General features: G+C 65.2%; 98 protein-coding genes and 1 tRNA gene (1 of these 99 running past the window's edge). 45 read left to right on the top strand and 54 right to left on the bottom strand.

The genetic code is table 11. From position 1 onward, the window contains the following. A protein-coding gene (locus tag ACE3N9_RS09380; RefSeq protein ID WP_374283154.1) for an ankyrin repeat domain-containing protein crosses the window boundary here: on the bottom strand, positions 1 to 128 show its 5' end (the start). The gene continues 496 nt to the left of window position 1, outside the view; only the first 128 of its 624 coding nucleotides appear in the window; it begins with the start codon at positions 126 to 128; its stop codon lies beyond the left edge, outside the window. A gap of 92 nt (positions 129 to 220) precedes the next feature. On the opposite strand from ACE3N9_RS09380, the gene ACE3N9_RS09375 reads away from it, so the two are divergent. Genes ACE3N9_RS09375 through ACE3N9_RS09345 form a run of 7 tightly spaced genes read left to right on the top strand, consistent with a single transcriptional unit; the run spans position 221 to position 4,663 of the window. Next, the gene (locus tag ACE3N9_RS09375; RefSeq protein WP_374283152.1) at positions 221 to 811 is read left to right on the top strand and encodes an SCO family protein; all 591 of its coding nucleotides are present in this window, start codon (positions 221 to 223) and stop codon (positions 809 to 811) included. After that, entirely contained in the window at positions 808 to 1,323 is a 516-nt protein-coding gene (locus tag ACE3N9_RS09370; protein WP_374283150.1) for a YcgN family cysteine cluster protein, read from the top strand. The genes ACE3N9_RS09375 and ACE3N9_RS09370 overlap by 4 nt, the downstream gene beginning before the upstream one ends. Next, positions 1,316 to 2,041, top strand: coding sequence for a M48 family metallopeptidase (locus ACE3N9_RS09365; protein ID WP_374283148.1), 726 nt, complete (start codon positions 1,316 to 1,318; stop codon positions 2,039 to 2,041). Before ACE3N9_RS09370 ends, ACE3N9_RS09365 begins: the two co-directional genes overlap by 8 nt. A 40-nt stretch (positions 2,042 to 2,081) precedes the next feature. After that, positions 2,082 to 2,585: a DUF4402 domain-containing protein gene (locus ACE3N9_RS09360; RefSeq protein ID WP_374283146.1), complete on the top strand. Its 504-nt coding sequence runs from the start codon at positions 2,082 to 2,084 to the stop codon at positions 2,583 to 2,585. Between the two features lie 40 nt (positions 2,586 to 2,625). Continuing rightward, positions 2,626 to 3,066 (top strand): hypothetical protein, encoded by a 441-nt coding sequence (locus tag ACE3N9_RS09355; protein ID WP_374283145.1) that lies wholly within the window; start codon positions 2,626 to 2,628, stop codon positions 3,064 to 3,066. After that, the gene (ribD, locus tag ACE3N9_RS09350) at positions 3,056 to 4,030 is read left to right on the top strand and encodes a bifunctional diaminohydroxyphosphoribosylaminopyrimidine deaminase/5-amino-6-(5-phosphoribosylamino)uracil reductase RibD (protein ID WP_374283143.1); all 975 of its coding nucleotides are present in this window, start codon (positions 3,056 to 3,058) and stop codon (positions 4,028 to 4,030) included. Before ACE3N9_RS09355 ends, ribD begins: the two co-directional genes overlap by 11 nt. A 15-nt stretch (positions 4,031 to 4,045) precedes the next feature. Beyond that, positions 4,046 to 4,663, top strand: a complete 618-nt coding sequence (locus ACE3N9_RS09345; protein WP_374283141.1) for a riboflavin synthase — start codon at positions 4,046 to 4,048, stop codon at positions 4,661 to 4,663. 30 nt (positions 4,664 to 4,693) lie between these two features. Here ACE3N9_RS09345 and ACE3N9_RS09340 read toward each other — a convergent pair whose 3' ends face one another. From ACE3N9_RS09340 to ACE3N9_RS09330, 3 genes are all read right to left on the bottom strand, one after another. Next, the gene (locus ACE3N9_RS09340; RefSeq protein WP_374283139.1) at positions 4,694 to 5,071 is read right to left on the bottom strand and encodes a CZB domain-containing protein; all 378 of its coding nucleotides are present in this window, start codon (positions 5,069 to 5,071) and stop codon (positions 4,694 to 4,696) included. Positions 5,072 to 5,217: 146 nt separating this feature from the next. Next, the gene (locus ACE3N9_RS09335; protein WP_374283137.1) at positions 5,218 to 5,766 is read right to left on the bottom strand and encodes a GNAT family N-acetyltransferase; all 549 of its coding nucleotides are present in this window, start codon (positions 5,764 to 5,766) and stop codon (positions 5,218 to 5,220) included. A 3-nt stretch (positions 5,767 to 5,769) separates the two neighbouring features. Next, on the bottom strand, positions 5,770 to 6,948 hold the full coding sequence (locus ACE3N9_RS09330; RefSeq protein WP_374283135.1) for an aromatic amino acid transaminase: 1,179 nt from the start codon (positions 6,946 to 6,948) through the stop codon (positions 5,770 to 5,772). Between the two features lie 100 nt (positions 6,949 to 7,048). Here ACE3N9_RS09330 and ACE3N9_RS09325 point away from each other — a divergent pair, with 100 nt between their 5' ends. Continuing rightward, complete coding sequence (locus tag ACE3N9_RS09325; RefSeq protein ID WP_374283133.1) at positions 7,049 to 7,477, top strand: DUF983 domain-containing protein; 429 nt, start codon at positions 7,049 to 7,051, stop codon at positions 7,475 to 7,477. A 212-nt stretch (positions 7,478 to 7,689) separates the two neighbouring features. Here ACE3N9_RS09325 and ACE3N9_RS09320 read toward each other — a convergent pair whose 3' ends face one another. After that, the gene (locus ACE3N9_RS09320) at positions 7,690 to 8,415 is read right to left on the bottom strand and encodes a DUF1134 domain-containing protein (protein WP_374283131.1); all 726 of its coding nucleotides are present in this window, start codon (positions 8,413 to 8,415) and stop codon (positions 7,690 to 7,692) included. A 207-nt stretch (positions 8,416 to 8,622) separates the two neighbouring features. Here ACE3N9_RS09320 and ACE3N9_RS09315 point away from each other — a divergent pair. Both ACE3N9_RS09315 and ACE3N9_RS09310 read left to right on the top strand, forming a co-directional pair. Next, positions 8,623 to 8,715: transfer RNA gene (locus tag ACE3N9_RS09315), tRNA-Ser, on the top strand. 255 nt (positions 8,716 to 8,970) lie between these two features. Next, positions 8,971 to 10,665 (top strand): DUF6538 domain-containing protein, encoded by a 1,695-nt coding sequence (locus ACE3N9_RS09310; RefSeq protein ID WP_374283129.1) that lies wholly within the window; start codon positions 8,971 to 8,973, stop codon positions 10,663 to 10,665. A 145-nt stretch (positions 10,666 to 10,810) separates the two neighbouring features. On the opposite strand, the gene ACE3N9_RS09305 is transcribed toward ACE3N9_RS09310, so the two are convergent. Then, the gene (locus tag ACE3N9_RS09305; protein WP_374283199.1) at positions 10,811 to 11,029 is read right to left on the bottom strand and encodes a hypothetical protein; all 219 of its coding nucleotides are present in this window, start codon (positions 11,027 to 11,029) and stop codon (positions 10,811 to 10,813) included. Here ACE3N9_RS09305 and ACE3N9_RS09300 point away from each other — a divergent pair. From ACE3N9_RS09300 to ACE3N9_RS09280, 5 genes are all read left to right on the top strand, one after another. Then, positions 10,923 to 11,141 carry a helix-turn-helix transcriptional regulator gene (locus ACE3N9_RS09300; protein WP_374283127.1) on the top strand — a complete coding sequence of 73 codons (219 nt, stop codon included), beginning with the start codon at positions 10,923 to 10,925 and terminating at the stop codon, positions 11,139 to 11,141. The two genes, ACE3N9_RS09305 and ACE3N9_RS09300, sit on opposite strands and share 107 nt — an antisense overlap. Positions 11,142 to 11,184: 43 nt before the next feature. Next, the gene (locus tag ACE3N9_RS09295) at positions 11,185 to 11,688 is read left to right on the top strand and encodes a hypothetical protein (protein WP_374283126.1); all 504 of its coding nucleotides are present in this window, start codon (positions 11,185 to 11,187) and stop codon (positions 11,686 to 11,688) included. A 207-nt stretch (positions 11,689 to 11,895) separates the two neighbouring features. Next, positions 11,896 to 13,173: a hypothetical protein gene (locus ACE3N9_RS09290; RefSeq protein WP_374283124.1), complete on the top strand. Its 1,278-nt coding sequence runs from the start codon at positions 11,896 to 11,898 to the stop codon at positions 13,171 to 13,173. A gap of 88 nt (positions 13,174 to 13,261) precedes the next feature. Continuing rightward, entirely contained in the window at positions 13,262 to 13,897 is a 636-nt protein-coding gene (locus ACE3N9_RS09285) for a recombinase family protein (RefSeq protein ID WP_374283122.1), read from the top strand. Between the two features lie 71 nt (positions 13,898 to 13,968). Next, complete coding sequence (locus ACE3N9_RS09280) at positions 13,969 to 14,658, top strand: hypothetical protein (RefSeq protein WP_374283120.1); 690 nt, start codon at positions 13,969 to 13,971, stop codon at positions 14,656 to 14,658. An 18-nt stretch (positions 14,659 to 14,676) separates the two neighbouring features. Here the strand turns inward: ACE3N9_RS09280 and ACE3N9_RS09275 are convergent, their stop codons facing one another. Next, on the bottom strand, positions 14,677 to 15,519 hold the full coding sequence (locus ACE3N9_RS09275; protein WP_374283117.1) for a hypothetical protein: 843 nt from the start codon (positions 15,517 to 15,519) through the stop codon (positions 14,677 to 14,679). Further along, complete coding sequence (locus ACE3N9_RS09270; protein ID WP_374283115.1) at positions 15,516 to 16,103, bottom strand: hypothetical protein; 588 nt, start codon at positions 16,101 to 16,103, stop codon at positions 15,516 to 15,518. Before ACE3N9_RS09270 ends, ACE3N9_RS09275 begins: the two co-directional genes overlap by 4 nt. A 330-nt stretch (positions 16,104 to 16,433) precedes the next feature. On the opposite strand from ACE3N9_RS09270, the gene ACE3N9_RS09265 reads away from it, so the two are divergent. Beyond that, entirely contained in the window at positions 16,434 to 16,931 is a 498-nt protein-coding gene (locus ACE3N9_RS09265; RefSeq protein WP_374283113.1) for a DUF488 family protein, read from the top strand. 269 nt (positions 16,932 to 17,200) lie between these two features. Here the strand turns inward: ACE3N9_RS09265 and ACE3N9_RS09260 are convergent, their stop codons facing one another. The 4 genes from ACE3N9_RS09260 to ACE3N9_RS09245 all read right to left on the bottom strand — a co-directional run bounded on the left by ACE3N9_RS09260 (position 17,201) and on the right by ACE3N9_RS09245 (position 25,929). Further along, complete coding sequence (locus ACE3N9_RS09260) at positions 17,201 to 19,912, bottom strand: DEAD/DEAH box helicase (protein ID WP_374283111.1); 2,712 nt, start codon at positions 19,910 to 19,912, stop codon at positions 17,201 to 17,203. Then, the gene (locus tag ACE3N9_RS09255; protein ID WP_374283110.1) at positions 19,905 to 21,554 is read right to left on the bottom strand and encodes a site-specific DNA-methyltransferase; all 1,650 of its coding nucleotides are present in this window, start codon (positions 21,552 to 21,554) and stop codon (positions 19,905 to 19,907) included. The genes ACE3N9_RS09260 and ACE3N9_RS09255 overlap by 8 nt, the downstream gene beginning before the upstream one ends. Before the next feature lie 72 nt (positions 21,555 to 21,626). Next, positions 21,627 to 23,093, bottom strand: a complete 1,467-nt coding sequence (locus ACE3N9_RS09250) for a hypothetical protein (RefSeq protein WP_374283108.1) — start codon at positions 23,091 to 23,093, stop codon at positions 21,627 to 21,629. 4 nt (positions 23,094 to 23,097) lie between these two features. After that, complete coding sequence (locus tag ACE3N9_RS09245; protein ID WP_374283106.1) at positions 23,098 to 25,929, bottom strand: SNF2-related protein; 2,832 nt, start codon at positions 25,927 to 25,929, stop codon at positions 23,098 to 23,100. A gap of 132 nt (positions 25,930 to 26,061) precedes the next feature. Here ACE3N9_RS09245 and ACE3N9_RS09240 point away from each other — a divergent pair, with 132 nt between their 5' ends. Continuing rightward, a complete protein-coding gene (locus tag ACE3N9_RS09240) occupies positions 26,062 to 27,855 on the top strand; it encodes a DUF262 domain-containing protein (RefSeq protein WP_374283104.1) in 1,794 nt (597 codons plus the stop codon). A gap of 284 nt (positions 27,856 to 28,139) precedes the next feature. After that, on the top strand, positions 28,140 to 29,294 hold the full coding sequence (locus ACE3N9_RS09235) for a tyrosine-type recombinase/integrase (protein WP_374283102.1): 1,155 nt from the start codon (positions 28,140 to 28,142) through the stop codon (positions 29,292 to 29,294). 602 nt (positions 29,295 to 29,896) lie between these two features. On the opposite strand, the gene ACE3N9_RS09230 is transcribed toward ACE3N9_RS09235, so the two are convergent. From ACE3N9_RS09230 to ACE3N9_RS09215, 4 genes are all read right to left on the bottom strand, one after another. After that, positions 29,897 to 30,049, bottom strand: coding sequence for a hypothetical protein (locus tag ACE3N9_RS09230; RefSeq protein WP_374283101.1), 153 nt, complete (start codon positions 30,047 to 30,049; stop codon positions 29,897 to 29,899). Positions 30,050 to 30,342: 293 nt separating this feature from the next. Then, positions 30,343 to 30,909: a DNA-3-methyladenine glycosylase I gene (locus tag ACE3N9_RS09225; RefSeq protein WP_374283099.1), complete on the bottom strand. Its 567-nt coding sequence runs from the start codon at positions 30,907 to 30,909 to the stop codon at positions 30,343 to 30,345. A gap of 69 nt (positions 30,910 to 30,978) precedes the next feature. Continuing rightward, positions 30,979 to 31,767 carry an SDR family oxidoreductase gene (locus tag ACE3N9_RS09220; RefSeq protein WP_374283097.1) on the bottom strand — a complete coding sequence of 263 codons (789 nt, stop codon included), beginning with the start codon at positions 31,765 to 31,767 and terminating at the stop codon, positions 30,979 to 30,981. Beyond that, positions 31,764 to 32,093 carry a nuclear transport factor 2 family protein gene (locus ACE3N9_RS09215; RefSeq protein WP_374283095.1) on the bottom strand — a complete coding sequence of 110 codons (330 nt, stop codon included), beginning with the start codon at positions 32,091 to 32,093 and terminating at the stop codon, positions 31,764 to 31,766. The genes ACE3N9_RS09220 and ACE3N9_RS09215 overlap by 4 nt, the downstream gene beginning before the upstream one ends. Positions 32,094 to 32,189: 96 nt before the next feature. On the opposite strand from ACE3N9_RS09215, the gene ACE3N9_RS09210 reads away from it, so the two are divergent. Continuing rightward, positions 32,190 to 33,101 carry a LysR family transcriptional regulator gene (locus ACE3N9_RS09210; RefSeq protein ID WP_374283093.1) on the top strand — a complete coding sequence of 304 codons (912 nt, stop codon included), beginning with the start codon at positions 32,190 to 32,192 and terminating at the stop codon, positions 33,099 to 33,101. Between the two features lie 171 nt (positions 33,102 to 33,272). Here ACE3N9_RS09210 and ACE3N9_RS09205 read toward each other — a convergent pair whose 3' ends face one another. Beyond that, positions 33,273 to 34,580: a CitMHS family transporter gene (locus ACE3N9_RS09205; RefSeq protein ID WP_374283091.1), complete on the bottom strand. Its 1,308-nt coding sequence runs from the start codon at positions 34,578 to 34,580 to the stop codon at positions 33,273 to 33,275. Positions 34,581 to 34,702: 122 nt separating this feature from the next. On the opposite strand from ACE3N9_RS09205, the gene ACE3N9_RS09200 reads away from it, so the two are divergent. From ACE3N9_RS09200 to ACE3N9_RS09175, 6 genes are all read left to right on the top strand, one after another. After that, positions 34,703 to 35,611 (top strand): LysR family transcriptional regulator, encoded by a 909-nt coding sequence (locus tag ACE3N9_RS09200; RefSeq protein ID WP_374283089.1) that lies wholly within the window; start codon positions 34,703 to 34,705, stop codon positions 35,609 to 35,611. 173 nt (positions 35,612 to 35,784) lie between these two features. Beyond that, entirely contained in the window at positions 35,785 to 37,125 is a 1,341-nt protein-coding gene (locus ACE3N9_RS09195) for an acyclic terpene utilization AtuA family protein (RefSeq protein ID WP_374283087.1), read from the top strand. Between the two features lies 1 nt (position 37,126). Continuing rightward, complete coding sequence (locus ACE3N9_RS09190) at positions 37,127 to 37,450, top strand: hypothetical protein (protein ID WP_374283085.1); 324 nt, start codon at positions 37,127 to 37,129, stop codon at positions 37,448 to 37,450. After that, positions 37,437 to 39,455, top strand: coding sequence for an alpha/beta hydrolase domain-containing protein (locus ACE3N9_RS09185; RefSeq protein WP_374283083.1), 2,019 nt, complete (start codon positions 37,437 to 37,439; stop codon positions 39,453 to 39,455). Before ACE3N9_RS09190 ends, ACE3N9_RS09185 begins: the two co-directional genes overlap by 14 nt. A 180-nt stretch (positions 39,456 to 39,635) precedes the next feature. Beyond that, positions 39,636 to 42,401, top strand: a complete 2,766-nt coding sequence (locus tag ACE3N9_RS09180) for a TonB-dependent receptor domain-containing protein (protein WP_374283082.1) — start codon at positions 39,636 to 39,638, stop codon at positions 42,399 to 42,401. A gap of 85 nt (positions 42,402 to 42,486) precedes the next feature. Further along, positions 42,487 to 44,718 carry a glycoside hydrolase family 3 C-terminal domain-containing protein gene (locus ACE3N9_RS09175; RefSeq protein WP_374283080.1) on the top strand — a complete coding sequence of 744 codons (2,232 nt, stop codon included), beginning with the start codon at positions 42,487 to 42,489 and terminating at the stop codon, positions 44,716 to 44,718. A gap of 396 nt (positions 44,719 to 45,114) precedes the next feature. On the opposite strand, the gene ACE3N9_RS09170 is transcribed toward ACE3N9_RS09175, so the two are convergent. The 6 genes from ACE3N9_RS09170 to ACE3N9_RS09145 form a co-directional block, all read right to left on the bottom strand. After that, positions 45,115 to 46,860 carry a sulfatase gene (locus ACE3N9_RS09170; RefSeq protein WP_374283077.1) on the bottom strand — a complete coding sequence of 582 codons (1,746 nt, stop codon included), beginning with the start codon at positions 46,858 to 46,860 and terminating at the stop codon, positions 45,115 to 45,117. Further along, positions 46,857 to 47,495, bottom strand: a complete 639-nt coding sequence (gene maiA, locus ACE3N9_RS09165; protein WP_374283076.1) for a maleylacetoacetate isomerase — start codon at positions 47,493 to 47,495, stop codon at positions 46,857 to 46,859. Before maiA ends, ACE3N9_RS09170 begins: the two co-directional genes overlap by 4 nt. Then, on the bottom strand, positions 47,488 to 48,186 hold the full coding sequence (locus ACE3N9_RS09160; RefSeq protein ID WP_374283074.1) for a fumarylacetoacetate hydrolase family protein: 699 nt from the start codon (positions 48,184 to 48,186) through the stop codon (positions 47,488 to 47,490). Before ACE3N9_RS09160 ends, maiA begins: the two co-directional genes overlap by 8 nt. Further along, positions 48,183 to 49,235, bottom strand: coding sequence for a gentisate 1,2-dioxygenase (gene gtdA, locus ACE3N9_RS09155; RefSeq protein WP_374283072.1), 1,053 nt, complete (start codon positions 49,233 to 49,235; stop codon positions 48,183 to 48,185). Before gtdA ends, ACE3N9_RS09160 begins: the two co-directional genes overlap by 4 nt. Beyond that, positions 49,229 to 50,923 carry a glycoside hydrolase family 3 protein gene (locus ACE3N9_RS09150; protein WP_374283070.1) on the bottom strand — a complete coding sequence of 565 codons (1,695 nt, stop codon included), beginning with the start codon at positions 50,921 to 50,923 and terminating at the stop codon, positions 49,229 to 49,231. Before ACE3N9_RS09150 ends, gtdA begins: the two co-directional genes overlap by 7 nt. 99 nt (positions 50,924 to 51,022) lie before the next feature. Next, complete coding sequence (locus tag ACE3N9_RS09145; RefSeq protein ID WP_374283067.1) at positions 51,023 to 53,416, bottom strand: TonB-dependent receptor; 2,394 nt, start codon at positions 53,414 to 53,416, stop codon at positions 51,023 to 51,025. Between the two features lie 301 nt (positions 53,417 to 53,717). Between ACE3N9_RS09145 and ACE3N9_RS09140 the strand changes: the two genes are divergently transcribed. The 6 genes from ACE3N9_RS09140 (at position 53,718) to ACE3N9_RS09115 (ending at position 62,868) form a co-directional block, all read left to right on the top strand. Beyond that, entirely contained in the window at positions 53,718 to 54,974 is a 1,257-nt protein-coding gene (locus ACE3N9_RS09140) for a spinster family MFS transporter (protein WP_374283065.1), read from the top strand. Positions 54,975 to 55,033: 59 nt separating this feature from the next. Continuing rightward, a complete protein-coding gene (locus ACE3N9_RS09135; RefSeq protein ID WP_374283063.1) occupies positions 55,034 to 56,074 on the top strand; it encodes a LacI family DNA-binding transcriptional regulator in 1,041 nt (346 codons plus the stop codon). 127 nt (positions 56,075 to 56,201) lie between these two features. Beyond that, a complete protein-coding gene (locus tag ACE3N9_RS09130) occupies positions 56,202 to 57,950 on the top strand; it encodes an arylsulfatase (protein ID WP_374283061.1) in 1,749 nt (582 codons plus the stop codon). After that, on the top strand, positions 57,947 to 59,518 hold the full coding sequence (locus ACE3N9_RS09125) for a sulfatase (RefSeq protein WP_374283059.1): 1,572 nt from the start codon (positions 57,947 to 57,949) through the stop codon (positions 59,516 to 59,518). Before ACE3N9_RS09130 ends, ACE3N9_RS09125 begins: the two co-directional genes overlap by 4 nt. Then, complete coding sequence (locus ACE3N9_RS09120; RefSeq protein ID WP_374283055.1) at positions 59,410 to 61,449, top strand: sulfatase-like hydrolase/transferase; 2,040 nt, start codon at positions 59,410 to 59,412, stop codon at positions 61,447 to 61,449. Before ACE3N9_RS09125 ends, ACE3N9_RS09120 begins: the two co-directional genes overlap by 109 nt. Before the next feature lie 90 nt (positions 61,450 to 61,539). After that, the gene (locus tag ACE3N9_RS09115) at positions 61,540 to 62,868 is read left to right on the top strand and encodes a sulfatase-like hydrolase/transferase (RefSeq protein WP_374283053.1); all 1,329 of its coding nucleotides are present in this window, start codon (positions 61,540 to 61,542) and stop codon (positions 62,866 to 62,868) included. A 167-nt stretch (positions 62,869 to 63,035) separates the two neighbouring features. On the opposite strand, the gene ACE3N9_RS09110 is transcribed toward ACE3N9_RS09115, so the two are convergent. The 15 genes from ACE3N9_RS09110 to ACE3N9_RS09040 all read right to left on the bottom strand — a co-directional run bounded on the left by ACE3N9_RS09110 (position 63,036) and on the right by ACE3N9_RS09040 (position 79,287). Continuing rightward, positions 63,036 to 63,986 (bottom strand): formylglycine-generating enzyme family protein, encoded by a 951-nt coding sequence (locus tag ACE3N9_RS09110; RefSeq protein ID WP_374283197.1) that lies wholly within the window; start codon positions 63,984 to 63,986, stop codon positions 63,036 to 63,038. A 338-nt stretch (positions 63,987 to 64,324) separates the two neighbouring features. Continuing rightward, complete coding sequence (locus ACE3N9_RS09105) at positions 64,325 to 64,927, bottom strand: NTP transferase domain-containing protein (protein WP_374283051.1); 603 nt, start codon at positions 64,925 to 64,927, stop codon at positions 64,325 to 64,327. Further along, positions 64,920 to 65,864, bottom strand: coding sequence for an XdhC family protein (locus ACE3N9_RS09100; protein ID WP_374283049.1), 945 nt, complete (start codon positions 65,862 to 65,864; stop codon positions 64,920 to 64,922). Before ACE3N9_RS09100 ends, ACE3N9_RS09105 begins: the two co-directional genes overlap by 8 nt. A 13-nt stretch (positions 65,865 to 65,877) precedes the next feature. Then, the gene (locus ACE3N9_RS09095) at positions 65,878 to 66,339 is read right to left on the bottom strand and encodes a cytochrome c family protein (RefSeq protein ID WP_374283047.1); all 462 of its coding nucleotides are present in this window, start codon (positions 66,337 to 66,339) and stop codon (positions 65,878 to 65,880) included. A gap of 17 nt (positions 66,340 to 66,356) precedes the next feature. Continuing rightward, a complete protein-coding gene (locus ACE3N9_RS09090) occupies positions 66,357 to 68,603 on the bottom strand; it encodes a molybdopterin cofactor-binding domain-containing protein (protein WP_374283045.1) in 2,247 nt (748 codons plus the stop codon). Next, positions 68,600 to 69,097 (bottom strand): (2Fe-2S)-binding protein, encoded by a 498-nt coding sequence (locus tag ACE3N9_RS09085; protein ID WP_374283043.1) that lies wholly within the window; start codon positions 69,095 to 69,097, stop codon positions 68,600 to 68,602. The genes ACE3N9_RS09090 and ACE3N9_RS09085 overlap by 4 nt, the downstream gene beginning before the upstream one ends. 72 nt (positions 69,098 to 69,169) lie before the next feature. Further along, a complete protein-coding gene (locus ACE3N9_RS09080; RefSeq protein WP_374283041.1) occupies positions 69,170 to 69,859 on the bottom strand; it encodes a VOC family protein in 690 nt (229 codons plus the stop codon). 111 nt (positions 69,860 to 69,970) lie between these two features. Beyond that, positions 69,971 to 70,261 (bottom strand): hypothetical protein, encoded by a 291-nt coding sequence (locus ACE3N9_RS09075; RefSeq protein WP_374283039.1) that lies wholly within the window; start codon positions 70,259 to 70,261, stop codon positions 69,971 to 69,973. 123 nt (positions 70,262 to 70,384) lie between these two features. Continuing rightward, a complete protein-coding gene (locus ACE3N9_RS09070; protein WP_374283037.1) occupies positions 70,385 to 71,554 on the bottom strand; it encodes a carbohydrate porin in 1,170 nt (389 codons plus the stop codon). A gap of 100 nt (positions 71,555 to 71,654) precedes the next feature. Then, complete coding sequence (locus ACE3N9_RS09065) at positions 71,655 to 72,350, bottom strand: alpha/beta fold hydrolase (RefSeq protein WP_374283035.1); 696 nt, start codon at positions 72,348 to 72,350, stop codon at positions 71,655 to 71,657. 4 nt (positions 72,351 to 72,354) lie between these two features. Next, the gene (locus tag ACE3N9_RS09060; protein WP_374283033.1) at positions 72,355 to 74,403 is read right to left on the bottom strand and encodes a 3-hydroxyacyl-CoA dehydrogenase NAD-binding domain-containing protein; all 2,049 of its coding nucleotides are present in this window, start codon (positions 74,401 to 74,403) and stop codon (positions 72,355 to 72,357) included. A gap of 20 nt (positions 74,404 to 74,423) precedes the next feature. Beyond that, positions 74,424 to 75,677: an acetyl-CoA C-acetyltransferase gene (locus ACE3N9_RS09055; protein WP_374283031.1), complete on the bottom strand. Its 1,254-nt coding sequence runs from the start codon at positions 75,675 to 75,677 to the stop codon at positions 74,424 to 74,426. A gap of 22 nt (positions 75,678 to 75,699) precedes the next feature. Then, on the bottom strand, positions 75,700 to 76,482 hold the full coding sequence (locus tag ACE3N9_RS09050) for an SDR family NAD(P)-dependent oxidoreductase (RefSeq protein ID WP_374283029.1): 783 nt from the start codon (positions 76,480 to 76,482) through the stop codon (positions 75,700 to 75,702). A gap of 11 nt (positions 76,483 to 76,493) precedes the next feature. Next, positions 76,494 to 77,474 (bottom strand): NAD(P)H-dependent flavin oxidoreductase, encoded by a 981-nt coding sequence (locus ACE3N9_RS09045; protein ID WP_374283027.1) that lies wholly within the window; start codon positions 77,472 to 77,474, stop codon positions 76,494 to 76,496. Between the two features lie 199 nt (positions 77,475 to 77,673). Continuing rightward, on the bottom strand, positions 77,674 to 79,287 hold the full coding sequence (locus ACE3N9_RS09040) for an AMP-binding protein (RefSeq protein WP_374283025.1): 1,614 nt from the start codon (positions 79,285 to 79,287) through the stop codon (positions 77,674 to 77,676). Positions 79,288 to 79,367: 80 nt separating this feature from the next. Here ACE3N9_RS09040 and ACE3N9_RS09035 point away from each other — a divergent pair, with 80 nt between their 5' ends. Genes ACE3N9_RS09035 through ACE3N9_RS09020 form a run of 4 tightly spaced genes read left to right on the top strand, consistent with a single transcriptional unit; the run spans position 79,368 to position 83,080 of the window. Beyond that, positions 79,368 to 80,519 carry an acyl-CoA dehydrogenase family protein gene (locus tag ACE3N9_RS09035; RefSeq protein WP_374283022.1) on the top strand — a complete coding sequence of 384 codons (1,152 nt, stop codon included), beginning with the start codon at positions 79,368 to 79,370 and terminating at the stop codon, positions 80,517 to 80,519. 5 nt (positions 80,520 to 80,524) lie between these two features. After that, positions 80,525 to 81,430, top strand: a complete 906-nt coding sequence (locus ACE3N9_RS09030) for an acyl-CoA dehydrogenase family protein (protein ID WP_374283020.1) — start codon at positions 80,525 to 80,527, stop codon at positions 81,428 to 81,430. Continuing rightward, positions 81,427 to 82,206: an enoyl-CoA hydratase/isomerase family protein gene (locus tag ACE3N9_RS09025; RefSeq protein ID WP_374283018.1), complete on the top strand. Its 780-nt coding sequence runs from the start codon at positions 81,427 to 81,429 to the stop codon at positions 82,204 to 82,206. Before ACE3N9_RS09030 ends, ACE3N9_RS09025 begins: the two co-directional genes overlap by 4 nt. 1 nt (position 82,207) lies before the next feature. Beyond that, on the top strand, positions 82,208 to 83,080 hold the full coding sequence (locus ACE3N9_RS09020; RefSeq protein WP_374283015.1) for an SDR family oxidoreductase: 873 nt from the start codon (positions 82,208 to 82,210) through the stop codon (positions 83,078 to 83,080). 107 nt (positions 83,081 to 83,187) lie between these two features. Here the strand turns inward: ACE3N9_RS09020 and ACE3N9_RS09015 are convergent, their stop codons facing one another. From ACE3N9_RS09015 to ACE3N9_RS09000, 4 genes are all read right to left on the bottom strand, one after another. Then, entirely contained in the window at positions 83,188 to 85,392 is a 2,205-nt protein-coding gene (locus ACE3N9_RS09015) for a CoA transferase (RefSeq protein WP_374283013.1), read from the bottom strand. Between the two features lie 10 nt (positions 85,393 to 85,402). Next, entirely contained in the window at positions 85,403 to 85,843 is a 441-nt protein-coding gene (locus ACE3N9_RS09010; protein WP_374283011.1) for a Zn-ribbon domain-containing OB-fold protein, read from the bottom strand. A gap of 1 nt (position 85,844) precedes the next feature. Beyond that, on the bottom strand, positions 85,845 to 87,062 hold the full coding sequence (locus ACE3N9_RS09005; protein ID WP_374283009.1) for a thiolase: 1,218 nt from the start codon (positions 87,060 to 87,062) through the stop codon (positions 85,845 to 85,847). A 91-nt stretch (positions 87,063 to 87,153) separates the two neighbouring features. Then, the gene (locus ACE3N9_RS09000; RefSeq protein ID WP_374283007.1) at positions 87,154 to 87,846 is read right to left on the bottom strand and encodes a FadR/GntR family transcriptional regulator; all 693 of its coding nucleotides are present in this window, start codon (positions 87,844 to 87,846) and stop codon (positions 87,154 to 87,156) included. A gap of 125 nt (positions 87,847 to 87,971) precedes the next feature. On the opposite strand from ACE3N9_RS09000, the gene ACE3N9_RS08995 reads away from it, so the two are divergent. From ACE3N9_RS08995 to ACE3N9_RS08980, 4 genes are all read left to right on the top strand, one after another. Then, positions 87,972 to 89,087 (top strand): amidohydrolase family protein, encoded by a 1,116-nt coding sequence (locus tag ACE3N9_RS08995; RefSeq protein WP_374283005.1) that lies wholly within the window; start codon positions 87,972 to 87,974, stop codon positions 89,085 to 89,087. Positions 89,088 to 89,100: 13 nt separating this feature from the next. Further along, the gene (locus ACE3N9_RS08990; protein ID WP_374283003.1) at positions 89,101 to 90,870 is read left to right on the top strand and encodes an acyl-CoA dehydrogenase family protein; all 1,770 of its coding nucleotides are present in this window, start codon (positions 89,101 to 89,103) and stop codon (positions 90,868 to 90,870) included. Between the two features lie 125 nt (positions 90,871 to 90,995). Continuing rightward, positions 90,996 to 92,228 carry an amidohydrolase family protein gene (locus ACE3N9_RS08985; protein WP_374283001.1) on the top strand — a complete coding sequence of 411 codons (1,233 nt, stop codon included), beginning with the start codon at positions 90,996 to 90,998 and terminating at the stop codon, positions 92,226 to 92,228. Between the two features lie 156 nt (positions 92,229 to 92,384). After that, the gene (locus ACE3N9_RS08980; RefSeq protein ID WP_374282999.1) at positions 92,385 to 94,820 is read left to right on the top strand and encodes a TonB-dependent receptor; all 2,436 of its coding nucleotides are present in this window, start codon (positions 92,385 to 92,387) and stop codon (positions 94,818 to 94,820) included. Here the strand turns inward: ACE3N9_RS08980 and ACE3N9_RS08975 are convergent. The 7 genes from ACE3N9_RS08975 to ACE3N9_RS08945 all read right to left on the bottom strand — a co-directional run bounded on the left by ACE3N9_RS08975 (position 94,817) and on the right by ACE3N9_RS08945 (position 103,228). Then, the gene (locus tag ACE3N9_RS08975) at positions 94,817 to 95,683 is read right to left on the bottom strand and encodes a thioesterase family protein (protein ID WP_374282997.1); all 867 of its coding nucleotides are present in this window, start codon (positions 95,681 to 95,683) and stop codon (positions 94,817 to 94,819) included. The two genes, ACE3N9_RS08980 and ACE3N9_RS08975, sit on opposite strands and share 4 nt — an antisense overlap. Before the next feature lie 127 nt (positions 95,684 to 95,810). After that, positions 95,811 to 98,189 carry a TonB-dependent receptor gene (locus tag ACE3N9_RS08970; RefSeq protein WP_374282995.1) on the bottom strand — a complete coding sequence of 793 codons (2,379 nt, stop codon included), beginning with the start codon at positions 98,187 to 98,189 and terminating at the stop codon, positions 95,811 to 95,813. 121 nt (positions 98,190 to 98,310) lie between these two features. Then, on the bottom strand, positions 98,311 to 99,327 hold the full coding sequence (locus ACE3N9_RS08965) for a DUF2889 domain-containing protein (protein ID WP_374282993.1): 1,017 nt from the start codon (positions 99,325 to 99,327) through the stop codon (positions 98,311 to 98,313). 1 nt (position 99,328) lies between these two features. Then, positions 99,329 to 100,123 (bottom strand): SDR family NAD(P)-dependent oxidoreductase, encoded by a 795-nt coding sequence (locus ACE3N9_RS08960; RefSeq protein ID WP_374282991.1) that lies wholly within the window; start codon positions 100,121 to 100,123, stop codon positions 99,329 to 99,331. Then, complete coding sequence (locus ACE3N9_RS08955; protein ID WP_374282989.1) at positions 100,120 to 100,944, bottom strand: SDR family NAD(P)-dependent oxidoreductase; 825 nt, start codon at positions 100,942 to 100,944, stop codon at positions 100,120 to 100,122. The genes ACE3N9_RS08960 and ACE3N9_RS08955 overlap by 4 nt, the downstream gene beginning before the upstream one ends. Continuing rightward, the gene (locus tag ACE3N9_RS08950; RefSeq protein WP_374282987.1) at positions 100,941 to 102,464 is read right to left on the bottom strand and encodes a class I adenylate-forming enzyme family protein; all 1,524 of its coding nucleotides are present in this window, start codon (positions 102,462 to 102,464) and stop codon (positions 100,941 to 100,943) included. The genes ACE3N9_RS08955 and ACE3N9_RS08950 overlap by 4 nt, the downstream gene beginning before the upstream one ends. After that, a complete protein-coding gene (locus tag ACE3N9_RS08945; RefSeq protein WP_374282985.1) occupies positions 102,464 to 103,228 on the bottom strand; it encodes an SDR family NAD(P)-dependent oxidoreductase in 765 nt (254 codons plus the stop codon). The genes ACE3N9_RS08950 and ACE3N9_RS08945 overlap by 1 nt, the downstream gene beginning before the upstream one ends. Positions 103,229 to 103,321: 93 nt before the next feature. Between ACE3N9_RS08945 and ACE3N9_RS08940 the strand changes: the two genes are divergently transcribed. Both ACE3N9_RS08940 and ACE3N9_RS08935 read left to right on the top strand, forming a co-directional pair. Beyond that, positions 103,322 to 104,818, top strand: a complete 1,497-nt coding sequence (locus ACE3N9_RS08940) for an aldehyde dehydrogenase (protein ID WP_374282983.1) — start codon at positions 103,322 to 103,324, stop codon at positions 104,816 to 104,818. 10 nt (positions 104,819 to 104,828) lie between these two features. Further along, on the top strand, positions 104,829 to 105,617 hold the full coding sequence (locus tag ACE3N9_RS08935) for an SDR family oxidoreductase (protein WP_374282980.1): 789 nt from the start codon (positions 104,829 to 104,831) through the stop codon (positions 105,615 to 105,617). Positions 105,618 to 105,683: 66 nt separating this feature from the next. Here the strand turns inward: ACE3N9_RS08935 and ACE3N9_RS08930 are convergent, their stop codons facing one another. Genes ACE3N9_RS08930 through ACE3N9_RS08915 form a run of 4 tightly spaced genes read right to left on the bottom strand, consistent with a single transcriptional unit; the run spans position 105,684 to position 108,687 of the window. Continuing rightward, a complete protein-coding gene (locus tag ACE3N9_RS08930; protein ID WP_374282978.1) occupies positions 105,684 to 106,583 on the bottom strand; it encodes a TIGR03619 family F420-dependent LLM class oxidoreductase in 900 nt (299 codons plus the stop codon). 39 nt (positions 106,584 to 106,622) lie between these two features. Then, the gene (locus ACE3N9_RS08925) at positions 106,623 to 106,820 is read right to left on the bottom strand and encodes a rubredoxin (RefSeq protein ID WP_374282976.1); all 198 of its coding nucleotides are present in this window, start codon (positions 106,818 to 106,820) and stop codon (positions 106,623 to 106,625) included. Beyond that, the gene (locus ACE3N9_RS08920; RefSeq protein ID WP_374282974.1) at positions 106,817 to 108,040 is read right to left on the bottom strand and encodes a cytochrome P450; all 1,224 of its coding nucleotides are present in this window, start codon (positions 108,038 to 108,040) and stop codon (positions 106,817 to 106,819) included. Before ACE3N9_RS08920 ends, ACE3N9_RS08925 begins: the two co-directional genes overlap by 4 nt. A gap of 38 nt (positions 108,041 to 108,078) precedes the next feature. Further along, on the bottom strand, positions 108,079 to 108,687 hold the full coding sequence (locus ACE3N9_RS08915; RefSeq protein WP_374282971.1) for a TetR/AcrR family transcriptional regulator: 609 nt from the start codon (positions 108,685 to 108,687) through the stop codon (positions 108,079 to 108,081). Between the two features lie 111 nt (positions 108,688 to 108,798). On the opposite strand from ACE3N9_RS08915, the gene ACE3N9_RS08910 reads away from it, so the two are divergent. Next, a complete protein-coding gene (locus tag ACE3N9_RS08910; protein WP_374282970.1) occupies positions 108,799 to 110,118 on the top strand; it encodes an amidohydrolase family protein in 1,320 nt (439 codons plus the stop codon). A 32-nt stretch (positions 110,119 to 110,150) separates the two neighbouring features. Then, entirely contained in the window at positions 110,151 to 110,984 is an 834-nt protein-coding gene (locus ACE3N9_RS08905; protein ID WP_374282969.1) for a coniferyl-alcohol dehydrogenase, read from the top strand. On the opposite strand, the gene ACE3N9_RS08900 is transcribed toward ACE3N9_RS08905, so the two are convergent. Then, complete coding sequence (locus ACE3N9_RS08900) at positions 110,981 to 111,655, bottom strand: TetR family transcriptional regulator (protein WP_374282967.1); 675 nt, start codon at positions 111,653 to 111,655, stop codon at positions 110,981 to 110,983. The genes ACE3N9_RS08905 and ACE3N9_RS08900 overlap by 4 nt on opposite strands. Before the next feature lie 87 nt (positions 111,656 to 111,742). Between ACE3N9_RS08900 and ACE3N9_RS08895 the strand changes: the two genes are divergently transcribed. Together ACE3N9_RS08895 and ACE3N9_RS08890 are read left to right on the top strand one after the other, a co-directional pair. Further along, the gene (locus ACE3N9_RS08895) at positions 111,743 to 112,525 is read left to right on the top strand and encodes an SDR family oxidoreductase (RefSeq protein ID WP_374282965.1); all 783 of its coding nucleotides are present in this window, start codon (positions 111,743 to 111,745) and stop codon (positions 112,523 to 112,525) included. Beyond that, positions 112,522 to 113,907, top strand: a complete 1,386-nt coding sequence (locus tag ACE3N9_RS08890; RefSeq protein ID WP_374282963.1) for an MFS transporter — start codon at positions 112,522 to 112,524, stop codon at positions 113,905 to 113,907. The genes ACE3N9_RS08895 and ACE3N9_RS08890 overlap by 4 nt, the downstream gene beginning before the upstream one ends. Positions 113,908 to 114,020 lie beyond the last annotated feature (113 nt).

Here is a 114,020-nt window from a genome sequence, read left to right as displayed (position 1 = left end):
TTCTTCACGGCTTCGAGGAACTTGTACCCTTCGGAAAAACCTACCTGCGCGGGTGCGGGCACGGTCCAGGCCAGCATCGCGCCCAGCGCGGGCAGCAGGGCAAGCCTGAACGAGCGGGACTTAAGCACGGACGATCCTCCTGTTGACGGCGCAGAATCGCCCTGCGCGGCGAAACGCTCCCTTGCGCGGCGCGGTTTAGCAGAGCATGAACCGCCGCGCCATGACCAAGCCGATTTTCGCCCTGTCGCTGATCGCCGCCGCGCTTGTTTCCGCCTGCAGCAAGCCGGCCCAGCCCGTTACCGGGGTGGACATTGCCGGCACGCCGATCGGCGGCGCCTTTACCCTGGTGGACAAGGACAACCGCACCGTCACCTGGGACAGTTTCAAGGGCAAGTACCGGATCGTCTATTTCGGCTACACCTTTTGTCCCGACGCCTGCCCGATGGACATGGGCGTGACGATGCAGGCCTTTGCCCGCTTCGCCAAGGACGAGCCCAAGCTGGCGGACAAGGTCCAGCCGATCTTCATCTCGATCGACCCCGCGCGGGACACGCCCGCCCGGGTGGGCGAATTTGCCGCCGCCTTCAGCCCGCGGCTGATTGGGCTGACCGGCAGCCAGGCCCAGATCGACCAGGCGGTGAAGGCGTTCCGCGCCTATGCCGCCAAGGGCAAGGAAAGCGCGGGTGGCTACCTGATGGATCACAGCCGGATCGTCTACCTGATGGACCCGGACGGCAAGCCGATCGTCATGCTGCCGGTCGACAAGGGCGCCGATGCGGTGCTGGCCGACCTCAAGATCGCGGTGAAGTGAGCGCCCTGCGCCCCCGCTTCTGGACCCTGCCGCTCGACACCCTGACCCGGCCCGAGTGGGAGGCGCTGTGCGACGGCTGCGGGCAATGCTGCCTGCACAAGGCCGAGGACGAGGACAGCGGCGCGATCTATCCCACCAATGTCGCCTGCCGCCTGCTCGACATCCCCAGCGCGCGGTGCAGCGACTATCCCGGGCGCAAGCGCCGCGTGCCCGACTGCGTGCAGCTGACCCCGCGCCTGGCGCTGGAGATCGAGTGGCTGCCGACAACCTGCGCCTATGTGCTGCGCGCCGACAATGAGCCGCTGCCCGAATGGCACTACCTGATCTGCGGCGATCCCGAAGAAGTGCACCGCGCCGGCATGTCGGTGCGCGGCAAGGCCATCAGCGAGGATCTGGCCGGGCCGCTGGAACAGCACGTGATCCTGCCGCCGGGCGTCGAATTCGCCGGCTGGTCGGACGATGAGGACGAAGACGAGGACGATTCCGGGGAGGAGGCGGCGCCCCTTGCTTGACTGGCTGCGCCGCGCCCCCACCGAGTTGCCCAGCGTGGCCGTGGGCGATCGGCTGCTGCCTCTGGTGATCCGCCGCACCGCCAGCGCCCGGCGGATGACCATGCGGCTTGCCCCCGATGGCAGCGAAGTGCGCGTCACTCTGCCGCGCTGGGGGCGCAGCGCCGAAGCGCTGGCCTTTGCCCAGGCCAAGGCCGATTGGCTGGCCGACCAGCTGGCCCGCCTGGCCCCGCCGGTCCCGCTGGGACACGGCGCCAGCCTGCACTACCTTGGCCTGCCGCATGTGCTGGACCACGATCCCGCGCGGCCCCGCCGGGTGACGCTGGGCGAAGGCACGCTGCGGGTCGGCGGGCCCGAAGCCGGGCTCGACGCGCGACTGCGCCGCTGGCTTGAAGGTGAGGCGCGCCGCCTGCTGGCAGAAGACCTCGCCGATTACTGCCTGCGCGCGGCTCAACCCCAGCAACGCCTGCTGCTCAGCCGCGCCCAGCGCCGCTGGGGCAGCTGCGCACATGACGGGACGATCCGGATCAACTGGCGGCTGATCATGGCCCCGCCCGCCGTGCGCCGCTCGGTCGTGGCGCACGAGGTCGCGCACCTCACCCATTTCGATCATTCGCCGCGCTTCCACGCGCACCTTGATTCGCTGTTCGAAGGCGACATCCAGGCCGCCAACCGCTGGCTAAAGCGCGAAGGCAGAACCCTTTATTCGCCATTCGGGTGACGTAATCCGAAATTAACCATGCCGGGCAGAGAATCGCGGCATGGCCCGCCGCGTGTTCCTTGCCCTGTTGCTGTTGCTGCCCGCGCTGCCGGCCGGGGCGCAGGACGCCTGCCGCCTGTGCTATTCCGACCCCGCCGCCAGGCCGGGCGAACGCCCATTGCGGCTGGAAATCTTTGCCGACCTGTCGTTCAGCAAGCTGGCCCAGACCGGCGCGGGCGGCGGCAGCGCCACGCTTGGCCCCGAAGGCGGCAAGCAGACCAGCGGCGGGATCATCGACCTTGGCGGCATGGCGGTCAGCGGGCATGGCCGGATCACGGGCGAGCCGGGCCGCGCAGTGCGAGTCGAATTGCCCGACCGCGTACCGATGAGCGCGGCCGACGGCAGCGACGCCGAACTGGTCCAGTTCACCACCAGCCTGCCGCGCCATCCGGAATTGGGGCCGGATGGCTCGCTCGAATTCAGCTTCGGGGCGCGGCTGGTGGTCAAAGGCAAGGGCGGTGGCAACTATCGCGGGCGCATCCCGATCTCGGTCGATTACAACTGAACACTGGCGCGGCGGGCCTGGCGGTCCTATCTGTGCCGCCATGTCGATCTGGAAGAACATGAACCCCACCGGGGCGATCGGTGATTTCATCACCGTCTACCGCCAAGCCGGCAGCAACCGCTGGTGGATCGGGCTGATCGCCGCCGGGCTGACCGTGGGGACCTTTTCGATCATGGCCGGCGAAAGCTGGAAGAAGCCGCGCGCACTGCCGCAGATCACCTACATCACCTCTTGGCCGGAAGACCGGACCGAGGAGGAAACCCGCGCCTTCATCATCGAGAACCAGAAGCGCAAGGACGAGCTGGAGGCCGCGCAGAAGGCCGCCGACGAGGAAGCGCGCAAGCTGTGGAAGACGCTTGGCCGCGCCTCGGGCATGGATGTCGACAAGATCGACGCCCAGGCGAGCAAGGAACGCGCCGCGCAGGAAGCCGCCGAAAAGGCGAAGCTGAATCAGCTCACCGGGCAGAAGCTTGAACGCTGAGGCAGACCTTCGCTGGCTGGCCGCCGCTGCGGCGCTGGCCCAGCGCGGCGTGCCGCTCAGCCGCCCCAACCCCGCCGTCGGCGCGATCCTGGTTCGCGGTGGCCGGGTGCTGGCGCGCGGCTGGACCCGGGACGGCGGCCGCCCCCATGCCGAGGCGGTGGCGCTGGCCGCCGCCGGAGAACACGCGCGCGGCGCCACACTCTACGTCAGCCTCGAACCCTGCGCTCACCAGAGCGCGCGCGGACCGGCCTGTGCCGATCTGGTCGCGGTGAGCGGCGTCGCCCGGGTGGTGGTCGGCTGCGCCGATCCCGATCCCCGCACGGCCGGGGCGGGACTGGCGCGGATCCGCAGTGCTGGCATCGCGGCCGACCTGGTCCCCTCACCCGCCTGCGCCGAAGGGCTGGCGGGCTATCTCTCGCTGCGCGGGCGCGGGCGGCCGCTCGTCACGCTCAAGCTGGCGCTGTCGCTCGACGGCTGCATCGCCGCGGCCAGCGGCGAAAGCCAGTGGATCACCGGACCCGAGGCGCGCGCCCACTGCCATGCCATGCGCGCCCGCCACGATGCGATCCTGGTCGGCGGCGGCACCCTGCGCGCGGATGCCCCCCGGCTTGACGTGCGCCTGCCCGGGCTGGAAGCGCGCAGCCCGGCGCGCTGGGTGCTGACGCACGGGCACGCCCCCAGCGGCTGGCAAGCCCTGCCCGCGCCCGAGGCCATTTCCGCGATGGCCGACACGCAGACGCTGTTCGTCGAAGGCGGCGCGGGCGCGGCCAGCGCGTTCCTGCGCGCCGGGCTGGTCGACCGGCTGCTGTTCTACCGCGCGCCGATCCTGATCGGCGGCGGCCAGCCGTGCCTGGGCGACATTGGCCTGGCCAGCCTGGCCCAGGCCCACGGCCAATGGCAGCGCCAGCACGGCGGCCAGCTTGGCAAGGACCAGTTCGAAGTCTACCGCCGGATCGAATCATAGGGACCACGACCAGACATGTTCACCGGTATCATCACCGCCATCGGCACGATCCGCGAAGCACGCGAAAGCGGCGACCTGCACGCCGTGATCACCTGCCCCTATGACCCGGCGCACATCGCCATCGGCGCCTCGATCGCCTGTTCGGGCGTGTGCCTGACCGTGGTCGAACGCGGGGGCGCGGCGGGCGATGCCTGGTTCGCAGTCGACATTTCGGGCGAAACGGTCAGCCGCACGGTGCCGGGGCGCTGGGCGGTGGGCACGCGGCTCAACCTCGAACCGGCAATGAAGCTGGGCGACGAGCTGGGCGGCCACATCGTCACCGGCCACGTCGACGGCGTGGGCCATGTCGTCAGCCGCGAGGAAGTGGGCGGATCGACCCGGTTCTGGGTCTCCACCCCGGCCGAGCTGGCCGCCTATGTCGCAACCAAGGGTTCGATCACGGTCGACGGCGTGTCGCTGACCGTGAACGAGATTGCCGACCAGGCCGACGGCACCTGCCACTTCATGCTCAACATCATTCCGCACACCGGCGAAGTGACCACGATCGGCGCCTTGCAGCCCGGCGATGCGGTCAACCTCGAAATCGACGTGCTGGCGCGCTATCTGCAGCGAATGCAAAGCCTGCGCGGCTGAAGCCGGGCCTGCCGGTGCAGGCCGGTCCGGTCACTGGGTGATCAATTCGCGCCGCCATTTCTGCAGCGCGCGCAGCAACAGGTCCGATTCGCTTTCGAATTCACCGCGCAGGGCCAACTGCGCGTCCTTGATCCGTCCCTGTTCAACCTGGGTCAGGATCTTGCCCGCCGTGCGGTGGAACGCCGCATGCAGCCGCTGCACCACGGCATAGGGCCGGGTATCGCGAATCTCCTCGCCCAGGCCGGGGCCATAGAGCCATTTGCCGAAGGCGCATTCCCGGTCCGATCCGGCGATGATCGGGCTGTAACGGACCTGCCCGCTGTCAATCGCAGCGACCAGCCGCTTCTTCCACACCATGTGCGCGGCAATGGCATCACCGATTTCGCGAATCAGGCGTTGGTCATTCATCAAGACAACTCGGCTGCGAACGTCGCTGCGTTCCAGGATCGAAAGTTGCGACCTTTGCCTGAAGGATAGGCGATTGCCGGGCGGAAACAATCCGCCGCGCCGGGGGATTGGTCCAGATTGGCAGCAGTTGCGGATTGCTCGCCGCGTCAGCGGCGCAGCAGCGGCCCCTCGGCAAAGCGCTCGCGGGTAATCTCGTAGATCACGTGGCGCGCGGGGCCGCTGGCTGTCTCCACCACGCCGCCGTCGCGCGCGCTCAGCCGTCCGCCGATCCGTTCCATCGCCCCGCGCGAACGCAGGTTGCCTTCGCCCACCCGGAAATCGACCCGCGCCACCCAGCGGAACGCGTGGGCCAGCATCAGGCGCTTCATCTCCTCGTTCCACACCCGCCCCCAATGGCTGCGGGCGAGGAACGTCCAGCCGATCTCGACCGAGCCGGTGCCTGACGGATCGTGGGCCTGCCAGCGCGATGAGCCGATCACTGCGCCGCTCGCCCGGTCGATCGCCACCATTGCCCCGCCGCCTGCCAGGGCATCGGCAAAGAACGCGCGGAACACCGGCTCCTGCCAGCGATCATGCGCGGGGTGCAATTCCCAGATCAGCGGATCGCTGGCGACGGCATAAAGCGCGTCCCAATCGTCCGGGCGCAGCGGCCTGAGCAGCAGCCGCTCCCCTTCGAGGACCGGCTGGCGGTCCATCGGTCAGGCGCTGACCGTGGCGAGATCGGCAATAAACTTGTCGATGTTGCCCATGGTCAGCCCGGCCACGTTGATCCGGCCGGAACCGGCCATGTAGATCCCGTGGTCGTTGCGCAGCTTGAGGATCTGCTCACCGCTCAGCGGCACGATCGAGAAGAGCCCGTTCTGCCCGCCCAGCGGCGCCAGGTCGATCGCCCCGGCCTTGCCGGCACCGGCCAGCCTGGCCCGGACCTGGCGCATGCGCGCGCGCATGGTGTCCAGCTCGTCCAGCCACAGCTTGGTCAGTGCTTCGTCCTCAAGGATCAGGCGCACCGCGGCGGCGCCGTGATCAGGCGGCATCGACCAGGCGGCGCGCGCCAGGGTGTGGCCATTCGACAGCACGGCGCTCAGCTGGGCCGGATCGGCCACCATCGCATAGACCGCGCCGACGCGGTCGCGGTACATGCCGAAATTCTTGTCGCAGCTGTAGGCGATCAGCGCTTCGGGCACTTCGGCCAGGACGCGGCGCACGCCATAGGCGTCCTCCTCCATCCCGTAGCCCAGGCCCTGGTAGGCCAGGTCCAGCACCGGCAGCACGCCGCGCGCCTTGACCAGGCCGGCAATCTCGTCCCAATCGGCGTTGGAATAGTCGATCCCGGTCGGGTTGTGGCAGCAGCCGTGCAGCAGCACCGCATCGCCCGGCTGCGCTTCGGCCAGCGCGGCGCGCAGCGCGTCCATGTCGACCACGCCGTCCTTGGTGGAATGGGCGAACGTCTTCAGTTCCAGCCCGAGGTCGGCCAGGATCTGCGCGTGGTTGGGCCAGCTCGGCACGCCCATCCAGATCCGCTGCACGCCGGCCTTCTTGGCCAGTGCCGCGGCGAGGCGCACGCCGCCGGTGCCGCCGGGAGTCTGCATCCCGTCGATCCGGCCGCCCTTGCTGGGATCGTCCTTGCCGAACACATAGGGCATCAGCGCATGGACGAAGCCCATGTCGCCTTCGGGGCCAAGGTAGGCCTTGGAATCCTGGGTTTCGAGCAGCTTCTGCTCCGCCGCCTTGATCGCCGCGAAGACGGGCGTATCGCCCTCGCCGGTGCGATAGACGCCGACGCCAAGGTCGATCTTGTCGGCGCGCGGGTCCGCGTTGTGGAGCTTGATCAGCGCGAGCAGCGCATCGGCGGGCTGTTGTTCCAGGTTCTCGAGCATGGCGCGCCCTTAGCCCCGGGGCGCCGCAAGGGGAAGGGGCTTTGTCGCGCGCGCGCAAATGCGCGCTTGCACTTTACCCCGCGCGGGTGAAAAGGGCCGCATGACCCCCTGGAGCAACAACCACCTGCCCGCCAGCGTCTGGACCGCGATCATGCGCGGGGCGCGCGGCACCTGCCCGCGGTGCGGCGCGAAGCACCTGTTCGCCCGCTATCTCAAGCCGACCACGCTATGTCCCGGCTGCGGTCAGGACTGGACCCTGCACCAGGCCGACGATTTCCCGCCCTACGTCTCGATCATCATCACCGGCCACGTGATGGCCCCGGTGATGATCGAAATCGGCAGCAGCGACCTGCCGCTGTGGGCGATGATTACCCTGTCGCTGGTCATCGCCAGCGTACTGCTGGTGGGCCTGCTGCAGCCGGCCAAGGGCGGCATCATCGCGCTGCAATGGTGGAACGGGATGCACGGCTTCAAGCCGGGCGGACGCGCCGAAGTGGAACGCAAGCTGGCCGGGTCCAACCCGGAATAGCCCGCGCGTCGATCAATAACGCTTTTCTTTGCTCAACCTGACCGCGATAAACGCGGCCGGAACCAAACGGCGCACCGCAGCGCCCCATAAGAGGGTCGATGCCAGGGGGGGATTCACGGCTCGCAGAGGCGATCAGGCTGGTGCTTGCCTGCGCTTTCCTGCTGGCCGTGGCGGCCATCACGCTGTGGCGCCTGCTGCGCTGAGCCGTCCGCTCAGAACGGCAGCCAGCGCTGCTTGCGGCTGAACTTCATGTAACCCAGGTTGACCCCCAGCCGCAGCCCGGCCCCGGCACGCACCGGGATCAGCACGATATTGCCGCGCCGCAGGTAGCTGACATGGAAGCCGCCAACCAGGTAGGCCTGCCCTTCGCCCGCCGGGAAGCGCTTGTAGAGATCGTCAGTGTTGTAGAGGTTGTAGACCAGCACGAAAGTGTTCGCCGCGTTCGCCCCCAGGTCAAAGCCCAGCGACGGCCCGGTCCAATAGGCGGGGCGCTGCCCCTCGACCTTGTGGAACAGCGTGCCCGAGCCATAGCGCAGGCCAACCGCGATCGCCCCGCCCGCTTCGCGGCCGGTGATGTAGGCATTGGGCTCGCCCTGCTTCTTGAGCAGGTCCTTGATCACGTCGGCCAGACCCTTGGCGCCCTTGCCGAACACGCCTTCGGCAGCGCCGATCAGATCATCCTGCTTGTAGGTCTTGCCCGCCTGGGCCGGATCGGGCGCAGCCGGCACCGGCTCAGCGGGCGCCGGGGTCGGGGCCGGAGACGGTTCGGCGACCGGCGCCGCAACTGGCGCGGCCACTGGCTTGCCCAGGTCCGCATCGATCGCCTTGTCGGGATCAACCGGCTGGACCTGGCCCATGACCGGGCCTGCCGCCGCCAGCGCCAAGGCCCCCATCAATCCCGCCATCGCGCCGCGCAGCGCCGCTCGCAAGCCTGCCATAATTCGTTCCGATCCCGTCACATAAGCTGGGCACGAGGCCCGACAGGCCTAGAGAATCGAAGGCGTGCGCGGCGACAATCGGCAGGCGACGAGGCGAGTCCGTTTTGCGGCCAGACGAGTTCCGCGAGACCCCGCAAAAGAATCCCCCCACCCCCCTTGCCGCCCCCGCCGCCCCTCGCTATAGGCCCGGCTTCGCCGCTGCGATCCGGAGACGTGGGTGAGTGGCTGAAACCAACGGTTTGCTAAACCGTCGTACTGGTAAATCCGGTACCGAGGGTTCGAATCCCTCCGTCTCCGCCAAGCGGCTTGTAAACGCTGGGAAATCCATTATCTCAGCATCATTGCCGGTCTCTCGTGTGTCACACTGTGCCACACGGTGGCCCACCGGACAGGGTTAGATCGCCCCGAAGGTGATGGGAGCTTGCTCACGCAGCTCCGGCAAACCGTGCGACCCACGACTGGTAGTCTCAGGGAAGCAGGGCGCTCCAAGGCAGCGCATCGAACCCATCGGAATGATCACTCACCAACCTTGAGCTTGTTCAGGGGGCCAACGCCATGAGCGCGCTGGCTGCACCATTCCTGATGCGTCGCGGCAGCATGTCTTACGTTCGCGTACGCGTTCCAAAGGACTTGGTCGAGTTGGTGGGCTGCTCGGAAGTCCGTCGGTCGCTTGGCCCGCTGCGCTTCCATGAGGCTCGCCTTCTCGCTGCCAGAACAGGCTCCAAATTGAAGGAAGCCTTTGAGATGATGCGCAATGCCAATGATCTTACGAAGCAAGAAGTCCTCAATCTGATCCGCGATTGCTTCGCGGGCCTCTCCGAGACCTATGGCCAAGCCTACCAGCCGCAATCGACCGAGATCGATTTCGAGCTGGCTGAACAGCAGGCCATGGCTGATGAGCACATGTCTGCCCTGATCCCCCAGGTTGAAACCCGGTCCTTCGACCCGCAAACCCTGCTTACAGCCAAACGTCTGGTAGCCGACCGAGGGGTTGATTTGACCGGCCTCCCTGACGCCCGACTGATGGAAATCATCGAGGGTGTCGTCAGGGCCATGATCGAAGCTGACAGGCAGTTCTCGTTCCGCCTTAACGACCGCCTCACGCCTTATGTTCCGGAGGACCCGCTCTTCAATGGCGATGCACGCAATTGCAAACAGGGCATTGGCCTGACGGTGGACGAACTGATCGAGGAATACTGCAAGGCCAAGCGGTTCGAGTGGACCGCAAAGACCATGAAAACCCATCGACCGAAGCTGAAGCTCTTGTCAGACTTTCTCGGCGGCGACACGCGGGCGGAAAGCGTGACACGGGACGATATGCGCCCCTACCCCGAAGCCCTGGCTAGGCTGAAGAAGAACTATCATCTGGGCGTGGCCAAGTCGCTCCAGTCCAGTCAGACCAATGTCGAAAGCGCCCGCATCCAGGCATCGACGGCAACGACGATCCTGGCTCGGGCTACCGCGATGTTCCGCTGGGCACATGCCCAGGGGTTCATTTCCAACAACCCTGCTGTGAACCTTACGATCACCGCCCCGAAGAAGAAAAAGGGTCACCGCAGCCGTCGCCCCTTCACCGAGGCCGAGCTTCGGAAGCTGTTCTCGGCACCGCTGTTCAGCGGCTGCGAGTCTCGCTATCGCCGGTTCGTTCCCGGCAGCAAGATCATCAGGGACGAATACTTCTTCATCCCGGCGATCCTGTATTACACCGGGGCGAGGCTCGGGGAGATCGTCCAACTCCACTTCGCTGACTGCGTCATCGACGGCCCCACGCCTTACTTGTCGATCAACGAAAACTCCGACGCCAAACATGGCGAGGAGGGCTACAAGAGCGTCAAGAGCGATGCTGGCGTAAGGCTCATTCCCATTCATCCCGACCTGATGGCCCTTGGCTTTGGGGACTTCGTAAAATGGCAACGGAAGGGAGCCAAGGCGAAAGACCGGGTGTTCTACCGGATCAAGTTCGGTGAAGACGGACAGCCATCGACCGTGTTCTCCAAATGGTTTGGCCGGTTCATGGACAAAATCGGTCTGACTGACCCTGCGCTCGTGGCACACAGCTTCCGCCATACGGCGGAGGATTATTTCCGGGAGAACCTCGTTCCGAAATACATCATCGACCAGTTGATCGGCCACCAGGACCAATCATCGGCGGGGGCGTATGGAGCGGGTATCGGCATCGAAGCCGCTTATGAGATTGTCGCCAACCTCAAGCTCCCGGTCAGGCTTACGGAATTGATCCCTAGCGATTGACCATTCCTTTGGTTGCTCTGGGCTCGGGGCTACCCTTCGCGCAGAGCAACCAAGGCACTTTCATTGCAATTAATTGCAAAATGCGATTTTTGAGCTCTCAGTTATTAGTTTCTTGACTTAAGGAAACGTGAGGCGTATTGTGGCTTCACTTCTGAGGATCAAGGAAGATCGCAGGCGTTTCGAGCAATCGGACCGCCGAGAGGAAGTCCGGCAACGTCACTGTCCGGTCGCGATCTTCCTGCGAGAAATCGGTGTCGATGTTGGAGACACCGAGAATGAAACCGGAAGCAATTCTCCTAACTGTTGAACAGGCCGCTGCGATTGTCGGCGTGAGCCCTTGGACTTTGCGCAAGTGGCGCACCAAGGGCCAAGGACCTCATTTCGTCCGGCTTGCAGGGGCATTGGGCACGGTCCGTTACCGGCGTCAGGACCTCGACGACTTCCTCGAAGCGTGCGTGGTCGATCCATCAGCCTAACTAACTGCAATTGATTGCAAGGCCCTGCCTTGCGCACACAATCATGGAGGATTTTATGACGACGCTGAGCATTCAGAAGACCGCCCCCGCTACCCGTGCCCGGACTCCCGATGGCTTTGAACTGGTGAGCAAGCAGTACCAAGCAGAGCAAAAGCAGTTTCAGCGGCAGCTTGCTTCAGCCTCTGAAGGCGATCCCGTGCGGGCTCGGCGACTCGCCCGTCACTACCTCGACGAAGACAACAGCAAGGTTAAGCTGGGCAGGGTGGTCGAAGCCTGGTGCCTGTTGCATCCGGAGGCGGCGAACGACGAAGACATCCCGTACATTGACCTTTGCCGGTTCAGTTCCGACCTCGACTATTGGGTCGAAGATATTGAACCTGTGCTACGTCACTCCAAGCGCCGGTTCCATAGCTTCAGGCGGCGCCTCCCGGTCGATCAACTCCGGGACAAGGTTCGCGAGCTTCTGGCCGGCGATGTTGAGTGCGTTCTTGGCAAGCTCCGTCCGGATGAGATTGCGGCTTTCCTCGAAACGGAACCGAATAACTAAGGCAAAGTTGAGCTGAGCCCATCACCATGTTGCCGGAACCATTCACAACATGGGACACCAGCAACGGTGATGGGCAACGGCCATCGCTTTAAGGCCGGCCAGCCGGTCGTGTGGTTAGAGGGCAACGCCCTTTTCACTTCCACAGGAGCGATTGCACTTGATTGCAAGGCTTCTCGCCGAGGGAGGCTGAGCCCGGGAAAATTTGTTATGTCGAAGAATGAACAAGCTGGCGATGCGGCCAGCGGACCTATCATTGCGCCGAACGGCAAGGCCGAGGCCATCATCAAGCGTTGCTGCAAGCGCAGGCAGCAGAAGCTGTCTCGGCTTCAGGCTTTGGCGAAGACCAATCCCCGGAAGGCCAAGAACCTTTCGCGGCGGTACTTCGCCAGCAAGTCAGTGCGGATCGCAGGCGCGTATGACGCGTGGCGTCGGCTGGCTCCGAAACCGCTGAAGGACCAGGTCGTCCCTTATGGCGAGATCGTCGAAGCCGGGCTGGCGCTGGATATGTGGAACGCGAGTGAAGAACCCGTTTTCCTTCGGCCCAAGGAACGCCATAACCACCGCAAGCGGTACTTCCCCATTCTGGACCTGCGGGAGAAGGCACGGGACCGGATCGCCTACGATGTGGCGAAGGTCTTGGCCGAGCTTCATCCCAACCAGTTCATGACCCGTGGCTTCGAGCACCTGAACGCATGGCTCGAACAGCACCTGCCCACGAGCGCCATGGTCATCACCACCGATATTCCGAGTTGTCATGACACGATCAGGCGATCCTCTGTCATGCGCGATGTGCCCCTGCCAGGGCACGTCTTGAAGGCCGTACTGATGGACACGAAAGAACGTGCAGTACACCTTGTCAAAGAGCCGAAGGGCGGTTCTACCGTACTAGTCCCTTCCTCTGGGGATCATGCTTCCCCATTCGTCGATGCAGGGCCGTCATGTAGGGGCATCCTTACGGGCGCGGCGCTCGCAATCTATGCGTCCGAATTGGTGATCAAGAATATCCTCGTTGCTGCCGAGAGCGCCGCCCCCGGCGTTCATGCGGCTGCATGGGGCGACAACCTGATCATCATCCTCGAAGACGCATCGGTCGCGGCGCTTGTTTATGCCGCCGTCGAATATGCCGTTGCTGACAACTTCGGTATGGACGTGTTGGACGGCCTTGCTCGCCGCAAGCAGGAAACATCGCTCCCGGGCGTGTTCCACTACTGCGGCCAATGGTACGCGATGAAATCCGGCAAGTTGGTGCAACGCATTGATGCCAACCGTTCCGGCGTAGCGATGCTCAAAGTCGGCATGATGATCAGCGACATGAAATCGACAGACGATCTGGAAAAGATCAGGCGGACCATCATCGGTTACGTAATTTCCTGCCGCCATGATCCGAAGACCTTGAAGGAATATCTGGAGGAGGTGATCTCCTACGGCGCGGCAAAGGTGTCCGACATTGCCGTCGCGCTGATCGCCACGGAAAAAATCGCCTAAAGCGCCACTTTGTGCGCTTTTTGGTGTCCAGAAGGCACTCCTAGAGGCAAGGTGTACAACAAATACCTCCCTCTTTCATGGACACCGCATGTTCATTGGGTACATCAGGGTCAGTACGGATCGGCAAGCTGCATCCGGACTTGGCCTTGAGGCCCAGCGGGCAGCCATCGAGCAATATGCGGCCCGCCAAGGCCGAGAGATCATTGAAATCTACGTCGAGGCCGAGAGCGGCAAGCTCAAGGACCGGCCCCAGCTAAACGCTGCTCTCGTCCATTGCCGCAGAGCCAAGGCGACCTTGCTGATTGCCAAGCTAGACCGACTGGCACGCAACGTCGCGTTCGTGTCGGCCTTGATGGAAACCGGCACCGAGTTCGTCGCGGTCGATGCCCCGTTCGCAAATCGGCTCATGATCCATGTCCTGTCCGCCGTGGCAGAGTGGGAGCGCGAACAGATTTCCGAACGGACTAAGGCAGCACTGGCAGCCGCCAAGGCCCGTGGGGTCAAGCTCGGCACTTACGGTGTAGTGCTCGGGGCCAGGAAGCGGGAAGAGGCCGACCGTTACGCGGAAACCGTCCGTCCCGCGTTCATCGCTGCCCGTGATGCGGGATGCGCCAGCCTGCGCGAATACGCCGCGCACTTATCAGCCGCAGGCACACCCACCCCGAATGGCGGACAATGGCACCCAAGCAACGTGAGCCTGCTCCTAAAGCGTTTAGCGTTCTGACTATTTGGCTATACCGCAACCGTCGGCAGCTCGTCTGCTCGACAATCTGGCCGAATTACCGGGGGTATCCAATGAACGGCGACGATCTCTTGCAGGAAGTTTCCCGACGCATAATGCAGCGAAGGGGCACTAAGACCATCTCCGATTCAGTGCTGGCCAAGGAGTTAGGCGTTACCCAGCCTGCATTGCAAGGATACCGTGGCAAAGACCTGACGCCGAAGCAGGTCGCAAATCTGATGGAGAAAGCCGCCAAGAGAGCGGCGGACGACCTCGCCGAACAATCAATCGTACCTATTGTCGAGTTCCTGCCGATCACGGCGACACTCACCAAGCAGGGAAAGAGCTGGCAAATCTTCTCGGCTGCTGATGACGATGGACAACCGCACCCGTTTCGAGCGAGTCTTCGTACAGCCCTTGAAAATGCCCACGGCATTTATGTTTTCCAAGATAGCCGGGGTCGAGCACTATACGCAGGCAAGGCTCATAGATTGTCCCTGTGGCAAGAGATGAACAATGCGTTCAATCGGCACCGGGGCGAAGTTCAGTCGATCAAGCGTGTTTCTCATCCTACGACACGCACGCCCTTCAAAGGTGCCGAGGAGATGCGCAGGAAGATTGCCAAGGAAGAGGTGCCTCTGCACTTTCTTGCCCAATATGTCAGTGCCTATTCGGTCCCCGAAGCGCTGATTGGAAAGCTTGAAGCTCTTATCGTCCGGGCCTTTGCGAACGATCTCCTCAATGTTCGAATGGAAAACTTCTAACAGGGCCAATTTCTGTGATCAGTGCGGGTTTGCTGGGTCGACCAGAACCTCGTCCCCGTCCTTGTACTCACCCACCGTCCAGACGAAGCTCTGCAAGTCGATGTTATCGCGGGGCTGGAGGTCGGCCAGCTCGGCCTTGGTCACGGCCATCAGGTCCAGCAGGCTCGCGTACACCTCTGGTTCGAGCGCAGGGGTGTAGTCATGCACGAACGGATGCCCGACCCGCTCGGCAAAGTCCTGCGTCACCACTGGCTTGAGGAACATGTGCTCATCCGGTCGCCAGAGGAACGGCAGATACGTCACCACCGTCCACTTGGCGTTGTTGTGCTTGGCGAGGATGCGCTCCATCCTATCCAGTGCCGGGGCCATATCACCCATGGCGAAAGCCGCTGCCGCCTGAATGAACCCGTCAGCGTCCGGACCACGTAGCACCGGATCAAGGCGGGTCTTCTCGAACGGCGAAAGCAGGTTGGTGGCCCGATAAGCCGATAGGACGGCTTCGCCATACCCGGTGCCGGTCAACGCCTGATCGAGCGGAGCGGCGGCGTCCAGCTTGGACTTGGCGCGGAGCTTGTAGCCCCGCTCACCATAGCTCCCGCGCTCGTCACCCTCGAAGGCCGGGGACCGGAACCCATCCGGAAAGAACTGGAGGAACCGTGCGCGGGCACCATCGAAGCCGAAGTAGGCATCGCTGGCTTTGCCCACGGCAGCTCGAAGCTGCGCCCAGACCTCGGCGGCGTCGTTTCCGTCAATCCGGCCAAGCTGTTTGCCGCCAGCGATCAGAAGGCCGACGATGCCCTCGCCGGTATCTACCAGCCTCAGGGTGTTCTTGCCGATTGCGTCTTGGCGGATTGTCTTCATGCGGTCCTCGGATTGGAGATCGTGCTGGCGGCGGCGGCGACCGTCTCGGCCAGCATGGAAATTGGCACAGCCTCGGCCATCGTCCTGATAGTGCCCAGCGCGATCTGTTTCACGTCCGGCAGGGCGGTGGTCGGCACGACATAGAAAAGCCACTGTGCCGGATCGCGATGGTCGGCGGTGTCATCGAAAGTGGGGTGATGCGCAAACACATAGAGATGCGCGGCCCTGCCGTATTCCGCGACCCAGCCATGGGCCTCGTTCCGGCCTGTTCGGGCGGCAACGTCGAATATCGCCTTGCTGGGCTTGCCGGTGCTCCACGACTGCCGTGCCGCCGATTGCTTCACCTCCAGCCGCAGGCCATCCGCTCGTTCGAAATCGCAGGGGGCATAATCGGCGCCACACCAGTGCCATACGGGTTCCAGCACCAGCGCAATCATCGCTTCCACCAGTTGGGCGCGCAGCACGTTCGTGACCAGCGGCCTGCCGAATGCCGCATCGGCCACCTTCGCCACCACCTCGGCGGGGCCGAAGGGTGACGCTCTGTATTCCGTTGTGGCAGTCGTCCCGCCGATTTCGCCCTCCATGGCATCTTTCCACGGGGCGCCGGCACACGAGCCGGTTGTTGGAAACCTGGAGGAACTCACAGGCGCTGCCGCCTTTGGGCAGAGCCTTGGACATACGCGACAGCCAACCGGCCACGAAATCGTGACCGGGTGTTCCATTCCGGGGTTTCCACGCCCCGCCCCCGCGTGTCTCGGGAGCGCGGTGGTGATAGCCCGGTGCACGTCGCAAGGGAAGTGCGGGGCAGGAACTACTCTTCGGGCTGGCTGAAAACGGCAGAAATCCGCCATTCTGGACTGTCCCGAGACTCGTCCAAAAGTTAGAATCCGGTGGGATAAACCACTGGAGACATTATGATTTACACAATTGGCTATTCGACGCGGACCCTGCCCGAGTTCCTTCGCGAACTGGAGCGGCGGGGGATTACGCAGCTTTGGGATGTCCGGTCATCGCCGTGGTCCCGGAACCAGCCATTCAACGCCAATCAGATTGAGCGCTGGGCGGAGCGGAGCGGCATTCTTTACCGGCAATACGGCGACATTCTGGGCGGCAGAGCTGATATTGCAGCCGATCACCCCAGCTACATCGCCGCACTCGACAGGGTACTCGCGGCGGCTTCCCGTGAACCCTTGGCCATCATGTGTTCCGAGGGACGACCCGAGGATTGCCATCGGACCTGGGACGTGGGGGCCAGCCTTTTGATCCGGCATGGTGTGGTCGCCCGAAGCATCCGCCGGGACGGCACCGAGGAGGATATTACCGACACCCTTCTCCGCGTTCCACATAGCCGATTGGCCCCGGAAGTCCGGGCTGCCCTTGATGCCCAGCCCGATCTCTTCTTCGGCGATTAGGCAGGATGTTTCGTCTACCGTTTAGTCGGAAAAACTCACGCAGCTAAGATGCTGCACAGACTCGAAAACTGCGGGCACCACCCGACAAAGTCTGTTCAAAAACGCGGATGGGGGAGACGGCGCAGCGCTTGCAAGCAATTGCACGAGAAAAGCCTGATTTCAGACGGCTACAGCATGAAAACCGGGGTTGGGGCACAACCTTTCCACCCGCAGCAGCTTCGCCATTCACCAGCGGCCCCCGCGCCATTCATCCGTAATCCAGCAGCCCCCTAACCTGCATGTCGAGCGAGCAAACCGGCAAGCGTTGCGCTCTCCGTCACATCAGCGTCCGGGATGAGTGCATAGCGCCACGGCTTGCCATCCCCTTCGGCGGCGAACTCGTTGGCGTGCTTGACCCACTCGGCGGCAGCGCGGGCCTTCTCCTGGACAGTCGGGTCCCGCATCTGGTTCTCGGCCTTGATCTCGACGATCAGCTTTTCCGCCGTGGTCTCGATCACGAAGTCCGGCTCGTAGGGCTTGCCCGGCTGATACTCGATCCGGAACTGGTTGCGGGCGGGCTTGAGCCAGCGCTGCACGTCCTTTTCGAAGTCGCTGTCGATCATGACGGCAAAGCGCCGTTCTGGATCGGAATGGAACTTGTGGAACTGGTAAGGGCTTTTCTTGCCGCCCCGGAAGGTGAAGCTGGCCGTGGCCGATAGCGGCGTGGCAGCTTCCGTCAGCAACAGCGACCGCGACGGCGAATAGCTGATGTTCTGCGGCTCCAGCGTGCGGAACGAACGAACCTTGCTGGCGCGGTACTCGGCGGGGGTCTGGCGGTAGTGATCCCGCATCTGCCCGAAAATGCGCTGGGCCAATGCCTTGCCGTGCGCCAGCGCGACGTTCTCCACGTCCTCTTCGGTCTGGAGGTAGGTACGCAGGTGGTCGATCATCTGCCCGGCCAACTTGTAGAGCAGGTCAGCCTGGCTGTCGTAATCGACCTGCGGATAGTCCATCAGGTATTTGACGATGTAGTTATCGACGCGGACTTCCTTCGGGCCTTCCAGCGCCCGCGCCAGCTCGCGCTGGGTCTGATCCCGCAGATTGCGGACGAGCAAGCGGTCGGAAATCGGCTGAAGGCGAATGTCGCCCACGCCTGCAAGGTCGAAGTCCTCGAACCAGAAGTTCACCTCGCGGCTCGGCAGGACAACGATCTCGGGAATCTCGATGCTGTTTTCGGCAATGCTGGCGGTGACGACCGCCACCAGCTTTTCAACGTCCGGCTGCGCGACGATGCCTTCCAGCTCGCCCTGCCGCTCGACCGAAAGCCGCTTCACGTCTGCGGCGATGCGCTGCTGCACCTCGGGGCTTTTCAGCTCCTTGTGGCCCCCCTTCAGCTCGCGCTCGTACTTGTCGCGGATCAGCTCGATGGTGAGCTGGGCGATCTTCCTGTCCTCGGGCGTGTCGAAGACGAAGGGCTGAGCCCCGCCTCCACTAACCTTGTTTTCGCTTTCGGGCAGCTCGGCCCCGGTGAGCGCGGCTTCGAAGGCGGTCGGCACAGTATAGACGACCTGCGGCTCGGTGGAGATATCGCCGCCTTCGCCGATCCGGTATTCCTTCACCTGGACCAGCGAGTCCGCTTCCCGCGCCTTCCTGATCACCTCGTCGAAGCGATCATGGGCGATGACCGTCAGGGTATCGACGGCTTCGTTCCCGGTCCGCTCGCCATAGGGCAAGCGCAGGCCGCGCCCCAGGGTCTGCTCGGTCAGAATGTCCGATGCCGAAGCGCGCAGGGGAACGATGGTGTAGAGGTTGGTTACGTCCCAGCCTTCTTTCAGCTTGTTGACGTGGATGACGATGTCGGTGTCCCCGGCTTCCTCCAGCCGGACCAGACGGGCCATCGCCTCGTCGCTTTCCTCGCGCCCGGTGTTCGAGTGAACCTCGATCACGCGCCCCTTGTAGGAGCCACCGAAGAAGTCAGCGCTCTCGATGCGTTCGCGCAACTGCTTGGCGTGGGCGGTATCCTGCGCCACCACCAGCATGAACGGGAACACACGCCTGCGTCCGGTTTCGCGGGCATAGAGTTCCAGCTCCGTCTTCACGTATTCGTGATAGTGGACGCCGTCCTCCAGCATGATGCCTTCAAGGCTGTCCTTGTCGTAATCCCCGGCGCGGAAGTCGGCGCGGGTGGCGACTGCCGGCTCCTTCACGAAGCCATCGGCCATCGCGTTGCCCAGGCCGTAATGATAGATGACGTTTTTGAAGTCCTTGGGGTTCGCGCCGACCGTCTTGGGCGTTGCCGTCAGTTCCAGCCCCAGCTTGGGATCAAGCTCGGTAATCGCCTTGTAGCCTGCCGATCCACGATAGCGGTGCGCCTCGTCCATCAGCATGACGAGATCGGGCAGCTTGGACAGGTAATCGAAGTAGCTATCGCCCAGGGTTTCCCGGAAGCTCCTGATCTTGCCCTTGTCCTTGTTGATCTTGTCCACGTTGAAAATGTTGATGATCGCTTCGGCCCCAAACAGGTCCGAGCCACGGATGCCGCGCCCTTCCTGCCAGGTGTCGCCGGTAACGATGATCGGGGGCGTCTGGGCAAACTGCGCGATGCCCCGGAAGACGTACTTGGGCGACGACTGCCGGGAGAAATCGGCGATCAGCTTGTCATAGATCGTGGTGTTAGGGGCAAGGACGAAGAAGTTCCTCGACCGGCCTGACAGGTACATGTAGGCGATGAACGCCCCCATCAGCCGGGTCTTGCCGACGCCCGTTGCCAAGGCGAAGCAGAGCGAGGGAAACTCGCGCTCGAAGTCTGTGACGGTGGGATGCTGCGCCTTGACCGTCGCCAGCAGCGCCGCCGCATCGCAGGGCGCGGTGAAGTCCATATGGGCCAAAACCTGGCCAAGGAGGTTAAGCGAGTTCTCCTGCGGAGCGCGCAGCGAAAGCCGCTGTGCAATCTGGCGGCGGATGCGGGCTTCGTGGCCCAGCGCGGCGGGACCTTCACTCATCGCCCGCCTCCCCCGCGAAAAGGGGCAAGCCCTCGGTCATCGCCTGTGCTTCCTCCGCCGCGTCGTCAGCCTCGGGCAGGTTCTGGATATTGAGCGAATAGTCGTCGCGACCCCACTCGCACTTCTGGAGGATCGAGGTCGGGATTTTCACCAGCGTCAGGTTCTCGAAGGCATCGGCATCTGCATCGAACGCCTTGCAGCAAATCAGCAGGCTGCGTTCCGGCCCCACGTCGTGTGAAATCCTGGCGCAAGCCTCATGCGTCAGCGCCTGCGTGGTGACATAAATGAAGTCGGTCTCGGTCGAGGCCCCGTGCCGCCAATACTCCTGTGGGTCGGAGGTCGGCGCATAGGTGAAACCCATATGCTTACACATGGCTTCGGCTAGCATCGCCGGATTGTAGTCCTTGGCGATCACCCAATTGCCGTAACGGTCCTGCTCCAGTAGCGACGGGGCGAGGGTGAAGTAGCGGAAGCCGCCGCCGCCCTTCCAGTCCACAGCTTTGCTGATTCCACCTTGGTCGTTACCGTCGATGACCTTTTGCAGGCGAGGGACGATGTGGGTGTCGGCATGATCGCCGATTTCGACCATGATCCAGCGGCGGTTCATTTTGTGGGCTACCGCACCGGTTGTTCCAGAACCCGCGAAAGAGTCGAGGACAAGGTCCCCCGGTTGTGTGGCGAGATGGAGAATCCGCTGAAGCAATCTTTCTGGTTTCGGGGTGTCGAAAACAGTCTCAAAATCAAGTGCGATGATCTCTTTCTTTGCTTCCTGATTGTGCCCGACTTCGTCGTGGGGCCAGATGGATTGGGGCGTAAGTCCACCATCCATTTCGCTGAGGTATTTCTTGAGCCGGGGCATCCGGTCTCCGTTTGGGCCGAACCAAAGGCGGCCCTCCTCCTTGAGTTTCTCAATGTTCGCCTTCGGACGGCTCCAACTTCTGCCTCGTGCGGGGAAGACCTCCTTTCCGGCTGGCGTCAGGAGTCCCCAATAGTCACGATCTCGATGCTCCGCTCGCGTAATGTCCGTGGATGCCCAAGGTCCTTTTGGATCATTGTCTGGATTCTTATATCTATCGTCCATTGCCTGCGAGCGCGGCAATGGGTTGGGAAACCAATTGCTCTTATCTTTTGCAAAGCACAGTACATGATCGTGACTCGCACTAATCCACTTTGCATCATTTTGAGGTGAAAATTTCTTCTGCCAGATGACATTAGAGACAAAGTTGCTACGTCCAAAGACCTCGTCACCCAAAATCTTCAAGTAGTGCGCTTCATTGTCGTCGATAGTGATCCACAAGGAACCATCATCAGCCAACAACCGCTTAATAATTTCGAGTCGATCTCGGATCAGGCTGAGCCATAATGAGTGCTCCAAACCATCGTCGTAGTGCGTGAACGCCGATCCAGTATTGTACGGCGGATCGATAAAGACGCATTTCACTTCGCCTGCAAAATCCTGCTCCAGCGCCTTCAGCGCGAGCAGGTTATCCCCCTTGATCAGCATGTTGTCGAAGATGTCATCTTCGCGCCGCACCTTGGCGTGATAGCTCTTCGCGGGGTCTTCGATCAGGATGCGCGGCTCCAGCCGGGGGCGTTCTTCCTTGCCGGGCCAGGTCAGTTCAAGCTTGGTCTTCTTGGTCATGCCGCCATCTCTATCGCCTTGCCCCCGAACGCGAAACCCTCGGGCAGGGGCATGATTGTCCACAGCCCGCCATCAATCACCGCCTTCGCCTCGCAGCGCCGCCCGCGCCTCCGCCAGCATGTCGTTCAGCTTGAACCAATCGCCGGTGTAGGGACGGTGCTGCTCCAGCAAGGCTTCCAGGTTCAGCACCCATGCCACGCGCTCCTTATGGTCGAACGCCATCAGTTCGCGCACTCGGGCCGATGCCCCATCACCTGTCCCGAACTGTTCGCGCTCCAGATCGCGCTTGGTCCGTCCAGCAGGCGGAGCCGAACTGCCAACGTGCACAACACCGCTGGCCGCGCCCATGCGCCGATCCAACGCCGCAAGCTGGCGCGCCACCTCGTTGCGCTCCTCGCGGTTGAGCAGAAACTTGCGCGATCCGTGGAAGAACTTGCGCCCTTTTGCCTCCAGTGCCGCCTGCCGTGCAAGCAAGGCGGCGCGCCTTGCAGCCAAGTCCTCGTCGATTTCAGGCAGGGGCAGTTGCGTCGGTTCGGCCTCCCTTTCCTCCTTGTCCGCAGGCGCAGGCAGGGGTTCAGCCTCTGGCGAAAGTTCCGGTCCACCCGCAGAATTTGGGGCAGCCGTAACTCCTAAGCTATCCCGCATGGCCACCCAATCCACGATCAGCCGATTGGCGGGAACGGGTGGCTGCGCGGAGGCGGTGGGCGGAGGGGCGAGTCTGGAACCCAACCGGCGCGGAATGCCTGAGATCGTGGCCAGAACGGCCAACTGGTCATCCGATAAATCCAACTTGGCATGGCCGATAGGAGGCCAAGGCCGGGTGGCCCGGATCGCATCGCCCCATGCCTCCAGCACTTCGTCGGCGGGGGCTTCGGCATGGTGCCAGTTCACGACATAGATCGGCTCCACCTCCAGCCGTGGGCGAAGGCCCCGCGATGCCTGCCGCTCCTGCGCATCGTAGTGATCGCGCAATTCCTGCCGCCGGTCGGCAAGCCAGCTGATCATGCCAGTCTGCCAGTCCTCCTGATTGGCAATCGCCTCGGCAAAGGCAGTGCGCCCCGGATGGTCCAGCGGCAACATACGCCGCCTGCGGCTGAGGTCGGCAATCAGCCGGTCACTGGCGCGCATCTGCGCATCGACGCCATCCTCCAGTCCGCGGATGGCGCGCTCGCCTGCCTCATGGATGCGGGCGATGGCGGCATTGCTCTCACGCAGCCAGCGCTTGCGCACCTCGCCCCGTTCCCGCTCGATCAGCAGTTCCAGAACGGCGGGCGGGAAATCATCGCAAAGCAGTGGCAACGAACTGGCGCACCGAAGCAGGTTGGCGGCGATGAACGATGGAATCGGCTCGTCCCATTCATCGCACCCCACGATCAGCGGCATGGTGGCCTGGTGTTCGTCGCCAACCCAGATTTCGGCCTCGGCTACCAGCAGCCAGCCGGTGCGATTGCGGAAACGGGCAACATGCCGCCAATCGCCCTCGTAGCTGTCCAGATCGATCTGCAAGCAGACCGGGTAGAGGCCGAAGCCTTCCAGCACCGGCTCATTCCACCGCCCAGCGGACGGTCACGAGCGGCTTGATGGTCGGCTTCTGGTTAAGCTGGGCCGCGAAGTCATCCAACATGTCTTCGACCTTCTGGCGGGCCTCCTTGCGCTTGGTGAACTTGGCCAATTTGATCTCGTCTACATCGTCTTCGAGCCGCTTGATCTTGCGTTTCAACGCCAGCTTTTCTTCCATCGACAGACCGGCTGCGCGGGACTGCTTGCGCAGCTCTTTTACCTCGTCCTCCAGGTCCGCGATCTGGGCATCCAGCTCGATCTCAAGGTCCTTGGCGTACCGATCCAGCCGTTCGCTTTCCGCGTCGATCCAGCCTTCGTTTTCCTTGAGCACGCGGTCCGAAAAGTCCGTGAACTGAGCTTCTTCAATCGCCGTTAGTGCCGAGTCCGGCGGGATGTTCATGATCTCGCCTTCATCGACAGCAGGGACCATGAACATCTTGTCGGCAACAGCACCGTCCAATGTCGTGCCATCGTCGGCAAGGCAGGCGATCAGCAGCTCTTCGCGAAGCGCCTCGGGAGTGGGCATGATTGCCTTATAGACGCGCATCCACCCCTGCTTGCCCTTCAGGTCCTGAACAGCGCCAACCTGACCTGCAAAGGGATACTCATCCGGCCTGAACCGCAGGGAGTGGGAGCCTGACGAGAAATCACGCTCCTTGGCGCTTTCGACAATATCTGCGCCAAGGCCGTCGTTCACGCGGAAGAACTGCCAATCCTGTTCGTCCGCCAACGGCCATTTGGTCGTGTAGGTCATGCCTTCGAACTCGAACGTCTCGGCACCGGGATCGTCAAAGCTGGCGCTCTCCAGCTCGGCGTGTGCGACCATGAGCAAGCGCTGCACATACTCGGGCAGGATGCGTTCAAGGTCCTTGCCGCGATCCTGGAGCTTGGCAATCACGGTGGAGTCCATTTCGCCGAGTAGCTTGTTCCGGGCGGCTTCGAACTCCGCGTCAATCTTGTCCTGAATGGTTGATTTGAGGGCGTCGAACTCGAACTCGATCTGCTCAGGCGTGCGGCCCTCCTGCACGATGCGGAGGACTTCCTTTTCGAAATCCACCCCGCTCATCAGGGTACCAAGCACATTGTCGCTGGCACCAAATACGCCTTCGAACAGATGGAACTTCTGGCTGAGAAGCTCGTGAATGCGATGCTCGGCCTGGTTCTTCAGATTGAGCATGTTGACCACGGTCACATCGATCTTCTGGCCATAGCGATGGCACCGGCCAATCCGCTGCTCCACACGCTGCGGGTTCCAGGGAAGGTCAAAGTTGATCAGAAGCGAACAGAACTGAAGGTTGATACCCTCAGCGCCGCTCTCAGTGGCGATCAAGATGGTCTTGTCGTCACCTTTGAAGGCTTCGACGATAGCGGCCTTCATGTCCGCTGTTTTTGACCCTGAGACCTTGTCCGTGCCCTTGTGCCGTTCAAGCCACTCAGCATAGGTCTTGCGGCTCTGATCGTCCGCATTGGAGCCGTTCATCAGGACGATGCGGCCTGCGTAGCCATGGTCTTCCAGCAGGTTGCGGAGGTAATGCTGGGTGCGAACGCTTTCGGTGAAAATGACAGCCTTGCGAGCGCCGCCCTTGGCTTCGATCTCGTCCATGACCTTGGGAAGCTGCTTCAGCAGCTCCTCGCCCTTGGCATTCTTCTTGATCGAATTGGCAAGCGCCAGATAGCCCTTCAGCTCCTCGATCTCGGCTTGAATAGACTCGGGCGTGATCGACACCATGCCGTCTTCGTCTAGGTCTTCGTCTGCCTCCTCGGCAATTTCCGTCATGACATCGACATCGTCGGTCATGTTGAGCGCAGCGGCTTTCCTTGCCTTCAATCGCTCGATCAAGGTGTCGAGATAACGGGCAACAGCGAAACTGGACGAGCCGAGGATTTTCCTGATTTGAAGGATGACAAGCTGGTTCGCCGTGGCACCGTACGAGACGGTATCCTTGCGCTGAAGGAACGCCGAAAGCTCCTCGTAGAGTTGTTGTTCGCTATCGGACGGATCGAAGTGGAATGTCTGGGCATTGCGGCGGACAAAGCTGATGTGCCCCGCCGCCTGAACCTGTGATCGCAAGGACCGCTGACACACCGGCTTGAGCCGGTCTCGGAGCACATCCAGCGCCGCAGGCGATCCGGATGCGTATTGAGCGCGGAAGGCATTCTCACCCCCGAAATGGCTGTCGTCGATCACCGAGACGATCCCATACAGCTCCATCAGCGAGTTCTGGAGCGGAGTGGCGGTCAGCAGGATTTTGAAATGGTCTTGAAGGGCAGCCTTCAGTTCCTTGGCGCGAGACGAACCCTCCTTCTTGAAGACGTTGCGCAGCCTGTGGGCTTCGTCGAACACGACTAGGTCCCACTTGATCGACCTCAGCTCGTCGGCCTTACGCGCCGCGAACTCATAGGAGCAAATGACGATGCCCTTGGTGGCGTCGAACGGCCGCGCATGGCCTGCCTTGCGCATGAGATTGTACGTCGCGGATTCGATGATCTCAGCCCGGAGCGAGAACTTCTCGTACAGCTCCTGCTGCCACTGTTTCCGCAACGAGGCTGGCACAATCAGGATCATACGACGCTTGTGCTCGGCCCAGCGCTGGGAGAGCACTAGCCCCGCCTCGATGGTCTTGCCGAGGCCCACCTCATCCGCGAGCAGAACGCCCTTCGACAGGGGAGACTTGAGCGCAAAAAGGGCGGCCTCAACCTGATGAGGATTCATTTGGACGCGGGCCGAGGTCAACGAACGCGCAAAGGCATCCTCGTCCACACCCGCAAGCGTGATCTTATGCGCCTGATAGTGCCCGTGAATTTTGGTGAACACGCCTGCCCGCCCCTCATTGCAAGTAATTGCAATTCTGTCGTAGCTTGGGGTGCGTCTGTCAATTCTGCGCAGCGCTTGATCAACGAGCCGAGCTGGACTTCGATCAGATGACAAACGGTTAGGGGACCGATCTTGTACGCGAATACGGGAACATACCACAGTGGCGGAACTATCGAGTCCGCACTCAGCAAGATCGCCAATAATCAGTACGTCCTCCCAGCAATCCAGCGAGAATTTGTCTGGAAGCCTGAGCAGATCGAGAAATTGTTCGATAGTCTTATGCAAGGCTATCCGTTCGGGACCTTCCTCTTCTGGTCGGTCAAACCCGAGACGAGCGGCCAGTTTAAGTTTTACAAGTTCATGCTGCACTATCACCAGCGCGACCAAGCGCATTGCGAGGAGCTTGGCCTAGTCCACAATCAGGCGGTCACAGCCGTGCTGGATGGCCAGCAACGCCTCACAGCTCTGAACATCGGCCTGCGCGGGTCGATGACGATGAAGCAGCCGAACAAGTGGTGGAACAATCCCGATGCCTTTCGCAGGCGCGTCCTCCATCTCAATCTCCTCGCCGATCAGGAGCCTGACGAGGACGGGATCGTGTATGATTTCCGGTTTCGCGATGAAAAGCAGGAGCCATCAGCCGAGGGCGAGTTCTGGTTCCGTGTCGGCGATATACTCAAGACCAAGGATGTCATCGACTTCAACGATATGTTGATCGAAGCCGGGTTCTCTGGCGATCAGCACAAGCGCGCACTTCGAGTGCTCTCCCGATTGCATCGCGTCGTGCACGTTGACCCGCTGATCCATTACTATGAAGAGGAAGCTCAAGATGTTGAGCGCGTTCTCAACATCTTCATCCGCCTGAATAGCGGCGGAACGGTGCTGTCGTATTCTGACCTCCTGCTGAGCATTGCCGTTGCGCAGTGGAAGAGTGTCGATGCCCGATCCGCGATCCATCGACTTGTTGATGATCTGAACAAGATCGGCACCGGCTTCGCATTGAGCCAAGACTTCGTCTTGAAGGCCGGTTTGATGCTGTCTGACATCGCCAGCGTGGGCTTCAAAGTCGAGAACTTCACCGCCGCAAACATGGGTGTCCTGGAAGCGAACTGGCTCAAAATACGCGATGCGCTGGTCCGGACCGTCGAGCTTGCGGCCAGCTTCGGATTGAATGGACAATCGCTTCGGGCAGATAGCGCACTGCTGCCGATTGCCTACTACCTCTACCAGCGTGGCAGTCCCGAAAACTACGTCACGCACAGCCAATTCGCGTCTGATCGCGGTGCAATCCGCGAATGGCTCATGCGCTCGCTGCTCAAGGCTAGCGGCATCTGGGGCAGCGGCCTGGATATTCTCCTGACTGCGCTACGGACCGTGATCAAGGAGGATGGTTCCACCCTATTTCCGTACGAGCAGCTATCTGAACGGATGGCGGCTCGCGGGAAGTCGATTGATTTCACCGGCCCAGAGGTCGAGGAAATGCTTGGGATGCAGTATGGCGACAAGCGGCTGTTCCCCTTGATGGTTCTGCTGTTTCCCTTTGTAGATTTGCGCAACCAATTCCATCTGGACCACGTTTTCCCGATCTCTCGGTTCAGCGCAGCGAAACTCAAGAAGATCGGTATCGCGGCCGAGGATCATGAACGGCTGGCTTTGGCAGCGAACAGCTTGGCCAACATCCAATTGCTCGACGGTCCCGCGAATGTCGAAAAGCGGGCGGCTTTGCCGAGCGAATGGATGAAGACCTATTTCCAGCATCCTGACGAGCAGGCCCGTTATGTTGAACGGCATCTCCTTGGCGGAATGCCAGACGGTTTGGATGGCGTAGAGGACTTCTGGAAACAGCGACGCGACAGCTTGCAACAGCTCATCGAGGCTCGCCTCGGCGTCTCTACCGCGTTGGCCTTAGAAGCCAGTGTTCCCTAGGGCCTGCGCGGTGGTCCACACTGTGCCACCAACTGTGCCACACAACAGGGGTTGTCGGCGGAAATCCTTGAGTTTATTGAGGAATGGATGGGAAACATTCTCTCCCTCCGTCTCCGCCATCTATATCATCCCAGGAAAGCCCGATTAATCCCTCAAGGTCGCAGAATTCTGCGGCTTTTCGGCCTTGATCGAGCTTTTGATGTTCTTATATTGTTCTCGATGGTCTCCCTAAATCCGGCTTGGATTGTGGGGGAAATTGTGGGGGCGGAACAGGATGATCGATCATGGGTCGGCTCACGCCACTGCAGATTCGAAACCTCAAGACACCCGGGCGCTACAATGATGGCGACGGCTTGTTCCTGGAATTGACGGGACCGAACAGGGGCAACTGGCAACTCCGCGCTACAGTGAACGGTCGGCGGCGCGATATCGGGCTCGGTTCACTGAGCCTGGTGTCCTTGAAAGAAGCCCGCGATGCGGCCTTTGAACTGCGCCGTGACATTCAGCGCGGGATCGATCCTGTGGCGGAGCGCAAGCGGCGCAAGCTGGAGATTCTGACCTTCAAGGCAGCAGCCATACGGGTTCATGCCGAGCACAAGGCAAGCTGGAAGAACGGCAAGCACCAGGACCAATGGCTTGCCACCCTGGAAAGCTACGCCTTCCCGCTGCTGGGTGATCGTCTGGTCAACGACATCGAGGGCCCGTTGATCCGCGAAGTGCTGTTGCCGATCTGGCTGACCAAGCCAGAGACTGCCCGGCGGGTCAAGCAACGGATCGGGGTGGTACTGGATTGGGCCTATGCCAATGGCATGCGCCCCACCGAAGCACCCATGCGGTCGGTCAGCCGGGTGTTGCCTAGGCAGCCCAAGATGGATGGCCACTTTGCCGCGATGCCCTACGATACGGTGCCCTCATTCATGGCGCGCCTGCACACCCGGTTGAGTGTCCCGAGAGCAGCGTTGGAGTTCCTGATACTGACCGCTGCTAGGTCAGGAGAGGTACGCGGAGCCAAGTGGAACGAGATCGACGTGAAGGCCAACATTTGGGCCATTCCAGCCTCTAGAATGAAGGTCGGCAAGGAGCATGTCGTTCCCCTTTCCGCCGCCGCGATCGACGTGCTGGAGCGCGCCAGACAGTTCCACGCGCCATGCAGCAACTTGCTCTTTCCAGGGCGCGATGTACGCCGTCCGCTGTCCGATATGACGCTGCTCAAGATCCTGCGCTATGCTGAGTTGCCCTACACAGTGCACGGCTTCCGTTCGGCCTTCCGCGACTGGGTGGCGGAACAGACCAGCTACCCCGGCGAGGTAGCTGAAGCAGCGCTGGCGCACACCATCGCAAACAAGGTCGAGGCCGCCTACCGGCGCACCAACTACCTCGACAAGCGCCGCGAGCTCATGGCCGATTGGGCGGCATTCTGCTCCGGCAGGAACCGCTGACGGCGATGAAAATGGTGCTGGACTTTGGTTTTCGGACGACGTTGGGACGAAAAATGCTCCGCGCTCAACGCAATGTGTGGCAATTTTCTCAGATCGTAGAATAAAGTTGTAATTTCAAGCATATGGTTGCCGGAAGATTACGTTTTCACATTGCACATTGCTGTCAAATCGTTTTGACACCAGACCCGAATTCCGCGCCAAAATGTTGCTTTCCAGCGAGTAATCTCAGCAGTGCCACTGCGTACGGTGTGCATGCAAACCAACTCGGATTATAGGACCCTGCGCAATGCCTCAATGTTGCTGGAAGGGATGAAGGTTCGACGTAGCGGAGGCACAGCCCAATGGCGTTTGAGAATGTCCGATATAGCTGACATTGCTGACGTTCGACGCTTTAGATCCACTCGTCAAAACCGGCCTTTCGTTCACGGGTCGATGAGTTAAGGAGGCCAATCGGCATTCTAACTGAGCAATTGAGCTGGGTGGGTCCGCGTGCCAAATTGTAAAGGCAGCGAGACACTATTGCCCGTTGAATCATCAGGCTCGATAGCGAGTCGAGAGAGACTTTGCGCCAGTGATCGCGACCAGCATGCCGGTAGAGAGTATCAGCAGTCCGGCGATCTGCACCGCGGTTTCAATGCCACCGCCAAGGGGATGCCCACAAGTATGGCGATCGCCGGGGCGAGCGTCGGGAACAGTGCGACGCGTCTGGCGACCAGATCCTGCACCGCGCGGCTGAACGCGAACAGCGCGATCACGCCGCCCAGCACACCCGCACCAGAATCTGTTCCGCGAGCATGGCGGGGGCGGTCATGGTAAACCGCACTCGCCGAGGTGGCGCTGGCCTATGTCTGGGAAGACCGAGCGCGGTCCTTTATCAAGATTGGGCGGTTGGTGCCCTGCCTCGCCGACTGGATTGTGTCCGAGGACGGGCTTTACCTCTACTACCCCACGCGGCGGTATATCTCGGCAGGACTGCGCGCTATCATCGACTCCCTCAAGGTAGCGAGCAGTTGACGCACGAGAGCGGCCATTCGCTGCTGTGTCAGGGTCACGCGATGCTGCGCCGGAAACAGCTCGCTTCATGATCGTTGACGATGCCAACGGCCTGCATCCAGGCGTAGACGATCGTCGGCCCGACAAATCTGAAGCCCCGCCGCTTCATCTCCTTTGAGATGGTTTCAGATAGAGGAGATCGAGCGATCCACTCGCGACCGGGGTTCTTGATTGTCCTGCCGACCGTGAATGACCAGCAGAACTCCGCGAAACTCTCGCCGCGTTCGGCCATCTCACAGTAGATCCGGGCACCGGCGATCGTCGCACGGATCTTGGCCTGGGCGCGGACGATACCGGGGTCGGACATCAGCCGCGCCACATCCGCCTCATCGAACGCAGCGACCTTCACCGGATCGAAGTTTGCGAACGCCTGGCGGAACGCCTCGCGCTTGCGCAGGATGATGATCCAGGCGAGGCCTGCCTGGAATCCTTCGAGCATCAGCATTTCCCATAACATCCGTGAGTCGCGCTGTGGCACGCCCCATTCGGCGTCATGATAATCCCGCATCAGCGGGTCGCCTTGTGCCCAACTGCAGCGTTCGCGCGGTGGTGTGTCCGACATGGCTAGACGCAATCTTTCGGTAGCAGCCCTCGGCCGCGGCCTGCTTGTATCAAGCAAGCCGCAATCGCCTCATACGGTGCGGATAGTCCCGCCGTCGATGACGAACTCGGCGCCATGGATCGCAGCCGCCCGGTCTGAGGCGAGATAAGCGATAAGATCGGCCACCTCTTCCGGCTCGGCGCCCCGCCCGATCGCAATTCCGCCCAGAACATCGAGCACGGACTGCCGCGCATCCTCGATCGTGCCGCCATTGGCGGCCCGAAGCATTTCGAGAAAGTCTCCGGTGGCCTCCGTCATGATCCAGCCGGGCGAAACGGAGTTGACCCGAACACCCTTGGGACCGAGTTCCTTCGAGATGGATTTACTGTAAGTCCTCAGCGCGGCCTTGGCTGCGGCATAGCCGGTGGTGGATTCGGGCAGTGGCAGGACGGACTGGATCGAGGTTACGTGCACCACGGTGCCTTCCCCTCGCTCAAGCATCTGTGGGATCAGCAAGCGGTCGAGCCGGACGGTCGCCAGCAGATTGAGGTTCAACTCTGCAAGCCAGTGGTCGTCCGTCAACGCGGCGAAGCCACCCGCTGGCGAAGTCGAGCCGCCGATGACATGGGCGAGAATGTCGATGCCGCCCAGCCGCTCGATTGCCGCTCTGCCCAGCGCCTCGCTGCCTTCGGCGGTCGTCAGATCTGCCTGCACATATTCCACGTCCTCTATGGGATCCCTGATCGTGCGGGCGACGGTGATGACACGGGCTCCGCCAGCCAGGAAGCGCTCGACCGTGGCGCGCCCCAAACCCTTGGTGCCACCGCTGACGAGAACGCGTTTGCCGGCGAACTCGGTGGGATCGGCCTTGATAGTCATAACGTGACCTCCAGCGTCTCGATGGCGCCGTCCGACAGCGTGAAGCGGTAGATGAAGCGGAGCGGGCTGCCCGGAAAGTTTCCATGGGCGGGGCCTTCGACCACGAAGCGGCCGCCTTCTTCCCGAGCAGTATCCGGCGTGAAGATCGCCTTCACCGGGATCACTTCTTTTTCAAACAGCTGGCGTATCGCAGCCTTGCCCTCGAAATGCTTGCCGTTGTCGATGAAGACGGCGTCGCGCTGAAAGGGCTTCAACATACCGTCGATATCGAGACGGGCGTTCGCCTCGACATAGTCGGTGATCGGCTTGGGCAGGTCCATTGACATCATAATCTCCTCGTCGGTGACGAGGTCTACTTAGCGATGGACAACTCGCCTGATAATCGAGACAAATCGGCATGGAGTGTTACGGAGATCGGGATAATGAGTCGTCATTCGCTAATCGAGCTCGAGGCGGTTCTCGCGATAGTTCGATGCGGCTCGTTTCGAGCAGCAGCGCTCGATCTCGGTATGTCGACCACCGCGATCAGCAACGCGGTGGGCAAGCTCGAGCGGGACCTAGCCGTACGATTATTCAATCGCACCACGCGCAGCGTGTCGCTCACTCATGCGGGGCGGATCTTTGTCGCGCAGATCAAACCAGCGTTCGAAGGCATCCAGAAGGCGATAGATACGGCGCGGTCGCAACAGGAGACGCCGTCCGGAACTTTGCGCATCAATGCGTTCGCAACGGCCGCGCGCGAGATCTTGGTGCCGCTGGTCCTGACCTATATGCAACGCTACCCACAGGTTCATATCGACTTGGTCACCGAGGGGCGACTGGTCGATGTCGTGGCGGCGGGATTTGATCTGGGCGTGCGCCGTGCGGATCTGGTGCCCAGCGATGCGATCGCGATACCGCTGGGCCAGATGCAACGCATCGCGGTCGTCGCGTCTCCCGGCTTTTTTAAAGACAGAGCTATTCCGCAAGTGCCGCAGGAACTGCTTCCTTACCCTTGCATTCGCGGGCGGCTTCCCAATGGCGCGTTGCTCCGATGGCGGTTCGAGAAGGACGGCGAACCACTTCAGCTCGACGTCGAGGGGCCGATGACGCTCGACGAGGCCTCCCTGGCGCGCATCGCTGTCACGAACAGTGTGGGTATCGGCTATCTAATGGAGTCCGATGTGCGCGAGGACATCGCTGCGGGACGGCTTGTGCGCATTCTCGAAGACTGGACGCCGCCGCTTGCGCCGCTGTGCCTCTATTATTCGAATCGGCGCAATTCCTCCGCGGCCTTCCAAACCTTTGTCGCGCTCGCGCGCGATTTCGCAGCGGGGCGGCTAGCACCGTCTTGAGCACTTCTGTCGAGACCGGTCATTTGGCCGATTGAGGTGAATGGCCGGGCTTAGTCGGAAGCAGCCATTTTCGTGGGTGCCGGGTAGCTTGACAGGGGCCGCGTCGGCTAGCTGCCCTTCAATGTGACAATCTAGACGGCCGAGAGCTGCCATTGGTTGAGCAGGGATGGGCTAAATGGCACCGGTGAGCAAGGCGGTAACCGTCATGACAATGGTCGACCCAAACGCCCACTTGAAGGCAAAGCGCTGATGATCGCGCAATGACACGCCACTAAGGCCGATCAGGATGAAAGTCGAAGCGGTCAGCGGGCTCAGCGGGAAGCCGGTTGTCATTTGCCCGAGAATCGCGCCGCGGCCGATCTCGAGCGGGTTCTGGCCAAGCGTACCGGCGGTCTCGGCAAAAACCGGGAGCACCCCGAAATAATATGCGTCGGGCGGCAGAACGAAGCTCATTGGCATGGCGGTCAGCGCAACGATCGTACTGAACCAAGGGGCTAGCGATCCCGGAGCAGCAGCGGCCAGCATCTCGGCCATTGCCTTGGTCATGCCTGAGCCGTTCAGCACTCCGGTGAAGACTCCCGCGGCGAGGATCATCGTCGTGACGCTGGCCACGGAGGCGGCGTGGGATGCCAGTTGCCGGGCCTGGCTCTCAGCACCTTGGCAGTTGACGGGCAGGGCTATCGCGAAGGCGGCCATGAAAACCAGCGCCGGCGGTAACGGGGGCAGTTGAATCAAGCCTGCGTAAAGGTCACGGAACAGCAGCACGATAACGATTAGCGTGAGGCCAAGGTTGAACCAGAAGCGCCAAGAGCTTGGGCGTGTTTCAGGATCAGGCACTATTCCGCCCGGGGCTGGGTGGGCAGCAGCAAGGCGCCTGCGCTCCCCACGACCCATCCACCAGGCGACGAAAAGCACCCAGCCGAGGCCGGCCGCCATGGCTGGCACCACCGGCGTGAAGATTCCGCTGACATCGGACTTCAGCACTGCCATTGCCCGCGCGGTCGGTCCGCCCCACGGGAGCATGTTCATCACCCCTGCCGACAGTGCGACGAGGCACGGCAGGATCAGCGGGTTGAGCCCAAGCCGGCGATGAACCGGAAGCAGCGCCGTGACCGAAATCAGGAAGGTGGTCGCGCCGTCTCCATCCAGCGCCACCAGCATCGGCAGCACCGCGCTTGCGAGACACAGGCGCAGTGGATCCTCTCCGACCAGGCTCAGCACCTTGCGGATCATTGGTTCGAACAGCCCTTGGTCGAGCATCAACCCGAAATAGAGCAGGGCAAAGAAGATCATCGCGGTGACCGGGGCGACGGTCTTGACTCCGTCGAGCGCAAAGGCACCGATTTCCGCGCCGAATCCGCCGGCCACGCCCGCTGCCAGGGGCACCAGAACCAGCGCGGCGATCACAGGCAGCCGAGTCGCCAGCGTCAGAACCAGAAAGAGCCCGATCGTGACAAAACCGAGCGTCGCAAGTGACAAGGCGGCCTCCCCCGTTGACACGCGTTTAACCCGGATTGCCTGCGCTTCAAAATTGAACTTGCGGATTGATCAATCAGCTTTGCTGATAGACAAGGAGCGTTCGTTCACCCGAGAGTCCGCCGATGCACCGTTCACCCAGCCTGTTCAGTCTGCGCCTGTTCCTGCAGGTCGCCCATTCGCTCAGTTTCAGCGAGACCGCACGGCAAGCCAATCTGTCGCAGCCAGCGCTGAGTCGGACGATCCGCCTGCTCGAGGAGGATCTCGGCGTGCGCCTGTTCGACCGCAATTCGCGCAATGTCGCGCTTACTCCGGCGGGGGCGGCGCTGCTTCCGACGGTCGAGCGGCTAAGTAGCGACTTCGATCAGGCGTTCCGCGAACTCAACCAGACCTTCGAAGGGATGAAGGGCCGGGTCTTCGTTGGTGCGCTCCCTTCGATGTCGGCCAACCTTCTGCCGAAAGTGATCGCCGAATTTCGCAAGACGCGCCCCAAGGTGGAAGTAATCATTCGCGAAGACCTGTCTGAAGACCTCCTCCAGAGTCTGCAGGAACGGAAGATCGACTTCGCTTTGACCACGCCGCCCAATGCGACCCCCGGAATTGAGTTCGAACCGCTGATCGAGGATGACTGCGTGCTTGTGTGCCGCCCTGACGATCTCCCCCGGATTCCGGACCCTGCCCCGTGGACGATCTTTGCCGAGCGCCCGGTGATCAGCATGGAATCGCGCAGCAGTGTGCGGGTGTTGACTGACGCCGCATTTGCCCGCGCCGGCATAACCGTAGCGCGGCCTTACGAGTGTACGCTGCTGGCGACAGCCGGAGGTTGCATCATAGCCGGGCTGGGGATCGCGCTGATGCCCCGTTCGACCTTGCCGCTGCTCTCGGTCGGCGGGCCGATTGCCTGGCGGACCATGTCCCCGCCGCGCGTCACCCGGCAAATCGGGATCTGCCGGCTGGCCGGGCGCAGCCTCTCTCCCGCCGCCAGCAGTTTTGTCGATGAGGTCGGGACTTTCATGATCAATGCTGAAAACTGATTGATTCATAAGATAAGTCGAATTGCTGGATTTCCAGAGGTCTGATTATATGGCGGTGGAGTGGGATTGCCAGGAAATCGACCGATGACGTTCATCACTGAACATCCCAGCGCCTTTCGGTCGACCGACCGGTCAGGCGCCGGTGCAGTGCATGCGACCAAGCGAGCGCTCCGGTGAGCCGGACGATCCGGATTGGCGCCGGTGCGGGCTTTTCTGGCGATCGGATCGAACCGGCGCTTGAATTGGTCGAGTACGGCGACCTCGATTACCTGGCCTTTGAATGCCTGGCCGAAAGGACAATTGGGCTGGCCCACGCAGCGCGGCTTCGCGATGGCCGCGCCGGGTTCGACCCGTTGCTTGAGCGCCGAATGCGGACGATCCTGCCCGTCGCGCGGGCCCGCGGGGTCCGGATCATCACCAACATGGGCGCGGCCAATCCGCTAGGGGCTGCCGAGGCTATCGTGGCCATTGCGCGCGAGTTTGGCCTTAACGGCCTGAAGGTTGCCGCCGTGCTGGGCGATGACGTTGCGGACATCGTCGGGCGCGGCGACTTCCCCTTGCTCGATCGCACCGGGACCAGCCGCGACCTCACTGATGTGATGGTCTCAGCCAATGCTTATCTCGGCGCAGGCGGGATCGTTGCGGCGCTGGCGCAAGGGGCCGATGTAGTCGTTACCGGCCGGGTCTGCGACCCGGCCCTTTTTGTCGCACCGATGATCCACGAGTTCGGCTGGGCAATGGATGACTGGGAACTGCTGGGCCGCGGCACGTTGGTCGGCCACTTGCTCGAATGTGCCGGGCAACTGACCGGCGGCTATTTTGCCGATCCGGGGCGCAAGGATGTCAGAGGCTTGAGTCGGCTCGGGTTCCCTTTCGCCGATGTTGGTGAGGACGGACTGGCTACTTTCTCGAAGGTCGCCGCCTCGGGCGGCCGGCTCGATTCGCTGACCTGCAAGGAGCAAGTGCTTTACGAGGTGCTCGATCCGAGCGCCTATCTGCAGGCCGATGTGACCGCTGACTTTTCGGGCGTCGAGGTGGAGGAGTTGGGGCCGGATCTGGTCGCGGTTCGCGGCGGCACCGGGCATCCACGGCCTGACACGCTCAAAGTATCGATCAGTTACGAGGATGGCTGGGTCGGGCAGGGGCAGATCTGCTACGCCGGACCCGGCGCGCAGGCGCGGGCGGAGCTGGCCTTTGCCATCGTGCGCGAGCGGCTGGCACTTTCGGGTGCGGCGGTTAACGACCTGACGCTCGACTTGATCGGAATTAATTCCTTGGCGCGGACGGGAGGGTCGACTCGGTCGGAGCCGAGCGAGATCATGGCCCGGATTTCCGGGCGTGCAGCGGACCAGGCCACTGCCGAGTGCATTGGCGCAGAAGTCGAGGCGCTTTACACGAACGGTCCTGCGGGAGGTGGCGGTGCGAGTGGATCGACCCGCAAGGTGCTGGCTGTCGCTTCCACCTTGATCCCGCGCGACAACGTGCGTTGCCGCGTCACAATGATCGAGGCCTGACATGCAACTGGCCGACATCGCCCATGTCCGCTCCGGCGATAAAGGGGATATCGCACAGATTTCCGTGATCGCGTTCCGGGCCGCTGACTTTGCTTTGCTTGTTCGCTGGGTGACGAGCGAGCGTGTCGCCGAACACTTTGCCGCGCTCCAGTGCCGGCGGCTGACGCGATTTGAACTGCCGGGAATCGGAGCACTCAATTTCGTCCTTGAAGGTGCCCTGCCTGGCGGGGTGACCCGCACGCTGGCACTAGACGCGCATGGAAAGACGTTAGCGATGCAATTGCTGTCCCTCACCATCCCGGAGCAGACCGATGACCAGAGCTGATCGGCGGCCGATTGTCGCCCTGGGCGTGATAGCCCTGGCGGCAGTGCCGCCGGTGCCCGCGCAGGCCAAGGTCACCCGGATCGAGTCCGAGACGGTGAAGCCCGCCCCGGCGCTGCCCGGGGCCGAGCCCTACGAGATCGTAACCGGGCGCTTTTATGGCGAGATCGATCCGGCGGCCCCCGGCAATGCGCTGATCACCGACATTCCCCAGGCCCCCCGCAATGCGCGCGGTATGGTCGAATATTCCGCCACCTTTGCCCTCGCCCGCCCGGTCGATCCCGCGAAGGGCAGCGGGGTGCTGTTCTACGACGTGCCCAACCGCGGCAACGGCGGAGTGAGTGCCGATCCCCATGGCCATGTCCGGGTCATCAGCGGCTGGCAGGGTGACCTGCCCGAGGGGTTGGGGCTCCAGACCCTGCGCGCACCTGTCGCGCGGCTGCGCAACGGCAAGCCCCTGACCGGGCCGGTGCTGGCGCGCTTCGTCGACATGCCGGCGGGGACCACCACCCTGCCGATCACCGGGAGCATCGGGCTGCCCACCGCGCTCGCGGCGCCGCTTTCGCTCGACACACGCAGGGCCCGGCTGCTGGTGCAGGACCGCCCCGGCGGACGCGTGCGCCGCTTGCCCGCCAGCCAGTGGGCCTTTGCCGACTGTTCGCAGGTGCCGTTCCCCGGCAAGCCCGACCCGGCCAAGCTGTGCCTGCGCGGCGGGTTCGATCCGGCGCGGGCCTACAACCTGGTCTATACCGGCAAGGACCCGCTTGTGATGGGCGTGGGCTTTGCCGCGACGCGCGATCTGGTGGCCTTCCTGCGCCATGCCGGCGCCGACGATGCAGGGACGCCCAACCCGGCGCGGACCATCCGCTGGGCAGTAGCCTCGGGTACCTCGCAGTCGGGCAATTATCTCAAGAGCTTCGTCAACCTGGGTTTCAACGCCGACGAGGACGGACGGATTGTGTTCGACGGGGTCAACCCCAACATCGCGGCCCGGCAGGTTCCGCTCAACATTCGTTTCGCCGTTCCCGGCGGTGCGGCCCGGCCGGGCGAGGCGGGGAGCGAAGGGACGCTGTGGTGGGGACGCTACAACGATACCGCGCGCGGGCTCGGCACCACCTCGCTGCTTGATCGGTGCACCCAGAGCGGCACTTGCCCCAAGGTGATCGAGACCTTCGGATCGGCCGAGCTGTGGGGGCTGCGTATGTCACCAGGGCTGGTCGGCACCCGCGCAGACCGCGATATTCCCGTGCCGGACGGCGTGCGGCGTTATTATTTCCCCTCTGTCACCCACGGCGGATCGTGGAGCGGCGGCTTTCCGGTGAGAGGCGATCCAGTGCCGCCCACCTGTGTGTTGCCGGGCAATCCCAACCCGATGATGCCCGAACTGGTCATGCTGCGACAGCGGCTCGTCGAATGGGTCAGTAACGACACCGCGCCGCCGCCGAGCAGCTACCCGCTGCTGGCCAGGGGCGATCTGGTCCCGGCCGAGGGTCGGGCAATGGGCTGGCCGGCGATCCCAGGCGCGCCCGTGCCCGATGGCAAGCTCAATCGCATGGTCAGTCAGCTGTTCGGCCCTGGATTCCAGCGCAAGGACATGAGCGGCGTGCTCCAGCAGCTGCCCCCGAAGCTTGGCAAGGAAGTCCAGCTTACCGTGCCGAGGGTCGATGTTGACGGCAACGAGACCGTGGGAGTGCGATCAGTGCAGTTGATGGTCCCAATCGGAACCTATCTTGGCTGGAACGTGGTCGCGGCCGGGTTCGACAAAGGGGCGGGCTGCGGTTTCGCCGGCGGCTTTATCCCCTTCGCCGTGACCCGCGCGGAGCGGCTGGCAACCGGCGATCCCCGGCTCTCGCTCGAGGAGCGCTATGGCAACCATCAGGGTTTCGTTGCGAAGGTTCGCGATGCAGCACAACGCCACAGCGCCGCCGGATGGATCAGTGCGGATGATGCCGCCCGCCTGGTGGCCCAAGCCGAGGCGAGCCAGGTGCTGCGGGTCAAAGATCAATAATCTAAACGAATAGATCAATCAGTAGATTATATTTCTCCTGATTGGTCATTGCTGGCAATTTCGCCCTGGAAGTTTGGCGCATGATGGCGTGAAAGCCCGCCCTGCTGCCGTTACGACAAATGGGAGGGATTCAGGATGTTGCGCCGTTCAGATCGATGGAATTCGGTTCCGACACGCTCGATGGTCAGTGCCTTTGGACTCGCCGCGGCGGTGATGACGGCGAGCGCAGCCAGCGCCCAGGACGTGGCGGCGGATGAACCCACCGATGAGACGCCGATCGTCGTCACCGGCACTTACCTGGGCGGGGTCCGCCAGGAAGACCGCGCGTCTCCTGTCCTGACCGTCGATGCGGCGACGATCGATCGCACCGGGGTATCGTCGCTCGGCGATCTCACCCGCTACATCCCCCAGAATGTCGGTAGCGCCGGCGGCATGCAGGATTTGGCCAAAGGTGGCGCAGATACCCGCGACACCCGCTCGGTTAACCTGCGCGGGCTGGGGGCCGGATCGACGCTGGTGCTGCTCAACGGCCGTCGCGTTACGCCGCAGGCCGGCGACGATTTCGTCAACCTCAATGCGCTGACCCCGGATATCGCGATCGGGCGCGTCGAGACCGTTCTGGATGGCGCCTCGTCCACTTACGGTGCCGATGCCGTAGCCGGCGTTTTCAACGTCATCACCAATACCCGGTTCGACGGGATCAGGATGTCGGCGCAGTACACCGGGATCGACAAGTCGAGCTCGTGGAACGTGCAGGCGATGGTCGGGCTGGGCAATGACACGATCCATTCGGTCACCGCGGTCTCCTATCGCTATACCGACAACCTCCAGAACGGTGACCGCGCGATCACCAACTTCTTCAACCCGTCAGGCGCGGGCTTCCCGGGCCGCTATACGTTGATCGGGCGGCCGCAGACTTCCACCGGCGGCAACGTGGTTATCAATGGCAACGACTACACGGCGCTGTTCGATGCCCGCGCGGTCGGCGGACGGCTGACCGTGGTCGATCCCAACTGCGGTGCGGCAGGCACCGAGAGCCAATACATCCCCACCGCCGGGGCGACCTTCGGGGTCGGAAACTGCGCCTACAACTTCCAGCCCAAGAACCCGATCCGGCCGCAGTCGCAGAGCCTGAACATTCACAACGACACCACAATCGAGTTGGGCGGGGCGCATGAGCTCTTCGTCGAGCTGGGTTACTACCATCAGGATTCCAAGCGCTACGGCGTACCCTCCTATGCCCAGAACGCCGGCAACGCGACCATGCCGGTCAGCAACCCCTACAACCCGTTCGGCGTGCCGGTGCTGTTCCTTGGCCGCGCGATCGGCGCGCAGGGCTTCCCCGGCGGCTACGACTACCGCGTGATGCGCGATACGGTCGACAACCAGCACTACGTGCTCGGCGCGCGCGGCGATCTCGCCGGCAGCTGGAAGTACACTGCCAATGTCTCCTATTCCGCCTCGCACACGATCGCGCGGGACAAGGACACCGACATGAACCTGTTCCAGGCCGCGCTGAACGGCTTTGGCGGGCCGAACTGCAACTACCTGTTCAACGGGGCTGGCGGCGGCGCGGTGGCCGGGACCGGCAGCTGCCTCTACTACAGCCCGCTTCAGGCCAATCTCAGCCAGATGAACCCCTCGCTGATCCACAACCTACAGACAGACGTCTATTTCGACTTCAAGCGTGAATACTACCTCGCCGAAGCGGTGGTGAACGGCACCCTGGCGACGATCAACGGCCACGACCTCGCGGTTGCTTTCGGCGGCCAGTACCGGCGCGAGAATTCGAGCGCGCAGTATTCCGACCTGCTGCTCAGCGGCTTCGGCGGATTTCTCGGCAAGCGGCTCAACACTACCTTCCGCCGGAACGTGAAGAGCGGCTTCGTCGAGGCCAATTACGAGGTGATCGACGGGCTCAACGTCAACGCCGCGGCGCGCTATGAAGATTACGGCGGGTTTAACACCACTACCCCCAAGCTGGCCGTCAACTGGCGGATCGTGCCTGAGGTCAGTCTGCGCGGTTCGATCAGCCGGGCGTTCCAAGCGCCGACCATCTCCAACGGATCGAACAGCCTGATCCAGACCGGCGTGGGCAATGTCACCGATCCGACCAAGATCCCGCCAGACACCACTTTCCGCACCATCCAGACCTTCGGAAACCCCAACCTCAAGCCGCAGACCGCCAACGTCTTCAACGTTGGCGCGACCTTCCTGCCGGTGCCGGGGGCGCGCTTCTCGGTCGATTACTGGAGCTACAAGTACAAGAACCAGATCCAGCTGCAGAGTGCCCAAGCCGTCGTCAATGCGAGCCCCAACGGCCCTGCGGTGATCCGCGATTCGAGCGGCAACATCCAGGCCGTGCAAGTCACCTCGTTCAACGCACCGAGCGGTACCCAGACATCGGGTATCGACATTGGCGCCGCCTACACCTTCGATGCCGGGGAGCTGGAAGTGGGGCTGCGCAGCAATGCCACCTATCTGCTCAAGTACGACATCGACATCGGCTCGACCACGCCGGGCGCGCCGTCGATCGTCTACAACGGGGTGGGCTACCGCAATCAGTTCGTGCAGTCGCCGCTGTCCTCCGCCGCCGCTCCGCGCTGGCGCGCGGTTTCGGGGGTCGACCTGACCTATGGCCGCCACACCCTGTCGACCACCTGGCGCTACACCTCGGGCGTGATCGACGATCAGGGCATCAGCCTCAACACCAGTGGCACGGGTTCGATCATCCCGGCCTCGGCTACTGCCAAGATCAGGCCGTTCTCGGTATTCGACGTGCAGTACGTGATCAAGTTCGGCGAGGACGATCGCTATGACCTCGCCGTGGGCATGATCAACGCCTTCGACAAGGCCCCCGGCTTCGCCCGGTTCAACGGCTACCTGCCAAGTCTCGCCGATCCATTCGGTCGGCAGATCTACGCTCGCGTGCAGGCCAGGTTCTAGGTTCGGTTACCCCGATTACGGGTAGCGCCGATTCGCTGCCTCGCCATCGCGGTGGGGCAGCGAACTTGCGTTTTGCAGTTGGAGGATGGTTGTGAAGGGATTCAACATTTTGCGCGGCGGAGCCGTGCTTTCGTCGGCAATCGCCCTGTCCGTGGCGGGAGCGCACGCGCAGGCCCAGACGGCCGCGACCGGATCGGTGGATGCTGAGCGCCGCGCGGCTGAAACGGTCAGGCAGATGACCCCGGCGGAGAAGGTTATCCTCACCCACGGCATCCTCGCCCTGCCGCTCTTCCCCGGCGCGCCGCCGATGCCGGCTGATGCGGTGCCGGGGGCAGGCTATGTGCCCGGAATCCCCCGCCTTGGCATCCCGCCGCTGCGCGAGACCGATGCCAGTCTAGGCGTTGCCTATGCCGCCGGAATGCGCAAGGACAACGCCACGGCCCTTCCGTCAGGATTGGCGATGGCCTCGAGCTGGAACCCCGAATTGATCGAACAGGGCGGGCGGATGATCGGCGGCGAGGCCCGCGCCAAGGGCTACAACGTGATGCTGGCCGGGGGCGTCAATCTGATGCGAGATCCGCGAGGCGGCCGCAACTTCGAGTATCTGGGCGAGGATCCGCTGCTCGCGGGCACGCTGGTTGGCCATGCCATCCGTGGCATCCAGTCCAACCGGATCATCGCCACGATCAAGCATTTCGCACTTAACGGGCAGGAGACCGGCCGCCACTTCGCCGACGCCCGGATCAGCGAGGCCAACGCGCAGGAAAGCGATTTGCTCGCCTTCAAGATCGGGATCGAGATCGGCAATCCCGGCTCGGTGATGTGCGCCTACAACCCGGTCAACGGCGCGCCGTCCTGCGCCAACGACTGGCTGCTCAACCGCGTGCTCAAGCGCGACTGGGGCTACCATGGCTTCGTCATGTCGGACTGGGGCGCCGTGCCCAACCTGCAAGCGGCGATGAACGGGCTCGACCAGCAATCGGGCGAGCAGCTCGATACCGAAGTGTTTTTCGGCGACAAGCTCGCCGCTGCCGCCGCCGGGGACAGCGCCTGGTCGGCGCGGCTCAACGACATGAACAAGCGCATCCTCACTGCGATCTATGCCAATGGGCTCGATCGCGATCCCGCGCGGCCGGGCGGCGCGATCGACTATGCCGCCAATGCCAGGGTCGCCGAGGAAGTGGCGCGGCAAGGCATCGTCCTGCTGCGCAACCAGGGCGACATCCTGCCGCTCGCCCGCACGGCGCAGAACATTCTGGTGATCGGCGGGCTGGCAACCAACGGGGTCATGTCGGGCGCGGGATCGAGCCAGGTGATCGGCGAAGGCGGCCCCGCCGTCTCGATCCCGCTTGGCGGCACCGGGCCCTTCGCCAGCTTCACCAACATCACCTACCATCCCTCGTCACCTTTCGCGGCGATCCAGGCCATGGCCCCGCAGGCGAGGCTGCGCTTCCGCAATGGCCGCTCGGTAAGCGAAGCGCGGACCGAGGCGGCCAAGGCCGACCTCGTTATCGTCTTCGCCAACCAGTGGTCGGGCGAGGGCTTCGATCAGGCCGATCTGGCCCTGCCCGACGGACAGGACGCGCTGATCGACGCGGTCGCCAGTGCCAATCCGAAGACGGTCGTGGTGCTCCAGACCGGCGGGCCGATCCTGATGCCCTGGCTCGACAAGACCGCCGCAGTTATCGAGGCGTGGTATCCCGGCATTCGCGGCGGCCCGGCGATCGCCTCAGTGCTGTTTGGAGAGACCAATCCAGCCGGCAAGCTGCCGATCACCTTCCCCGCCAGCGAAGCGCAGCTGCCGCGCCCGAAGGTGGACGGTTTCGACCGACTCGAGCCCGACTTCATCGGCCGCGCCCCGCCCGGTGCAGCGCCACTGACGGTCAACTACGACATCGAAGGTTCGGACCTTGGCTACCGCTGGAATACGCGGTCGGGCCACAAGGCGCTGTTCCCGTTCGGCCACGGCCTCAGCTACACCACCTTCGAATATGGCGACCTCAAGCTAAAGGGCCTGACCGCGACCTTCACCGTACGCAACACCGGCAAGCGCGAGGGATCGACCGTCGCGCAGCTCTACCTGACGCGCACGCCGGGCGGCGCTCAACAACGCCTCGCCGGCTTTCAGCGCCTTTCGCTTGATCCGGGCGAAAGTCGTACCGTTTCTGTCAAACTCGAACCAAGAATCGTCGCGGATTTTGCCGAGAATGAATGGGTCATCCAACGGGGGAACTATGGTTTTGCGTTGGGGTCGAGCGCGGAGGAGTTGGCACAATCGGCAAACGTCAAATTGCCGGCCCGGCGATGGAAGCAGTGATGGGTGTCCTGCTTGCCTAGGCTGTAGACTTATTCGCTGCCTTAACCGTCGTTCCCGCTGTATGGTGCGGTTGGGAACGCAGCGATCAACCAAGTGCATCCAGGTGGCAAAAAAGAGGGCGAATCCGAAAAAGCTCGATTGCGGATCCAGCCAGCCCTTCAGATCCGAGGGCAATCGACGGATCGGGTTGGTCGAACTATGCGGTCAACCCCGTGCGGCGCAGATCCGTCGCGCCGGTGTTCGGCGGGCCACGGCGCATAAACGCGCTTGAGTTCGGGTTCAGATAGGCGTTCGCCTGCTGCGCGCAAACCGGCCGCGATCTCGCCGATTCGCGCGCCCTGGGCACCGCCCCACCCTTCACGCCAGTTGCCGTGGCGAAACTTCGAATAACGGAGTTCACTTGCCCCTTGCGTTCTTTTTGATGTCCTCGCGCAACGGGATCGAGGGGTTGAGCGGCCGCCCGGCATCGTGCGCTTTCTGCTTGGCGGGTGAGTCCGGCAGGATGTCATCGAACCGGTCAGGCATGTCAGGGCCGACCAGCCATTCATCCGGGAAAGGCGCCGCGCCAGTGCCGGTGCGGTTGCGGCGGACCGAGCCGATCGACTGGCGCTTGCCATAAGGGATGACGTGTTTGCCATCGCGATTGGCCAGCTGGGCGTAAAGCGCGTTCCTCAGCTCGATCTTGGCGTCAAGATAGGCCGGATCACCCACCAGGTTGTGCATCTCGTCCGGATCTTTCGCCAGGTCGTAGAGCTCGTCGGTATCATAGACCCCATAATACTGGATGTATTTGAGGTCGCCGCGACGGATGGCAAAGGTGCCCGGCGTCATCGGGAAATTGTACTCCCAATAGTATTCATAGACGAAGTCCTGCGGTTCCCAGCTGGCCTCCGCCACCTTGCCGTCCCACAGGCCGAGCGCACTCTTGCCTTCGAACTGAGGCGGCGGGGGGATCCCGGCAGCATCGAGAAAGGTCGGCGCGAAATCGAGATTGCGGATCTGGCCCTTGTTGACCGCACCGGCAGGAACGGTGCCCGGCTCCCACACCAGCAGCGGCACCTTGACCGATGCCTCATAGGCGTTGCGCTTGTCGATCAGGCCGTGCTCGCCGATCTGGTAGCCGTTGTCGCTGGTGAAGACGACCAGCGTATCCTTCTCGAGCTTGTGCTTCTTCAGATAGGCAAAGAGTCGGCCCAGACTGTCATCCACACCCGATAGGGTCGAGTAGTAATAGCGCAGGTACTCTCCCATCGGCATGTCGGAATTGTAAAAGAAATCGATGCCGTGCCAGGTGTTGCGCTGGTCATAGACCCAGCGCGGCTTGCCCTTGTAGTTTTCCAGCGTGTTGGCGGCGCTGGCGGGTAACGGGAAGGTCACGTTGTCATACTGGTGAGCATAGCGCGGCGGCGGTAGCGGGTCGGAATGGACCGCCTTGTGGCTCAGATAGAGGAAAAAGGGCTTTCTAGAGTCTCGCTCATTCTCCAACCAGCTCACGGCATAGTCGGTAAGCTCGTCAGTAATGTAGCCCTTCTGCGGCACGGCCCGGCCATCGACGTTGAGCTTGTTTACCGCCCCTGCGGCCTTGGCGGCGTCCGGTATGCCGGTGGTCGGGAAATAGGCTCCCTGCCCTCTGAAGCTCACCCATTTGTCGAAGCCTGGGCGCGGGGCGTCGGTATCATCACCCATGTGCCACTTGCCGAAGAAGGCGGTCTGATATCCGGCCTTCTGAAGGTAGCTCGGAAAAAAGGTAAGCCCGGCTTCGGTGGAATGGTTATTGTCGACCACGCCGTGGTTGCGCGCGGTCATTCCGGTCAGGATGGTCGCGCGGCTAGGGCTGCAAAGCGCCGATGTGACCATGGCGTTGGGATAATAGGTTCCCTCGCGCGCCATGCGATCGATGTGCGGCGTGCGGATGCGCGGCTGGAGAAAGCCCATCCCGTCATAGCGCAGGTCATCCACCAGAACGAAGATGATATTGCGTGGACGCTGGGACTGCGCGTTCGCCGGCCGCCCCGCTTCCTTGGCGGCAAGCGGGGCCTGGCCAGAAAGCAGTGCCAGCCCCGAAAGGGCTACGAGCAGCGACTTGCGCAGTGCACGACGGGAAATCTTCATCTGCGACCTCGTGTCGTTGGAATTGTTCATTCCGCGTCCGGCTGCAATTCCGGCCGGGTCTCGGCAAAAGCAGGGTGGGCGAGACAGGCTTCCTCGATCGCCTCGATCCGCGGATAATCGATCCGCGCACCGAAGCGGCGGGCATTGGCGAGCTGCGGGACAAGGCAGATGTCAGCCAGCGTGATTGCTTCGCCGAAGCAATATGGGCCGGCATAATCCGCCAGAAGGTGCGCACAGGCGGCGAGCCCGTCCTCGATCGTATCACGCGCCCAGACGTTGACTGTATCCTCGTCCAGGCCTGCCGCGCGCAGGCGGCCCAGCACGCGCAGGTTCTGCAGCGGATGCACGTCGCAGGCGATTGCGAGCGACAGGGCGCGGACCTTGGCACGGTCCAGCGGCACAGGAGGGAGTAGTTGCGGCCGCGGCGCGATCTCGTCCAGGTATTCGCAAATCGCCAGGCTTTGGGTCAGAACCACTCCGTCCACCTCGAGCGCCGGGACAAGACCCTGCGGATTGAGCGCGAGGAACGAATCCGAAGTCTGCTCGCCCTTGCGCAAGTGGTGCGCGAGACTCTGGTAGTCGAGCCCCTTCAGATGCAGCGCAATCCGCACCCGCCAACTCGCGCTGGAGCGGAAATAGGTATGAAGTCGAATGCCGTCAGGCATTGGCCGGCGAGCCGATCGTGACCCGCGTATCGCTTAGACCTGCGACCGAAACCGTGATCTTGTCTCCCGATGCCACAGCGCCCACGCCAGCCGGGGTTCCCGTGTAGATCAGGTCACCTGCTTCCAGCCGGTAGGCCTGCGAGATATGAGCGATAATATCCTCGACCGGCCAGAGCAGCTCGGCAAGATCTGCATCCTGGCGCACTTCGCCATTGACGGTAAGGCGGATCGAGCCGCTCGAAAGGTGGCCGACTTCGCTCACCGGATGGATCAGGCCAAGCGGTGAAGCCTGTTCGAAGTTCTTGCCGGCGCTCCATGGGCGGCCCTTGTCGCGAGCTTCGAATTGCAGGTCGCGGCGGGTCATATCGAGGCCGGTAGCATAGCCATAGACGTACTCAAGCGCGGCCTCGCGGGGGATGTTGCGCCCACCCTTGCCGATTGCGACGACCATTTCGGCCTCGAATTGGTAGTTCTGGGTCAGCGGCGGATAGGCGATAGTGGAACCCGTCGGCACGACCGTTTCGGCCCACTTGGTGAAGTAGAACGGCGGCTCGCGGTCGGGGTCCTTGCCCATTTCGCGGGCATGAGCGGCATAGTTGCGGCCGATGCAGAAGAGCCGCCGCACGGGAAACTCATGGCCGTCGCTGGTCGGCGCGAGTACGGGCGGCAGAGGATTGAAAAGCAGGGTCAAAGATTGCGCTCCTGGTACAGTTCCAGCTTGATTTGCGATGCCTTGTCCGAATAGGCGAAGAGTACGAGTTGGCGCGACGCACGCAAGACCGCCTTCGTCCATGAAGGAACGACCACCATGTCGCGCTCGCCCAGCCGCATGGTTTCGCCGTTGAGTTCGATCTCGCCCTCGCCCTCGACGACAACGAACACGCTACCGTCGGTGCTCTGCCGCGGGCGGGTTTCAAATCCGGCAGGAAGGAGCCGGACATGCGCGGAAATTGTCGCCAGCACTTGCCCGCCATCGGCCGGGTTGAGGAATTCGAGCGCATGGCCGAAGTGCGGATCTATTTCGGCTGAACGGGCCATGGCTTCGAGTGCCGGACGCCATTCGGCATGGCGGTAATGGAACAGCGGTCGCTCCGCTGGGCGACGGTCCGCGACGTGGCCGCGCATCGGGCGCAGGTTGTGACCATAGCGCGCCAGCGTATCGCCCGGCGGGACGGTTTCAGGATGGGCGGGCAGTTCGAGCCGCTCGGCGAACTGCGCGTCGAACAGGCGCACGGTCGGAATATCGAGCCCATCGAGCCAGATCATTGGCTTGTCGGTCGGGTTGCCATGATCGTGCCACTGCCCCGCAGGAGTAAGCACCAGGTCGAACGGCTCCATCACCGCCTTCTCGCCATCGAGCGCGGTATAGGCGCCGCTTCCTTCCATGACGAAGCGGAGCGCGTTCTGGGTGTGGCGATGGCACGGTGCGACCTCGCCCGGCAGGATCAGTTGCAGGCCGGCATAGAGGCTGGGCGTGATCGCCGCCTGTCCGGGCAGGCCGGGGTTCTCCATGATCAGCACGCGGCGTTCGGCCTGTTCGGCCGAGATCAGGTCGCCCGCGCGCATCAAATACTTGCGCGCATCGCCATAGGTCCAGCGCCAAGGCTTTGCGGGTGATGAGGGCTCGGTCAGCACCAGCGCGTGAAGCTGCTCCCACAGCGGTAACAGGCTGTGCGGGGACATGGCATCGTATAGCTCGGCGAGCTGCGCCGCCTGATCGTTGGGCTGCACGCTCACCATCGCAGCTGCTCCGTGCCGCAGAACGGATCGACCGGACTGTTGCCAGTGAACGGGGCCTCGCCCACCAGCCGACGCACGACTTCTTCCTGCACGGCCGGAATGCCGCAATAGGCATTGACGGCAGTGGACATGTGCGGCGCATCAAACAGGTAATAGGGCTGCCCGAAAGACAGCAGCGCTGTCGGTATTTCACGCGGAAACTGGGTCATGCCCTTGCGCGAGCCGCCATGCAGTTCTGCAAAGTCGAGGAATATGCGTGAGGCACTGGGGGTTGCTTCCTGTCCGACCAGGTAGAGCACAAGGTCGGTGTCCTCGGGCCGCGGCATGGCCTCGGGATCGTACAGCCTGACTTCGAACCCGCGTTTTTGCATGGCGGCGATGAAGGGTTCGAAACCACGCTCGATCGCGCCGTCCCAGAAGCTGAACCCTTGTTCCGCAATCACCACGACGCGTTGGTGGCGCTGCGGATCGAGCGGCAGAAGATTTTCTGTGTCCTTGACCAGCGTGACGCTGCGACCAGCCGCTTCCTGCGCCGTGGCTTGGTGCGCCGCGCTGCGAAGGCGATCTCCAAGCTCTTCGAGCGGCAGGATGCGTTCGTCAGGTTTGCGCAGGTGCAAACCCAGCTTCGCCTTGAGCGTGAGGATACGCTCCACCGCGTCCTGCAGGCGCTGCTCAGATAGAAGACCGGTACGCAGGCCCTGCAGCATGAATTGGAAATCCTGGACGGGATTGCGGCTGAACAGGAACATGTCGCAGCCGCTTTCAATGACAGTGGGCACGGCGCGGCTGCGCTCCATCCAGCCGGTCATGCCGCCCATACCGGTGGCGTCCGAAACGATCAGGCCATCGAAACCCAGTTCCCCGCGCAGCAGATCCAGGTTGAGTTCGCGGGAGAGCGCTGCGGGGGCAAAGGCATCACGCCCGGCTTCGGGGTGAAGGCTGCGGATATAGGCCGGCAGGGCAATGTGCGCCGACATCACCGTCATCACGCCGCCATCGATCAGATCCTTGTACAGCGTCCCGAATGTCTCGTGCCAGCGCTCCATGCCAAGCGGATTGACCGAAGTGACGAGGTGCTGGTCGCGCTCGTCGAAGCCGTCGCCCGGCCAATGCTTGGCGCAGGCAGCCACACCCTCTTCCTGCAGGACGCGGACATAGGTGCGCGCCTGTTCGGCAATGCGCGCCTGATCGCTGCCAAAAGATCGGGTACCGACTATGGCGCTGCGGAACTCGGCGTTTATGTCTACCACCGGGCCGAACGACCAGTCATAACCAAGGGCGCGGCTTTCGCGGGCAACGAGGCGCACGACGTCTGCGGTAAGGGCAAGGTCGTCCATCGCCGCGATGCCCATCAGGTTGGGCACGGCGGTGGCAAAGGGATAGCTGATCATCCCGCCTTCGATGTCGCCGCTGAAGATAGGCGGCACTTTCGACCCCTCTATCGCGGCCATTGTGGCGGCGCGGAAGGCGGCCAGGTCGGTTGTGGGGAAGCGGTTGATGCCACCCGGTTGAAGAGCAAGCAGCTCCTTCACCTCATCGCGCGAATCGAGCGAAGTCGACAGGTTGAACACTTGCCCGACCGCTTCCTCGGTCGATAGCGAAGCCATCGTGCGCGCCACCCAATCGCGCGCCGATTGATCGAGAGCGAGAGGTCCGATGCTGGCAGGCTGGCTGGTCACGGTCAACATTTCCGCTGGTACCTGTCGATCAAGGTTCCCAATTCCGGGTCCGACTGATCATGCTGCCGCTGCAGCCAGTCGGACCCGGTCGGGAGGAGGCTCGTAGGATCAGAACTTGAACCCAAGGGTCGCGCCGAAGTAGCGGCTCGAATCCTTGTTGTAGGTCCCGACAAGGTCAAAGGGCGAAGCTGCCGTTGCCATCAGCGAGTTGTGGCCGATGCTCGTCAGGTAGTTCACGTTGAACAGGTTCTTGACGAACACGGTCAGGCTGTAACGGTCGTCGGCGGTGGAAATGCCGACGCTGGCATCGACCAGGGTGTAGGCCTGCTGCACGGTCAGCGGATCGTTCTCTGAAGTAAAGACCTGCGCGCTGGTGAAGTTGACGCCGAACTGGGCAAAGGCGTTCACGCTGTCACCGCGATAGTCGTAGCGCGGCGCGACCGAAATGCGCCAGTCGGGGCTTGCCTGCAGCGGACGGTTGCGCAGGTTCTGCTGGGGCGTCGCGCCAGCGGCCGTGCGGTAGCAGACGTTGACCGGCGTGCCGGTCATCACCGGGGCGGCCGCCTGCAGCTGAAGCGGACAGTTGAGGCCATCGATATTGATGCGCGACACGGCATAGGTAACCGCCGCATTGACCGAGAGGGCATCGGACGGGCGCATGGTCGCCTCGATTTCGAAGCCGCGGGTGCGCGAGGTGCCGGCATTGGTAGTCACGAACTGGATCACACCGGTCGCCGGGTCGGAACGGTTGGCCTGAACTTGCAGATCCGAATAGTCCGACTGGAACAGCGCGATCGCGCCGCTCAGCGTGCCATCAGCGGTGCGGCCCTTGAAGCCCACTTCATAGGCGTTGACGTGTTCGGGCTGGACAGCCTTCTGGTTGGCAAGGTCAGCCGATATTTCCATCTCGTAGCCGAGGCCCTTGTAGCCGCGAGTATAGGTCGCATAGACCTGCGCATTGCGGCTGAATTCGTACTGCAGGCCGGCCTTTCCGGTGATCGCGGTATCGCTGGCGCTGAAGGTGCCGCTGACCGGCGGGTTCGCCGGGAACACATTGTCGCCAGCCACGATCGGCGCGGTGCGGGTGCCGCTGTTGGTGCCCTTTTCGTACTGGACGCGAATGCCGCCAATTGCGCGCAGGCCGCCAACGATGCGGTAATCGACCTGACCAAAGGCCGCGATGCTTTCCTGCTTGAGTTGGATACGGCTTTGTGACGACTGCCACACGACATTGGCCGTGGCGCAGGGCTGGCCGATCGTGCCGGCTGTGCAGCGTGCGCGACGGCGATCGAACGGGCGAATGATGTCGCTGTTCATATAGAACGCGCCGAACACATAGTTCAGATCATCTTTGCCGCTGTTGGCGATGCGCAGTTCCTGGCTGAATGCCTCAAGATCGACGATACCATGGTTCTGGTTCCAGAATGTGTACGGCGCCACGGCCGCCGTGCCGAGGAAGATCGGCGAGGTAGAATTAATGCGATCGATCGGCTGGTTCACCTCGAGGTCAAACTTCTGGTAGGCTGTGATCGAGGTCAGGGTAGCGGCGCCAAGGTCAAGGTTGGCCTGCAGCGAATAGGTCTGCGACTTCGAGTTGGCGTAGGTGTCGGTATCCTCGTTGATCGTGCGGTTTTCCCGCGTGGCGACGATCGGTCCGGCCAAAGTCTGCAACAGCGGGTTGGCGATGCGGATCAGTGTCGAGGCGCAGCAATCGGAGTCGTTCTTCTTGTACTCTCCCGAAAGGAGCAAGGTGAGATTCTCGGTCGCGTCCCACTCGAGCTTTCCGCGAATGCCCCAGCCCTTTGATCCATTGACCCAGCGGTTGGTGCCGATGTTGCGGGTGTGCCCCTGCACATCGCTGTAATAGCCTGAAACGCGGGCACGTACAGTGTCGCTCAGCGGGCCCGAAACGGTCGCCTTGGCGCGATATTCATTGTGCTCGGCAATGGTCACGTCGCCGCGCGCCTGGAATTCGTCGCTTGGGCGTGCGGTGGTGACACTGATCACGCCCGCCGAGGCGTTCTTGCCGAACAGCGTGCCCTGGGGACCGCGCAGCACTTCGATCCGCTCGATGTCGGCGAGTTCGGAAAAGCCTTGCGCCGAACGCACAGCGACCACCCCGTCGACCACGACCGAGACCGACGATTCGTTACCTTGGCCGAACAGCGCCGTGCCGATGCCGCGAATGCGGAAGCTGGTGTTGGTCGGGTTGGCGCCCTGCTGGTAGGACAGCGACGGGATCGCCGCGACCAGCGAGTTCGTATCGTTGATCTGGCGGTTGCTCAGGCTCTCACCAGACACGGCGGTCACGGCAAGCGGAACGTCCTGAAGGCGTTCGGCGCGCTTTTGCGCGGTGACGACGATTTCGCCCGGAATTTCCTCGGCCGCTTCTTCGGTCGCAGCATCGGTCGCTGCCTCGGCAACCTGTGCCATCGCGGGAGCAACAGAGGCGAACTGGAGTGCCACGATCGACGAGGCAAGAATGTAAGCAGAGAACCGCATGGCCATTTCCCCTTCCCATGATCTCCGCCACCTCCGTGACGGTTCGTTGTGTTTAGCGCTAAATCACATCACGCGGTCGTGTCAACCGATTTTTGTTTAGCGCTACATTTTGATTGATGTGCCTCCCAACCGGCGCCAGCGAGAACAGTTGACAGCCGCCCCACCCTGCGTATTTTAGCGTTAAACAAACTGGCGTCCGGCATCCCGGCGCGGACTATGGGAGAGCAGCATGAGCGAGGCACAAGGAGCCAGAGACACTGGCGACTGGCCATCGGCCCGCACCGCCTGGACTGCGGCAATAATGCTGATGATCGCCAACACGCTTGCCTTCGTTGACCGCCAGGCGCTTGCCTTGCTCGTCCAGCCGATCAAGAACGATCTGCAGGTCAGCGATACGGCGATGAGCCTTCTCTATGGCCTGAGTTTCACCCTGTTCTACGTGCTTGTCGGCATTCCCGTGGCGCGGCTGGCAGACCGCTCCAACCGCCGAAATATCGTTGCTGGGGCAGTGTTCATCTGGTCACTGGCAACGACGGCCTGCGGTCTCGCCCGCAATTTCCCCTCGCTGTTCCTTGCGCGCATTGCCGTGGGGGCTGGGGAAGGCGGACTGGGACCAGCGGCCTACTCGATGTTGTCGGACCTGTTTCCCAAGAACCGGCTGCCCGCGGCCATGGGCGTCTACCAGATGGGCATCTATGTTGGCGGAGCCCTTGCGCTGGTGCTGGGCGGTTTGATCGCCACGCAGATCCCCCCGTCGGAAGATATCGCCTTGCCGGTCCTGGGTGCGGTCAAGGGGTGGCACGTAATCTTCCTGATGCTGGGCGTGCCGGGAATGCTGCTGGCGATCCCGCTGCTCGCCTTGCCCGAGCCCATGCGGCAGGGCGCAGCCGCCGCCGCGCCCAAGGTGCCGCTGGGGCAGTTCTTCGCCCAACTTCGCCGCCACTGGATGGTCTATTTCGGCGTCGGCATCGGCTTTGCCCTGATGATTCTTGTTGGCAATGCGACCGGCGCATGGATTCCCGCCTTCTTGGAACGCAAGTTCGGCATGACCACCGCCCAGATCGGCGCATCCTATGGCCCGCTGGTGTTCTTCTGCGGTGTAAGCGGCACCCTGGCGGGGGGTTTCTTCGCATCGTTCCTGCGCGGACGCGGATATGCCCTAGGCAACCTGCAGGCGGCGCTCATCGGTTTCGTTGCCCTGATTCCGGTCACCATCGCCTTTCCCTTGGTCTCGACTGCGAGCGTTTCGCTCGCGCTGATTGGGGCGATGAACTTCTTCGCGGGATTCAACTTCGGCGGCGGGCTCGCAGCCTTGCAAGAGATTACGCCCAACCGGATGCGTGCGCTGGTTTCCTCCTGCTACATGCTGCTGGTCAACCTGATCGGCGCGGCAGGAGGTCCGCTGGCGATCGCGCTCGTGACGGACTTCTGGTTCAAGGATCCGGCACAGCTGCCGAACGCCATTTCGATGGTCTGCGCCATTGCCTCGCCGCTTTCGCTGGTTGCCCTCCTGATCGGCCTTCGCGGATATCGACGGGCGCTCGCGCAACCAGCCTGACCGTCGGGCCTTTGCAATTGGCGGAGAGGCGGATAGACGCAGCTTCAACAGGAGCAAGAATGTCCCGGGCAACCCGACGCGCCAGTCAGTCTGTAACGATCGAGACTGTCGCCTCGCGCGCAGGCGTATCGGCCATGACCGTGTCCAACGTGCTCAACAACCGGCGCAGCGTCCGCCCCGCCACGCGCGAGGCGGTGCTGAAGGCAGTCGACGAACTGGGCTACAAGCCAAATGCCGCCGCCCGCTCGCTGGCCAGCGCGGCAACCACGCGGATCGGGTTGGTCTCGGGCAATCAGGAAAGCGGCTTCCTCAGCTCGATCTTCAGCGGCGCCATAACCGAATGCAGCGACATGGGCGTGCAGTTGATCCTGCGCCGCTTTGCCGATGCAGATCTTCCTGCCCTGGTCGAGGCGATCGATCAGATGGCGCGCGGCGGAGTCGGCGCGGTGATCGCTCACCCTCCTTATTGCGACCTTCTGAGCCGGACGGGCGTGACTCTGCCAGTGCCGGTCGTGGCGATTTCTCCCGGCAAGAGTCTCGACAACATGCCGGGCGTCCGCATCGATGATCGCGCGGCTGCTGCCGAAATGACGCGCTACCTGATCTCGATCGGTCACCGGCGGATCGGCTTCATCCGGCTGGGCGAACATATCCTGGCCGACGAAACCCGCTACCTCGGATATTGCGACGCGCTTGAAGCAGCTGGGATAGCAGTGGAGCCGGACCTCGTCGCGCAGGGGCGCTTTGCCTTTGGATCGGGACTGGCCCCGGCAGAGGCGCTCTTGTCATTGCCCAATCCACCCACCGCGATCTTCGCGTCGAATGATGAACTGGCGGCGGCGGTCGTATCCGTGGCCCACCGGCGAGGTCTTGACATTCCGCGGCAGCTGTCGGTTGCCGGGTTCGATGATGGCCCTCTGGCAGTAAAGATCTGGCCGCCGCTTACCACTATCCACCAACCCGTTGCCGCGATTGCCGCGGCCGCCGCGCGCCGCGCCGCCGAGATCGCGCGCGCGCCGGGAGAGCCGGTCGATCCGCGTACCGACGAGCTGGAATACCGGCTGGTCATCCGGGATTCGACCGCCCCTCCCGGCGCCTGATGTCACCTGACCGGCAAAGTTGGTTTAGCGCTAAATATTTTGCTTGACTCACCCTCGCCCTCGCCGCAGACCGACGGTGGGAGAAAGCAGAGTGGCCGGCAGGAAGATCATGCAAAGATCCAGGTTCGTGCGCACGCTTGCTGCGCTGGCATCGGGTACGGTGCTGGCGGCGGCAAGCCCGACTTTGGCCAAGGCAGAAAGGCCGGACATCCTTGTGATCGTGCTCGATGACGTCGGATTTTCCGACCTTGGCGCCTTCGGTTCGGAAATCCGCACGCCCAACATCGATGCCCTTGCCGCGCGCGGGCTGCGCTTCAACCGGTTCGATACCAAGGCGGTCTGTTCGCCGACACGCGCTGCCCTGCTCACCGGTCGCAATCCGCAAACAGTGCGCATGGCCGATCTCCCGGCCATGCGGCTGAACCCGCAAGACATAACCCGCGACCGGGGTGAGCTTGCCGCCAATGCCCAGACAATCGCGCAGGTCCTGCACCGCGCGGGTTACGCCACCCATGGCTTCGGCAAGTGGCATCTCGCGCCCGAACAGGAAGACGGATCACCCGGCCGCAACGCGTCCTGGCCGCTACAGCGCGGCTTCGACAGTTTCTATGGCTTTTTCCTCGGCTGGACCGACCAGTTCCACCCCGACCTGATCGAGGGCAACCGGCGCATTCCTTCGCCCAAAGTCGAAGGGTATCACTTCTCCGAGGATATTACCGACCGTGCCATTGCCGCACTGCCCGCCCGCCAGACCGCAAAGGATGCACCGCGCTTCGTCTATCTCGCCTATGGCGCGGGACATTCGCCGATCCAAGTGCCGCGCCGCTACATCGATGCCTATGACGGCGTCTATGCAAAAGGCTGGGATGCCATGCGCGAGGATCGCCTGGCCCGGCTGAAAGTACAGGGCGTCGTCCCTGCAAATACCTTGCTTCCCGCGCGCAACCCGGGCGATCGTGCCTGGGCAGATCTGACGCCGACCGAGCGCACGGTGTTTGCCCGCTTCATGGCGACCTATGCCGGCTTTATCACCCATACCGACGAGCAGATCGGCCGCCTCGTCAAGCACCTCAAGGACACCGGCCGATTCGACAATACGCTGATCGTGCTGATGAGCGACAATGGCGCCGCGTCCGAAGCCGGACAGAAGGGTGCCTTCGAACGGCTTTACCGCCCCAACACGCTGACCCCTGAACAGATGCTGGCGCGTCTTGACGAGCTGGGCACGGACAAGACCCAGTCCGAATACCAGCGCCCCTGGGCCATGCTGGGATCCACGCCCTTCCGGCGATACAAGGTGTGGCCGCAGCTGGGCGGAGTGCGCACGCCGATGATCGTTTCCTGGCCCAGGAAGATCCGCGATGGCGGAGCTATCCGGGAGCAGGCGATCGACGTGATCGACATTGCGCCAACGCTTGCCGAGGCAGCCGGAACGCGCTTTCCCGACAAGGTCGAGGGCAGCACCGAAATCCCGGTCGCCGGCAAATCCATCGCCCGCACCTTCGCTTCGGCCAAGGCCCCAGATCCACGCAACGTGCAGTACTTCGAACTGCGCGCCAACCGCGCAATCCGCCAGGGCAGGTGGCGAGCAGTCGCTGTCCACAAGCAGATGACCGACTTCGACAGCGATGTCTGGCAACTTTACGATACGCAGGCGGATTTCTCGGAATCGACCGATCTTGCCAAGGTCTATCCGGACAAGCTGGAAGAGCTCAAACGCCTGTGGTGGCGCGAGGCACGCAAGTACTCCAATCCTCCGCTGGCCGAGGCACCCGAATTCATGCGCGTGCGCGAACGTTTCGATGACAGCGGCGAGCGCCAGCCGATCCCTGAACACCTGCGGCCACCACCCGTATCAAGCAGGGAGTATCCATGATGCGCCGAGCCATTTCCGCCCTTTCAATGGCCTGCGCCGCCCTGTCGCTCGTTCCGGCACCGCTGCTGGCAAAGACCCCTGCCCAGCCCGCACCGCAAGCCGTGCAATCGGCGCGGCCCAATGTTCTGTTTATCATCGCGGATGACCTGGCGCCCCGGCTCGGCACTTACGGAGCGCCGGTGCAGACACCATCGATCGATGCGCTGGCAAGGTCGGGCGTACAGTTCCAGCGCGCCTTTACCCAGTTTCCATGGTGCGGCCCGAGCCGTGCCTCGTTCCTCACCGGAACCCGCCCGAATACGACGCGGGTGACAGATCTCAACACGCCGTTCCGCCGCGCGCTGCCCGATATCCAGACCCTGCCCGAATACTTTCGTACCCATGGCTATCGAACCACGCGGGTGGGCAAGATCTTTCACCAAGGCGTTCCGGGAGACATCGGCACAGGCGGGCCCGACGATCCGCAATCATGGGACGCGGTGAGCAATCCACGCGGGCGCGACCGCGATGCCGAAGCCGGCGCACTGCGCAATGCCACCCCCGGCATTCCCTATGGGTCGGCCATGGCCTGGCTGGAGGATGACGGCGCCGATGGCGATCAGACCGACGGCAAGGTGGCGGCAGAGGCAATCTCGATGCTGCAATCCGGCGCCAAGTCTGGCCAGCCGTTCTTCCTTGCCGTCGGGTTCTACCGCCCGCACGTGCCGCTGGTTGCCCCGGCAAGATACTTCAAGCCCTATCCGCTCGCGAAAATGAGGATCGCGCAGGAAACACCCGCCTCGCTCGCTGCGGTGCCTGACTATACGAAAGCCTGGAAACCCGACAATTTCGGCATGACGGAGGCGCAGCAGCAGCAGATCATTCGAGCCTATTCCGCCTCGACAAGCTTCATGGATGCGCAGGTCGGCCGGGTGCTGCGCGAACTCAAGCGGCTGGGGCTCGAGAAGAACACCATCGTCGTCTTCACCAGCGATCACGGCTACCTGCTGGGCGAGCACGGGCAGTGGATGAAAAACATCCTGTGGGACGAAGCGAACCGCGTGCCGCTGATCATCCGCGCGCCTGGCACATCCAAGGCGGGTGGCAAGTCACCGCGCACGGTGGAAATGCTCGACATCTTCCCGACGCTCGTCGATCTCGCAGGTCTGCCCGCCTATTCGCGCAACGAGGGCGTCAGCCTCAAGCCGCTGCTCGCAAAGCCTGACCGCCAATGGGACCGCCCCGCTTTCTCGCAGGTGCGCGGTGGGCGGTCGGTGCGCACCGAGCGCTGGCGCTATACCGACTGGGAAGAGGGCAAGCTGGGCAGCGAACTCTATGACCACGACAACGATCCGCGCGAGCAGAAGAACCTGGCCGCCAATCCGCACTATGCGCCGGTCGTGGCAAAGCTGAAGGCGATGCTTCCCGCCGGGCCGGTCGAGAAACGGACCGCAGCGCTTCCCTATGATTCCGTGCGCAAATGCATGCCCGGTTTCCCCGGTGCCTCGGCCAGACCCGGTCAGCCTGCTGCCGGTGGCGGCGGAGACGGCCTCGGCGGGCTGGTGATTTGCAAGAGGATGGACCCATGAACCAGGGCTCTGGCTGGAAGTCCACGCGCCGCGCCGCGCTGACCGGAGCAGCAGCAGTTGGCGCAATGCCGCTGCTGGGCGGGGCCGCAAGCGCCGCCAGCGCTGCCCGGCCGAACATCGTGTGGATCGTCAGCGAGGATAACAATCCCTTCATCGGCGCCTATGGCGACAAGCTCGCCCGGACACCGAATATCGACCGGCTGGCGCGCGGCGGCATTCTTTATCGCAACGCCTATTCCAACGCCCCGGTCTGCGCGCCGTCGCGGTTCGGCATCTTGACCGGAGTCCTGCCGGAAAGCTGCTCTCCCGCACAGCACATGCGCGCCAACGCCAAGGCTGCGGGCCTTTTGCCGACCTATCCCGAGCTGCTTCGCAAAGCCGGATACTATGTCACCAACAACGCCAAGACCGATTACAACTGCGACATCGATCCCGCTGCGATCTGGAATGACAGCAGCGCGAAGGCGCACTGGAAGAACCGCCCGGCAGGGCAGCCGTTTATGGCCGTCTTCAACCTGATGTCCACGCACGAATCGCAGAATTTCAAGCCCACCACCGGCTCAGTAAAGCCCCAGCAGGTGCGGGTGCCGGCCTATATGCCCGATACGCCCGGCGTACGGCAGGACATTTCCAGCTACTACAACCGCATGGAGATCATGGACGGGCAGGTCGGCATACTGCTCGCCGAACTTGATGCGGCGGGTCTGTCCGAAGATACCATTGTTTTCTACTATTCCGACAATGGCGGCGTACTGATCCGGTCCAAGCGGTTCTGCTTCGACGAAGGTCTGCGCTGCGCGCTGATCGCAAGGGTGCCGCAGAAATGGGCGCACCTTGCACCGCTGGGCGTCGGCAGCGGGGTAACGGCCCCGGCCAGCTTCATAGATTTGGCGCCGACTGTGCTTTCGCTGGCCGGCGTACCGATTCCGCCGACGATGCAGGGAAAGGCGTTGATGGGCCGGGACGCGGCCAAGCCGGGTCGCTTCGCCTTCGGAATGCGCAACCGCATGGACGAGCGATATGATTTCGTCCGCACCGTCACTGACGGGCGCTTTCGCTATATCCGCAATTACCTGCCGCATATCCCGGCGGGGCAGAATGTATCGTTCGCCTGGCTGGCGCGCGGCTATCAGGATCTCGACAGGCTGCGGCTCGACGGCAAGCTCAATGCCGAGCAGAGCCGCTTTTTCGAGGAGCGCGCCTACGAAGAGCTCTACGACCTGAAGAACGATCCTGACGAACTCGAAAATCTCGCTGAAAGCCCCGGGCACCGCACACGGTTGAACGCGATGCGGCGCGCACTCGATGCGCACATGCTGCGGATCAACGATAACGGCTTCATTCCCGAAGGATCGGTGCATGAAGGCTACGTCGCCAGCCGTGCCAAGGGCGCCTATCCCCTGCGCCGGATCATGGTGCTAGCCCAGGCCGCCGCGCGGCGCGATCCGCGCAAGTTGGGCCTGCTGGCAAAAGCGCTGGGCAATTCCAACGAAGTGGTGCGCTATTGGGGCGCGACTGGACTGGCGATCCTGGGCGCCGGTGCGCAATCGGCCCAGCCGCGCTTGCGCGCGGCGCTCGCCGACCCTTCGCCGCAGGTGCGCGTTGCGGCAGCAGAAGCACTGTGGCGTTCTGGAGCGACCGCGGAGGGGCTGACTGCACTGACGGCATTGCTGGACTCCGCATTTCCCGATCCGGTCCGGCTGCAATCGCTCAATGTCCTGACCCGCATGGGCATGGCCGCCGCGCCGGCCCTGCCGGTGCTGAAACCGCTGACCAGCCTTCGGGGAGAATATATTCCCCGCGCAGCGCTCTATCTCGTGCAGGTCATCGAAGGGACTTATGATCCCTACAAGCCGATTTTCGATCTTGAAGCATTCTTCAAGCGTGGCGGGCCGACCAACCCCAACAACCCCAACAACCAGCAGCCCTGAGGAACCCACGGCATGAGCAGGACAGCGCTTCGCAAGGGACTGATCGCCACGGCCGCGCTCGCGCTCGCCGCATCGATTGCGCCTACCGTCATGGCTAAGGCTCCCCCCGCAGCCGTAGTGCCCGTTCCGGCGCGCGCACCGAACGTCATCTTGATCCTTGCCGACGACGTGGGGGTGGAAGGCTTCAGCGTTTATGGCGGGGCCAACCCCACCCCGAACATCGCGCGGCTCGCCAGCCAGGGCGCGACTTTCGACAATGCCCATTCCACGCCGCTGTGTTCGCCCAGTCGAACCCGGCTGATGACCGGCATCGAGAATGCGAAGAACTATGACGCGTTCGGCTACCTCGCGCCCAATGCGCGCACCTTTGCCCACATGTTCAAGGAAGCGGGCTATACCACCGGCATCGTCGGCAAGTGGCAGCTGGGCGGCAACGGCTTCGACGGGCTGACCGGGATCACGCCCAAGGGCGCGGGCTTTGATGAATCGTTACTTTGGCAAGAGCGCGCGGGCACGCAGAAAGGTTCGCGATACTGGGGACCGACCCTGTCATTGAACGGCTTGCCCAAGATCAATGAGGAGGGCTTTGGCCCCGACCTGATGAACGATTTCGCGCTGGATTTCCTGTCGCGCAACAAGGATCGCCCGTTCTTCCTCTATTATCCGATGGTCCTGCCCCACGATCCATTTGTGGTCACCCCGGCAACGCTTGACGCCAAGGGACCGCAGCAGAAGTTTGGCGGCATGGTGGCCTATCTCGACCGGCTGGTGGGCACGGTGATGACCCGCCTTCACGACCTGGGCATCGATGACAACACGCTTGTGATCTTCACGGCAGACAACGGCACCTCGCAACTGATCGTCAACGTGCGCGGCGGCGTGAGCGTGAAAGGCGGAAAAGGGTTGCCAACGCTGAATGGCACACACGTTCCGATGATCGTGCGCTGGCCGGGCAAGGTTCCGGCAGGGGTTCGGCGCAGCGGACTCCTCGATTTCGTGGACGTCCTGCCGACCATGGCCGAAGCGACCGGACTGAAAGCCTTTCCTGGGCTCGACGGGGTCAGCCAATGGCCTGTGGTTCGGGGCAGCAAGGCCAGCGCCCGTCCGTGGATTTTCGAACACTATGCCCCGCGCTGGGTCAACCGGCCGGCGCGCTTCGTCTTCGATGAGACTCGCAAGCTTTATGGGGACGGTCGCTATGTCGCGCTGAATCCGGCGACCGGAGAGGAAACCCCGCTAGATCCGGCGACCAAGGCGGAACGCGCCCACCGCGATGCCCTGCAGCGCGTGCTCGATACCCGGGGAGATGGGCCGCTCGATCCCACGCGCTTCCCCTGGTGCGCCGGGGAAACTTCAACCGATCCGGCTCTGCCAGCAACGGTCGCCGGCTGCGGTCGCAACGTCAATGCCGTGGATTGAGCCGCAGAACGATCCCACGTACGGCAGGCGACTATTGGCCGGACGTTTCGCCCGAACGCGGCGGATCGATCCTGCGGACCGATTGGCAAGGTCAAACGCAGTCAGCAAGAATGGTTATCACCGCGATCGCGTTTTGATTGAGGTGCGGAGCGGTTGTCTGATCAGGTTCACCGGCGTGCAGATTTGCCGGACCTGACGACGCACCTGAAGCCGATATGGCTGGTGGACGTATCGACCATCTCCGGGTGCCGCGCGGCGGGACGGAAGCGCTGGCAATGGTTGAGTGCGCAGAGGTGCGAGCCGCCCTTGATCACCTTGCGCCCAATGCGGACCTGCGGCTGAGAAGGATCGAAACTGCCCTTCAGCGTTCCGCCGCGCGGGTTCTTTGCCGCGCAGCATGACTGGCCTGATTCCTTTGCCTTCAGGCCCCTGGAAGGATTTTCAGCCCACCAGTCCGAGGTCCACTCCCAGGTATTGCCCACCATATCGTAAAGCCCGTAACCGTTCGGCGGAAAGGTTCGCACCGGCGAAGTCCGTTCCCAGCCGTCATCGAGCGTGTTGGAAAACGGGAACAGCCCCTGCCAGTAATTGGCCATCATCTGCCCACCAGGTGCCAGTTCGTCGCCCCAGGCGAACTCCTTGCGTTCGAGCCCGCCGCGGGCGGCAAATTCGTGCTCCGCTTCGGTCGGCAAATCCTTGCCCGCCCACCTGGCATAGGCCGCAGCATCGCCCCAGGCGACGTGGACCACTGGGTGATCCCAGAGGTCTAGCGCGTCGAGATCGCTGTCCGGCCCATAGGGATGCCGCCAGTCCGCGCCAAAAGTGAAGCTCCACCACAAGTGATAGTCCGTCAACGGCACCGGCCCCGCCGTCTTCGTGAAGACCAGCGACCCGGCCTTGGCCATTGCGGGGTCCATCCCCGGGTAATCCTTCGGATCGGGAGCGATCTCCGCAACAGTCCTGTGCCCCGTCGCCTCGACAAAGCGGGCGAAGTCGCGGTTGGTCACGGGTGCCTCGTCAATCCAGAATCCGTCGACAGCAACCTGCCGCAAGGGGCGTTCCTCGGGGTAGAAGGCTTCCGACCCCATCGTGAAGGCACCGCCTTCGACGAATCGCATTCCAGACATGTCGCGGCTCATCACGTTTCCTTAGGCTAGACGGCGCATAACTTGTAGCAGGTTGGGAAGACTTCACGTCGCCAAGCAACTGCTGGCGACACATAAGCGCCACCAAGATAGATGAACGGCAACTCCGATCAGTTCTGAGCCGAAACTTGCCATTCCGGACCGTCGAACGAAGCGGACATCTGCAATTTTTGGCGCGGTGGGGGTTGAGTGTGGGGGCGGCATGCGACATATTTCAAATTTCAACGTTATATCACATTCTTAGCTTAGCACCCTTGCGGCCTCCGTCTCCGCCATCATGCTTTGGAAATTGTGCGCCGTTTGCAGGCGCGCTAGCCGCGATCTGCCATTGACGCCGCTTGGCTGAGCGCTTGCTCATCGTCGATGTCGATCAACAACTCGGGCGCGCAGATGATCGGTTCGGCCTGGTGCAGCAGTGCGCGGGCGCCTGCATCGCCGGTGAGCGCTGCCAGCGCGGGCAGATGGTCGCGGCCGAACAGGGCCGGAGGCAGGCGCAGGCCATTGGCTGATGAGGCAACAATGGCCGCCGGGCCGAGCGCGGCGGCGCGGGCGATCAGGGCGCGGAAATGGTCGGCGGGGACCAGTGGCATGTCGGCCAGGGCGATCAGCAGGCCGTCAGCCTGTGCCTCCAGCGCCAGCCTGGCCGCCAGCGCGACCGAACTGCCCATGCCCGATGCGGCATTTGCATTTACCGACAGGGTAAAGCCGGCCCCCTCCCAGCCCGGGGCGCAGGGGTGATCGGCCCGCGCGGCGATGACCCAGCGCTGGGCGAAGTCCAGCCCGGCGAGGGTCTGGCAGGCCAGTTCCCCCAGTCGCTGGCCCCGGAAGCTGGCCGCCAGCTTGTCGGCAGGCCCGAACCGGCGCGATTGCCCGGCCGCCAGCACCGCGGCCGCATAGCGCGCGCCCTCAGCCAAGGGCCGGTCCGAAATCGGCGGCCTGGTAGGTCTGGACGATCTCGGCCAGGGTGGACAGCGCCAGCGTGTCGGGATCGCGCGAGGAATGGAACAGGCCGATCGGGGCGTGCAGCGTGGCAAGCGCGCTGGCGGCAACGCCCGCCGCCCGCAGCGCTTCGCAGCGCGCCGCATGGGCCCGCCGCCCGCCCATGGCGCCGATGTAGAAGTGCGGCAGCTCGAACGCCCTCTTCAGCAACGCCACTTCCCAATCGTGGTCGTGGAACAGGAAGACGATGGCGGTCCACGGATCGCTGCGCAGCAAATGGGTATCGGTGGTGCGGGCCAGTCGCATGACCGGAAAGCCGCGCCCCTGCAGCCGGTCAAGCGCGCGCTCGTCCGGGGTCAGCACGGCGACATCCAGCGCCATCGACTGGGCCAGCAGCGTCAGCGCGCTCAGCCCTTCGCCGTGGCCGACCAGCATCAGCCGGGCCTGGGGAAAATGGCCGAAGCGGGCGGTGCCCGCAGCCGGATCGAACGGCGCCGGATCCCAGCCCGCCAGGCAGGCGGCGCCGTGCGGGCCGATGCTGACCGTATAGGGGTGGCGGGCCATGATCGCGGCGAGGCAGTCAGCTGCGATTTGCCCATCGGCCAGCGGCTGGAAATGAAGGTCGAGCCCGCCCCCGCAGGGCAGGCGGATATCGAGATAGGGCGAGCCTGCGCCGAACCGGACGATCCGCGCCGCCTCGGCCTTGAGTGTGTCGCGGGACTCGGCCAGCACGGCGTTCTCGATGCAGCCGCCCGAAAGCGAGCCGACGAAGCTGCCGTCCTCGCACACCGCCATGTGCGCGCCGGGGTTTCGCATCGCGCTGCCTTCGACCGCCAGCACGGTGACCAGCACGCAGCGCTGACCGGCGGCCATCTGCTCGGTCAGGAACCGGAAGATCCTGCGCTGGTCCATGCCGGCAGCGGGATCAGTTCTTCAGGCTGGCCAGATAGGCGGCAATCGCGGCGCGGCGCTGGGGATCGGCCACCTGGCCCGCCGCCATCGCGGTGCCGGGGACCTTGGCCGAGGGATTGGCGAGGAAGGCTTGCAGTTCCGCTTCGCTCCAGGTGATGCCGGAACCGGTCATGGCCTTGGAATAGGTGAACCCCGCCAGCGTGCCGGCGGCCCGGCCGACCACGCCGTGCAGGTTGGGGGCGATGCCCGAAGCGCCGCCCGGCTCAACCGAATGGCAGGCGGCGCAGACGGCGAAGGCGGCCTTGCCGGCGGCCACCAGGTCACCGGCGGCAGGAGCGGCGGCGGCTGGCGCGGGCGCAGCGGCCTGGCCGGGCTGGCGCACCACGATCTGTTCGACCGGGGCTTCGGCCTTCGACCCGCAGCCCGCGAGGATCAGCGCGAGGGCGGTAGCGGGAATTGCAGCGGAACGGTGCATGGTCTCTCGCTCCCGGTTCAGGCGAAGTGCTTGGCCAGCGGCAGCGCGCGGATGCGCTGGCCGGTGGCGGCGAACACGGCGTTGGCCAGCGCCGGGGCAATCGGCGGCAGGCCCGGTTCGCCCGCGCCGCCCAGCTTCTGGTGATCGCCGTTGATGATTTCGACCGCGATGGCCGGGCATTCATCCATCCGCACCATCTGGTAGTCGTGGAAGTTGCTCTGCTCGACCGCGCCGTCCTTGAGCGAGATTTCGCCATACAGGGCCGCGGTCAGCCCGAAGACGATCCCGCCTTCCATCTGGTTGCGGAACCCGTCGGGGTTCATCGCGAAGCCCGGATCGGCGGCGCACCACACGTTGGTCAGGCGCGGCTTGCCCTTGGTCATATCCACTTCGACCACTTCGGCGACGATCGTGCCGAAGCTCTCGACCAGCGCCAGGCCCCGGCCATGTCCTGCGGCGGGCCGGGTGCCCCAGCCGGCCATGGCGGCGGCCTTTTCCAGCACCGCCTTGTGGCGCGGGGACTGGTCCAGCATGGCGAGGCGAAACGCCAGCGGATCGCGCGCAGCGGCGTGGGCGGCCTCGTCGATGAAGCTTTCGATGAAGAACGCCTGCTGGCTGTGATCGACCGAGCGGAACGCCGCGAAGGGCAAATGCAGATCGGATTCCGCATGGCGGATCGACTTGTTGGGAATGTCGTAGAACGCGCAGTCGCAGGCATCCGCCGGGTCGTGGCGCTGGGTAAAGACACTGCTGTAGGCGACCAGTCGGCCCTGGTCATCCAGCCCGCCGGCGATGCGGTTCAGGTCGGCGCAGCGGAACAGGCCCTTTTGCAGGTCTTCCTCGCGCGACCAGATCATCTTGACCAGGAAGCCGGTGGCCTGGCCGATCCGGGCGGCCATGACGACATAGTCAACTTCCAGCCGCCGACCGAACCCGCCGCCCAGCATGGGGTGATGGACGGTCACGTCATCCGCCGACAGCCCCAGCGCCTTGGCCGCGGCGCTGCGCGCCATCAGCGGCACCTGGGTGCTGGTCCAGATCTCGCAGCGCCCGTCCTTGACCCGGACAGTCGCGTTCATCGGTTCGAGCGGCGCGTGGGCGAGATAGGGCGCCTGATATTCGGCGGTGATCCGCTTCGCCGCACCGGCCAGCGCCGCCTTGGCATCGCCCCGGGTGACCACCGCCTTGCCGCCGCTTTCGCCGGCCTTGTCCAGCACTGCGGCAAATTGGGCGAACTGGTTGGCGCTCGACCGGACCGGGCTTTCGGCCTTGGTATATTCGGCGGAAATCGCGTTCAGCGCCTGCTGGGCCTGCCAATAGCTATCAGCCACGACAGCGATGAAATCCCCCATGTTGAGGATCTGCAGCACGCCGGGCATGCCCTTGGCCTGGGCCGCGTCCATCTTCGCCACGCGGGTGCCGGGCACCGGCACGCGGCGCACGGCGGCATAGCTCATCGTTTCGCCGGGGACCTTGGCGTCGATCCCGAAACTGGCGGTGCCGTTCACCTTGGCCGGGATGTCGATGCGCGGGGCATCGGTGCCCATCAGCCGGTAATCCTTCGGCTGCTTGAGCACCGGGGTTTGCGGCATGTCCTGTTCGGCTGCTGCCGCGGCAAATTTGGCGAACGGCGCCGAACGGCCCGAGGCCTTGTGCGAGAGCATGCTATTAGCCGCGGTGATTTCCGCCGCCGGCACGCCCCATTCCTTGGCCGCCGCGCCGATCAGCATCTGCCGAGCCGCCGCGCCGGCGATGCGCATGGTGTGCTGCCCGGTGCTGCGGATCGACGAACTGCCGCCGGTAATCATGGCATCGGCCAGGCGCGCGATCCGGGTGAACAGGCCGTTCCAAGTCGGCTCAAGCCAGTCCGGCGCATCGAGCGTGCCGGGGGCAACGAAAGCGCGGATCGCATCGGGAACAACGTAGCTGCCGTCAGCCGGGGCTTGCATCACCCGGACCAGCGACCAGTCGGCATCGAGTTCATCCGCCAGCATCTGCGCCAGCACCGAATGGGCGCCCTGGCCCATTTCGCAATGCGGCACGATCGCGGTGACAATGTTATCGGCATCGATCTTGAGCCAGCTGTTGATCAGCTGCTCGCCCTTGCCGCCGGCCACCACCGGGCCAAGCTTGCCCACCGGATTGCCGGGCCGCACGCCGACACCGATCACCAGCGCGCTGCCCGCCAGCACCCCGGCGCCGATGAAGCCGCGACGGGTCCACTTGGCCGCGCGGCTGCGCGGCGGCTTGGTCATGTCGTTCATGCCTGCCCTCCAGCGACGCCTTGCGCGCCCTTGGCCGGTTCTAGTCCCGCCGCCACCTTGATCGCGCGGCGGATGCGGACATAGGTGCCGCAGCGGCAGATGTTGCCGGCCATGGCCGCGTCGATTTCGGCATCGCTGGGCCGGGGATTGTCGCGGAGCAGCGCGGTCGCGGCCATGATCTGGCCGGACTGGCAATAGCCGCACTGCGGCACCTGCTCGCTGATCCAGGCCTGCTGGACCTTGCTCAGTTCCCCTTCAGGACCGGCGACGCCTTCGATCGTGGTGATCGCCTTGCCTTCGGCTTCGGCAATCGCGGTGGAACAGCTGCGCACCGGCTGGCCATCGAGATGGACCGTGCAGGCCCCGCACAGCGCCGCGCCGCAGCCGAACTTGGTGCCGGTCAGCCCCAGCCGCTCGCGTACCACCCACAGGATCGGCATGGCCGGATCGACGTCCATCGATGCAGCTTCGCCATTAATCGTGAACTTCGCCATGTCCGCAGTGCCTCTCAATCGGCGCTGCGATAACCGCAAAGGTCCGCCCTACTCAAGCGTTGTTGGCGATCCTTACTTCGCTGGCGGCGTGGTGATGCTGCCCTTGCGCGTCATCACCTCGTCCGGGGTTGCCAGCATGCGCTCGTAAACCTCTGAAGGATAGACCATATGCGGCCGCTGGGGATCGTATGCGGGCTGCGGCACCGCACCGCCCTGATCGGCATAGGGCGCCGGGTTCATGTAGCTGGCCAGCTCGCTTTCGCTGATCCCGGCCAGGCTGACCACTTCCGGGTCGATCCAGGTGCCATCGAGGTCAAGCGGATGCTCGCACCCGTCGCTGGTCGAAAGTTCGAGCGAGAGCCCTTCGGGTCCCGCAAAATAGATCGAGGTGCAGAACCCGTGCCGCAGCGGGCCGAACACCGGTACGCCGCGCGACCGGATGCGGTCGCGCATCGCCAGCAGGTCGGCCATGGTCGAGACGTTGAGCGCCAGGTGCTGCATCGTCCCCGGCGCCGATGGCCCGCCGCCATTGCCGGCGTGGGTCTGGCCGATCACGGTCTGCTTGGTGGTGTTGGCCTTGACGAAGACGAAAGCCACCGCCGCATCCCCCAGCCGCATGAAGCCATGCCAGGCGCCTTCGACGCCGTGCATCCAGTAGAGCGCCACCAGTTCCATCCCGAGCACGTCCGAGAAGAATTCGATCTGCTGCTTGATGTCGCCGGTCGAAATCGCAATGTGGTGCAGTGCATTGACTTTCGACATGGGGCTTACCCTCCGCGTGCGCTCAGAGCCGGGCCAGGAGCCGGTTCAGGCGCAGGATTGACGACATCCGGGCGCTTTTCAACCCGAAACGCCCCGCCCCGTCAGCCGGGATCAGCCCGCGCAGCGGCGGCGCAGCGCGCGGTCCAGCCCGGCCGGCGCGCCGCGCGCGGCGATGGTCACGCCGTGGACGCCTTCGCTGACCGTCCAGCGCGCCGGGGCGCGGCGGGGGGAAAAGCGGGTGACGCGGTAGCTGCCATCGGCGGCGGCATGGACCTGCGCCCCGCCCGGCAGCGCCTCGGCCAGGCACAGCGCGGCGGCCCGGGCCCGGTCCTGCGGGGCCGGCAGCGGGGCATCGGCCACCGGGGCGGCCAGGATCAGGAACAGGGGGGCCAACAGGGTCATCGCAGCACGCTCCGCGCCAAGGGGGTCGATCAGGACCCTGGCGATAGCACATGCGGCGGGACTGGCCAGCGCGGCTTCGGCCGCGTGTCCAAACGGGACAGCGCCCGGCCGGTTCCTTACCGTTCAGAAGGCGAAGGACAGGCGCAAGGTGGCGTGAACCACGCGCCGCATGGCCCCGCCCGCGCCGCGCTGCTCGATCCATTGCAGATCGGGCTGCACGGTCAGGAACGGGGTCAGCGCATCGGCATAGGTCACCTCGACCACGCTTTCGCTGTGCCAGGCCGGCTCGCCCAGCACGGTTTGCGCGGCGCGAAAATCGGCCGATGTGCCGGCGCGGTGAAAGCCGATCGAAAAGGCGCTGTCATCCCGCCCGATCAGCGCCGGGCTGACCAGCACCCCGGCCTGGAGCGAATGGCCGAACGGCTGGGTCTGGCCCCGCGCCGCGCCGCCGCGCAGGAACAGGGTGACCGCGCGCGGCCCGCCCTGGGCCAGTTGCGCCTCGACCAGGCCATAGACCCCGGCGGGGCGCTGGCGCAGCGGCTGGCCCTGGGCGTCGAGCGCGAACAGCGCATCGCGCGGGCGGGTATAGGTCCAGCCCCCCAGCCCGACGCGCAGCCGCTTGCCCACGCCGGCCTCACCGATCACGATCAGCCCGTCATCAAACGACAGGTCGACCCCGCCCGGATCGCCCAGGGTCTGTGCCCGGGCGTTGAGCACGGCGGCCTGGGCATAGCCATGACCAGCGCCCAGATCGATCCGCAGCCGCGCCGCCAGCGCCGAGGACGGGAAGATCGACGGCCCCGCCGGGCCGCTGGCCGCCAGTTCCGAACCGATCCCGAACGGCGGCGCGATCAGCAGGCCGGCGCTTTCGCTGGCATAGAATTCGCTGTTGAGATCATACAGCCCAAGGCGCAGCGAAGCCTTGCCCAGCTGCTGCTGCGCCCAGGCTTCGAACAGGTGCGGGGATGCTTCGGGCACCTCGATGTTGTCCACGCCCTGCAGGCTCAGCGCGCCATCGTTGGGCCGGGCGCCCAGGTTGTTGAGCACGCCGATGTGCAGCTGCACCCCGTCCAGTCCGGCGAGCGGCCCCAGATCGGCGTCGAACGCCACTTCCAGGTTGTCGAGATAGCGCAGCCGCTGGTCCGCCCCGCCCGATGCAGTGACCGACAGGTCGGCGACATAGCCCAGCGACAGGTCCAGCCCGTCGCGCGCCTGGGCCGGCGGCGCGGCGATCAGCGCGGCAAATCCGGCCAGCGCCGCCCCCCGGCGCGCATGGCGATACAAGTTCGGCAAGTGCATGGCCGCAATACCCCCCAACGAAAGGGAGCATCATGGCCCGGGCCGCCTTGCCGCTTCGGGCCAGGGCGCGCTCTGGCCAAACCCCTAGGCCGGGTTAGGAGGCCGTTTCCGCCCCGGGCCAGCCGCGCAGCGCGGCAAGCAGCGCATCGGGCCGCTCCAGTTGCGGCATGTGCCCGCAGTGTTCGATCCGCACCAGCTGTGCGGCGGGCAGTTCGGCGGCCAGCTCTGCCGATGCGGCGGGATCGATCACCGCGTCCGCATCGCCGGTCACCACCAGCGCCGGGCAGGTGATCCCGCCCAGCCGCCCCGCAAACATCGGACGGCTGGCGGCGGCCTGCTGTTCGCGGGCAAAGCGCTCCACCCCGCCCGCCAGCATGATCGCGGTCAGCCCGGCAATGTGCGCCGCGCGTTTGTCCCTTGCCAGCGCCGCGCGGGCCAGCTGTGCGACCACGGCGGGGAAATCGGCCCGCGCCGCCGTGACCAGCGCGCCGCGCCGCTCGCGCGACTCCGGGGTTTCGGCCCGCGCCGAGGTGGAGACGAGCGCCAGGGCTGCCACACGGTCCGGGGCGGTCAGGGCGATCTGCTGGGCCACATAGCCGCCGAGCGAATGGCCCAGCAGGGCAAAGCGCGGCGGGGCGCGCTCCACCATGCTGGCGGCCATGTCGGCAATGCTTTCGCCGTGGTTGGGCAGCGCGATTACAACGCGCCCCAGCGGGGCCAGCGCCGCCTGCCAGCTGGCCGTGTCCTCGAGTATCCCGGGGACGACGAGCAGCGGCAGGCAGTGCGGCACAGGCTCAGCCGCGGGTGAAGCTGCCGCCGCTTGCGGCCTTGTCGGCCAGCAACTTGGCCGGCTGGATGCCCATCGCGGTCAGCCCTTCGACCACCTTGGCCAGGCCCACCGTATCGGCCCAGAACATCGGCCCGCCGGTATAGACCGGCCAGTTGTAGCCCAGGATGCAAGCCACATCGATGTCGCTGGCGCGGATCGCGATGCCTTCTTCCAGCACCTTTGCGCCTTCGTTGACCACCGGGTAGAGCAGCCGCGCGACGATTGCCTCGGCGCTGAGCGGGCCCTTGTTGGCGATGCCCTTGTAAGCCGCGAAATCGGCGATGACCTGCGCGGCGGCCGCGCTGGGGCTGGCCTTGCGCGCCTCGTCATAGTCATAGAAGCCGCCGCCCGACTTCTGGCCGAGCCGCCCCAGCTTGACGAGATCGCCCTGCAACGTCCGCTCGTTCGAGCCGCGCCCGATCACATCCAGCCCCACCAGGTCGCCCATCGCGAACGGTCCCATGGCAAAGCCATAGCCATAGATCGCGGCGTCGATGTCCTGCGGGCTCGGCCCTTCCAGCACCAGCTGCATCGCCTGCTGGCTGCGCGGGCTCATCACCCGGTTGGCGATGAAGCCGTGGCCGACCCGGCTGACCACCGGAACCTTGGCAATGGTCCGCGACAGCGCCAGCGCGGTGGCCAGCACTTCGTTGCTGGTCTTCGCCCCGCGCACGATCTCCAGCAGCCGCATGACATTGGCGGGCGAGAAGAAGTGCAGCCCGATCACGCTGTCCGGGCGGCTGGTGGCGGCGGCGATTTCATCGAGGTTGAGGAACGAGGTGTTGCTGGCCAGCACCGCGCCGGGCTTGGCGATCCGGTCAAGCTGGGCGAACACGTCGCGCTTGATCCCCATGCCCTCGAACACGGCTTCGATGATCAGGTCCGCCTGGCCCAATGCGGACAGGTCCAGCGCCGGGGTGACCAGCGCCATGCGCGCTTCGACCTGCTCCGCGGTCATCCGCCCCTTGGCCGCGCTCGCCTCGTAGTTCTTGCGGATCACGGAGAGCCCGCGGTCCAATGCCGCCTGCTCGCGCTCCACCAGCGTCACGGGGATCCCGGCGTTGAGAAAGTTCATCGCGATCCCCCCGCCCATGGTCCCTGCGCCGATCACGCCGACCGACTTGACCGGCAGGGTCGCGGTATCGCGTGGCAGGTCTGGCACCTTGGCCGCTTCGCGCTCGGCGAAGAAGTAATAGCGCTGCGCCGCGCTTTCGGTGCTGGCGATCAACTCGCCAAACAGCTCGCGCTCGCGCTGGATGCCGGCGTCGAAATCCAGTTCGGCGGCGGCCTCGATCGCCTTGACGATGTTGTAGGGCGCCTTGAACCCGCGCCACTGGCGGGCGTTCTTCTTGAGGTAGTCGGCGTAGATTTCGCCCTTCCCGCGATAGGGTTCGACCTTGTCCTGCCGGTCGCGCACGCGCAGCAGCGGGCCGCCATCGGCCAGCAGTTTCCGGGCAAAGGCAATCGCGTCCTCGCGCAGCTTGCCTTCCTCGGCCAGGGCGTCGATCATCCCCAGTTCCAGCGCCTTCTTCGCCGGAACCGGCGCGCCGCCGGTGATCAGGTCAAGCGCGGCGGGAATGCCGACGATGCGCGGCAGGCGCTGGGTGCCCCCCGCCCCCGGCAGCAGCCCCAGGTTGACTTCGGGCAGCCCGACCTTGGCCGAAGGCACGGCGATCCGGTAATGGCAGGTCAGCGCAAATTCATAGCCGCCGCCCAGCGCCGTGCCGTGGATCGCGGCGACCACCGGCTTGGTCCCGCTTTCGATCAGATCGAACACTTCGCCCAGGTTCGGCCCGCCGACGTTCTTGCCCAGTTCCGAAATGTCGGCCCCGGCAATGAAGGTCCGGCCCGCGCAGATCAGGACGATTGCCTTGACGCTGTCATCCGCGGCGAATGCGCGAAAGCCTTCGTCCAGCGCGATGCGGGTGTGGACCGACAGCGCGTTGACCGGCGGATAGTCGATAGTGAGGACGCCGATGCCGTCGATGACTTCGGTGGTGCCGACCTTGCTCATGTGCCTTGCTTCCTTGTCCGTCAGATGCGTTCGATGATGATCGCGGGAGCCATGCCGCCGAACGCGCACATGGTGATGAGGCCGTAGCGCCCGCCCGAGCGTTCCAGCTCGTCCAACGCCATGCCGATCAGGATCGAACCCGTCGCCCCGATCGGGTGGCCCAGCGCGATGGCCCCGCCGTTGATGTTGACCTTGGCCCGGTCGATCCCGAGATCGCGGATCGCCTTTTCGGTGACCACCGCGAAGGCCTCGTTGATTTCCCAGACGTCGATGTCCGCCACGGTCAGACCGGCGCGTTCCAGCGCCTTCTTCGCCGCCGGGACCGGGGCGTTGAGGATCAGCGTCGGGCAATCGCCCGCGTTGACCGCCGTGACGATCCGCCCCCGCGCTTTCCAGCCGTTGTCCTTGAGGCCCTGTTCGGAGGCGAGCAGCAGCGCCGCCGAACCATCGACCACGCCCGAGGACGTGCCGACATGGTGGGTCGGCTCCCACTTCAGGTCCGGATACTTGCGCTCGATCATCTGGCGCATGGTCGTCCCGTCCGGGGCGGCGGGGACGTTTTCGAGCGCGACGAAAGCGGGCTTCAGCGCGGCGAGCGTTTCGGCGGTGGTTTCGGGGCGCGGATATTCGTCATGGTCCAGCGCCAGGCTGCCATCGCGGTTATGGACCGGGATCAGGCTGTTCGAGAAACGCCCCGCATCCATCGCCGCCTTGGCGTTGCGCTGGCTGGCCACGCCCAGTGCTTCCAGGTCGGCGCGCGAAATGCCTTCCATCGCGGCGATGGCATCGGCGGCGACGCCCACGGCCGAGATCGGGTGATCCTGGTACAGCTCGAAATTGCCGCGCGCGCGGCCCAGGGTGCCGAGTTCGGTCTGGCCTTCCAGCGCGTCGAGTTCGGCGTGGTAGCTCATCATCTCGGTCCCGCCGGCGATCAGCACGTCCTCGAACCCGGCCATGATCTGCCCGGCGGCAAACGCGACGGAGGAGATGCCCCCGCCGCAGAACCGGTCGATCGTGGTGCCGCTGGCCTTCACGTCATAGCCGGCCCACAGCGCCGACAGGCGGCCCAGATCGCCGCCCTGCTTGCCGCGCTGCTGGCTGCACGACCAGACGATATCGTCCACTTTCGAAGTGTCGAGATCGTTCCGGTTGCGCAGGGCGCGCAGCACCGTCGCCCCCAGGTCCTGCGGGTGGAGGTGCGAGAGCGCCCCCTTGCCCTGCTTGCCGATCCCGCGCGGGGTGCGGACGGCGTCGACGATGTAGGCTTCGGCCATGTCATTGTCCTCGTTAAGAAAATCAGCGCGGGGCCATGCGGATCGCGCCGTCGAGACGGATCGCCTGGCCGTTGAAATAGGTGTTGCGCACCAGTTCCATCGCCAGCGAAGCGAACTCTTCCGGCTTGCCGAGGCGCTTGGGGAACGGGACCGAGGCGTTGAGGCCGTCGAGCACCTTTTCCGGCAGGCGGCCCAGCAGCGGGGTGCCGAAGATGCCCGGCATGATCGCGTTGACGCGGATGCCGAGGTCCATCAGGTCGCGCGCCATCGGCAGGACCAGCCCGTTCACGCCCGCCTTGGCCGAACCATAGGCAACCTGCCCGATCTGCGCGTCCTGCGCCGCGACCGAAGCCGTCAGCACAATGGTGCCGCGCTCGCCGTCCTCCAGCGGTTCCAGCCCGCCCATGCCCAGCGCCGCGAGCGATGCGACGCGGTAGCTGGCGACCAGGATACCCAGGATGGCGAATTCATAATCGCTGGTCGGGAAGCGGATCAGCTCGCCCGTTTCCTTGTTGCGGCCCACGGTCTTGCCCTTGCGGTTGGCCATGGCGCAGTGGACCAGCACGCGCTCCTGCCCGTGGGCGGCGCGGGCCTTTTCAAACCCGGCGAGGACCGATTCCTCGCTCATGATGTCGACCTTGCAGAACAGGCCGCCGATTTCCTTGGCAACGGCTTCGCCCTGCTCCTCGTTGATGTCGAAAATGGCGACCTTGGCTCCGGCCTTGGCCAGGGCTTCGGCAGTGGCGCGGCCGAGGCCCGAGGCCCCCCCGGTGACAACGGCGGCAGTGGTATTGTCGATCTTCATGGTCTTCCTCCTCAGGCCAGCAGGCCGGTCAGGCGCTGGCGGATAATCTGTTCGGCGTCGGCGACGATGCGCTGGATCAGCACTTCGCAGGTCGGGATGTCGTGGATCAGGCCCTGGATCATCCCGGCCCAGAACACGCCCTTCGACAGGTCGCCCGTTTCCAGCATTTCGCGCCCCGCGGCCCCGGCGACCAGTTCCTTGACGTCGTCAAAGGTCGCGCCCGGAATGGCGAGGCGGCGGGCGACTTCTTCCGACACCGCGCTGCGGCCGACGCGGGCGGTGTTCTTCAGGCTGCGGAAAATCAGCACCGAGCCGCGCTCGTCATTGTCGAGATAGGCCTGCTTGACGTTCTGGTGGATCGGCGCTTCGACCGTGGCGCAGAACCGCGTGCCCATGTTGATCCCTTCGGCCCCCAGCGCCAGCGCGGCGGCCAGGCCCCGGCCATCGCCAAACCCGCCCGAGGCGAGCAGCGGGATCTTCACCTTGTCAGCCGCCGCCGGGATCAGGATCAGGCCCGGAATGTCATCTTCGCCGGGGTGGCCGGCGCATTCGAACCCGTCGATGGAGATGACGTCCACGCCGGCCTTCTCGGCGGAGACAGCATGACGGACGGCGGTGCACTTGTGCAGGATGGTGACGCCCGCGGGCTTCAGCATTTCCCAGATTTCGCGCACCGCGGGCGTGCCGGCGGTTTCGACCACCTTGATCCCGCCATCGATGATCGCCTGGGCATAGGCCTTGTAATCAGGCGCGTTGATCGTCGGGAACACGGTCATGTTCACGCCGAACGGCTTGGCGGTCATCGAGCGGCAGCGCTCGATCTCGTCGCGCAGCGCGGCGGGGCTGGGCTGGGTCAGCGCGGTCAGGATGCCAAGGCCGCCGGCGTTGGACACGGCGCTGGCCATTTCGGCCACCCCCACGCCCTGCATCCCGCCCTGGACGATGGGATGTTCGATCCCGAGCAGCTCGGTAATCCGGGTCTTCAATGCCATTTCCCTCTCCTTTGCCGCGCCGTGCCTTCGGGATTGACGAGCGGTCGCCGCTCGCCCAAAAGGCAGGTCGAGTTATATAACTAGGTGATACAAATCAAGCGAACATTAATCGCTTGGTTAAACCGCCGGACCCGTTCCGGCAAGCGCAGGGAGCGGGCACGTGCCGCAGGCAGGACCAGGCAGGGAAACGGACCGGCGCTCAACGCGCCGCGATCTGCCCGCTGGCGGCCAGTTCATGGCGCAATTCGGCCTTCTGCACCTTGCCGCTGGGAGTGCGCGGGAACGCATCGACCACCACCAGGTGCTCGGGCACCTTCTGCCGGGCAACACCCAGTTCGCGGAACGCGGCATCGATCGATTCGATGCTGACCGGGGCCGTGCCATCCACCGTCACCACGGCGCAGATTCGCTCGCCCAGCCGGGCGTCGGGCGCGCCGATCGCGGCGGCTTCGCGCACGCCGGGGACGGTCAGCAGCAGTTCCTCGACCTCGCGGCTGGAGATGTTCTCGCCGCCGCGAATGATGATGTCCTTCTTGCGGTCGGTGATCGCCAGGTAGCCGTCCGCATCGATCCGGCCGATGTCGCCGGTAAGGAACCAGCCGCCGGGCAGGAAACTGGCCGCATCCAGCGCTGGGTCGGTGTAACCGGCAAAGCGTTCTGCCCCGCGCACCGCCACTTCGCCTTCGGCGCCGGGGTCCACGTCCACCCCATCGTCGCTCACGATCCGCACTTCGACGCCCGCGTTGGGCCGGCCATCGGTGTTGAGCCGCTTGTCCAGCGGATCGGCGGGATCGCACTGGCTGACCGTGGGCATTTCGGTGGAACCATAGCAGCGGCAGCAGTGGATGCCCGCCGCCTCGCTCTGCGCGACCAGCGCGGGCGGCACGGTGGTCGCCCCGATCAGGAACTGGGTGAAGCTGGTGATGTCGTGCCCGCCCTGCGCGGCGGCTTCAAGCAGGCCGGAGAGATGGAACGGCGTGCCCGACATCTGCCGCACCTTGAAGCGTTCGACCAACTGGGCGGCGAGCGCTGCGTCCCAGCTTTCCAGGATCACCATCGGCCGGCCAAGCAGGGCATGGCCCATGACGCCAAGCGTGCCCGCGATGTGCCCGCTGGGCCAGGGCGACAGGCCGAAATCGTCCGCCGGGCCATCGCGGCGCTGGGCGGTCAACTCGGCCAGAATGCTGCGCGATCTGTGCCGCACCCCCTTGGGCGCGGCCGTGGTGCCCGAGGTGTAGAGCAGCAGCGCCAGCGCATCGGGATCATGCGCGATCGGGGGCAGATCGCCCTGCGGCAGGTCCGCCAGGGCGAGGCATCCGCCGGGCACTTCGCTGCCCATCACGATGCGGTGGGCCAGGTCGGGCAAGGCCGGCAGGCGCGCCAGCCGGTCGAGGTAATCGATCCCGCGCCAGCGATCCGGCAGCACCAATGCCTTGGCGCGGCTGTCGGCCAGGATGTGCGCCAGCTCGTGCGGGCCATAGATGTGGACGATCGGCAGCAGGGTGCAGCCCAGCATGGCCGCCGCCTGAAACAGCACCGCGTTCTCGATGCTATTGGGCAGCTGCATCGCGATCACGTCGCCGGGGCGCAGCCCCAGCGCGTGGAACGATCCGGCCAGCGCCAGCCCCTGGGCGTGAACCTCGGCCAGGGTGGTGCTGCGCTGCCCGTCAGGTCCGAACAGGTGCAAGGGCGCCTCGGGATGCTCCGCCGCCGCGCAGGCCATCGCTTCGGCCAGCGACACATCGCTGTGCAGCTCCAATTCGCGCCACGTGGCCAGACATTCGTCCGGCATGTGGCTGGCTGGCTGAACCATGATCCGCTCCTCTCCCGCGTATATGCGTGCGAGGGTGCAGCCGCCCGCCCCGCGCCGTCAATCCCGCAAGGACCATGCTGATGGACATCCTGTTTTCCCCCGAAGAACAAAGCTTTCGCGAGGAGTGCCGCGACTGGCTGCACGCCAACGTCCCCGCCGAGCGCCGCCCGATGGACGCCGCCGAGGCAATCGCGTTCGACAAGGCGTGGCAGCGCCGGCTGTTCGATGCCGGCTGGGCCGGGATCAACTGGCCGGTGGAATATGGCGGGCGCGGACTGTCGATCGTCCAGCAGGTGATCTGGCTGGAGGAATACGCCAAGGCCCACGCGCCGTGGATCGGGGCCAACTTCGTCGGGATCAACCACGGCGGGCCGACCCTGATCCTCAACGCCAGCGAGGCGCAGAAGGAATACCACCTGCCGCGCATCCTGCGGGGCGAGGCGATCTGGTGCCAGGGCTTTTCCGAACCCGGCGCGGGATCGGACCTGGCCGGGATCAAGACCCGCGCCCGGATCGAAGGCGACGAGCTGGTCATCAATGGCACCAAGATCTGGACCAGCTTTGCCCATGTCGCCGACTGGCAGGAACTGGTGGTGCGGACCGAGGACGGATCGCAGCGTCACAAGGGCCTGTCGTGGGTGATCTGCAGCATGCACGCCCCCGGCATCGAAGTCCGCCCGATCCGCAAGATGAGCGGGCAGGTCGAATTCGCGCAGGTGTTCTATGACGACGTGCGCGTGCCGCTGGCCAATGTGGTCGGCGGGCTGGGCAACGGCTGGAAGGTCGCCATGTCGACGCTCAGCTTCGAGCGCGGCACCGGCTTCATCGCCGACCAGGTCAAGCAGAGCCAGGAAATCGAGGAACTGGTCGAGCGCGCCCGCGCCACCGGCGCGATCCGCGACGACCGGATCGCCGATCAACTTGCGCAGCTGCGGGCCGAAGTCGCGGCACTGCGCGCGATGACCTATCGCAACATTTCCGAAGTGGTCCGCACCGGCCAGCCGGGGCCGGAAGCCTCGGTGATCCGCCTGTTTACCTCCGAGCTGGGCCAGCGGCTGGAACGCATGGCGCTGCTGCTGGCCGGGGAAACGATCCTCGACTTCCGCTATGGCGAGGATGACCTGGTGGCCGATTACCTGCGCGGGTTCGCCGCGACCATCGCTGGCGGCACCGCCCAGATCCAGCGCGACATCATTGCCGAGCGCCTGCTTGGCCTGCCGAAATCGAGGTAAGCGCCATGGACCTGACCCCAAGCACCGAACAGGACATGCTGGTCGCCGCCACGGCCGACTGGTGCCGTGAAAACATGCCGCTGGACCAGGCTCGGACGCGCCCGCCGCACCTGTGGGGCGAGCTGGAAGCCATGGGCTGGACCGCGATGACAGCGCCGGGCATGGACCTTGACCACGCCAGCGAAGCGCTGGTCTTTGCCGAACTGGGCCGGCACCTGGCCCCGGTGGCCTTGCTGGCCACGGCTGTCGCGGCGCGCTGGTCGCCCCATGCCGGGCCAGCGGCGCTGGCGCTGCTCGAAACCCATGTGACCGGCGGTTCGGTGCGGGTGCTCGATCCGCACGGCGCGGTTCAAGCGCTCGGCGTCATCGGTCACCTCGCGGCGGTCACCCCGCTGCCAGCGGACCTTGGCGGGCAGCCGGGGCTCGACCTGTCGGTGCCGATTGCCCATCTCGATCCTGCCCCGCCGTTCGAAGCGCTGGGCGATCCGCGCGCCGCGCTGCACCTGCAACTGCTCGCCGCCGCCTATGCCCTTGGCTGCGCCGATGCGGCGCGCGACATGGCCGCCGGCTATGCCCAGGTGCGCGAACAGTTTGACCGCCCGATTGGCTGGTTCCAGGCGCTCAAGCACATTTGCGCCGACATGGCGGTGCGCTGCGCGGCGGCGCGTTCGCAGCTCTACTACGCGGCCTGCGCGCTTGATGCGGACACACCGGACGCGGCCTTCCACATCGCGGCGGCGCGGCAACTGGCGGACCAGGCCGCGATCGATAACGGCCGCGCCAATGTGCAGGTCCACGGCGGGATCGGGATGACCGACGAAGCCTATCCGCACCTGTGCCTGAAGCGCGCCCACCTGCTTTCGTTCGTCGCCCCCGCGCGGCGCCAGACCCTGCTTGGAGAAGCGGCATGACCGACAAAGTGCTGTATGAAGTGATCGACGGGGTGGGCGTGATCACGCTCAACCGCCCGGAAGTGCACAACGCGATGGATGACGAGGCCGCGCACCTTTACAAGGAGGCGCTTGACCGCGCGCTGGACGACGATGCGGTGCGCGCGGTGCTGCTGCGCGGCAACGGCAAGTCGTTCTGTTCGGGCCGCGACACCACCATGCTGGGCCACCGCGCGCGCGACGAAAGCGACTATCACTTCGTCCTGCGCCACCAGCAGAAGCGGCTGGCGGTGCTGGACAGCCCCAAGCCGTTCGTGGCCGCGCTGAAGGGCGCGGCGATCGGCGGCGGGTGTGAAACCGCGCTGTCCTGCGACATCCGCGTGGCCGACACTACGCTGAAGATGGCCCTGCCCGAAATCCATTACGGCATCCTGCCCGACACCGGCGGGACCCAGTTGATGACCACGCTGATCGGCCCCAGCCGGACCAAGTACATGGTGATGAGCGGTGAGCGGATCGACGCGCAGACCGCGCTCGACTGGGGCGCGGTGGACTTTGTCGTCGCGCCCGAGGAGCTGGACGCCAGGGCGCTGGAGATCGCCCGCAAGATCGCCGCCAAGCCGCCGCTGTGCCTGGCCATGGCCAAGACCATGATCGACCAGATGCACGCCGGGGCCATGCGCAATGGCATTGCCCAGGAACTGCTGGCCCAGACCGCATTGTTCAAGACCGAGGACTACCAGGAAGCCCGCGCCGCGATCCGCGAGAAACGCGCGCCCAGCTACAAGGGGAAGTAAGATGAGCGAAGATCTCAAGGGCCTGCGCCGCGCCCCTCGCCCCGGCGCGCGGATGCTGCCCGAAGGCAGCTTCGCCGGTGATGTGGCGATCATCACCGGCGGCGGATCGGGCATCGGCAAGGCGATTGCCGCCGAATTCGGCCGGCTGGGCGGCGCGGTGGCGATTGCCAGCCGCGATCCCGACAAGCGCGCGCGCGGCATTGCCGCGGTCGAGGAAGCCGGCGGCCGCGCCATCGGCGTCCAGCTCGACGTGCGCGATCCCGAAGCGGTCCGCGCCTGCTTCGACGAGGTCGAGGAACAGCTTGGCCCGGTAACCCAGCTGGTCAACAACGCCGCCGGGAACCTCGCCGGCGCGTCCGAGGATTTCAGCCTTAACGCCTGGCGCGCGGTGACCAGCATCGTGCTCGACGGGACCTGGATCTGCTCGACCGAATTTGCTCGCCGCCGGATTGCCGACGGGATCGGCGGAGCGATCCTCAACATCGGGGCGACCTATTCGTGGACCGGCGGGCCGGGCACTTCGCCGTCCGCCGCGGCCAAGGCCGGGGTGACCAACCTGACGCAGAGTCTGGCGGTGGAATGGGCGCCCTATGACATCCGGGTCAACTGCATCGCCCCCGGGCTGTTCCCGCACCAGGACCGCGCCGCGCACCTGCGCTTTGCCGATGGCAACAACCTCGACAACCGCCAGCCCGCGCTGCGCACCGGCGAAGTGCACGAATTGGGCTGGGCGGCGGCCTATCTCTGTTCGGACTATGCGGCGTTCTGCTCGGGCCACACCTTCGTGCTCGACGGCGCGAACTGGCTGCGGCGCAGCTTGCGGATGCCGGTGTTCGAGCCGGTTCGGACCTGGCTGCCCAAGCGGGAGAAGTAGCTCCCCCGCGTCTCGTCATTGCGAGCATAGCGAAGCAATCCAGTGCGGTGCGCACCGTCCTGGATTGCTTCGCTATGCTCGCAATGACGCAGGGGGTGGCGGGTTTTTTACCCGATCACCTTCTTGTCCCGGAACTCGGCAATTTCCGCGTCGGTAAAGCCCAGCTCGCGCATGATCTCGTCGGTGTGCTGGCCAATCGCCGGGGCGGCGTGCCTGAACACGATCGGCGTGTCGCCGAAGTGCCAGAAGGCGCCCGGCTGCTCGACCGTGCCGTAGAGCGGCTGTTCCAGCACCGAAATCAGCCCCATGTCGCGGTAATGCGGATTGGCGAAGAACTGGTCCTCCGCCGCCTCGAAGGTGACGCGGTCGCACGGCACCCCGGCGGCTTCCAGCGCGGCCAGCAGGTCGGCGCTGGTTTGCGAAGCGGCCTGCGCTTCAAACCCGGCCTCGTCCCCGCCCAGCACTTCGCGCAGCGCGGCGCGGTGCGCCTCGGTGTGGGCGGCGACGGCAATCCACGCCGCGTCGCTGCACTGGTAAATGCGGTGATACGGCGAAAAGCCGGTCTGGTCGCTGGTCAGGTGGTGGGTCGGCGCCAGCGAGCCATCGGGCAGGATCAGGGTTTCGCCCTGGGTCATCGCCGAAATGCCCAGCAGCGAGGTTTGCGTCGAATAGCCGCGCTGCCCGCTGCGCTTGGCGTAGAGCGAGGCCATCAGTTCCACCAGCGCGCTTTGCGCCGAGCTGACGTCCATCGTGCCGGGGCGGTTGAAGATCGGCTTGTTGCCTTCGCCCGCATTCTCGAATTCCCAGCCGGCGATGGCGTTGAAGATCGAATCGTAACCCGGCCAGTTACCACGCGTGCCGCGCTGGCCATAGGCGCTGACATAGTTGAAGGCGACGTCGGGGTTGTGCTTGCGGATCCCTTCGTCCGACAGCCCCAGCTTGGCCGCACCCTTGAAACGCATGTTGTGGTGCACGGCTTCGGCCCATTGCAGCAGGCGGGCCAGGATCGGCTCGGCCTCGGGCCGGGTCAGGTCCAGCGCGATCGACCGCTTAGAGCGCGAGGCGGCCTGGTAATAGCGGTGCATGAAGCGGATCCGGTCGCCGGTCAGCGCCTCGACCTTGATCACGTCGGCGCCCATGTCGCCCATCATCGACGGGGCCATGGGGCCGGCCAGGAACATCCCGAAATCGACCACGCGCACCCCGGCCAGCACTTCGGCAGGGGCCGCGCCGCTGCCTACCGGGGCGGGCGGCGGGGTCCAGTCAGCCTCGCCGCCTTCGCCAAGGCGCGGCGCAGGGCCTACCGGAGGCAGCGGGGCATCGGTGTGGAACGGGACGTTGGGCTGCACCGTCTTGCCCAGCAGCGGATCGTCCACTTCGACCACATAGCCGTTGGCCCGCACTTCCTCGTGGCGGAGCATTTCGCCCAGCGGATAGGCGGGTTCGGCGGCAATGTCGTCGGCCCGCAGGTCGGCCAGCCAGCGGTCCAGCGGGCGGCGCTTGAACGCGTCGATCACGCCTTCCTCGGTCGAAATGTCGGCACCTTCGGCCAGCACCTCCCACATCGTCGGCATGTTGGCGTAATCGTACTGGCGCGGCGGATCCATGATCTGCAGCCAGTCGCCCCCCTGGCACTGATAGAGCTGCTGCCCGATCGGCCGCGCGGCCAGCGGGTGCGGCTTGTTGTTGGGCATCGGCCCGGCCGAATTGCGCGCCCAGATCAGCGAAAGCATGACCATGTGGCCCTGGAACAGCGAGGTGTGCGCCGCCCCGCCCCGGCCCGATTGCAGCCGCGCCACCAGCCGGGCCAGGATACCCGCCGCGGCCAGGTGCGCCGCCGCCCACGATCCGGCGTTGAAGCGCCAGACGATCGGCCCGGCGCGATAGCCGTCGTTCTCGTAGAGCGCGCCGAACCGCGCGGCGACGAGCAATTCGTCATCCGAGCGTTCGACATCGGGGTGATTGAACGGGCTGCCGGTAATCCCGCTCGTCACCAGCCGGGGATACTTCGCCCCCAGCGTGGCATCGTCGAGCCCCAGCGCGCGTGCCCGCGCCGGGGTGAACTGGTGCAGCAACACGTCAGCCCCGGCCAGCCGCCGGTCCAGCTCGGCCAGGCCATCGGGCGCGGCAAGGTCAAGCACCACACTGCGCTTGCCCCGGTTCCAGTTGGCGAAGCGCGCCTGTCCCCGCGCCGGATCGCCGCCGGGCCGCTCGACCTTGAGCACCTGCGCGCCGAGCGCCGCGAGCATCAGCCCCGCGACCTGGACCGCCTGGCCTTCCCCGATCTCGACAATGCGCAGCTCGTTCAGCATTCCCCGTGCCTCAGGCCTTGCGGAAGTTGGGCAGCATCCAGCCGTCCTGGATCGGGGTCCATTCGACCTGGACCTTCATGCCGATGTACACGTCCTCGGCATTGCAGCCGGTGACATTGGCGTTGAGCCGCGCGCCCGGTGCACCGTCGAGATCGACCACGACAGGGACATAGATGTAGTCCTCGCCGTTCGCCGGGTTCTTGTTGCACACCACATAGCTGAACACCGTGCCGGTGCCCGGCAGGGTCGGCCAATTGACCGCCTTGCTCGAACATTCCGGGCAATAGGGCGAGGGCGGCATGCGGAAGTGGCCGCAATCGGCGCACTGGCACGCGGTCAGCCGCAAGTCCTTGGCCGCCTGCCAGAACGGTTCGGTGTTGGGATTGGTGCTGATGCGGATCTGGTCGCCGGGCAGCAGCCGCGCCGGGCCGTATTTGATGGGCTCGCTCATGTCAGGCGCTCCTCAGGATCAGGCTGGAAACGGGAAGCGAGGCCGGGCCGCCGGACACCAGCGCGAATTCGGCGTCCTTGACCTGGTTGATCGCGGTGCCGCGCACTTGCTCCACCCCTTCGACAATATGGGTCATGCCGATGATGTAGGCTTCGCTCAGGTTGCCGCCGTGGGTGTTGACCGGCACCCCGCCGTTCACCCCGCCCTGGCTGGCGGCATCGTAGCGGATCTTGCCCGACAACACGTAATCGTTGCCTTCGCCCTTTTCGCAGAAGCCGTAGTCTTCCAGCTGCATCAGCACCATCGGGCTGAAGTGGTCATAGAGCAGGGCCACGTCCATGTCCTTGGCCGAAAGGCCCGACTGCGCCCAGATGCGGTCGGCAGTGAACTTGTGCCCGCTGCTGGCGAAATGCGGATCGGGCATGCCCATCCAGGCAAAGGCCCGGCCCCATTCGCGCTGGCCGCCGTGGGCGCAGGCGTGAACCACGGCCGGCTTGTGACGGCAGTCCTTGGCGCGGTCCATGGTGGTGGTGATCACCGCCACGGCGCCATCGGTTTCCAGGCAGAAGTCGAGCCGGCGCAGCGGATCGGCCAGCATCACCGAGGCGTCGTATTCTTCCTTGGTCAGCGGATTGCGGCGCACTGCCTTGGGGCGGTTGTGGGTGTTGGCGCGGGTGGCCATCACGATTTCGCCAAAGGCATCCTGGGTGGTGCCGTAAAGGTGCATGTGCCGGCGGGCCAGCACGCTCATCAGGTGGCCGGGGCCGACCAGGCCGGAGGGCTGGAGAAAGCTGTTTTCGGGGCTCGGTGCGGCCGATCCGAACACCACCCCCAGGCGGTGCTGGGGCAGCTGTTGCAAGGCCATCAGGGTGACGACGTACTTGCAATCCTCGTTCATCAGGCCCGCCGTGGCGAGGCCGATCGCGCCGGGGCAGCCGCCGCCGCCGCTGGTCAGCGTGGCCGAGAACGAGACGTTGGGCATGCCCAGCGTTTCCATCAGACTGGCCGTGTCGAACTTGTCGAGATAGCCCGCCCCGGCGGTGGAATAGTACGCGAAGCCATCGATGTCCTTGATCGAAATGCCCGCGTCGGCACAGGCGTTGAGGATCGCCTCGCCCGCCATGTCGTTGATCGTGCGCGGCCATGATTTGCCGCGCACGTAATAGTCGGTCGCGCCGATGCCGACGATCGCCGTCTTGTCCTGATTTGCCCAGGCCACTGCCAGCCCCTCCTCGATTCCAAGTTATCTAACTAGGTGCGATATGACAGCCCGTGCGGCTTGTCCAGCAGGGACGTTGCGCCCGTGCGTATCAGGCCTGCAACTGGGCGATCCATTCGGCCATGGTGGTCGAGCGGCGGCGCATCATCAGCCGGGCAATGTCGCCGTCGCCATCGAGGATCGCCTGGCACAGGCCGGACTGCAGCCGCCGCGCCTCGGCCCGGTGGGCGGGATCGCGGTAGAGGCCGGTGCCCTGCTCCTCCATGCCGAAGGAATAGCCGATCGCCATGACCAGTTCGATCGCGGGGTTGCCGCTCATCCGCGCGACCAGGCTGGCCAGCACGGCTTCGGCGTCGATCAGCGCCGAAACGCTGTCCGCCCGCTCGATCCCTTCGGCGAACCGGGCAAGGTCCGCGCGCAGCGCTACGTCGGCACACTGGCAGGCCAGCCCCGCCGCTTCTTCCGCGACCAGCCGGCTGACCGCCATGATGTCGAGCAGGGTCGCGCCCTTGAGCCGCAGGTAGCGCGCCAGGGTGCGGATCGCGTCGTTGGCATCGGGGCGGCTGGCATAGAACCCGCCGCGAATGCCGCGCCGTACGCTGATCAGCCGGTCGTTCTCGGCAATCTTGGCGGCCTGGCGCAGGGTCGGGCGGCTGACGCCGAGGCGCTGGAGCAGATCGTCCTCCGCGCCGATGAACTGGCCGTCCTCAAGCCCCAGGCTCAGCTGCGCCAATTCGCGCGCGGTGCGCGCCACCAGCGTTTCGCCATGTCCAAGCTGCTGCATCGCCGCCCCCCTAACAGATAGCTGTTTAACCGACGCAGACGCGCCAGTCCAGCCCGAGGCTTGCGTCCACTTGTATAACTAGGTATTCTTTTTGCCAACAATCAGGCCGAATCGGGAGAATATCGGTGAAACCCTTCGTGTTCAGCGCGGACAGCCACATCATGGAACCGGCAGACATCTTTCTTGATGGCCTGCCCGCCAGCCTCAAGCGTCACGCGATCCACAGCCGCAAGGACGGCGATTTCCTCATCACCGGGACCGAGGACAAGGTAATCTACCGCCTGCGCGTGGGCCAGCACCGCGAAAAGGAACTGGGCGACAACCAGCGCAAGGGCATCCGCGAAATCCCGGGCCGACTGGAAGACATGGAACTGGAAGGGATCGATTCCGAGATCTGCTTCCCCAGCCTTGGCCTGTGGCTCTACTGCCTCGACAATGCCGATGCCGAAGCGGCCTCGGCCCGGCTCTACAACGACTGGAACGACCAGTTCCTGGGCGGCCACCCCAATCGCTTCGTGCGCTGCGGGATGCTGCCGGTGCTCGACTTCTCGAACACCCTGGCCGAACTCGACTACCTCGCCGCCAAGGGCTTCACCGCCGCGATGCTGCCGGCCGTGACCCCGCCCAGCCTGCCCAAGTACAACGATGAAAAGTGGGACGCGGTCTTTGCCAAGGGCGCGGCGCTGGGCATCGTCTTCGTGATGCACACCGGCACGGGCCTGGAAACCGTGGTCCACGAACGCGGGCCCGGCGCGGGCATCATCAACTATACCAAGCAGATGAACGACGCGCAGAATTCCGCGATGTACCTGGTTGCGGGCGGGGTGCTGGACCGCAATCCGGGCGCCAAGGTGGCCTTCATCGAAAGCGGCGCCAGCTGGCTGGTCGCTCTGGCCGAACGCATGGACGAGGTCGAGGAAGCCCACGCCAACTTCGTCTTACCCAAGCTGTCGCGCCGCTGCAGCCAGATCATCGACGACCAGGTCTGGGCCAGCTTCCAGCACGACCGGGGCTGCATCGCCGCCGCCGACAAGGGCCTGCCGGGCGCGCGCAACGTGATGTGGGGATCGGACTATCCGCACGCCGAAGGCACGTTCCCGATCAGTCGCCGGCTGACCGAGGAACTGTTCGAGGGCCTGGCCGTGTCCGACCAGACCCGCCGCGACGTCCTCGGCCTCAACGCCGCGCGCCTGTTCCGGATCGAACCCACGGTCCAGACCAGCGCCAAGCTGGCCGCCTGAAGGAAGCGCGAACATGGCCCAACTCGGTCTCTCAAGCGAGCAACAGGCCATGTTCGACACGGTCGACGGGGCGCTGCTAAGCTGTGGCGAGCGTCCCGTCGATGCAGTGCTGGATGAACTGGGGGTCGCCGCGCTGCTCAGCGAAGGCGGCAACCTGATTGACGCGGCGCTGGTGGCCGAAGCCGCCGGACGCCACGGAGTCATCATCTGGCCGGACGAACGCGTGCTGGTGGTGGCCGCCTGCCTGGGCATGGCCACCCGCGCGCTGGACGATGCCGCCGCCTATGCCTGCGAACGCGTGGTGTTCGGCCGCCCGATCGGCGAATACCAGGGCGTCGCCCATACCCTCGCCAACGTGATTACCGAGATCGAGGGCACCCGCCTGCTCGTCTGGCGCGCCATCGCCGCGCGGGCCGAGGGGCTGGCGGAGGCCGCCCGGCTTGACGCACAAGCCTTCTGGTGGGCGGCCAAGGCGGTCCTGCCAGCGATCAAGGCGGCGATGCGGACCTTCGGCGGCTACGGCGTGTCCGAGGATTCCCCGCTGCCCGCGCTCTACATGAAGGCGCGCGCCGCGCTCTATGCCGCGGGCGATCCCGACCGGGTGCTGACCGCACCACTGCCCGCTCTGGCGCCCATCGCCCCGGTGCCGATCAGCTTTTCCCCCGACGCCGAGGCCGAGGAATGGCGGCTGCGGACCGAGCGCTTCCTTGAAAGCTTTACCGCCGAGGAAAAGCACGCCTTCGCCGCATCGGCCGACAACCACTTTCCAGACCTGCACCGCCGCCTGGCGGACGCCGGGCTGCTGTTTCCCGACTGGCCGTTGGAATGGGGCGGGTCGGGCGCCTCCGCGCTTGCCACCAGCGCGGTTCACCGCGCGCTGACCCATGCCGGCTGGCCGATTTCGGTGCTGGTCGTATCTGATTCGATCGGCAAGCTGCTGATGCTGTTCGGCACGGCCGAGGCCAAGGCCGAAATCCTCCCGCGCCTCGCCCGGGGCGAGGCGATTGCCTGCCTGGGGCTGTCCGAACCGTCCGGCGGATCGGACGTGTTCGGGGCAAAGACCCGCGCGGTCCACGATGGCGCGCGCTGGATCGCCAATGGGCAGAAGGTGTTCACCACCACCGCCCACCAGGCCGAATATGTCCTGCTGCTGGCCCGCAGCGAAGGCGGGCTGACCCTGTTCGTCGCGCCGCTGGGAGAAGGCTTTGACCTTGCCCCGGTGCTGACCTTCGCGGGCGAGCGCACCAACATCACCTTCTATTCCGACTTCGGGATCGAGGACCGCTACCTGCTGGGCGAAGCAGGCAAGGGCAGCAAGGTGCTGGCCGCGACGATGAACCTGGAACACAATCAGGGCGACTATTACCTCGGCGCACTGGACTTTGCCCGGGCCGAGTTGCTCGCCGGGCTGGACGCGCTGCTGGAACTGCCCGGCCTGCGCGAGAACGAGGCGGCGATCCGCCACTCGATGGCCCGGATGGACGCGCATATCGCGCTGCTCGAATGCCTCAGCCTGCGGGCGATCTGGGCGGGCGATGCCGGTGCGGGGCAGCGCTGGTTCGGGCCGATGTGCAAGCTGCTGGGCACCGAAAGCTGGCACGCCTGCAACGCCGAACTGGTCGAACGCTTCGCCCCCTGGTCGCTCGACGCCAGCATCCCGGCGCTCGCCGCGGTCGAGGCCGAGGCCCGCTGCGGGATCCAGGCAACGATCTATGGCGGGACCAACGAGGTCCAACGCTCGGTCATTGCCGAAACCCGGCTGAAGCTGCCGCGGAGCCGTTAGAAATATCTCTTATTGGCAATTTATCCGGCGTTTTTGACTCCGGTCAAATATAATAGATACCTCTTTAGGCAGGATCATCGGCAAGGGACGAAACCGATTCGCCCCGGCCCGAGGAGAGATCTGCCATGACCGACAAGCTTCGCCCCTTCGTGTTCAGCTGCGATGCCCATGTGGCCGAACCGCAGGACCTGTTCCTGAAGGCCATGCCGGCCGAGATGCAGCAATACGCGATCCATTCCGAAGCGCAGGGCGATGTGCGCATCACCCGGATCGGTGAGCAGGTGATCCTCAAGATCAACACCAACTTCCACCAGCACAAGACCGGCACCGGCGACGCCGCGTTCAATGCCCAGACCAAGGGCGCCGACGACACGGTGGCCGACCGGTCCTGCACCGATGCCAGCGACAACTTCGTGTCGGACTGCGCGGTCGATACCAAGCGGCGCGGCGCGCGCGACCTTGACCTGCGGATCGCGGACATGGACCGTGACGGGGTCGATGCCGAACTGGTCTTCCCCTCGCTCGGCCTGATGCTGCCGCGCATTGCCGATCCCGCCGCGCAGGCCAAGGCCTGCCAGATCTGGAACGACTGGGCCTGGGACTATACCGCCCCGGTGCGCCACCGCCTGATCCCGGCGGCGATGATCCCGTGCATCGATTTCGACCTCGCCCTGGCCGAATGCCAGCGCGCCGCGGACAAGGGCTTTGCCGCCTTCTGCCTGTGGGAAGGGCTGAACAACTACAACGATCCGCGCTGGGACCCGATCTTCGCGCTGGCCGCCGACCTTGGCATTCCGCTGGTGTTCCACACCGGGGTGGGCGATATCAACATCCGCGCCCTGAAAGGCCCGGGCGGCGCGCTGTTCAACTATACCCGCCAGATGAACGACGCGGTGGACGTGATCACCCAGCTGGTCGCGGGCGGCGTGCTCGATCGCAATCCGGGGGCGCATATCCTGTTTGCCGAACACAGCGCCGGCTGGCTGTGGGGCCTGGCCGAGCGGATGGACGAGGTCTACAACGGCCACGCCCCGTCGATTTCGCCCAAGCTGTCGCGCCTGCCCAGCCAGATCGTGCGCGATCAGGTGCACTGCGCGCTGCAGAACGATGGCAACAGCTCGATGGCGATCCGCAAGGGCGTGGGCATCGACGCGCTGCTGTTCGCCACCGACTATCCGCACGCCGAAGGGACCTTCCCGTTCAGCAAGCAGGTGATCGACGCGCTGGCCGAGGCCAACCCCGACGTCACCACCGACGAGTTGGTCGCGGTGCTGGGCGGCAATGCCGCCAAGCTGTTCCGCCGCGCCAACCTGCAGGCGGCGGTTGATACCCGGCGGGCCGAGCTGCTCGCCGCCTGACACCGCGGCATCACCCATTCTCCCCACCTCCCCCGCCCCGGCACTGCCTGGGCGGGGGTTTTGTTTGCATTATGAAAATCTTAAGCTTCTTTGCAGGTTGATCTTGCCATCGGGGCCTGCGAGGGACTTGCTTTTGCTTGTCCAGAGGAATGTACGGTGCCTGCAATTGGCGCGATCCTGACCATTGCCGCCGGCGCCGCCGCGCCGCTGACCGGCGTGGACGCGGCCCAGGCGCCGATCGTGGTCGTGGCCAGCCCGCTGGGGGAACACGATGCGGACACCGTGCACCCCGTGGCCGTGGCGGTGCCCGCCGCCCTGCCCGAACAGCTGGCCCGGACCACCCCCGGGGTCAGCATCAACGAAATGCAGGGCAACCCGCTGCAGGTCGATGTCAATTATCGCGGCTTCACCGCCAGCCCGCTGGCCGGAACGCCGCAGGGCCTGTCGGTCTACCTTGACGGGGTGCGGATCAACCAGCCGTTTGCCGAAGTGGTCAACTGGGACCTGATCCCGATGGCCGCGCTGGCCGAAGTGGAACTGGTACCCGGCGCGGCCCCGCAGTTCGGCCGCAACGCGCTGGGCGGGGTGCTGGTGCTGCGCACCCGCAGCGGCAAAAGCGATCCCGGCGCGGCGCTGGAGGCCAGCGCGGGATCGTTCGGCCGGGTTACCGGCACGGCGCAGTGGGGCGGCGCGGCGGACAATGGCCTGCACTGGTTCGCGCTGGCCGATCATTTCCGCGAAAGCGGCTGGCGCGCGCTTTCCCCCTCGCGCGCGACGCGCGCCTTCGCCAAGCTGGGGTGGAGCGGCGCGCGCAGCGAAGCGGCGCTGACCGGGCTGTTTGCGGACAGCAACCTCAACGGCAATGGCCTGCAGGAAATGCGCCTGCTGGAGGCCGACCGCACCAGCATCTACACCGCGCCGGACAACACCCGCGCGCGCCACTGGCTGGCGGAGCTGAAAGGCGGCCACACGCTGTCCGACACAGTGCGGATCAGCGCCAACGCGTTCTGGCGGCGCACCCGCAGCCAGACCTACAACGGCGACATCAACGACGATGCGCTGGCCGAAAATGTCTACCAGCCCAGCGCCGACGAGCGCGCCGCGCTGGCCGCGGCGGGCTATACCGGCTTTCCGCTGGCGGGCGAAAGCCGGGCCAACACCCCCTTCCCGCGCTGGCGCTGCATTGCCAACGTGCTGCTGAACGACGAGCCGAACGAGAAGTGCAACGCCCTTGCCAACCGCTCGCTCACCACGCAGCACGAATGGGGGCTGGGCGCGGAACTGGTGCTGACCGGCACGCTGGCCGGTCTGGACCACACGATGACGCTGGGGCTGGCCTATGTGAACAACCGCGCCAGCTTCGGCCAGGGCACGCAGTTCGGCTACCTGCTGGCCGACCGGACGGTCATGCCGGTCGACGGCCCTGGCGCTTTCGCCGATGGCACCCAGGCATCGGAAGACGCCTTTGACGCGCGGGTCGACCTTGGCTCGCGCAGCGCCAGCCTGGGGCTCTATGCGCTCGACCGCCTGCGCCTGACCGGCGCGCTGCGGCTGGACCTGGCGGCCCGGTTCGACCGCACCTCGGTTCACAACCGCGACCGGATCACGCCCGGCGGCGGGACCGGATCGCTGGATAGCGACCCGGTGTTCCAGCGGCTTAACCCCAGCGCGACGCTGGTCTGGACCCCGGGCCAGGACGCCGAACTGGCCCTGGCCTGGTCGCAGGCCAGCCGCGCGCCATCGGCAGTGGAACTGGGCTGTTCCGATCCCGCCAGCCCGTGCCGCCTGCCCAACGCGCTGGCCGGCGATCCGCCGCTGCGCCAGGTGATCGCCCGCACGGTGGAAGCCCGCGCCCAGCTGCGGCGCAAGGGCTGGTCGCTGCGCGCCAGTGTGTTCCGCACTGCGGCGAGCGACGACATCCTGTTCGTGACCGACGATCCCAGCGGCTACGGCTATTTCCGCAACTTCGGCCAGACCCGCCGCCAGGGGCTGGAACTGGCGGGCAGCGCCGTGCTGGGCCGGGTCACGCTGTCGGCCAGCTATGCCTTGCTCGACGCGACGTTCCGCTCACCCGAAGTGGTTGGCGGGGCGGCCAACAGCAGCAACGATGGCCCCGGGCCGGGGTTCGAAGGCAACATCGCGGTCCGCCCGGGCGACCGGATTCCCCTGCTCCCGCGCCACCAGGTCAAGGCCGCGCTGGAATGGACCCCGGCAGAGCCGCTGACCCTGACGCTCGACATGGTCGCCGCATCGGCCAGCCTGGCGCGCGGGAACGAGAACGGCGGCCACCGGGCAGACGGGACCTATTACCTCGGCCCCGGACAGAGCGGGGGCTACGCTGTGTTCAATGCCGGGGCCGCGCTGCGCCCTTGGCCGGGGGTGACGCTGTTTGCCACGGTGCGCAACCTGCTGAACCGGCGCTATGCCACGGCCGCGCAACTCGGCCCGGCGGCGTTCGACCCAGCCGGCAGCTTCGTCGCGCAGCCATTCGCCGGGCCGGTGATCGATGGCGAGCGCCCGCTGGTATCGTCGACGTTCTATGCCCCCGGCGCGCCGCGCTCGGTCCAGGTGGGCCTGCGGGCGAAGCTCTAGATCTTCCTGATCTGCGCCAGGGCCGTGGTGTTGATCGTGCCGAGCGGGCCAGCCGCGTCATGGACCCAGCATTCGCCCACGGCCACGCCATCAGCGCTGCTGTGGCCGACCATTTCGAAGCCCAGCCATTCCCCCTGCGGCAAGCGGTGCAGGTAGATCGTGAAATCGGTGTTGACGTAATCGATCCCGGCATCGCTGCTGTGCGCCATGGGGCTGGCGAAGTCGCCCGCCATGGCCAACCGGCCGAACGGGGTGAGCGGCTCGCCCGCGACGATCTCGCGGTGGACGCGCAGCCAGGCCTGACGCGCGGTGACCGGGTTGAGCACGCCCAGCACCGGGCGGTTGGAGCGGTCCGGATCGATCCCGTCCGGGGCCTGGCGCACAATCCGCGCCGCATCGGCCGGCAGCGGGCGCAGTTCCCAGGCATTGCCCCACTGCGCGGCGGGCACGGCATCGGGTGAGGGGGCGGGCCAGGCCGGGCTTTGCCAGGTGGGATTGGCCGGGGCCTGGGTGGGGCGCAGCAATTGCAGCGAAGCGCGCGCCATCAGCTGGCCGTCCTGGACGATTTCCGCCTCGACCAGCCGCAGTCGCCCGCCCGACTTGACCACCCGGCTGGTCACCGCCAGCGGCTGAGCGCGCGGCATGCCCAGCATGTCGACCACATAGCGCGCCGGGACCCAGCCCGCCTCGCCGTGGCGATCTTCCAGCACAAAGGCCAGCAGGCTGGCCATGGCCGCGCCGTTCAGCGTGCCGGGCAGCCAATAGCCGCGCGAATGGCGGGTGGGGGCGAACAGATCGCCCGCGCGGGTGAACAGGGCATCCGGCCCGGCATCGGATTCAGCGCTGACTTGCGAAAGGGACATGGCCTGCGGCGAAGCGGAGGGCGGCCGCGCTGTCAAGCTGTGACAGGCGCGGCGCGTCGAAACGGCAACGGGGGCGGATGCCAGCTGACATCCGCCCCCGCCGTGGTCCCGTGCGGGACCGGGTGGATCAGAACTTGGCGGTGACGCTCACACCGTAGGTCGCCGGATCGTTCCAGTTCGCGCCGACATAGTTCAGGCCGCCCAGGAACAGGATGTACTGCTTGGCCCGCTTGTCGAACACGTTGCGGCCCCAGACGGCCACTTCATAGTTGTCTTCCGGACCGAACGAGAAGCCGAGCCGGGCATTGGTGATGCCATAGGCCGGGGTCTTGCCGGCTTCGATCACCTTGGCCGCTTCGGTGGCCGAGAGCCCGCCGCCGCCCAGTGCCGCCGAAGTGGTCAGCACGTTCAGCGGGTCGATCACCTGGTACATGTCACCCTGCCAGGCATAGCTGACATTGGCCGCGACGCGGGCAAAGCCCAGGTCACCCTTGTAGTTGGCGCCGACGCTGAACTGGTCCTTGACGATCGAGCCGAACTTCTGGCCGCTCTTGTCGGCGGGGGTCAGCACGCCGCCCGCCACCACGAAACCGGCGTACTTGGTGTACTTCGGATCGGTGTGCGAATAGCCGGCGAACACGTCCAGACCATCGGTCAGGTTGACGTTCAGGTCGGTTTCGAAGCCCCAGTTCTTGGTGTCGGCGTTTTCCAGCACGGTCCGGCTGGTGCCGCCAACGCTCAGGATCACGCTGCGCTGGGCGTTCTTCACGGTGTTGTGATAGCCCGCGATGTTCCACCGCACCCGCTTGTCCCAGAATTCGGTCTTCAGGCCGACTTCCTGCTCGTTGACGATTTCCGGCTGGGCCGGATCGGTGTCGGTCAGGGTCAGCGAGCGCAGCTGCTGGGCCCCGGAACGATAGCCGCGGCTCTGCTTGGCATAGAACATCACGTCGTCGGTCAGCTTATAGTCAAGACCGACCGAGTAGGACAGGTTCGACCAGGTATCGCTGCGGCTGCGGTTGCAGTCCGCCGCCACCAAGGTGCCGGCCAGCAGCTTGCTGAGCTGGTAGGTGGTGGGCAGGCAGGCCGCGACCGCCGTGCCGTTGTTCGGGATCACGGTGGACTGGGTGGTCACGCCCTTGTCGTCGTGCGACCAGCGCAGACCGCCGGTCAGGCTGAGCTGATCGGTGACCTTGTAGTTGAGCTGGCCGTAAACGCCCCACGACTTGTTGTCGATGTCGCCCAGGAACTTGGTCCAGGTGCCGCCACCTGCCGCCGGGTTGGCATTGGCGTTGGAATGCGATTCGTCGGTGCCGCTTTCCTTCAGGTAGGTCACGCCCAGCGCGTAGGACAGCTTGTCCTCCATCGCCTTGCCGGTCAGCTGCAACTCGCTGGTGAATTCCTTGAGGTCCTGAATACCCTGGGTGAAGTGGTTGACCAGGCTGGACGAACCATCAAGGTCGAGCAGGTTGTCACCCTTGACCCTGCGATAGCCGTTGATCCACTTCAGCTCGCCAAAGCTGGTGTCCACCGTCAGCTTGCCGATGAAGGTGTCGGTGTGCATGTCGCTGAACGGCCCCTGGGTGGGCGCGCCGGGCATGGAGAAGGGATCGGTCACCGCCACCTTGTCGGGATCGCCGCCGAACTTGGCGCGGTCGGCCGCGGCCGGATCGAACCCGGTGCCGCCCAGGTTGAAGTACTGGTTCTGGTTGACGCGGCCGGTCATCTCTCCGTCCCAGCTTTCGGCCGAGAGCAGCAGGGTCACCCCGTCAACCGGCTTGAACGCCACCTTGACGCGGCCATTGACCACCCGGTTCGCCCCGTACTTCTTGCCGGTGTTGACATCGGTCTGGAAGCTGTTGCGCTTGTTGAAGAACACCGCGCCGCGCGCCGCAACCCGGTCGCCGCCGATGTTGAAGATCGCGGTCAGCGAACGGTCTTCAAGATTGCCATAGCTGGCCGAGAAGCTGCCGGTGGTCTTGCCGAACTTGGGATCGGCGGTCTGGAACAGCACCGCGCCGGCCGAAGTGTTGCGGCCGAACAGCGTGCCCTGCGGCCCCTTGAGCACCTGGGCACTTTCGATGTCGAGCAGGTTGGCGTTCAGGCCGTAAGCGCGGGCGACGTACATTTCATCGAGATAGACGCCGACCGAGGGTTCCAGCGTGGCGATGTTGTCGTTCTGGATCTGGCCGCGGATCGCGAGGCTGAAAGCGGTGGGACTGTTGCCCGCGTCGCGGATCGAGAAGCCCGGGGTGAACTTGGCCAGTTCCTTGACTTCGCGCACGCCCTGATCAGCCAGCTGATCGCCGCTGAACGCCGTGATCGAACTCGGCACTTCCTGCACGTTGGCGGCCTGCTTGGTCACGCCCACCACGGTGATGATGTTGGCGTCTTCATTCTCGGCCGGGGCGGCCTGGGCATAGGCGCTGGCGCTGGACAGGGCGATCGCGGTGGCAGCGGCGCTGCCGAGCATGCGAATCAGGGCACGCGAAGCGGTGGTTTTCATCTTCAGGCTCTCCTCCCATCGAGCGGTACGCGCCGCTCGGGTCGAGGAGTTGTATAACTAAGTCCACTAGGACACACAAGAGGCCGTTGACGCGGCGTCAACAAGCCCCAATGCTGTGTCCCTATGGCAACATCCGGGCCAGCGCCGGCACGTCGGCCAGCGCGCGCAGCACGTCGTTAAGGTGCGTGCAGCCCATCGTCCCGGCCAGCCGGCCAAGCACGATATCCCTGAAATCCTGCACTTTCTCGCCCACCAGCCGGCTTGCCTTGACCGAGGCGCCGGGGCATTCGCGGAACGGCAGGATCAGCGGCAGCACCTGCAGCGCGGCCAGGGTGCCGGTCGCCTCGTCCACTTCGGCGAACAGGCGGTATTCGTGGATCGCGGTGCGTCCCCCGCCGGGGTTGCTGCCGCTGTCCTGGAAGCCCGCATCGACCTTGATCAGCCCGTCTTCGCGCCACAGGTCGATTCGGCGCGAACGGCGCTTTTGCGGCCCCTGCTGGAACGGCATGGGATGCCAGCTGAGCGCGTCGTCAGGGTGTTCCAGCGGGCCGACTTCGGCATAGGACTGGTCGACCGTGTTGCCGGTGCCATCATCGTGCAGCGAACTCGCCCCTGCGGCAAAGCCGGTGCAGACATCGGTCATCACCCCGCCCTTGCCGGCGGTGGAGCGCGTGCCCGAACGCTGGGCGCGGATCATCCAGTCGTCGCTCCACCGGCTCCAGATCCACCCCGCGACGAGGCTCGCCCCGGCGTAATCGTCCAGCAGCTGGTAGAGCGGCGTGCCCTTAAGATCGCCCAGCTTTTCCGCCAGCGCGGCGCGGCTGGCCCCGCCCGCGCGCACCCCGACCATTTCCTGCAGGCGGGGATGATCGGTGCTGGCCGCAATCGACAGGATTTCGCGGATCGGGCTGGCCATGATGCGGAACTGGCCGGTCGCCAGCACGCGCGCTTCCTCGGCCCCGAACGGGGTCAGCAGGTCGCGCGCGCGGCCGATCATTTCCCATGGCTGGCCCAGGCCATCGGGCCAGTCGCTGTCGATCGAAGTGGTGCGGCGGATCGAACCCGGCCGCCGCAGCGGTGCGTGCCCGGCGCTGTGCCGGGCAAACGGGAACTGCTGCGGCGGATGGGCCTGTGCCATGCTACTTCGGCGGCATCCGGATCGCGCCGTCGAGGCGGATGCACTGGCCGTTGAAATAGGTGTTGCGCGCCAGTTCGCAGACCAGGCTGCCGAACTCCGCCGGGTTGCCCAGCCGCTTGGGGAACGGGACCGAGGCTTCGAGGCCCGCGAAGATCGCCGGCGCCTTGTCCTGCACCGCCAGCATCGGCGGGGTGGCGAAGATCCCCGGCAGGATCGCGTTGACGCGGATCCCCAGGTCCATCAGGTCGCGCGCCATCGGCAGGACCATCGCATTGACCGCGCCCTTGCCGCCGCCATAGGCGACCTGGCCGATCTGCCCGTCCTGCGATGCGGCCGAGCTGGTCAGGATGATGCAGCCGCGCTCGCCGTCCTCGTTCAGCGGATCGCTGTTGGCCATGCCCAGCGCCGCGTGGCTGGCCATGCGGTAGGATGCGGTGAAGATCCCTTCGGCCGAACGCGCGATCATTTCGGTCGGGTTGCGCTTGAACCCGCCGGTCGCCTTGTCGAACGAGATCGTCTTGCCGCCGCCGGTCACCACCGCGCAGTGCACCAGGACGCGTTCCTGGCCGTGCGCGGCGCGGGCCTTTTCAAACCCGGCGACCACGCTGTCCTCGCTGGTGATGTCGACCTTGCAGAACACCCCGCCGATTTCGGCGGCAACGGCCTCGCCCGCTTCCTCGTTGATGTCGAACACGGCAACCTTCAGGCCCTGTTCGGCCAGCGCCTTGGCGCTTGCCCGGCCCAGGCCCGATGCCCCGCCGGTGACCACTGCGGCCATTCCCTGTTCCAGCTTCATTGTTCTGCTCCTGTCTGCGCCCGCAGGCGATCCTGTAGAATATCCCCCCGTCCGCCGCGCCCCGGGGCGAGCGACGAGCCGCCGTCCATCACCAGGCTGGCCCCGGTGACATAGCCCGCGCGTGGGCTGGCGAAGAACTGGCAGGCGTGGGCGAAATCATCCACCGTGCCCGCCCGGCCAACTGGCACGGTCGCACCATAGGCGGCAAGCCCTTCCTCGCCCAGCACGCGGCGGGCATTGTCGCTGGCGATCAGCCCGGGCTGGACCGCGTTGACCGTGATCCCATCCCCCACCACGTCCAGCGCCGCCCCGCGCACGAAGCCCAGCAGCGCGGCCTTGGCCATGCCATAGGCGGTCATGTTCGGCACCACCGTGGCCGTGCCGTTGACCGATCCGATCGCGATGAACCGCCCGCCCTGCGGCGCGGCGGCGAGATGCGGGCGCGCCGCATCGAGCAGCCACCAGGCTCCCTTGGCGATCGAGGCGAACCCGGCTTCCAGCCGCTCGTCCGAAACCTGCCCCAGCCCACCGTGGGGAATGTCCGCGGCGCAGTGGATCAGCACGTCGATCCCGCCAAGGGCCGCCACCGCCGCCGCGACCAGCGCGGTGCAATCGCCGTGGCTGGAGGTATCGCAGCGCGCGGCCTCGGCCACGCCGCCGCGCGCGCGGATCGCCGCGACCGCCTCCAGCGCGGGTTCCAGCGTGCGTGCGCCGAGCATGACCCGCGCGCCAAGCCCGGCAAAGCTTTCGGCAATGCCCCGGCCCAGGCCACGCCCGGCCCCGGTCACCACCACGCGGGCACCGGCGAATTCGCCGGTCATGCCGCCTCGGCGGCGAACAGCGCCGCAAGGCCGGGCGCGCTGGGTTTCATCGACGGGGTGCGGGGAAAGTCCGCGACAAAGCGGAAATGGACCGGCACCTGGTAGGCGATCAGCCGCTCCTTGAGGAACGCCTTGAGCGCTTCGGGATCGGGTGCCCCGGCCCCTTCGCGCAGGATGATCGCGGCGGCGGGCACAGCGCCCAGCCGCGCATCGGGCACGCCGACCACAGCTGCCTCGCGCACGGCGGGGTGCTGGTGCAGCGCGCGGACCACGTCATCGGGATGCACCTTGAACCCGCCGCGAATGATCGCGTTATCGGCCCGGCCCTTGATGAACAGGAAGCCGTCCGCGTCGAGCACCGCGCGGTCGGTCGTGCGCAGCCAGATGTCGCCATCAAGGCGGTATTGCGGGCCAAGCTGGTCGCCCTTCAGTTCCAGCAGCCCTTCGCTGCCGTGGGGCAGTTCGGCCCCGCTGTCGGCATCGACCACGCGCGCGGCGATATTGGCGTGGACCCGGCCGACCGCGCCGCGCTTGGCCGCCCAGTTGGCCTTGAAATCATCCAGCGACCAGCCCGCGATCGCCCCGGCAAATTCGGTCGCGCCGTAATTGGCCAGGATCGGAATGCCGTATTTTTCGAGGAAGGCATCGACCAGATCCGGCGGCAGCGGCGCGGTGCCGCTGATCAGCGCCGACAGGCTCGACAGGTCGGCCGGATCGACATTGGCTTCGAGCAGCATCCGCACCGCAGAAGGCACCGCCCCCGCCACCTTGGGCCGGTTGCGGCGCACCGCCTCGACCCATGTGTCCACCGTGAACTTTTCCAGCAGGCCGATCTTGCGCCCGGCCATCAGCGCGCCGATGCAGCCATAGATCCCGCCGATATGGGTCAGCGGATTGTTGACCATGGTCACGCCCGAACGCAGCTGCGGCTGGTCCGCGAACTCGCGGTTCCGCTCGTACCGGGTGAACCCGGCGAAGCTGGCATCGAAGGCGGCGCGGGTCAGCGGCACGCGCTTGGGCGTGCCGGTGGTGCCGCTGGTCAGCATCTCGATCGCGACGCCGGGGCTGGTCAGAACTTGCCCGCGCGGACGCTCGCACCCCGGCAGCAGCCGCAGCCCTTCAAGCCGCGCGCCGATCACGATCACCGCCGTCCCGGCACGGGCAAAGCAATCGGCCAGACCGGGGCGCGCCGCGTCGCTTTCATCGGCAATGATCGCGGGCAGCCCCAGCCCCGCGACATCGGCGAACAGCTTGTCATCGGGCAGCGCCGGGTTGAGCGAGACGAGGCAGCGGTCGGTGGACAGCACCGCCAGGATCGCGGCGATGTGCCCCGGGCGGTTGCGCAGCATCACCCCGACCCGCGCTTCGGCGGGCAGGGCCATTGCGTCCAGCGCCGATTCGATTGCGCCGACGATGCGCGCCAGATCGCCCCAGGTATAGTCGCGCCCGTCGAAGTCGATTTCCGTCCGGGCGGGATCGAGCGCCATGATCGCGCGCAGTTTCTCGGTTATCTGGGCCATCAGACCGTCAAGCCTCCCGCCGCTTCGATCACGTTGCCGGTCACCCAGCGCGCCTCTTCGCGGCACAGCATCAGCACGGCTCCGGCGATGTCGTCGGGCTGGCCCATCCGCCCCATCGGAGTCGCCCTGGCGTTGCCCTCGTCAAAGCCGGGGCGCTCGCGCAGTTTGGCGATGAAATCGGTCGCCACCGCGCCCGGGGCGATCAGGTTGCAAGTGATCCCCCGCTTGGCCAGTTCGGCCGCGGTCGAAAAGGTCAGGCTCTGCAAGGCCCGCTTGGTCATGGCATAGCCGGCGGCGAAGGGCTGGGCCACCTTGCCCGAGATCGAGCCGATGTTGACCACCCGGCCATGGTCCCTGAGCCGGGGCAAGGCGGCCTGGGTGACGAGGTACGGCCCCTTGGCATTGACCGCCATCATGTAATCGAACAGTTCCTCGGACCCGCTGCGCAGGCTCGCGTCCTGACCGTCGCTGCCGACGCCGGCATTGTTGACCAGAATATCAAGGTTCGGAGCCGGGCCGAACCGGGCATCCACTGCATCGAACAGCTCGGCCACGCCGGACCGGCTCGAGACGTCAGCACGAATCCCCACAGCGACGCCGCCTTCGGCCGCAATGTCCTCAACCAGGCGGTCCGCCTGGTCCTGGGCGGCGCGATAGGCGAAAGCAACCCGGGCGCCTTCCCGCGCCAGACGCAGCACCACGGCCGCTCCAATTCCTCGCGCGCCGCCGGTGACCAGCGCCGTCTTCCCTGTCAGGCTTTTCATGGGCGGCATCTTGCCAACATAGTTTACCTAGTGCAATAACTGATGCAACAATGAGCGGCGCAGGCCCATGCCTGCCGCCCGGCACAGAGGAGCATGAAGGCAATGGCCACCGCCGCATCGGCAGCAATCCCCAAGGTCCACCTGCACATCGGGCATGAGAAGCGGACGAGTGGCTCGGGCGGCAGCCGCACCCACATCCATCCGGTGACCGGCGAAGCCCTGGCCGAAGTGCCGCTGGCCGGCCCGGCCGAAGTCGAAGCCGCCGTGGCCAAGGCCGAGGCCGCCCGCGAAGGCTGGCGCCGCACCAATCCGGAAGTGCGCGGGCAGATCCTTTCCCGGCTGGCCGACCTGCTGATGGCAAACCAGCAGGAATTCGGCCGGATGGCCGCGCTGGATGGCGGCACTCCGCTGATGCAGGGCGAACGCGGGGTCGAAACCGCCGCCAGCTGGATGCGCTATTACGCCGGCTGGTGCGACAAGCTGACCGGCGAGCTGATGAGCACCTTCGATACGCGCGGCGAGTTTTCGTACTCGGTGCCGGAACCGATCGGCATTGTCGGGATCATCAACACCTGGAACGGCCCGCTGATCGGCATGGGGATGAAGGTTTCCCCGGCGCTCGCCGCCGGCAACTGCGTGATCCTGAAGCCCGCCGAAATCACCCCCTTCGCCCCGGAACTGTTCGCGCAGTGCTGCAAGGAAGCGAGTATCCCCGACGGGGTGATCTCGGTCCTGCCGGGCACGGGCGAAGCGGGCGATGCGATCGTGCGCCACCCGCGCGTGCGCAAGATCAGCTTTACCGGCGGGCCGATCACCGCGCGCAAGATCCTCACCGCCGCGGCCGAACAGATCAAGCCGAGCGTGATGGAACTGGGCGGCAAGAGCGCCAGCCTGGTCTTCCCGGACTGCGACCTGCAGGCCGCCGCCGAACGCGCCGTGTTCTGGACCATCGGCTGTCTGGCGGGGCAAGGCTGCGCCCTGCCCACCCGCCAGCTGGTTCACGCCGACGTCTACGACGAATTCGTCGCGCTGATGGTGGAGATCGCCAAGCAGTTCAAGGTGGGCGACCCGATGGAACCCGGCGTCATGGTCGGCCCGGTGATCAGCGCCGCCGCGGTGGAGCGCATCACCGGGATGTTCGACCGCGCAACTGCCGACAACGCCTGCAAGTTCCTGATCGGCGGCAAGCGCGCCGGGGGTGATCTGGCCAAGGGCAACTTCATCGAACCGACGATCATGGTCGATGTGAACCCGGACCACGAAATCGCCCAAGTCGAAATCTTCGGCCCGGCCGTCGCGATCATCAAGTTCCATACCGAGGATGAAGCCGTCGCCATTGCCAACAACAGCGAATACGGCCTGGCCGCCTATATCCAGTCGAACGACATCCAGCGCGTTCACCGCCTGGCCGAACGGCTCAACGCCGGGGGCGTCTATGTCAACGGGGGCTTCCAGATCAATTCGCACACGCCGTTCGGCGGGGTCGGCATTTCCGGCTTCGGCAAGGAAGGCGGCAAGGCCGGGATCGACGAATTCCTGCACTACAAGACCGTGACTGTCGGCGTTGGCGCGCCGATCTTCCCCAAGTGAGGCAAGCAGCATGACCGATTTCAACAACGACAGCTTCCGGCTGGATGGCAAGGTGGCCGTGGTCACCGGCGCGGGCGGACGGGGCAATTCGATCGGGCGGGCCTATGCCGTCGCGCTCGCCAATGCCGGGGCCAGCGTGGTCGTGGCCGACCTCAACGGCGAAGGCGCGCAGAAGGTCGCGGACGAGATCGTCGCGCTGGGCGGCAAGGCCGTGGCCGCGCAGGTCGACATCACCGACACCGCTTCGGTCGAGGCGATGGCCGCCAGTGCCGAAGCCGCGTTCGGCGGGATCGACATCCTGGTCAACAACGCCGCGCTGATGGTCGAAATCGTCGACAAGCCGCTGATCCAGACCGACCGTGCCCGGTTCGACAAGGGCATGGCGGTGAACGTCTGGGGCGCGATCAACTGCGCCCAGGTCGTGGCCCCCTATATGGCCAAGCGCGGCGGCGGATCGATCGTCAACCAGGTTTCGGCCGGGGCCTATCCGGCGCAAAGCTTCTATGGCGTGACCAAGATCGCGCTGCACGGGGCGACCACCACGCTGGCGACCGAGCTGGGCAGGCAGGGCATCCGCGTCAACGCGATCGGCCCGGGCATGACCAAGTCCGACGCCGGCCTGTCGCTGACCCCGGATGACAGCCCGCTGGTACAGATGGCCGCCAGCCGCGCACCGATCCAGCTGCGCGACACCCCCGATGCGCTGTGCGGCGCGCTGCTGCTGCTGGTCAGCGAAGCGGGCCGGTGGATGACCGGCCAGGTGCTGAACATCGACGGCGGCTGGGTGATGCGCGGCTAAACACCCCGCGCTGTCCTCACACCGTCACCCCGGGCTTGACCCGGGGTGACGCGCATTGCGGGGCGCTTACACCAGCCCGATCCGCCGGGCATAGGCTTCCAGCTCGCGCAGCGGGGCGTCGGGATCGTCGGCACTGGGTTCCAGCGTCTGCGGCCAGACCGTGGTCACCACCCGGTCAACGCCCTGATCGGCCAGGCGCAGCAGCTCATCCCGCTCGATCATGCCGCGCGGTTCGATCATGCCAAAGGTGAACGGCTCGTCCGCGCGGCCCTGTTCGGCCAGTTGCGCCTTGACCGACGGGATATGCGCCGGGCCGCCATACCAGCCATTGCCCAGCCGCGCCGCGCGCCGCTCGGCCGCCGGGGTGAACCCGCCGACATGGATCGGGAACGGGCGCTGGACGGGCTTCGGCTGGAACCCGATTTTCGGGAAGTCATAAAATTCGCCGTGAAACTCCGGCTCGTCCTGCTCGAACAGGGCGCGCAGGGCCAGGATCGTCTCGTCCAGCTTGCGCCCGCGCTTGTGCCAGTCGTTGCCGGTATAGGCATATTCCTCGGGCGACCAACCCAGCCCCACGCCCAGATCGATCCGCCCGCCCGACAGCACGTCGAGCGAGGCGAGCGCGCGGCCGACCAGCACCGCATCGCGCAGCGCCAGCAGATAGATCCCCACCCCCAGCCGCACCCGGCTGGTCACCGCCGCCAGGTGCGACAGCACGATCAGCGGTTCATGGAACGGACTGTGCGGAGTGAACGGCACCAGTGACGGATCGACCGGCTCTCCCCGCGCCGCCGTGGCGGTGACGGTGGGATAGCCGCGCCACCAATCCTCGTTCGCGGGCAGGCAGACATGTTCGCCCGACCACAGCGATTCGAAGCCCATATCCTCGGCCAGCCGGGCAAAACGGACCAGCAGGGAGGAAGGAACCGGGACCACGTTCAGCCCCACTTTCGGCAGACTGGCCATCGCGTTCCTTCTCTCCCCTTCAGTTCCGGTCAGGCCGGCTCAGTAATCCTCGTCCAGCGCGAAGTCGGCCTTGCCGGCGGCGCATTCCGGGCAGACCCAGTCGTCCGGCACGTCTTCCCACAGGGTGCCCGGCGGGATGCCGTCTTCCGGGCAGCCCAGCGCCTCGTCATAGACGGTGCCGCAGTAGAAGCACTGGTAGCGGCGGGTGCCGGGCTGGCCTTTGGCGGGAGTGCTCATTTCACGCTCGCCGGGTCCCAGACCAGTTCGAGCCGGGTGATCGTGGCGACCGAGCGCGCGTTGACCTTGGGTTCGAAGCCGGGCTTCACCGCGAAGTCGGGAATGCGCTTGAGCCATTCTTCAAGGAAGATGCGCAGTTCGGTGCGCGCCAGCATCGAGCCGACGCAGCGATGCACGCCGCCGCCGAAGGTGGAGTTGGCGCCCGGCTTTTCGCGGTTGAAATCGACTTCCAGCGGATCGGCGAACTTGTGTTCGTCGAGCCCGTCCATCGGGGTCGGCGCGAGCACCATTTCGCCCGCCTTCATCGTGATCCCGTCAAGCGTGAAATCGGCCTTCACCTCACGCGCGAGGATCGCGATCGGGAAGCGGCGCAGCAGTTCCTCGTTGGCATTGGCGATCAGCTCGGGATTTTCGACCAGCTGGCGGCGGTGTTCGGGATGGGTCGCGAGGAACTGGGCATAGAAGCCCAGCGTCGAGGCGACGGTATCCAGCCCGCCCAGCAGCAGCAGCAGGATCATGCCGGTCAGCGGGAAATCGTCGATCGGCTTGCCGTCCACTTCGGCCTTGGCGATCGTGCTGATCAGGTCATTGCCGGGATTGGCGCGGCGTTCGGCCACCTTGGCCATGCCGTACATCATCAGCTTGCCGGCGGCTTCGTTGCGGGTCGGCTCGTCCTCGCCGCGCATCGCAATTTCGGCCACTTCGGTCAGGTAGGCGCGGTCCTCGGCCGGCAGCCCGACGATTTCCATGAAGATCGCGATCGGCAGGTGCTGCGCGAATTCGCCGATGAATTCGCAGTGCCCGCGCTGCTTGAAGCCTTCGATCAGCTCGATCGACAGCTCGCGCGCGCGGTCGCCCAGCTTTCCCACCGCCTTGGGCGAGAGCGCCGCCTGAAGCAGCGCGCGGTAGGGCGCATGGTTCGGCGGATCGAGCTGGAGCGGCACCAGCGGCGGACGACCATCGTCCTTGACCCCGACCATGATCCGGCGCGAACTGAAGTGATCGTTGTCCGACAGGACCGTGGCAACGTCCTGGTTGTTCTTGACGATCCAGTGCCCGCCGTTGTGCGGGGTCCACAGCACCTGGGCCGGGTTGGACTGGAAGATCCGGCGCATCGTGGCCTGGTATTCGAGGCCCTCAATCGGGAAATTGTACAGGTCGAAATCGATCACCCGGTCCGCCGGCACATGCGGCGGGGCGGAAATTGCCTGGCTTGCCATCATTCACGCTCCTCAATCCGCCGATCCGCCTCTTGCGGTCAGCGTTGTGTTCCCAACAATTCGACAATCATCGCGACCAGCCGCTCACCAGCGCTCTGCCCGCTTTCATCCAGGCCCAGCCGGGCCTCGGCGATCAATTGCGGCGCCAGCGATTGCAGGGCCTTGCCCAGGAGCTCCGCCGAAACCTGACTGTAGCCGGCCCGCGCGATGAAGGCCGCCGCCAGCTGCTGCGTGCGCTGGGCAATCTCCTGCGCGAACAGGCGGTAGCGTTCGGCAAATTCGGGATTGCGCAGCGCCTCGATCTGCAATTCGGTCGAAAACAGCACGTCGTCTGCCCGGCCCGCGAACATGTCGAAGCGCTCGCGCAGCGCGGGCAGCACTTCATCCAACGTGCCCTGCGCGCCCAGGAGGTCCTGCCAGGCGGCGATTTCATCGCGCTGATGCTGGGCCAGCAGTTCCAGCAGCACGTCATGCTTGTCGGCATAGTTGGCGTAGAATGCCCCGCGCGAGAAACCGGCGCTTTCGCTGATCCGGTCGATCGAGGCCGCGGCCACGCCGCGCCGCGCGAATTCGGCGCGCGCCGCCCGCAGCAGCCGCTCACGCGTCTGCGCCTGGCTTTGCTTGCGACTCGTCCGCTGCATACGCATGTGCATCGGAATACATCTGTGTATCTGAATTGCAAGCCCGCGCGAGAGGAATTGACGATACGTCAGTTACGGCGCACTATCCTTCGAAACGGCTGGAGAGGAGTCGGGCCAATGGCCATGAACATGGAAGACATGGTGATCGCCAGCGTGGACGATCACATCATCGAACCGCCCACCATGTTCGATGCCCACGTGCCGCGCGAATTGCGGGGCAAGATGCCGCAATACGTCACCGGGGCCGATGGCCACGCCTTCTGGAACTGGGAACCCGAAGGGCTGACCACCTTCAACATCGGGCTGAATGCCGTGGTCGGCCGGCCCAAGGAAGAATACGGGATGGAGCCCGCCAACATCGAGCAGATGCGGCGCGGCACCTGGGATGCGAAGGCCCATGTCGATGACATGAACGTGGCCGGCATCCTCACGTCGGTGTGCTTTCCCACCTTCATCGGCTTTGACGGGTCGTGGCTGTGGCAGGCGAAGGACAAGGCGCTCGCCGAACGCGTGGTCCAGGCCTACAACGACTGGCACATCGACGAATGGTGCGGGCCGTTTGCGGGCCGCTATATCCCCACCGCCGTCCTGCCGCTGTGGGACATCGACGCGACCCTGCGTGAACTGGCGCGGCTGGTGAAGAAGGGCTGCCGCTCGGTCACTTTCCCCTCCAACCCCTCGATCAAGGGGCTGAAGCCCATCCACGATCCGGTATGGGAACCGTTCTGGGCGTTCTGCAACGATCACCACGTCGTGCTCAACTGCCACATCGGCACCGGGCAGGCGCCGCTCTATGCCAGCGACCAGTCACCGATCTCGGCCTGGATCAGTTCCTTGCCGATGGCGATCAGCACCGATGCATCGGACCTGCTGCACCTGCGCGCGCTGCTGCGTTACCCCAACCTCAAGATCTCGCTGTCCGAAGGCGGGATCGGCTGGATCCCCTATTTCCTCGAACGCGCCGATTTCACCTATCGCCACCACGGTGCCTGGGTGCGGTGCGACTGGGGCGGCAAATTGCCGAGCGAGGTGTTCCGCGAACACTTCCTGTCGTGCTTCATCGAGGACCGGTTCGGCTGCCTCAACTACCAGCACATCGGCGAGGATCTGATCGCCTATGAATGCGACTATCCGCATTCGGACTGCACCTGGCCCGATGTTGCCGAAGGGCTGTGGGACAATGTGAAGGACCTGCCCGAACGGGTGATCGACAAGATCAGCCACCAGAACGTGATGGCCTTTTTCGGGGTCGATACGGTCGCCCAGCACGGCGGCCGCGCCGCCAGCACGGTCGGCGCGCTGCGCCGCAAGGCCGCCGGGGTGGATACCGGACTGGTCTCGCTGCCCGGCAAGGACGCGCGGGTGGAAGGCGATTTCGACCATCCCGTCACCGCCGCCGACGTGTGGAAGACGCTGCAGGAACGCAAGAAGGCCTGACCGGGCCGCAATGACAATTGGGGAGAGTGCAATTGATCACCGACATTCTGGGCTACGCAGGCAAGCGCGTGGTGGTGATGGGCTGTTTTTCCGGCACCGGCGAAGCGGCGGCGCGCACGCTCGTCGCGCTGGGGGCCGAAGTGCACGGCTGCGACATTCGCCCCTCGCCGGTCGAAGGTCTGGCCTCGTTCACCACGGTTGACCTCAAGGACCCGGCCTCGATCGCGGCAGGGGTTGCCAGCATCGGGGGCGAGGTTGACGCGCTGTTCAACGTCTCCGGTCTGCCGCAGACCTTTCCGGGCGAAGATGTGGTCACGGTCAACTTCCTGGGGCTGCGCCAGTGGACGGAAAGCTGGCTGCCGCATTTTCGCAGCGGCGGGGCGGTGGTCACCGTCTCCTCGCTCGGCGGCATGGGCTACCTCGCGCGCCAGCCGCTGCTGCGGGAGTTCATGGCGAATTCCGACATTGCCAGCGGCCGGGCGTGGTATCAGGCCAATGCCGAGCGCGCGGGCGATCCCTATACCTTGTCGAAGGAAGCGGTGAACACCTGGACCCAGGTCAGCGCGCCCGCGCTGATGGAGCGGGGCATCCGCATCAACTGCACCATGCCCAGCCCGATCGACACGCCGATGCTGAACGATTTCCGCCAGGTCGCGGGCGATGCGGTGCTGAGCGCCTTTGCCAAGGCCAAGGGGCGCTTCTCCACCGCCGCCGAACAGGCGCTGCCGCTGGTGCTGCTGAACAGCGATGCCGCCAGCTTCATTTCGGGGGTGTGCCTGCCGGTCGATGCCGGGCTGGCGGGGGGCCTCGCCGTGGGCGTGCTCAACCTGCAGGAGATGATCGCCGAAGCGATGGCCAAGGCTTAGGCGGTTGCCCCCAGCATGGCGGCGAGAGTGTGCGCCGCCGCAGCCTTGAGCGGGGCATAGCCCAGCCCGTCGCCCTCGACCGTGATCGGCCCGATCGCGGACAGGCGTTCCAGCATCATCAGCATGGTCCCGGCGCAGGCCCGCGGGCTAAGCTCCGCCGGCACCCGCCCGGCGGCCTGGGCGCGCGCCGCGGCGGCAGTCAGCGCATCCATCATCGGCGCGGCAGCGGCCATGCGGGCGCGGTAGAACCGCTCGTCCCCTTCCTCTGCCGCGAGGTTGCGCACCCGGAAGATCGTGCGGTTGCGGTTCCACAGCTGGGTATAGGCATCGACGAAGCGGCGCGCGGCTTCGGCGCCGGTGCCGTCGAGCCAGTCCCGCGCGGCGAGCGCTTCCAACTCGGCAGAGGTCTGGCTGGCATTGTCCAGCGCGGCCAGCACCACTTCGGGCACGCCCTTGAAATAGACGTAGAACGTCGCGGGCGAAGTGCTGGCGGCGCGCGCCACGTCCACCACCGACACGTCGCGCAGGCCATGGCTTTCCAGCAGTTCAACCGTGGTGTCGATCAGCAACTGGCGGGTGCGTTCGCCTTTCGAGCCGATTTTCTGGCCATACTGGTTGTAGGCCAGTTCCGGGGCAGGCTTGCGCGCGCGGGTGTGGGTCTGGGCGGTCATCGCACCCCTCATCGACGATTGCTTGCATATGCGCAAGAAACTGACGTATCGTCAATAACAACGAACAAGCTTGGGAGAGCGCGGACGATGGAGCAACTGGCCGGCAAGGTCGCGGTGATCAGCGGCGCGTCCAAGGGCATGGGGCGGCACTTCACCCGGGCGCTGACCGGCGCGGGGATGCAGGTGGCGGCGCTGGCCCGCCCTTCCCCGCAGCTCGACAGCATGAGCGCCGAATTCGGCCCCGCCGTGCTGCCGATCGCCTGCGACGTCGCCGATCCCGATCAGGTCAATGCCGCCATCGCCCAGGCCGCCGCGCAGCTGGGCCGGATCGACGTGCTGGTCAACAATGCCGCCGTGTTCGAACCCTTCGCTTTCGACCAGGGCAGCGACGCGGTGATCCGCCGCCACATCGACATCAACCTCACCGGGCTGTGCTGGCTGACCCGCGCGGCAATCCCGCAGCTCAAGGCGAGCCAGGGCCAGGTGGTCAACATCACCAGCGAAAGCGTGCGGATGCCGTTCCCGATGCTGGCGCTTTACGCCGCGACCAAGGCGGCGGTCGAAACCCTGAGCGAAGGGCTGCGCGCCGAACTGCGCGACGATGGCGTGCGGATCAGTGTGCTGCGTTCGGGCTCCGTCTCGGGCGGGTCTGGCGGCGAGGGGTGGAGCGATGCGGCCAAGGCCGCCTTCTACCAGAAGATCGTCCAGACCGGCCACGCGGCGATGAGCGGCAGCCCCGCCAGCCCCGAATCGATGGCCGAGGCGCTGCTGGCGATCCTTGCCCTGCCGCGCGACGTCAGCGTCGATCTGGTCGAACTGCGCGCCGCGCAGGCCGGGGTGCCCGAAGGCGCGCGGGCCATTCCGCAGTGAGGTCCCCGCCCCGCACCGCCGCGATCCTCACCGCGCTGTGGGTCGCGGAAATGACCAGCTCGTTCGAAACCGCGATGATCCTCGCCGCGCTGAAAGCGCTGGTTGCCGAATTCGGCGGCGCGGCGCGTGCGGGCTGGCTGGTCACCGCCTTCCTGATCGTCGGTTCGGCCGCCGCCGCCGTGGTCGGGCGGCTGGGCGACATCTATGGCCGCCAGCGGGTGCTGCTGATCGTGCTGGCGCTGGGCGCGGCGGGATCGCTGCTGAGCGCGACGGGCTGGTCCTATGGCGTCGTCCTGCTCGGCCGGGTGCTGCAAGGCGCGACCATGACGATCCTGCCGCTGTGCATCGGGCTGGTCCGCGAAAACCTGCCACCCGGGCGGGTGCCCGCCGGGATCGGCCTGCTGGTCACCGGGGCCTCGGTCGGCACGGCGGCGGGGCTGGTGCTGGGCGGGCTGATCGTCGACCATGCCAGCTGGCACGGCATTTTCCTGGCGAGCGGGGGGTTCTGTCTCGTCTCGCTCGCGCTGGTCGCGCGGCTGGTGCCGCCCTCCCCGCGCCAGACCGGCGGCCCGCCGGTTGACTGGCTGGCAGGCGTGCTGTTCGCCCCCGCCGTCACGCTGGTGCTGCTCTACCTCAGCGCGGGCAAGGCGTGGGGCTGGGCCGATCCCTTCGCCCTTACGCTGCTGGGTGCGGGCGTTGTGCTGGGCATGGCGTGGTGGCGCCGCGCGCTGGCCAGCGCCAACCCGCTGATCGACGTGCGCAGCCTCGCCAACCGCTCGATCGCGGTGGCCTGCGGCGCCAGCGCGCTGGTCGCGATGGGAGCGATGCAGATCATGGTCTATTTCTCGCTGCTGATGCAGGCCCCGGCCTGGACCGGCATGGGCATGGGCCTGTCGGCCACCATGGCCGGGCTGGTCAAGCTGCCCTCCAGCCTGACCGCGATCCCCGCCGGCCCGTTCAGCGGCTGGCTGACTGCGCGCGGCGGCGGGCGGCTCGCCATGGTCATCGGCGGGCTGATCACCACGGCGGGCTGGGTCATGGCGCTGAGCGACAATCGCAGCGTGGCGATGGCCGCGCTGCAACTGATCGTCATCGCCTTCGGCACGATGATGCTGTTCACCGCCGCCCCGACGATCATCGCCGCCGAAGCCCCACCCGAACGCACCAGCGAGATCACCGGCATGCTGGGGGTGATCCGCTCGCTGTTCATGGGGGTGGGCAGCCAGATGGTCGCCACACTGCTCGCCAGCGACAGCGTGACGCGCGGGGCCGAGCGCTATCCCTCGCCCGATGCCTACCACCTCGCGCTCTACGCGATCATCGCGCTGACGCTGGGGGCGACGGCGATTTCGCTGATGTTGCCGAAGCGGGGGCGGGTTTAGGGGAGAGGGTGGAGTCCTTGTTGGGTGCGCTGATCGCCTCCGCGATCAGCTTGGCCTGGCCGGCCCGCTCCCCCGGCCCAACCACCCATAGGGTACCATCAGCGGGTGGTTGG

The sequence above is a fragment of the Novosphingobium sp. genome (assembly GCF_041905565.1).
In the GTDB taxonomy this organism is placed as follows: domain Bacteria; phylum Pseudomonadota; class Alphaproteobacteria; order Sphingomonadales; family Sphingomonadaceae; genus Novosphingobium.
This window is presented reverse-complemented; position numbering and strand designations above follow the sequence as displayed.

What these genes read in the sequence shown, in the direction of transcription:
- ACE3N9_RS09375 (WP_374283152.1), top strand. Translation starts at nt 221, where the DNA reads ATGACCAAGCCGATTTTCGCCCTGTCGCTGATCGCCGCCGCGCTTGTT.
- ACE3N9_RS09360 (WP_374283146.1), top strand. Translation starts at nt 2,082, where the DNA reads ATGGCCCGCCGCGTGTTCCTTGCCCTGTTGCTGTTGCTGCCCGCGCTG.
- ACE3N9_RS09355 (WP_374283145.1), top strand. Translation starts at nt 2,626, where the DNA reads ATGTCGATCTGGAAGAACATGAACCCCACCGGGGCGATCGGTGATTTC.
- ACE3N9_RS09345 (WP_374283141.1), top strand. Translation starts at nt 4,046, where the DNA reads ATGTTCACCGGTATCATCACCGCCATCGGCACGATCCGCGAAGCACGC.
- ACE3N9_RS09340 (WP_374283139.1), bottom strand. Translation starts at nt 5,071, where the DNA reads ATGAATGACCAACGCCTGATTCGCGAAATCGGTGATGCCATTGCCGCG.
- ACE3N9_RS09335 (WP_374283137.1), bottom strand. Translation starts at nt 5,766, where the DNA reads ATGGACCGCCAGCCGGTCCTCGAAGGGGAGCGGCTGCTGCTCAGGCCG.
- ACE3N9_RS09330 (WP_374283135.1), bottom strand. Translation starts at nt 6,948, where the DNA reads ATGCTCGAGAACCTGGAACAACAGCCCGCCGATGCGCTGCTCGCGCTG.
- ACE3N9_RS09325 (WP_374283133.1), top strand. Translation starts at nt 7,049, where the DNA reads ATGACCCCCTGGAGCAACAACCACCTGCCCGCCAGCGTCTGGACCGCG.
- ACE3N9_RS09320 (WP_374283131.1), bottom strand. Translation starts at nt 8,415, where the DNA reads ATGGCAGGCTTGCGAGCGGCGCTGCGCGGCGCGATGGCGGGATTGATG.
- ACE3N9_RS09310 (WP_374283129.1), top strand. Translation starts at nt 8,971, where the DNA reads ATGAGCGCGCTGGCTGCACCATTCCTGATGCGTCGCGGCAGCATGTCT.
- ACE3N9_RS09300 (WP_374283127.1), top strand. Translation starts at nt 10,923, where the DNA reads ATGTTGGAGACACCGAGAATGAAACCGGAAGCAATTCTCCTAACTGTT.
- ACE3N9_RS09295 (WP_374283126.1), top strand. Translation starts at nt 11,185, where the DNA reads ATGGAGGATTTTATGACGACGCTGAGCATTCAGAAGACCGCCCCCGCT.
- ACE3N9_RS09290 (WP_374283124.1), top strand. Translation starts at nt 11,896, where the DNA reads ATGTCGAAGAATGAACAAGCTGGCGATGCGGCCAGCGGACCTATCATT.
- ACE3N9_RS09285 (WP_374283122.1), top strand. Translation starts at nt 13,262, where the DNA reads ATGTTCATTGGGTACATCAGGGTCAGTACGGATCGGCAAGCTGCATCC.
- ACE3N9_RS09280 (WP_374283120.1), top strand. Translation starts at nt 13,969, where the DNA reads ATGAACGGCGACGATCTCTTGCAGGAAGTTTCCCGACGCATAATGCAG.
- ACE3N9_RS09275 (WP_374283117.1), bottom strand. Translation starts at nt 15,519, where the DNA reads ATGAAGACAATCCGCCAAGACGCAATCGGCAAGAACACCCTGAGGCTG.
- ACE3N9_RS09270 (WP_374283115.1), bottom strand. Translation starts at nt 16,103, where the DNA reads ATGGAGGGCGAAATCGGCGGGACGACTGCCACAACGGAATACAGAGCG.
- ACE3N9_RS09265 (WP_374283113.1), top strand. Translation starts at nt 16,434, where the DNA reads ATGATTTACACAATTGGCTATTCGACGCGGACCCTGCCCGAGTTCCTT.
- ACE3N9_RS09260 (WP_374283111.1), bottom strand. Translation starts at nt 19,912, where the DNA reads ATGAGTGAAGGTCCCGCCGCGCTGGGCCACGAAGCCCGCATCCGCCGC.
- ACE3N9_RS09255 (WP_374283110.1), bottom strand. Translation starts at nt 21,554, where the DNA reads ATGACCAAGAAGACCAAGCTTGAACTGACCTGGCCCGGCAAGGAAGAA.
- ACE3N9_RS09235 (WP_374283102.1), top strand. Translation starts at nt 28,140, where the DNA reads ATGGGTCGGCTCACGCCACTGCAGATTCGAAACCTCAAGACACCCGGG.
- ACE3N9_RS09225 (WP_374283099.1), bottom strand. Translation starts at nt 30,909, where the DNA reads ATGTCGGACACACCACCGCGCGAACGCTGCAGTTGGGCACAAGGCGAC.
- ACE3N9_RS09220 (WP_374283097.1), bottom strand. Translation starts at nt 31,767, where the DNA reads ATGACTATCAAGGCCGATCCCACCGAGTTCGCCGGCAAACGCGTTCTC.
- ACE3N9_RS09215 (WP_374283095.1), bottom strand. Translation starts at nt 32,093, where the DNA reads ATGTCAATGGACCTGCCCAAGCCGATCACCGACTATGTCGAGGCGAAC.
- ACE3N9_RS09210 (WP_374283093.1), top strand. Translation starts at nt 32,190, where the DNA reads ATGAGTCGTCATTCGCTAATCGAGCTCGAGGCGGTTCTCGCGATAGTT.
- ACE3N9_RS09200 (WP_374283089.1), top strand. Translation starts at nt 34,703, where the DNA reads ATGCACCGTTCACCCAGCCTGTTCAGTCTGCGCCTGTTCCTGCAGGTC.
- ACE3N9_RS09190 (WP_374283085.1), top strand. Translation starts at nt 37,127, where the DNA reads ATGCAACTGGCCGACATCGCCCATGTCCGCTCCGGCGATAAAGGGGAT.
- ACE3N9_RS09185 (WP_374283083.1), top strand. Translation starts at nt 37,437, where the DNA reads ATGACCAGAGCTGATCGGCGGCCGATTGTCGCCCTGGGCGTGATAGCC.
- ACE3N9_RS09180 (WP_374283082.1), top strand. Translation starts at nt 39,636, where the DNA reads ATGGTCAGTGCCTTTGGACTCGCCGCGGCGGTGATGACGGCGAGCGCA.
- ACE3N9_RS09175 (WP_374283080.1), top strand. Translation starts at nt 42,487, where the DNA reads ATGGTTGTGAAGGGATTCAACATTTTGCGCGGCGGAGCCGTGCTTTCG.
- ACE3N9_RS09170 (WP_374283077.1), bottom strand. Translation starts at nt 46,860, where the DNA reads ATGAACAATTCCAACGACACGAGGTCGCAGATGAAGATTTCCCGTCGT.
- maiA (WP_374283076.1), bottom strand. Translation starts at nt 47,495, where the DNA reads ATGCCTGACGGCATTCGACTTCATACCTATTTCCGCTCCAGCGCGAGT.
- gtdA (WP_374283072.1), bottom strand. Translation starts at nt 49,235, where the DNA reads ATGGTGAGCGTGCAGCCCAACGATCAGGCGGCGCAGCTCGCCGAGCTA.
- ACE3N9_RS09150 (WP_374283070.1), bottom strand. Translation starts at nt 50,923, where the DNA reads ATGTTGACCGTGACCAGCCAGCCTGCCAGCATCGGACCTCTCGCTCTC.
- ACE3N9_RS09145 (WP_374283067.1), bottom strand. Translation starts at nt 53,416, where the DNA reads ATGCGGTTCTCTGCTTACATTCTTGCCTCGTCGATCGTGGCACTCCAG.
- ACE3N9_RS09140 (WP_374283065.1), top strand. Translation starts at nt 53,718, where the DNA reads ATGCTGATGATCGCCAACACGCTTGCCTTCGTTGACCGCCAGGCGCTT.
- ACE3N9_RS09135 (WP_374283063.1), top strand. Translation starts at nt 55,034, where the DNA reads ATGTCCCGGGCAACCCGACGCGCCAGTCAGTCTGTAACGATCGAGACT.
- ACE3N9_RS09125 (WP_374283059.1), top strand. Translation starts at nt 57,947, where the DNA reads ATGATGCGCCGAGCCATTTCCGCCCTTTCAATGGCCTGCGCCGCCCTG.
- ACE3N9_RS09120 (WP_374283055.1), top strand. Translation starts at nt 59,410, where the DNA reads ATGCATGCCCGGTTTCCCCGGTGCCTCGGCCAGACCCGGTCAGCCTGC.
- ACE3N9_RS09115 (WP_374283053.1), top strand. Translation starts at nt 61,540, where the DNA reads ATGGCTAAGGCTCCCCCCGCAGCCGTAGTGCCCGTTCCGGCGCGCGCA.
- ACE3N9_RS09110 (WP_374283197.1), bottom strand. Translation starts at nt 63,986, where the DNA reads ATGCGATTCGTCGAAGGCGGTGCCTTCACGATGGGGTCGGAAGCCTTC.
- ACE3N9_RS09100 (WP_374283049.1), bottom strand. Translation starts at nt 65,864, where the DNA reads ATGGACCAGCGCAGGATCTTCCGGTTCCTGACCGAGCAGATGGCCGCC.
- ACE3N9_RS09095 (WP_374283047.1), bottom strand. Translation starts at nt 66,339, where the DNA reads ATGCACCGTTCCGCTGCAATTCCCGCTACCGCCCTCGCGCTGATCCTC.
- ACE3N9_RS09090 (WP_374283045.1), bottom strand. Translation starts at nt 68,603, where the DNA reads ATGAACGACATGACCAAGCCGCCGCGCAGCCGCGCGGCCAAGTGGACC.
- ACE3N9_RS09085 (WP_374283043.1), bottom strand. Translation starts at nt 69,097, where the DNA reads ATGGCGAAGTTCACGATTAATGGCGAAGCTGCATCGATGGACGTCGAT.
- ACE3N9_RS09080 (WP_374283041.1), bottom strand. Translation starts at nt 69,859, where the DNA reads ATGTCGAAAGTCAATGCACTGCACCACATTGCGATTTCGACCGGCGAC.
- ACE3N9_RS09075 (WP_374283039.1), bottom strand. Translation starts at nt 70,261, where the DNA reads ATGACCCTGTTGGCCCCCCTGTTCCTGATCCTGGCCGCCCCGGTGGCC.
- ACE3N9_RS09060 (WP_374283033.1), bottom strand. Translation starts at nt 74,403, where the DNA reads ATGAGCAAGGTCGGCACCACCGAAGTCATCGACGGCATCGGCGTCCTC.
- ACE3N9_RS09055 (WP_374283031.1), bottom strand. Translation starts at nt 75,677, where the DNA reads ATGGCCGAAGCCTACATCGTCGACGCCGTCCGCACCCCGCGCGGGATC.
- ACE3N9_RS09050 (WP_374283029.1), bottom strand. Translation starts at nt 76,482, where the DNA reads ATGAAGATCGACAATACCACTGCCGCCGTTGTCACCGGGGGGGCCTCG.
- ACE3N9_RS09045 (WP_374283027.1), bottom strand. Translation starts at nt 77,474, where the DNA reads ATGGCATTGAAGACCCGGATTACCGAGCTGCTCGGGATCGAACATCCC.
- ACE3N9_RS09040 (WP_374283025.1), bottom strand. Translation starts at nt 79,287, where the DNA reads ATGGTTCAGCCAGCCAGCCACATGCCGGACGAATGTCTGGCCACGTGG.
- ACE3N9_RS09035 (WP_374283022.1), top strand. Translation starts at nt 79,368, where the DNA reads ATGGACATCCTGTTTTCCCCCGAAGAACAAAGCTTTCGCGAGGAGTGC.
- ACE3N9_RS09030 (WP_374283020.1), top strand. Translation starts at nt 80,525, where the DNA reads ATGGACCTGACCCCAAGCACCGAACAGGACATGCTGGTCGCCGCCACG.
- ACE3N9_RS09025 (WP_374283018.1), top strand. Translation starts at nt 81,427, where the DNA reads ATGACCGACAAAGTGCTGTATGAAGTGATCGACGGGGTGGGCGTGATC.
- ACE3N9_RS09020 (WP_374283015.1), top strand. Translation starts at nt 82,208, where the DNA reads ATGAGCGAAGATCTCAAGGGCCTGCGCCGCGCCCCTCGCCCCGGCGCG.
- ACE3N9_RS09015 (WP_374283013.1), bottom strand. Translation starts at nt 85,392, where the DNA reads ATGCTGAACGAGCTGCGCATTGTCGAGATCGGGGAAGGCCAGGCGGTC.
- ACE3N9_RS09010 (WP_374283011.1), bottom strand. Translation starts at nt 85,843, where the DNA reads ATGAGCGAGCCCATCAAATACGGCCCGGCGCGGCTGCTGCCCGGCGAC.
- ACE3N9_RS09000 (WP_374283007.1), bottom strand. Translation starts at nt 87,846, where the DNA reads ATGCAGCAGCTTGGACATGGCGAAACGCTGGTGGCGCGCACCGCGCGC.
- ACE3N9_RS08990 (WP_374283003.1), top strand. Translation starts at nt 89,101, where the DNA reads ATGGCCCAACTCGGTCTCTCAAGCGAGCAACAGGCCATGTTCGACACG.
- ACE3N9_RS08985 (WP_374283001.1), top strand. Translation starts at nt 90,996, where the DNA reads ATGACCGACAAGCTTCGCCCCTTCGTGTTCAGCTGCGATGCCCATGTG.
- ACE3N9_RS08975 (WP_374282997.1), bottom strand. Translation starts at nt 95,683, where the DNA reads ATGTCCCTTTCGCAAGTCAGCGCTGAATCCGATGCCGGGCCGGATGCC.
- ACE3N9_RS08970 (WP_374282995.1), bottom strand. Translation starts at nt 98,189, where the DNA reads ATGAAAACCACCGCTTCGCGTGCCCTGATTCGCATGCTCGGCAGCGCC.
- ACE3N9_RS08965 (WP_374282993.1), bottom strand. Translation starts at nt 99,327, where the DNA reads ATGGCACAGGCCCATCCGCCGCAGCAGTTCCCGTTTGCCCGGCACAGC.
- ACE3N9_RS08960 (WP_374282991.1), bottom strand. Translation starts at nt 100,123, where the DNA reads ATGAAGCTGGAACAGGGAATGGCCGCAGTGGTCACCGGCGGGGCATCG.
- ACE3N9_RS08955 (WP_374282989.1), bottom strand. Translation starts at nt 100,944, where the DNA reads ATGACCGGCGAATTCGCCGGTGCCCGCGTGGTGGTGACCGGGGCCGGG.
- ACE3N9_RS08950 (WP_374282987.1), bottom strand. Translation starts at nt 102,464, where the DNA reads ATGGCCCAGATAACCGAGAAACTGCGCGCGATCATGGCGCTCGATCCC.
- ACE3N9_RS08945 (WP_374282985.1), bottom strand. Translation starts at nt 103,228, where the DNA reads ATGAAAAGCCTGACAGGGAAGACGGCGCTGGTCACCGGCGGCGCGCGA.
- ACE3N9_RS08940 (WP_374282983.1), top strand. Translation starts at nt 103,322, where the DNA reads ATGAAGGCAATGGCCACCGCCGCATCGGCAGCAATCCCCAAGGTCCAC.
- ACE3N9_RS08935 (WP_374282980.1), top strand. Translation starts at nt 104,829, where the DNA reads ATGACCGATTTCAACAACGACAGCTTCCGGCTGGATGGCAAGGTGGCC.
- ACE3N9_RS08930 (WP_374282978.1), bottom strand. Translation starts at nt 106,583, where the DNA reads ATGGCCAGTCTGCCGAAAGTGGGGCTGAACGTGGTCCCGGTTCCTTCC.
- ACE3N9_RS08925 (WP_374282976.1), bottom strand. Translation starts at nt 106,820, where the DNA reads ATGAGCACTCCCGCCAAAGGCCAGCCCGGCACCCGCCGCTACCAGTGC.
- ACE3N9_RS08920 (WP_374282974.1), bottom strand. Translation starts at nt 108,040, where the DNA reads ATGGCAAGCCAGGCAATTTCCGCCCCGCCGCATGTGCCGGCGGACCGG.
- ACE3N9_RS08915 (WP_374282971.1), bottom strand. Translation starts at nt 108,687, where the DNA reads ATGCGTATGCAGCGGACGAGTCGCAAGCAAAGCCAGGCGCAGACGCGT.
- ACE3N9_RS08910 (WP_374282970.1), top strand. Translation starts at nt 108,799, where the DNA reads ATGGCCATGAACATGGAAGACATGGTGATCGCCAGCGTGGACGATCAC.
- ACE3N9_RS08900 (WP_374282967.1), bottom strand. Translation starts at nt 111,655, where the DNA reads ATGACCGCCCAGACCCACACCCGCGCGCGCAAGCCTGCCCCGGAACTG.
- ACE3N9_RS08895 (WP_374282965.1), top strand. Translation starts at nt 111,743, where the DNA reads ATGGAGCAACTGGCCGGCAAGGTCGCGGTGATCAGCGGCGCGTCCAAG.